Annotated in this window: 91 protein-coding genes, 5 tRNA genes, 1 pseudogene and 1 CRISPR repeat array (1 of these 98 cut by a window edge); of the genes and pseudogenes, 68 read left to right on the top strand and 29 right to left on the bottom strand. The window is 58.5% G+C overall.

The window, feature by feature from the left end:
- Nucleotides 1-288: 288 nt before the first annotated feature.
- Both BQ9843_RS04795 and BQ9843_RS04790 read right to left on the bottom strand, forming a co-directional pair.
- Nucleotides 289-1,107: an Mrp/NBP35 family ATP-binding protein gene (locus tag BQ9843_RS04795; RefSeq protein ID WP_075844076.1), complete on the bottom strand. Its 819-nt coding sequence runs from the start codon at nt 1,105-1,107 to the stop codon at nt 289-291.
- Between the two features lie 109 nt (nt 1,108-1,216).
- Complete coding sequence (locus BQ9843_RS04790) at nt 1,217-3,349, bottom strand: LTA synthase family protein (RefSeq protein WP_075844075.1); 2,133 nt, start codon at nt 3,347-3,349, stop codon at nt 1,217-1,219.
- 205 nt (nt 3,350-3,554) lie between these two features.
- On the opposite strand from BQ9843_RS04790, the gene uvrA reads away from it, so the two are divergent.
- From uvrA to gpmI, 14 genes are all read left to right on the top strand, one after another.
- Nucleotides 3,555-6,431, top strand: coding sequence for an excinuclease ABC subunit UvrA (gene uvrA / locus BQ9843_RS04785; RefSeq protein ID WP_075844074.1), 2,877 nt, complete (start codon nt 3,555-3,557; stop codon nt 6,429-6,431).
- Between the two features lie 244 nt (nt 6,432-6,675).
- Nucleotides 6,676-7,944, top strand: coding sequence for a coiled-coil domain-containing protein (locus tag BQ9843_RS04780; protein ID WP_075844073.1), 1,269 nt, complete (start codon nt 6,676-6,678; stop codon nt 7,942-7,944).
- A 79-nt stretch (nt 7,945-8,023) separates the two neighbouring features.
- Nucleotides 8,024-8,524 carry a Cys-tRNA(Pro) deacylase gene (gene ybaK, locus BQ9843_RS04775; protein ID WP_075844072.1) on the top strand — a complete coding sequence of 167 codons (501 nt, stop codon included), beginning with the start codon at nt 8,024-8,026 and terminating at the stop codon, nt 8,522-8,524.
- A 6-nt stretch (nt 8,525-8,530) separates the two neighbouring features.
- Entirely contained in the window at nt 8,531-10,252 is a 1,722-nt protein-coding gene (gene murJ, locus BQ9843_RS04770; RefSeq protein ID WP_082218691.1) for a murein biosynthesis integral membrane protein MurJ, read from the top strand.
- A gap of 11 nt (nt 10,253-10,263) precedes the next feature.
- Nucleotides 10,264-11,442 carry a DegT/DnrJ/EryC1/StrS family aminotransferase gene (locus BQ9843_RS04765; protein ID WP_075844071.1) on the top strand — a complete coding sequence of 393 codons (1,179 nt, stop codon included), beginning with the start codon at nt 10,264-10,266 and terminating at the stop codon, nt 11,440-11,442.
- An 86-nt stretch (nt 11,443-11,528) separates the two neighbouring features.
- Nucleotides 11,529-12,530: a lipid II:glycine glycyltransferase FemX gene (locus BQ9843_RS04760; RefSeq protein ID WP_022387110.1), complete on the top strand. Its 1,002-nt coding sequence runs from the start codon at nt 11,529-11,531 to the stop codon at nt 12,528-12,530.
- A gap of 40 nt (nt 12,531-12,570) precedes the next feature.
- Nucleotides 12,571-13,833 carry a carboxylate--amine ligase gene (locus tag BQ9843_RS04755; protein WP_075844070.1) on the top strand — a complete coding sequence of 421 codons (1,263 nt, stop codon included), beginning with the start codon at nt 12,571-12,573 and terminating at the stop codon, nt 13,831-13,833.
- A 3-nt stretch (nt 13,834-13,836) separates the two neighbouring features.
- Entirely contained in the window at nt 13,837-15,840 is a 2,004-nt protein-coding gene (gene uvrC, locus BQ9843_RS04750) for an excinuclease ABC subunit UvrC (RefSeq protein ID WP_082218692.1), read from the top strand.
- Nucleotides 15,841-15,921: 81 nt separating this feature from the next.
- Nucleotides 15,922-16,842, top strand: a complete 921-nt coding sequence (gene rapZ / locus BQ9843_RS04745) for an RNase adapter RapZ (protein ID WP_075844069.1) — start codon at nt 15,922-15,924, stop codon at nt 16,840-16,842.
- A gap of 69 nt (nt 16,843-16,911) precedes the next feature.
- On the top strand, nt 16,912-17,850 hold the full coding sequence (gene whiA, locus BQ9843_RS04740; protein ID WP_075844068.1) for a DNA-binding protein WhiA: 939 nt from the start codon (nt 16,912-16,914) through the stop codon (nt 17,848-17,850).
- A gap of 178 nt (nt 17,851-18,028) precedes the next feature.
- The gene (gap, locus tag BQ9843_RS04735; RefSeq protein WP_075844067.1) at nt 18,029-19,054 is read left to right on the top strand and encodes a type I glyceraldehyde-3-phosphate dehydrogenase; all 1,026 of its coding nucleotides are present in this window, start codon (nt 18,029-18,031) and stop codon (nt 19,052-19,054) included.
- Between the two features lie 125 nt (nt 19,055-19,179).
- A complete protein-coding gene (locus tag BQ9843_RS04730; RefSeq protein ID WP_040219393.1) occupies nt 19,180-20,376 on the top strand; it encodes a phosphoglycerate kinase in 1,197 nt (398 codons plus the stop codon).
- The gene (gene tpiA / locus BQ9843_RS04725) at nt 20,366-21,136 is read left to right on the top strand and encodes a triose-phosphate isomerase (RefSeq protein ID WP_022387117.1); all 771 of its coding nucleotides are present in this window, start codon (nt 20,366-20,368) and stop codon (nt 21,134-21,136) included. The genes BQ9843_RS04730 and tpiA overlap by 11 nt, the downstream gene beginning before the upstream one ends.
- Nucleotides 21,137-21,141: 5 nt before the next feature.
- Nucleotides 21,142-22,698: a 2,3-bisphosphoglycerate-independent phosphoglycerate mutase gene (gpmI, locus tag BQ9843_RS04720; protein ID WP_075844135.1), complete on the top strand. Its 1,557-nt coding sequence runs from the start codon at nt 21,142-21,144 to the stop codon at nt 22,696-22,698.
- A 228-nt stretch (nt 22,699-22,926) separates the two neighbouring features.
- Here gpmI and BQ9843_RS04715 read toward each other — a convergent pair whose 3' ends face one another.
- Nucleotides 22,927-24,138 carry a pyridoxal phosphate-dependent aminotransferase gene (locus tag BQ9843_RS04715; protein ID WP_040219394.1) on the bottom strand — a complete coding sequence of 404 codons (1,212 nt, stop codon included), beginning with the start codon at nt 24,136-24,138 and terminating at the stop codon, nt 22,927-22,929.
- Between the two features lie 260 nt (nt 24,139-24,398).
- Between BQ9843_RS04715 and secG the strand changes: the two genes are divergently transcribed.
- The 14 genes from secG (at nt 24,399) to BQ9843_RS04645 (ending at nt 41,555) form a co-directional block, all read left to right on the top strand.
- Nucleotides 24,399-24,653 carry a preprotein translocase subunit SecG gene (gene secG, locus BQ9843_RS04710; RefSeq protein ID WP_022387120.1) on the top strand — a complete coding sequence of 85 codons (255 nt, stop codon included), beginning with the start codon at nt 24,399-24,401 and terminating at the stop codon, nt 24,651-24,653.
- 249 nt (nt 24,654-24,902) lie between these two features.
- Complete coding sequence (locus tag BQ9843_RS04705) at nt 24,903-25,241, top strand: TIGR04076 family protein (RefSeq protein WP_022387121.1); 339 nt, start codon at nt 24,903-24,905, stop codon at nt 25,239-25,241.
- Between the two features lie 13 nt (nt 25,242-25,254).
- Entirely contained in the window at nt 25,255-26,337 is a 1,083-nt protein-coding gene (locus BQ9843_RS04700; protein WP_075844066.1) for an aldo/keto reductase, read from the top strand.
- Nucleotides 26,338-26,514: 177 nt separating this feature from the next.
- Entirely contained in the window at nt 26,515-28,176 is a 1,662-nt protein-coding gene (locus BQ9843_RS04695) for a peptide ABC transporter substrate-binding protein (protein ID WP_075844065.1), read from the top strand.
- Nucleotides 28,177-28,272: 96 nt separating this feature from the next.
- The gene (locus BQ9843_RS04690) at nt 28,273-29,508 is read left to right on the top strand and encodes a M24 family metallopeptidase (RefSeq protein WP_022387124.1); all 1,236 of its coding nucleotides are present in this window, start codon (nt 28,273-28,275) and stop codon (nt 29,506-29,508) included.
- Nucleotides 29,509-29,838: 330 nt separating this feature from the next.
- On the top strand, nt 29,839-31,542 hold the full coding sequence (locus BQ9843_RS04685) for a peptide ABC transporter substrate-binding protein (protein WP_075844064.1): 1,704 nt from the start codon (nt 29,839-29,841) through the stop codon (nt 31,540-31,542).
- 148 nt (nt 31,543-31,690) lie between these two features.
- On the top strand, nt 31,691-32,707 hold the full coding sequence (locus BQ9843_RS04680; RefSeq protein ID WP_040219408.1) for an ABC transporter permease: 1,017 nt from the start codon (nt 31,691-31,693) through the stop codon (nt 32,705-32,707).
- A gap of 13 nt (nt 32,708-32,720) precedes the next feature.
- Nucleotides 32,721-33,683: an ABC transporter permease gene (locus tag BQ9843_RS04675; protein ID WP_052445177.1), complete on the top strand. Its 963-nt coding sequence runs from the start codon at nt 32,721-32,723 to the stop codon at nt 33,681-33,683.
- Nucleotides 33,684-33,687: 4 nt separating this feature from the next.
- Nucleotides 33,688-34,809 carry an ABC transporter ATP-binding protein gene (locus BQ9843_RS04670; RefSeq protein WP_040219411.1) on the top strand — a complete coding sequence of 374 codons (1,122 nt, stop codon included), beginning with the start codon at nt 33,688-33,690 and terminating at the stop codon, nt 34,807-34,809.
- A 3-nt stretch (nt 34,810-34,812) separates the two neighbouring features.
- Nucleotides 34,813-35,832: an ABC transporter ATP-binding protein gene (locus tag BQ9843_RS04665; protein ID WP_075844063.1), complete on the top strand. Its 1,020-nt coding sequence runs from the start codon at nt 34,813-34,815 to the stop codon at nt 35,830-35,832.
- Between the two features lie 359 nt (nt 35,833-36,191).
- The gene (locus tag BQ9843_RS04660; protein ID WP_083647918.1) at nt 36,192-37,793 is read left to right on the top strand and encodes a vWA domain-containing protein; all 1,602 of its coding nucleotides are present in this window, start codon (nt 36,192-36,194) and stop codon (nt 37,791-37,793) included.
- Between the two features lie 380 nt (nt 37,794-38,173).
- Nucleotides 38,174-38,263, top strand: a tRNA-Leu gene (locus tag BQ9843_RS04655).
- A gap of 116 nt (nt 38,264-38,379) precedes the next feature.
- Nucleotides 38,380-40,743 carry a SpoIIE family protein phosphatase gene (locus tag BQ9843_RS04650; protein ID WP_075844061.1) on the top strand — a complete coding sequence of 788 codons (2,364 nt, stop codon included), beginning with the start codon at nt 38,380-38,382 and terminating at the stop codon, nt 40,741-40,743.
- A gap of 71 nt (nt 40,744-40,814) precedes the next feature.
- The gene (locus BQ9843_RS04645; protein WP_075844060.1) at nt 40,815-41,555 is read left to right on the top strand and encodes an anti-sigma factor antagonist; all 741 of its coding nucleotides are present in this window, start codon (nt 40,815-40,817) and stop codon (nt 41,553-41,555) included.
- 95 nt (nt 41,556-41,650) lie between these two features.
- Here BQ9843_RS04645 and BQ9843_RS04640 read toward each other — a convergent pair.
- Together BQ9843_RS04640 and BQ9843_RS04635 are read right to left on the bottom strand one after the other, a co-directional pair.
- Nucleotides 41,651-41,725: transfer RNA gene (locus tag BQ9843_RS04640), tRNA-Val, on the bottom strand.
- A gap of 133 nt (nt 41,726-41,858) precedes the next feature.
- A complete protein-coding gene (locus BQ9843_RS04635) occupies nt 41,859-42,782 on the bottom strand; it encodes a putative ABC transporter permease (protein WP_040219445.1) in 924 nt (307 codons plus the stop codon).
- 130 nt (nt 42,783-42,912) lie between these two features.
- Between BQ9843_RS04635 and BQ9843_RS04630 the strand changes: the two genes are divergently transcribed.
- The 9 genes from BQ9843_RS04630 to BQ9843_RS04590 all read left to right on the top strand — a co-directional run bounded on the left by BQ9843_RS04630 (nt 42,913) and on the right by BQ9843_RS04590 (nt 53,230).
- A tRNA-Gly gene (locus BQ9843_RS04630) sits at nt 42,913-42,988 on the top strand.
- 46 nt (nt 42,989-43,034) lie between these two features.
- A tRNA-Cys gene (locus BQ9843_RS04625) sits at nt 43,035-43,108 on the top strand.
- Nucleotides 43,109-43,604: 496 nt separating this feature from the next.
- Complete coding sequence (locus BQ9843_RS04620) at nt 43,605-46,415, top strand: coiled-coil domain-containing protein (protein ID WP_075844059.1); 2,811 nt, start codon at nt 43,605-43,607, stop codon at nt 46,413-46,415.
- A 546-nt stretch (nt 46,416-46,961) separates the two neighbouring features.
- On the top strand, nt 46,962-49,184 hold the full coding sequence (nrdD, locus tag BQ9843_RS04615; RefSeq protein WP_075844058.1) for an anaerobic ribonucleoside-triphosphate reductase: 2,223 nt from the start codon (nt 46,962-46,964) through the stop codon (nt 49,182-49,184).
- 130 nt (nt 49,185-49,314) lie between these two features.
- Entirely contained in the window at nt 49,315-49,899 is a 585-nt protein-coding gene (gene nrdG / locus BQ9843_RS04610; RefSeq protein ID WP_075844057.1) for an anaerobic ribonucleoside-triphosphate reductase activating protein, read from the top strand.
- A gap of 11 nt (nt 49,900-49,910) precedes the next feature.
- The gene (gene folE, locus BQ9843_RS04605; protein ID WP_075844056.1) at nt 49,911-50,468 is read left to right on the top strand and encodes a GTP cyclohydrolase I FolE; all 558 of its coding nucleotides are present in this window, start codon (nt 49,911-49,913) and stop codon (nt 50,466-50,468) included.
- A 14-nt stretch (nt 50,469-50,482) separates the two neighbouring features.
- On the top strand, nt 50,483-51,001 hold the full coding sequence (locus tag BQ9843_RS04600) for an HD domain-containing protein (RefSeq protein WP_075844134.1): 519 nt from the start codon (nt 50,483-50,485) through the stop codon (nt 50,999-51,001).
- A 32-nt stretch (nt 51,002-51,033) separates the two neighbouring features.
- On the top strand, nt 51,034-51,522 hold the full coding sequence (gene folB / locus BQ9843_RS04595) for a dihydroneopterin aldolase (protein ID WP_075844055.1): 489 nt from the start codon (nt 51,034-51,036) through the stop codon (nt 51,520-51,522).
- Between the two features lie 166 nt (nt 51,523-51,688).
- Nucleotides 51,689-53,230, top strand: a complete 1,542-nt coding sequence (locus BQ9843_RS04590) for a zinc-ribbon domain-containing protein (RefSeq protein ID WP_195906613.1) — start codon at nt 51,689-51,691, stop codon at nt 53,228-53,230.
- Nucleotides 53,231-53,254: 24 nt separating this feature from the next.
- On the opposite strand, the gene BQ9843_RS04585 is transcribed toward BQ9843_RS04590, so the two are convergent.
- A complete protein-coding gene (locus BQ9843_RS04585) occupies nt 53,255-53,947 on the bottom strand; it encodes a M48 family metallopeptidase (protein ID WP_230205585.1) in 693 nt (230 codons plus the stop codon).
- Between the two features lie 141 nt (nt 53,948-54,088).
- On the opposite strand from BQ9843_RS04585, the gene BQ9843_RS04580 reads away from it, so the two are divergent.
- Nucleotides 54,089-55,153, top strand: coding sequence for a D-alanine--D-alanine ligase family protein (locus BQ9843_RS04580; protein ID WP_075844052.1), 1,065 nt, complete (start codon nt 54,089-54,091; stop codon nt 55,151-55,153).
- A gap of 108 nt (nt 55,154-55,261) precedes the next feature.
- On the opposite strand, the gene BQ9843_RS04575 is transcribed toward BQ9843_RS04580, so the two are convergent.
- A complete protein-coding gene (locus BQ9843_RS04575; RefSeq protein ID WP_075844051.1) occupies nt 55,262-56,278 on the bottom strand; it encodes a dipeptidase in 1,017 nt (338 codons plus the stop codon).
- A gap of 163 nt (nt 56,279-56,441) precedes the next feature.
- Between BQ9843_RS04575 and BQ9843_RS04570 the strand changes: the two genes are divergently transcribed.
- Nucleotides 56,442-56,870 (top strand): FKBP-type peptidyl-prolyl cis-trans isomerase, encoded by a 429-nt coding sequence (locus BQ9843_RS04570; RefSeq protein ID WP_040220729.1) that lies wholly within the window; start codon nt 56,442-56,444, stop codon nt 56,868-56,870.
- A 207-nt stretch (nt 56,871-57,077) separates the two neighbouring features.
- Here the strand turns inward: BQ9843_RS04570 and BQ9843_RS04565 are convergent, their stop codons facing one another.
- The 5 genes from BQ9843_RS04565 to BQ9843_RS04545 form a co-directional block, all read right to left on the bottom strand.
- Nucleotides 57,078-59,030 carry a heavy metal translocating P-type ATPase gene (locus tag BQ9843_RS04565; protein ID WP_083647917.1) on the bottom strand — a complete coding sequence of 651 codons (1,953 nt, stop codon included), beginning with the start codon at nt 59,028-59,030 and terminating at the stop codon, nt 57,078-57,080.
- A 93-nt stretch (nt 59,031-59,123) separates the two neighbouring features.
- Nucleotides 59,124-59,342 carry a cation transporter gene (locus BQ9843_RS04560; protein WP_075844050.1) on the bottom strand — a complete coding sequence of 73 codons (219 nt, stop codon included), beginning with the start codon at nt 59,340-59,342 and terminating at the stop codon, nt 59,124-59,126.
- Between the two features lie 62 nt (nt 59,343-59,404).
- The gene (locus tag BQ9843_RS04555) at nt 59,405-59,770 is read right to left on the bottom strand and encodes an ArsR/SmtB family transcription factor (RefSeq protein ID WP_083647916.1); all 366 of its coding nucleotides are present in this window, start codon (nt 59,768-59,770) and stop codon (nt 59,405-59,407) included.
- A 376-nt stretch (nt 59,771-60,146) separates the two neighbouring features.
- Nucleotides 60,147-61,343, bottom strand: coding sequence for a hypothetical protein (locus BQ9843_RS04550; protein WP_075844049.1), 1,197 nt, complete (start codon nt 61,341-61,343; stop codon nt 60,147-60,149).
- A gap of 151 nt (nt 61,344-61,494) precedes the next feature.
- Entirely contained in the window at nt 61,495-62,463 is a 969-nt protein-coding gene (locus tag BQ9843_RS04545; protein ID WP_022386241.1) for a 3'-5' exonuclease, read from the bottom strand.
- 156 nt (nt 62,464-62,619) lie between these two features.
- Between BQ9843_RS04545 and BQ9843_RS04540 the strand changes: the two genes are divergently transcribed.
- Nucleotides 62,620-63,708, top strand: a complete 1,089-nt coding sequence (locus tag BQ9843_RS04540) for a putative manganese transporter (protein WP_075844048.1) — start codon at nt 62,620-62,622, stop codon at nt 63,706-63,708.
- A gap of 54 nt (nt 63,709-63,762) precedes the next feature.
- Here the strand turns inward: BQ9843_RS04540 and BQ9843_RS04535 are convergent, their stop codons facing one another.
- Nucleotides 63,763-64,422 (bottom strand): YaiI/YqxD family protein, encoded by a 660-nt coding sequence (locus BQ9843_RS04535; protein ID WP_230205583.1) that lies wholly within the window; start codon nt 64,420-64,422, stop codon nt 63,763-63,765.
- A 99-nt stretch (nt 64,423-64,521) separates the two neighbouring features.
- On the opposite strand from BQ9843_RS04535, the gene BQ9843_RS04530 reads away from it, so the two are divergent.
- Together BQ9843_RS04530 and BQ9843_RS04525 are read left to right on the top strand one after the other, a co-directional pair.
- A complete protein-coding gene (locus BQ9843_RS04530; RefSeq protein ID WP_230205582.1) occupies nt 64,522-65,178 on the top strand; it encodes a nitroreductase family protein in 657 nt (218 codons plus the stop codon).
- 42 nt (nt 65,179-65,220) lie between these two features.
- Nucleotides 65,221-65,823: a histidine phosphatase family protein gene (locus BQ9843_RS04525; protein ID WP_075844047.1), complete on the top strand. Its 603-nt coding sequence runs from the start codon at nt 65,221-65,223 to the stop codon at nt 65,821-65,823.
- Between the two features lie 478 nt (nt 65,824-66,301).
- Here BQ9843_RS04525 and BQ9843_RS04520 read toward each other — a convergent pair whose 3' ends face one another.
- The 5 genes from BQ9843_RS04520 to BQ9843_RS04500 form a co-directional block, all read right to left on the bottom strand.
- The gene (locus tag BQ9843_RS04520; RefSeq protein ID WP_075844046.1) at nt 66,302-66,973 is read right to left on the bottom strand and encodes a DUF1015 family protein; all 672 of its coding nucleotides are present in this window, start codon (nt 66,971-66,973) and stop codon (nt 66,302-66,304) included.
- 5 nt (nt 66,974-66,978) lie between these two features.
- Nucleotides 66,979-67,440 (bottom strand): hypothetical protein, encoded by a 462-nt coding sequence (locus tag BQ9843_RS04515; protein WP_075844045.1) that lies wholly within the window; start codon nt 67,438-67,440, stop codon nt 66,979-66,981.
- 116 nt (nt 67,441-67,556) lie between these two features.
- Complete coding sequence (locus BQ9843_RS04510) at nt 67,557-67,829, bottom strand: metal-sensing transcriptional repressor (RefSeq protein WP_075844044.1); 273 nt, start codon at nt 67,827-67,829, stop codon at nt 67,557-67,559.
- A gap of 8 nt (nt 67,830-67,837) precedes the next feature.
- Nucleotides 67,838-68,059 (bottom strand): heavy-metal-associated domain-containing protein, encoded by a 222-nt coding sequence (locus BQ9843_RS04505; RefSeq protein ID WP_075844043.1) that lies wholly within the window; start codon nt 68,057-68,059, stop codon nt 67,838-67,840.
- A 33-nt stretch (nt 68,060-68,092) separates the two neighbouring features.
- Nucleotides 68,093-70,420 (bottom strand): heavy metal translocating P-type ATPase, encoded by a 2,328-nt coding sequence (locus BQ9843_RS04500; RefSeq protein WP_075844042.1) that lies wholly within the window; start codon nt 70,418-70,420, stop codon nt 68,093-68,095.
- A gap of 449 nt (nt 70,421-70,869) precedes the next feature.
- Here BQ9843_RS04500 and BQ9843_RS09000 point away from each other — a divergent pair.
- A pseudogene (locus BQ9843_RS09000) lies at nt 70,870-71,925 on the top strand (DEAD/DEAH box helicase); the annotation flags it as partial.
- 753 nt (nt 71,926-72,678) lie between these two features.
- Here the strand turns inward: BQ9843_RS09000 and BQ9843_RS08980 are convergent.
- Together BQ9843_RS08980 and BQ9843_RS04485 are read right to left on the bottom strand one after the other, a co-directional pair.
- Nucleotides 72,679-73,317, bottom strand: coding sequence for a YdcF family protein (locus tag BQ9843_RS08980; protein WP_456318594.1), 639 nt, complete (start codon nt 73,315-73,317; stop codon nt 72,679-72,681).
- Between the two features lie 399 nt (nt 73,318-73,716).
- Nucleotides 73,717-73,789: transfer RNA gene (locus BQ9843_RS04485), tRNA-Ala, on the bottom strand.
- Nucleotides 73,790-74,198: 409 nt separating this feature from the next.
- Here BQ9843_RS04485 and BQ9843_RS04480 point away from each other — a divergent pair.
- The 4 genes from BQ9843_RS04480 (at nt 74,199) to proB (ending at nt 78,341) form a co-directional block, all read left to right on the top strand.
- Nucleotides 74,199-75,119: a radical SAM protein gene (locus BQ9843_RS04480; RefSeq protein WP_075844039.1), complete on the top strand. Its 921-nt coding sequence runs from the start codon at nt 74,199-74,201 to the stop codon at nt 75,117-75,119.
- Between the two features lie 138 nt (nt 75,120-75,257).
- A complete protein-coding gene (locus tag BQ9843_RS04475) occupies nt 75,258-75,656 on the top strand; it encodes a hypothetical protein (protein ID WP_075844038.1) in 399 nt (132 codons plus the stop codon).
- A gap of 39 nt (nt 75,657-75,695) precedes the next feature.
- Nucleotides 75,696-77,210: a nicotinate phosphoribosyltransferase gene (locus tag BQ9843_RS04470; RefSeq protein ID WP_075844037.1), complete on the top strand. Its 1,515-nt coding sequence runs from the start codon at nt 75,696-75,698 to the stop codon at nt 77,208-77,210.
- A gap of 3 nt (nt 77,211-77,213) precedes the next feature.
- Nucleotides 77,214-78,341: a glutamate 5-kinase gene (gene proB / locus BQ9843_RS04465; RefSeq protein ID WP_075844036.1), complete on the top strand. Its 1,128-nt coding sequence runs from the start codon at nt 77,214-77,216 to the stop codon at nt 78,339-78,341.
- Nucleotides 78,342-78,520: 179 nt separating this feature from the next.
- On the opposite strand, the gene BQ9843_RS04460 is transcribed toward proB, so the two are convergent.
- Both BQ9843_RS04460 and BQ9843_RS04455 read right to left on the bottom strand, forming a co-directional pair.
- Nucleotides 78,521-79,660, bottom strand: a complete 1,140-nt coding sequence (locus BQ9843_RS04460) for a DUF389 domain-containing protein (protein ID WP_075844035.1) — start codon at nt 79,658-79,660, stop codon at nt 78,521-78,523.
- A gap of 38 nt (nt 79,661-79,698) precedes the next feature.
- On the bottom strand, nt 79,699-81,120 hold the full coding sequence (locus BQ9843_RS04455; protein WP_075844034.1) for an alpha/beta fold hydrolase: 1,422 nt from the start codon (nt 81,118-81,120) through the stop codon (nt 79,699-79,701).
- Between the two features lie 168 nt (nt 81,121-81,288).
- On the opposite strand from BQ9843_RS04455, the gene BQ9843_RS04450 reads away from it, so the two are divergent.
- From BQ9843_RS04450 to BQ9843_RS04435, 4 genes are all read left to right on the top strand, one after another.
- Nucleotides 81,289-82,572: a glutamate-5-semialdehyde dehydrogenase gene (locus BQ9843_RS04450; protein WP_075844033.1), complete on the top strand. Its 1,284-nt coding sequence runs from the start codon at nt 81,289-81,291 to the stop codon at nt 82,570-82,572.
- Nucleotides 82,573-82,814: 242 nt separating this feature from the next.
- Nucleotides 82,815-83,114, top strand: coding sequence for a YerC/YecD family TrpR-related protein (locus tag BQ9843_RS04445; protein ID WP_022387688.1), 300 nt, complete (start codon nt 82,815-82,817; stop codon nt 83,112-83,114).
- Nucleotides 83,115-83,258: 144 nt separating this feature from the next.
- Entirely contained in the window at nt 83,259-86,291 is a 3,033-nt protein-coding gene (locus BQ9843_RS04440; RefSeq protein ID WP_075844032.1) for a PD-(D/E)XK nuclease family protein, read from the top strand.
- 5 nt (nt 86,292-86,296) lie between these two features.
- Nucleotides 86,297-89,932 carry a UvrD-helicase domain-containing protein gene (locus BQ9843_RS04435; protein ID WP_075844129.1) on the top strand — a complete coding sequence of 1,212 codons (3,636 nt, stop codon included), beginning with the start codon at nt 86,297-86,299 and terminating at the stop codon, nt 89,930-89,932.
- On the opposite strand, the gene BQ9843_RS04430 is transcribed toward BQ9843_RS04435, so the two are convergent.
- Complete coding sequence (locus BQ9843_RS04430; protein WP_075844031.1) at nt 89,929-90,876, bottom strand: LysR family transcriptional regulator; 948 nt, start codon at nt 90,874-90,876, stop codon at nt 89,929-89,931. The two genes, BQ9843_RS04435 and BQ9843_RS04430, sit on opposite strands and share 4 nt — an antisense overlap.
- Nucleotides 90,877-91,187: 311 nt before the next feature.
- Between BQ9843_RS04430 and BQ9843_RS04425 the strand changes: the two genes are divergently transcribed.
- Complete coding sequence (locus tag BQ9843_RS04425; protein WP_075844030.1) at nt 91,188-92,495, top strand: O-acetylhomoserine aminocarboxypropyltransferase/cysteine synthase family protein; 1,308 nt, start codon at nt 91,188-91,190, stop codon at nt 92,493-92,495.
- Between the two features lie 137 nt (nt 92,496-92,632).
- Here the strand turns inward: BQ9843_RS04425 and BQ9843_RS04420 are convergent, their stop codons facing one another.
- Nucleotides 92,633-93,544 carry a ketopantoate reductase family protein gene (locus BQ9843_RS04420; protein ID WP_075844029.1) on the bottom strand — a complete coding sequence of 304 codons (912 nt, stop codon included), beginning with the start codon at nt 93,542-93,544 and terminating at the stop codon, nt 92,633-92,635.
- Between the two features lie 142 nt (nt 93,545-93,686).
- Here BQ9843_RS04420 and BQ9843_RS04415 point away from each other — a divergent pair, with 142 nt between their 5' ends.
- Nucleotides 93,687-94,892 (top strand): aldo/keto reductase, encoded by a 1,206-nt coding sequence (locus tag BQ9843_RS04415; protein ID WP_075844028.1) that lies wholly within the window; start codon nt 93,687-93,689, stop codon nt 94,890-94,892.
- 83 nt (nt 94,893-94,975) lie between these two features.
- Here BQ9843_RS04415 and BQ9843_RS04410 read toward each other — a convergent pair whose 3' ends face one another.
- Nucleotides 94,976-95,848 (bottom strand): LysR family transcriptional regulator, encoded by an 873-nt coding sequence (locus BQ9843_RS04410; RefSeq protein ID WP_075844027.1) that lies wholly within the window; start codon nt 95,846-95,848, stop codon nt 94,976-94,978.
- Between the two features lie 169 nt (nt 95,849-96,017).
- Here BQ9843_RS04410 and BQ9843_RS04405 point away from each other — a divergent pair, with 169 nt between their 5' ends.
- Nucleotides 96,018-96,968 (top strand): DMT family transporter, encoded by a 951-nt coding sequence (locus BQ9843_RS04405; RefSeq protein ID WP_075844026.1) that lies wholly within the window; start codon nt 96,018-96,020, stop codon nt 96,966-96,968.
- Between the two features lie 541 nt (nt 96,969-97,509).
- On the opposite strand, the gene BQ9843_RS04400 is transcribed toward BQ9843_RS04405, so the two are convergent.
- The gene (locus tag BQ9843_RS04400; RefSeq protein ID WP_075844025.1) at nt 97,510-99,231 is read right to left on the bottom strand and encodes a coiled-coil domain-containing protein; all 1,722 of its coding nucleotides are present in this window, start codon (nt 99,229-99,231) and stop codon (nt 97,510-97,512) included.
- Nucleotides 99,232-99,446: 215 nt separating this feature from the next.
- Here BQ9843_RS04400 and BQ9843_RS04395 point away from each other — a divergent pair, with 215 nt between their 5' ends.
- The 10 genes from BQ9843_RS04395 to BQ9843_RS04345 all read left to right on the top strand — a co-directional run bounded on the left by BQ9843_RS04395 (nt 99,447) and on the right by BQ9843_RS04345 (nt 107,694).
- Entirely contained in the window at nt 99,447-100,247 is an 801-nt protein-coding gene (locus BQ9843_RS04395) for an SDR family NAD(P)-dependent oxidoreductase (RefSeq protein ID WP_075844024.1), read from the top strand.
- Between the two features lie 218 nt (nt 100,248-100,465).
- Nucleotides 100,466-101,356, top strand: a complete 891-nt coding sequence (locus BQ9843_RS04390; protein ID WP_195906611.1) for a substrate-binding periplasmic protein — start codon at nt 100,466-100,468, stop codon at nt 101,354-101,356.
- A 39-nt stretch (nt 101,357-101,395) separates the two neighbouring features.
- The gene (locus BQ9843_RS04385; RefSeq protein ID WP_195906610.1) at nt 101,396-102,043 is read left to right on the top strand and encodes an amino acid ABC transporter permease; all 648 of its coding nucleotides are present in this window, start codon (nt 101,396-101,398) and stop codon (nt 102,041-102,043) included.
- Between the two features lie 175 nt (nt 102,044-102,218).
- Complete coding sequence (locus BQ9843_RS04380; RefSeq protein ID WP_075844022.1) at nt 102,219-103,379, top strand: FprA family A-type flavoprotein; 1,161 nt, start codon at nt 102,219-102,221, stop codon at nt 103,377-103,379.
- A gap of 142 nt (nt 103,380-103,521) precedes the next feature.
- Entirely contained in the window at nt 103,522-104,661 is a 1,140-nt protein-coding gene (gene tgt, locus BQ9843_RS04375) for a tRNA guanosine(34) transglycosylase Tgt (protein ID WP_022387674.1), read from the top strand.
- 78 nt (nt 104,662-104,739) lie between these two features.
- Nucleotides 104,740-105,756 carry a sugar-transfer associated ATP-grasp domain-containing protein gene (locus BQ9843_RS04370; protein ID WP_022387673.1) on the top strand — a complete coding sequence of 339 codons (1,017 nt, stop codon included), beginning with the start codon at nt 104,740-104,742 and terminating at the stop codon, nt 105,754-105,756.
- A gap of 182 nt (nt 105,757-105,938) precedes the next feature.
- On the top strand, nt 105,939-106,145 hold the full coding sequence (gene cas2, locus BQ9843_RS04365) for a CRISPR-associated endonuclease Cas2 (RefSeq protein ID WP_075844021.1): 207 nt from the start codon (nt 105,939-105,941) through the stop codon (nt 106,143-106,145).
- A 498-nt stretch (nt 106,146-106,643) separates the two neighbouring features.
- Nucleotides 106,644-106,922, top strand: a complete 279-nt coding sequence (locus tag BQ9843_RS04355) for a hypothetical protein (protein WP_075844019.1) — start codon at nt 106,644-106,646, stop codon at nt 106,920-106,922.
- 2 nt (nt 106,923-106,924) lie between these two features.
- Nucleotides 106,925-107,284 carry a hypothetical protein gene (locus BQ9843_RS04350; RefSeq protein WP_075844018.1) on the top strand — a complete coding sequence of 120 codons (360 nt, stop codon included), beginning with the start codon at nt 106,925-106,927 and terminating at the stop codon, nt 107,282-107,284.
- A 161-nt stretch (nt 107,285-107,445) separates the two neighbouring features.
- Nucleotides 107,446-107,694, top strand: coding sequence for a hypothetical protein (locus tag BQ9843_RS04345; protein WP_075844017.1), 249 nt, complete (start codon nt 107,446-107,448; stop codon nt 107,692-107,694).
- A 72-nt stretch (nt 107,695-107,766) separates the two neighbouring features.
- On the opposite strand, the gene BQ9843_RS08715 is transcribed toward BQ9843_RS04345, so the two are convergent.
- A complete protein-coding gene (locus tag BQ9843_RS08715; RefSeq protein WP_154665539.1) occupies nt 107,767-107,904 on the bottom strand; it encodes a hypothetical protein in 138 nt (45 codons plus the stop codon).
- Nucleotides 107,905-108,194: 290 nt separating this feature from the next.
- Nucleotides 108,195-108,493: direct repeats of the CRISPR family, unit length 36 nt; unit sequence GTTTTGGAGCAGTGCCGATCTAACTGGTAATCAAAC.
- Between the two features lie 83 nt (nt 108,494-108,576).
- Here BQ9843_RS08715 and BQ9843_RS04340 point away from each other — a divergent pair.
- The 3 genes from BQ9843_RS04340 (at nt 108,577) to BQ9843_RS04325 (ending at nt 111,987) form a co-directional block, all read left to right on the top strand.
- Nucleotides 108,577-108,795, top strand: a complete 219-nt coding sequence (locus tag BQ9843_RS04340) for a hypothetical protein (RefSeq protein ID WP_075844016.1) — start codon at nt 108,577-108,579, stop codon at nt 108,793-108,795.
- 1,414 nt (nt 108,796-110,209) lie between these two features.
- Entirely contained in the window at nt 110,210-110,923 is a 714-nt protein-coding gene (locus BQ9843_RS04330; protein WP_075844014.1) for an SDR family oxidoreductase, read from the top strand.
- A gap of 278 nt (nt 110,924-111,201) precedes the next feature.
- Nucleotides 111,202-111,987 (top strand): ADP-ribosylglycohydrolase family protein, encoded by a 786-nt coding sequence (locus tag BQ9843_RS04325; RefSeq protein WP_075844013.1) that lies wholly within the window; start codon nt 111,202-111,204, stop codon nt 111,985-111,987.
- 25 nt (nt 111,988-112,012) lie between these two features.
- On the opposite strand, the gene BQ9843_RS04320 is transcribed toward BQ9843_RS04325, so the two are convergent.
- Nucleotides 112,013-112,576, bottom strand: coding sequence for a GNAT family N-acetyltransferase (locus BQ9843_RS04320; RefSeq protein ID WP_230205580.1), 564 nt, complete (start codon nt 112,574-112,576; stop codon nt 112,013-112,015).
- 209 nt (nt 112,577-112,785) lie between these two features.
- Between BQ9843_RS04320 and BQ9843_RS04315 the strand changes: the two genes are divergently transcribed.
- Nucleotides 112,786-114,588 (top strand): ABC transporter ATP-binding protein, encoded by a 1,803-nt coding sequence (locus tag BQ9843_RS04315; RefSeq protein ID WP_075844011.1) that lies wholly within the window; start codon nt 112,786-112,788, stop codon nt 114,586-114,588.
- 651 nt (nt 114,589-115,239) lie between these two features.
- Here BQ9843_RS04315 and BQ9843_RS04310 read toward each other — a convergent pair.
- On the bottom strand, nt 115,240-115,343 hold the end of the coding sequence (locus BQ9843_RS04310) for a TFIIB-type zinc ribbon-containing protein (protein ID WP_075844010.1). It continues 1,234 nt past the right edge of the window; only the last 104 of its 1,338 coding nucleotides appear in the window; its start codon lies off the right edge, out of view; the stop codon is at nt 115,240-115,242.

Raw genomic sequence — 115,343 nt, 5'->3', positions numbered from 1 at the left:
GAATGTTTTCCAAGCTCGTCGCCGGGAATGAGTGGCGGCTTTTCAATCGTTTGCGAATGACTGGCGGCCCTGCATTCGTTTCTTGGATGGATTCGGCCGCAAAACGTGCGAGATTCCGCCAGTCATTTCGATTCTGTCGGAAAACGCGCGAGTTTCCGCCAATCATTTTGGGAGCGCACGATTACTTGCATTTTAATTGGACGGATATTTGGATGCCCATCTCGGGATGCGCATTGAAAGCCCGACTGAAGGTGCCGCAGGAGACCTCAGCCGGGCTTCGTCTCGGCTCTATGCACGCGCCTCGACTGCCTCGCAGGCGGCTACGGCCTGGGGCAGGAACTCTGCAGGGAGGCTCTCCTCAATCTTGCCGGCATCGCATGCGGCAGCAAGGGCGGGGTCGATGGGAAGACGGCCCAAGATATCGAGGTCGTACTGCGCGGCTACCTCGTCGAGCTTGCTCTTGCCAAAGACCTCGATCTTCTTGCCGCAATCGGGGCACTCGATATAGCTCATGTTCTCGACGACGCCCAGTACGGGCACGTCCATCTTCTGGGCCATGTTGACAGCCTTGGCGACAATCATCGACACCAGGTCCTGTGGGCTTGTGACGATTACGATGCCGTCGACCGGCAGAGACTGGAATACGGTGAGAGCCACATCGCTCGTGCCCGGGGGCATGTCGACCAGCAGGTAATCGAGCGGACCCCAGGAGGTCTCGCTCCAAAACTGACGGATGGCGCCGGCGATAACGGGTCCGCGCCAAAGCACGGGGTCGGTCTCGTTTTGCAGTACGAGATTGGATGACATGACGTGGATGCCGCTTTCGGTGACCTCGGGCAGCAGCAGCTTGCCGAGGGCGTGCGCATGGCGGCCGCTCATGCCGAACATTTTGGGGATGGAGGGGCCGGTGATATCGGCGTCGAGGATGCCTACCTTGTGGCCCGCGCGCTTGAGCTGCGTTGCGATGCCGCCGCAGACGAGCGACTTGCCCACGCCTCCCTTGCCGGACAAAATGGCGATGACGTGCTTGACCTCGGAGAGGGTGTTCTCCTCAAACTCCTGCGGCGCGGTTTTCCCGCCGGCTTCGTTAGCGTGTTTGCAGCCCATGTGCGCATGCTCCTTTCACTGTGTATACCCGCCTTTGGGCGGACGCGTCGTGTCCGATTTAACAAGCTTCATTGTACCCACCCTTTCGAGGGGCGCGCGGCTGTTGTGTCTACAGCTTTCGTGCGAAGTTGAGGTACTGCATACGGCGAATGTGATCGATGACGGCAGCATAGGGAGAGTCGCCGTCGAGAGCGTAAAGCTGGCCGTCGGCACCTACGTAGCAGACGCCGGAGAATGTGGGCACATCTTGGCGCGTGGCGAGCAGTGCCTTTTGATAGTCGGTAAGTGGGGCGCCGATCAGATCGAACACGCGGGCGGAAAGCTCGCTTGCGCCGATGGCCTCTTGCTGGCTGATTTGCTCTGCGCCCGCGACGTCGTAATTGGCCCAGACGAAATAGTTCGAGCTGTAGATGCGCGCAGTGTGCTCCAGACTGTTTTCGCCCGCATAGAGCTCGTCGTTCATCGCTGCCGAGACCGTGGGCTGATGATCGCCAAAGAAGACGAGTACGACGGGCCGGTCGAGTTCACGCAGCTGCTCCATGAACGCGGACAGTTCCTGATCGGATTTTTCGATGCAGGTGAGGTAGACGTTCATCCGTGCGCAGGTGTCATCATCAAGTCCCGCGGGCGCATAGTGCGTCAGGTCCTCGTCCGGTACGGTTCCGGCATCGTAGCCGCCGTGGTTTTGCATGGTGACATCCAGAATGAACTGAGGGCTGTCGCTTTTGTTCAGCTCTTCAAGGATCTTGTCGTAGGTGGCAGCATCGGTAACGCCGGAGTGATAGCTTGGAGCCCCCTGGAAATCATCGATGGAGAGGAACTTCGAGAATCCGAGGCTTTGATAGGCGGTGCGGCGGTTCCAGTTGTCGGGAAGGTTGGGGTGCATGGCGAGCGTGCGATATCCGGCGTCGCCGAGCTGTTTGGCAAGACTGTCGACATGTTTAAGGCTGTAAAGGCTGTAGGGGTATTTGCCTGAACCGATAAAGCCCAAAGAATTATTGGTGAGATATTCGAACTCGGTGTTTGCCGTTCCTCCGCCGGTGATCGAGGTCATGAGCGAGCCGCGAATCAGGGCATCGGGAATCGAGTTGAAGTACTGCGGTCCGGCGTAGCCCGCATCGCGCAGCGCGTCGAAGAAGGACAGATCGCTGAACGTTTCGTTCATGATGGTGATGACGGTGGGCTTGAGCTCGTTGTACTGGGCTACGGCGGCCTGACGTTCGGGGCTCGAACCGCGGCCGGCATCGTACTGGGCGGCAAGCTGCGCCTGGATGTCCTGCGCTTCGATATCGGAGTAATTGTCCGGTTGCTTGATCTCGAGGTTCTGAGCGGTCGCGGTGAAGACGGGGATAAAGCCATATGTCTGATAGCTGCTGATGGGCCACCATCGGTCATAGCTAAACTCAAGCGCATCCTCGAGCTTGACATTGGCAAATGCACTTGAGACGCAGGACCAGGCGATGAGTGCGCACATGATGTTGACGCCCACGTTGGCGATGACGTGCGAACGCTTGCTCAGCCGTGGCGGGCTTATCAGCGAGAGCATCGCGCAGGCGACGGCTGCCCAGGTGAGCGAGGCGACGATGCTGGCGTCGAATGTAAAGTGGTAGCCCTCGCTCACGGCCATGGCGGTTCCCATGGCAAGAAGGTCACTGGGAAGCAGGGCTGCTCCCTTGAACTCGATGACAAAATGCTCCGCGATGCCAAAGCCACAACAGATGACGACTGCGATGCAGCACGCACCTCCGCACCTTTGTCCCGCAAAGTAGAGGATGAGCGTGATGAGGAAGACGATGAGCGCGGAAGCATAGAAAAATGCGCTTGGGATGCTTGCGAGATGCGCGCTGTTGCAGGCGGTCTCAAGCGCGATTACCGATATGACGGATGTTGCCGCCATGAGGAGGGCGTCTCGGCCGATGCAGATGACATACGGCATGACTCCATCTTGCTTGTCGAGCCAATCGAGAAACGGGCGCCGCAGGATGGGTATGACGCCACAGATGAGCGTGGTGACCGCGTGGATGCAGATAGAAGATGCATCCGCCCGGCAGATGCCCATGATGCCCCAAGTGGCAACGAGGACCTCGGAAGCGAGGAGGGGGAGAGGCCAAAGGATGGTCGAAGGATGGATGCGATGTTTCGTTTTCCATTCGTACCAGACGGCTGCTGCTATGGCGGAGACAAGTAGTATGGCGGCAACAATCGGATCGGTTGCGGGATGCTGAGGGGTGTTTTGAATCATGGGTGCGTGGTTTCTTTAAGGGCTTGCAAATCCTGGCTTTATTGGTACCGACTATATCGTAGCTTGACGGCGGATGTACCGGCGGGTGTTGAATCGAGGTGCGAATATCGCATGCAAAACACGAACATTTGTCCGAGTGGTACGCTACACTGAGAAGCCAAAGAGGCGCCGAGCGTCAGTATCTATCGTAAGAGGAGCTCGATACATGTCCGATTCGTCCATCGTTATCCGTGGCGCGCGAGAGCATAATCTCCAAAACGTCGATGTCACCATCCCGCGCGATAAGCTTGTGGTCATCACTGGCCTTTCCGGTTCGGGCAAATCGAGCCTCGCGTTCGATACCATCTATGCCGAGGGGCAGCGCCGTTACGTGGAGAGTCTGTCGAGCTACGCGCGCCAGTTCTTGGGGCAGATGGATAAACCGGATCTTGACTCCATCGACGGCCTATCGCCTGCGGTGTCCATCGATCAGAAAACGACTTCCAAAAACCCGCGTTCAACAGTGGGAACGGTAACGGAGATCTACGACTACCTGCGTTTGCTGTTTGCGCGCATCGGCGTGCCCCACTGCCCCGAGTGCGGGCGCGTGATCGAGCGCCAGACTACCGACCAGGTGGCGGACAAGATTCTGGAGGCGGGGCAAGGGCGCCGCGCCTTTATCATGGCGCCGGTGGTTCGCGGCCGTAAGGGTGAGTTTGCCAAGCTGTTTGAAGACCTGCGCCGCGAGGGTTTCTCGCGCGTGCGCGTGGACGGTGAGGTCCGCTCGCTCGACGATTCGATTGAGCTGGACAAAAAATACAAGCATGATATCCAGGTGGTCGTGGACCGCATCGTGATTCGCGAGAACAGTCTGGGCCGTATTGCCGAGGGCGTAGAGCAGGCGACCAAGCTCGCGCATGATAACGTCGAGGTCTACCTGCTGCCCGATCGCGACGCGCCTGAGGGAACAGAAGGGGACCTGCTTTCCTACTCCCTGGCGCTTGCCTGTCCGGAGCATGGCCATTCCATCGACGACCTGCAGCCGCGCGATTTTTCCTTCAATGCCCCCTACGGCGCGTGTCCCGAGTGTGATGGCCTGGGCTTCAAGAAGGTCGTCGATGCCGAGGCCCTTATCGAGGATCCTTCGCTTTCGGTAGATGAGGGCGTGTTCGGTAGCGTCTTTGGCAACGGCAATTACTATCCGCAGATTCTGCATGCGCTATGCCTGCACCTCAAGGTCGATCCCAAGACGCCTTGGAGGGATTTGCCGCCGCGCGTGAAGAAGGTCTTTTTGGATGGTCTGGGAACCAAAAAGATGCGTGTCGATTACCGCAAACTCAACGGTGACGAGACGCATTGGGATACCACATTCTCGGGCGTGCGCAACATCCTGTACGAACGCTACATCGAGACGACGAACGAGAACACCAAAGCTCGTTTGGAGAAATATATTCGCGAGGAGCCGTGCCTGACCTGTCATGCTGCGCGTCTGCGTCCCGAAATGCTTGCGGTCACGGTGGGGGACAAGTCCATCTATGACGTTTGCTGCCTGTCTTGCAAGGATTCACTCGAGTTCTTTGAGCAGCTGCAGTTAACGGAGCGTCAGCAGTTCATCGGCGGCCGCATCGTGAAAGAAATCATGGAGCGCTTGCGCTTTCTGGTGGACGTGGGTCTCGATTACCTGACGCTCGACCGTGCTTCTGCCACGCTTTCGGGCGGCGAAGCCCAGCGCATCCGTCTGGCGACGCAAATCGGAGCCGGTCTTATGGGCGTGCTCTACATTTTGGACGAGCCTTCGATTGGCCTGCACCAGCGCGATAACGAGCGCTTGATCGCCACGTTGGAGCGCCTGCGCGACATTGGCAACACCGTGATCGTGGTTGAGCATGACGAGGATACGATTCGCGCCGCGGACTACGTGATCGATATGGGCCCTGGTGCTGGCGAGAACGGTGGCAAGGTGGTCTGCGCGGGCACGCCCGAGGAGATCATGGCCTGTCCCGACTCGCTGACCGGCGCTTATCTTACGGGAAGGCGCATGATCTGTCTGCCCCACGAGCGCCGCCATCCCGAACGCGGTGCGCTTCGCATCACGGGGGCATCCGCCAACAATCTTAAAAAGGTGAATGTCGAGGTCGAGTTTGGCACCCTAACTGTGGTGACGGGCGTCTCGGGCTCGGGCAAGAGCTCTTTGGTTACCGATACCATTGCACCCGCCCTCACCAACGCGGTACATCATTCGACTCGCCCCGTTGGCCCCTATAAGAGCATCGAGGGCATCGATCAGATCGACAAGGTGATCGATATCGACCAGTCTCCCATCGGGCGCACGCCGCGTTCGAATCCGGCGACGTATATCGGCCTGTGGGATGATTTGCGTGCCCTCTTTGCTTCCACGCCAGAATCTAAGGCGCGCGGCTATTCGCCCGGGCGCTTCTCGTTCAACGTGAGCGGTGGACGCTGCGAGGCCTGCCGCGGCGACGGGCAGATCAAGATCGAGATGCACTTCCTGCCCGATATCTACGTGCCGTGCGAGGTCTGCGGTGGCAAGCGCTATAACCGCGAGACCCTCGAAGTCACCTATCGCGGCAAGTCCATCTCCGATGTACTCGATATGAGCGTGACGGAGGCGCTGGCGTTCTTTGGGAACATCCCGCAGATCAAGCGCAAGCTTCAGACTCTGTATGACGTGGGCTTAGGATATGTGCGCTTGGGCCAGCCTGCGACGACCCTTTCGGGTGGCGAGGCGCAGCGCGTGAAACTGGCCAAGGAGCTGCATCGTCGTCAGACGGGCAAGACCTTTTATATCTTGGACGAGCCCACGACGGGTCTTCATTTTGAGGATGTGCGCCAGCTGATTGACGTCTTGCAGCGTTTGGTCGACGCAGGCAATACCGTGTTGGTAATCGAGCATAACCTCGACGTGATCAAGGTGGCCGACCGCCTGATCGACCTGGGCCCCGAGGGCGGTTCGGGCGGCGGGCGCATCGTGGCGGCAGGCACGCCCGAGCAAGTTGCTAGCTGCAAGAAGAGCTATACGGGAGCGTTCCTAAAGCCTCTCCTCGAGCGAGACCGTGCGCGGATGGCGCAGCAGAAGGATTAGCAGTTCTTCTTATGCTGCGAGGGGCGAACAATGAGAGACGGACGGGCGCGGAGATGATTATCCCACCGCGCTCGTCTCATTTTTTCCTTACCTATGGAGTACGGGTGGAACCTTTTGCGACGCTATCGTGAGGCTGCTACTATGGTGTCTACACGTTTTGCCAAGCGGGCCTTGTGCCTTCTTGGCATGGTGACCGACACGAGTGGTGGGTATCGCTTGCCACGCCGTTAGGAGATGTTTATACATGGCGCACCTTAAACGTAGCCTTTACGCCATTCCCGCCGTTGGGCTGAGTTTTGTACTCGCCTTAGGGAGTTGTCCCGTTTCTGCCATCGCGGCAACGTCCGCTGAGCTGCAGACGCAGCTCGAAGCCGCAACAAAGCAGCTTAATACGCTTGGCGCTGCAGCCGAGCAGGCCGGTAACGATCTTGCTACCGTTACTTCCGAGCTCGAGGATACCAAGGCTCAGATCGAGCAGACGCAAAGCGATATCGAAGAGGAGCAAAAGCAGCTCGAGGCCAATCAAAGCGAGCTCGGTGTCCTTGTTTCCGATCAGTACAAGACGGGCGGTGCGAGCGTAGTCACACTGCTGTTGAGCTCCGGTAGCTTTAGCAGCTTGATCTCCAATGTGCATTACGCCGACAAGGCTGCAGAGCATCAGCAGAATATGATTACGGAGACCCGTGCACTCAAGGAGTCTCTTGAGCAGAAGAAGACGGACCTCGAGGAGCAGCAGAAAAAGCAGGAGGAGCTCGTTTCCGAGCAGCAGAAGAAGAGCGACGCCGCAAATGCTGCCGTAGCTGAGGCTCAGAGCTATTACGATCAGCTTTCCACCGAGGTCAAACAGAAGATCGCTGAGGAAGAAGAGGCTGCTCGTAAGAAGGCCGAGGAGGAGGCTCGTGCTCAGGCTGCCGCTATCCAACAGCAGGCTCAGCAATCCGGTAATAACGGCGGCTCCTCTGGCGGTAATGGGGGCTCGACCGGAAATGCCGGAAGCTCTTCAGGAAACAGTTCCTCGGGCAACAACGGATCCGGCGGAAGCTCGAGTGGGTCCAGCAGCAGCACGAGTGGCGGCTCTTCAAGTGGCGGCAGCAGCTCCGGCGGCGGCGCGTCTGTTGCTCCAAGCGGGTCTGCGTCCGCGATGGTTCAGCGTGCCTATAGCGTAATCGGTTCCGGCTATTCGTACACCGGTTATAAGTGGACTGGCAGCACGAGCACCTCTTGGTTTACCTGCTCCGGCCTGGTTGACTATGCGATGGGCTATGGTCCCTGGTCTAACAGCCCTGCGACCTTCCGCAGTAAGGTGCGCTACCTTACGTATGATGTGAACAGCCTTTCTTACGGCGACTTGGTATTTTTTAAGTCCGGCAGCCGCATTTCGCACGTTGGCATCTATATTGGGTCGGGTCGGATGATCGATTCCATCCCTGGTGGCGGCGTCGGTATTCGCAGCATTACGTATATCGCCGGTTCCGACTATAGAGATTTTGCGGGCGGCGGCCCCATCTACTAAGCGCGCGCTTACACGATGCAATTGACCCCAAAGCGCCCCGGGTGGTGCTTTGGGGTTGTTTTATGTCAGGAGCTAACACGTGGCGAAGAAAGAAAAGATCCAGAAGACCAACGCGATGCGCGAGCTTGAGCGTGCGGGCGTCGCTTATACCGTTAATACATACGAGGTCGCTGTCGAGGGCGACCATGAGCTGGGCGTGCATATTGCCGAACAGCTTGGAGAAGATCCCGATCAAGGGTTCAAGACGTTGGTGACCACGACGCCGACGGGCGACCATGTGGTCTGCTGCATTCCCGTTGCGGAGGAGCTTGATCTTAAGGCGGCGGCGCTTGCGGCGGGGGAGAAGTCTCTCACTATGATGCACGTTCGCGAGCTCTTGGCCGCTACGGGTTATGTGCGCGGCGGTTGCTCCCCTGTGGGTATGAAGAAGAAGTTCCCAACGCTGATAGACGATTCGTGCCTGCTCTATGATGAGATGTTCATCTCGGGAGGCAAGTGCGGGATTCAGCTCAAGCTTGCGCCCCAAGATCTCATAGCTCATACCGATGCTATCGTGGCTCCTATCTGCAGGAAAGGCTAAGACCATATGACTAACGCTGATACCGAGATTACCGACGATCTTGCTTCGTCCGATTCGGTCGATCTGAATACTCCGTTTGTCGAGCCCGACGTCGTTTCCCCCGCTCTTTCGGAAGAGGGCGCGGCAGCCGATGACGATGAGGCATCTGCCGAGGATGTGGGCAAATCGGCTGCCCTTATGAGCGGCCTTGTGATCGTGAGCCGCATCACCGGCTTCTTCCGCACGTGGGCTCAGGCGTTTGGCATGGGCACCACTATCACTGCGAGTGCGTTCACCATTGCAAATAACCTCCCCAATGCACTTTACGAACTCGTTATGGGCGGCATGCTCGTTACGGCATTTTTGCCTGTCTACGTTTCGACAAAAAAGAAGGCAGGGCGTGAGGGGGCGAGCGCCTATGCGTCCAATCTTCTCTCGCTCGTCACCCTGCTTATGGGCGTCCTGGCACTGCTTTCCTTTATCTTTGCGGGCCAGATTATTTGGACGCAGGCGTTCAATGCATCCTCCGAATTCGATTTTGACCTGGCAACATTCTTCTTCAGGTTCTTTGCAATCGAGATAGTGCTCTATGCGCTCTCATCGGTTATCTCCAGTGTGCTCAACGCCGAGCGCGATTACCTGTGGAGCACCGCGGCACCCATTGCAAACAACATCGTGATCACTGCTGCCTTTTTCATCTATGGCGTGCTCGTCGAGACGCAGCCCTTCGCAGCCATCATGGTCCTTGCCATTTCTAACCCTCTTGGCGTGCTCGTTCAGGTGGTCATGCAGATTCCGGCGCTTAGGCGCCATGGCGTAAAGCTCTCGCCGCGTATCGACATTCATGATCCGCTTATTCGCGAGACGCTCTCTATCGGCATCCCTACGCTCATCGTGACCTTTGTTTCGTTCGCCACTACTTCGGTGCAGAGCTCTTGCTCGCTTTCAGTGAATCCGAACGGCGCCTCCATCACGTATTACGCGCGCATCTGGTACATCCTGCCGTATTCGGTTTTTGCCATTCCCATTACGACTGCTATGTTTACAGAGCTTTCGTCGTTTGTGGCAAGCGGCAAGATCGCCAAATTCATCGATGGCATCGCCAATGGCTGTGGGCAGATTCTTTTCCTGCTCATTCCGTTTGCCATGTACCTCATCGCCTTCTCTCCGTGCTTGTCCAACATGCTCAAGAGCGCGCGCATGTCGAGCGAAGATGTCCAGATGCTTTCGACCTACATCGCCTGGCTCTCGGTTTCGCTGCCGTTTTACGGCGTGTGCACCTATCTGCAGAAGGCGTGCTCTTCGCTTCGCAAGATGTCGCTGTTCGCTATTGCCGAATGCATTGCCGGCGCGATTCAGATCGTTATCTGCCTCGTGTTCACTCCGATCTTTGGCTTCAATATCGTCGGCATCAGCTCAACCTTCTTCTTTGTGGCAATCGATGCCGTGACCTTTGCGATCCTTCGCCACGAGCTTGGCCGCATTGGTTTTAAGTCCATTTTTGCTTCCGGCGTGCGCGCACTGGTGCTGGGCGCTGTCGGCGCGCTTGTGGGTGCCGGCATCCTGATGCTTCTTCAGATGCTGGTTGGTCCCATCGCGGGCGGCGGTATGATGAGGTCGTTGCTGTATTGCATCGTTGGCGGTGTGCCGGCGCTCATCGTGACGTTTGGCTTTGCCATCTCGCGCCAGATGCCCGAGGTCGCTGTTCTTTCCGCTATGGTCAAGCGCTTCATTCCGCGACGCGCGTAAAGGAGGCCCCGATGGCACGCTCTCAACAGGAAGCATCGATCGCTCAAATCATGGCTTCGCGCACCGGCACCGATCCTGCCGACTGGTTCTTGGTGTTCAAGGCCCGCTATGGCATGCAGGTCGCGTTTGAGGAGATTTACGCCGAGATGGGCGCAGGCGAGGTGGCGACTCAGCTGCTCACCTGCTGCACAGCGGTCGATCCCATCCTGGTGGCAGGTCTTGTGCCTCGTTATTGCGAGGTGTCTTTTGACACGGCCATGATCGACTCCGATGCGCTTGATGCTTCGGGCGAGCTGCGCGCCGTGGTGGCCCAGCATACATATGGCATTGTGGACGATACGGAGACTGCTCGGCTGGCGCAACGCGCTCACGATGCCGGCGCTCTCCTTGTCGAAGATTGCGCCCATTGCGTGGGCAGGATGGCAAAGGGCGAATCGGGCGAGCCGCTGGCAGACATCTCGTTTCACTCCTTTGGCATCGAGAAAATGCTCCATACCCTTTTGGGCGGTGCAGTCTGGGTGAATCCCGCGTCCCCCTTCTCGGCTGTTTCGCGCCGCGTGCGCGACCGTTTGTCTGTTCTGCCCGTATCGGGCGCCCGCCTTGATATGCTCGAGCGTCTTTTTGTAAATGAATGCCGTGTATTCAACCATGTGCCGCGTCCCGTGGCGCGCGGTCTGCGTCACGGTCTGGCGGCTCTGGGGCTTTTTGAGCCCGCGGTGAGTACTGCCGAGCAGCGAGGCGAGCTTTCTTACGCGCCCATGCGCCCGAGTGACCATGTTTGTGAACAAGCTCGCGCTGCGTTCGATCGCCTTGATGGCGACGAGCGTCTGCGCGTCGAGGCGACGCGGGCATACTGTCGCCTTTTTGCCGATATGCCCGGCGTGGAGGTTCCCGCGTCGACGCAGCTCGGTCAGCCGCTCCTCAAGTTTCCCATCGTCGTGCGCGATACCGCCACGGCAGACTGGATTATCGAGGAGTGCTGCACGGCAGGGCATTATACCAGCTGCTGGTACCGCCCCGAGCTAGGTCCCGGCGTTTTGGACGAGTCCGCCTACCATGTTCCCAGCGATCGTTCGAACCTTGCCGTGTGCGATCACATGGTGGCCTGTCTGGCGACGCTTCCCACCAATGAGGGCGCGACGCAGGCGACAGAGGTTGCCGAGGTGGTTAGGCGCGTGGTCTCTTCGTAGAAGCTGGCGGGCACCAAGCCGGCGCATGCCGTCAACAGATATACTTAAGCGCTTGAGTATATGAATCCGGATTCAACGGAGCTGTGATGATGCAGGTTAAGAAGCTGTCCCGCGAAGCATATGAAGAGAAACTCGCCGCGCTTGGCGTGGCGATTCCCGTTGAGCAGCTTCCCGTTTGGTTGGAATTCGAGTCGACGATTCCTGGCCGCAGTCCATGGGGTTATGCCGTCATCGAGGACGAAGGCATAACCATTGCTGCAATTTGTTTTGCTCAGTACGAGACCCATGGGTATCGCTACCTGCGTGCGCACCATGGTCCCATTTGGGTCGAGGAGCCCACGGCCGAGACGGAGGCAGCTGCGCTTGAAGCCCTGCGCGCATTTGTTCACGCCGAGGACCGTCGCCAGGTGTTTTGCCGTCTTGCGGTGAAGCACGATCTTCCCGCCACGCGACGCTGCCTTTCCACTCTCCCTTACGACACCACGGTGATCATCGACCTCACGGGAGGCGATGACGAGATTCTTGCGCGCATGAAGCCGCGCGGCCGTCGTGATGTGCGCAAGGCGTTGCGCGAGTGCACGCTTACCTTTAGCGATGAGACCGATCGCGCGCAGAAATCCTTTGATGAGTACTATGAAGTTATGGTCGAGACCGGCAAGCGCGACGGGTTCTCGCCCGCCCCGATCGAGGATTACCGCAGCATGCTGCGCATCTTGGGCCCTGAGCACTGCCGCCTGTTCGCCGGTCGCGACGGAGACCAGGTCATTACCTGGACCATCGCCACTATCTCCGGCACGCGTGCAACGCGCTACTATGGCGCATCGCGCTCGTGCGACGCGCGTTTCCTCGCAACCGATCGCCTTATCTATTTTGAGTGCTGTGAGCTCTCCCGCATGGGGTGCACTGAGTACGATCAGATGGGCATCGGCAGCGAGTTTGCGCCCGAGACCCTCAATCTCAATACGTTCAAGACGAAGTTTGCCAAGGATGGCGTGCGCATGATCGCGCCCGACCGCGATCTTCCCGTGCGCGGCGGCTTCTATGGCACGCTTGTCCGCCTTAAGGCGCTGCGTTCACGCCTTCGCTAATCCTTTCTTGTTCCATCCCGCTCTTTTGATTGGTGCACTCATGATTGATACTTCCCAGCTCACCGAATCCGATCTTTCGGCTCGCCTGGTCCCCGTCGCCCTTGGCGGAGAGATTATGTCCTATGGCTTTGCCCGCTGCTTCCATGAGGCGTATGGCGTGAAGACGATGGTCATCTCGGCTGTTGACGTCAAAGTCACCTCCTCGAGCAACCTGGTTGATTATCGCGTTGTTCCCGCCATGGGACAGGGAGACGATGCGATCATGGATTTCCTGCGCAAGCTCGGTGCCGAACTCGCGGCGGCTGGCAAGGTCGCCATCATCTTTGGCAGCGCCGATTGGCATGCGCGCATTCTCTCCCAAAACAAGGAAGAGCTTTCCCAGTGGTTTGCTGTTCCGTATAACGATTTTGAGTTGCTCGACGACATCACGCAGAAGGAACGCTTCTATGCGATCTGCGAGGAGCTGGGTATCGACTACCCCAAAACCTGGACGTTCGATTGCGCGGACCCGGATGTTGTGATCGATGCCGAGTCCTTCACCTATCCGCTTATCGCGAAGCCTTCCAACTCCGCCCGTTATGACCTGATGGATTTCCCGGGCAAGGAGAAGGTCTATGAGGTCCAGACGCCCGATGACCTGCTGCGCATCTTTGACCTGCTTCGCGAGGCGGGCTACGACCGCGAGCTCGTTGTCCAAGATTTCATCCCCGGCGACGACGACGCCTTGCGCTCCCTTACGACGTTTTCCGATGCCTCGGGCGATGTGCGCGTCGTGTCCGGCGGTCGTGTGGTGCTTCAGGACCACTCCCCGGCGCGCATCGGCAACCCGATGTGCATCTTGCCCGAGCGCGTCGATCGCATCATCGAGGACGCCAAGCGCTTTTGCAAGCACGTTGGCTATCGCGGTTTTGGCAACTTCGATATTAAATACGATGCGCGCGACGGCTCCTACAAGTTCTTCGAAATCAATACGCGTCCCGGTCGCAACACGTACTACGTGGCCCAGGGCGGCGCGAACATCGCCCGTCTGCTTGTAGACGAGTACATTCTGCATCGTGAGATTCCTTATCAGGAAGCCTATGGCGATACCCTGTACACCTGTGTGCCCAAAAAGGTCATCGAGCGTCATGTTTCCAACCCGGAGCTGCGTGACGAGGTCTTGGACATGTATCGCAGCGGCCACACCGGCTATCCGTACGATAATCCCCGCGACACCTTTGCCCATAAGCTCTATGCGCGCGTGACGTTTATGCACCAGGTGCAGAAGTTCGACCGTTTTATGGGCTCCGGCAAGAACGCGTAGCCTATGTCTGAGCCGGATGCCGGCGCGGCGCGTCCGCGCATCTCCTCCTCGCTTGATGTGCGAGCTGCGCACGAGCATGTGAGCGCGTCTGCCAACGGCGCGCCCTCGCTTGCCGAGCAGGTGGCGCATGTCCCGACCGATCCAGGTTGCTATCTATGGAAAGATGCTGCTGGCGAAGTCATCTATGTGGGCAAGGCCAAAAACCTTCGCGCGCGCATGAAGCAGTACGTGACGCTGAGCGATGACCGCCAAAAGATTCCCCTTATGATGCAGCTTGTGGCGTCATTTGATTACGTGGTGGTCCAAAGCGAGCACGAGGCGCTCGTTTTGGAGCGCAATCTTATCGAGCAGTATCACCCGTATTTTAATGTCGACTTCAAGGACGACAAGAGCTACCCCTATATCGCCGTCACGCATGGTGATGCCTTTCCCGCTATCAAGTACACGCGTGAACGCCATCGGGCGGGCACGCGCTACTTTGGCCCCTATACAGATGCGCGTGCCGCACGCGAAATGATCGATACCCTGCGCAAGGTTGTGCCCATCTGCAATGCTTCCTGCGCGGGATGGAAACATGTGCGCCGTCTGCTCGAGAAGCATCCCGCCGACAGCGATGTTATTGAGCTTGTTTGCGCCGAGAAGGGCCGTCCTTGCTTTGATTACCATGTGGGCCGCGGCCCGGGTGTCTGCGCAGGCATGATTGGACGCGAGGAGTATGCCAAGAATGTTCGCCGCGTAGAGCGTTTTCTTTCCGGCAAGCGCCGTGAGCTGATCGATGAGCTCAAAGGCGACATGGCGCAAGCCGCTGCCGAGCTCGACTTCGAGCGCGCTGGGCGTATCAAACGCCGCCTTGAGGTTATCAATGGCCTTGATGATCGTCAGCAGGTGGTGTTCCCCACAAGCGTGGACATCGACCTAATCGGTTTCTACCGTGAAGAGACTATCGCGGGCGCTTGCGTTTTTGTGGTGCGCGAGGGCCGTACGGTTCGTACGTGCGAATTCATTTTGGATAAGGGCCTTGACGTGGACGAGGAGGAGCTCGTCTCGGGATTCGTCAAGCGCTATTACGACGAGACCTCGGATATTCCCGCAGAGGTCGATGTTGCCTGCGATGTGGAAGACGCCCCGGTTATTAGCGAGTGGTTGAGTCAAAAGCGCGGCCGCAAATGCGTCCTCCATCGTCCTCAGCGCGGCGAGAAGCATCGGCTGATGGAGATGTGCGTGCGCAATGCCCGCCATGCCCTCATGCGCTATATGATGCGCACCGGATATTCCGATGACCGCACGAACCAAGCATTGCTGCAACTGGAAAGCGCGCTTGCGCTCGATGCGCCGCCGCTTCGTATCGAATGCTTCGATATCTCGACCATTCATGGCAAGTTTACGGTGGCATCAATGGTGGTGTTCACTAACGGACACGCCGACAAGAGCCAATATCGACGCTTCAAGATCCGGGCGGAGCTTGAAGAGGCAAACGACTTCGTGTCGATGTCCGAGGTACTGGGGCGTCGCTACGCGCCCGAGCGTATGGCGGACGAACGCTTTGGGTCGCGGCCCGACTTGCTTGTGGTCGACGGCGGAAAGCCGCAGCTCACGGCTGCTATGAATCAGCTCGAAGCGCTGGGTCTCGACATTCCCGTTTGCGGCCTTGCTAAGGCCGACGAGGAGGTCTTCGTGCCTTGGGACGATACGCCGGTGGTGCTTCCCACGGGTTCTGCCTCGCTCTATCTCATTAAGCAGGTGCGCGATGAATCCCATCGCTTTGCCATCACCTTCCATCGCGAGCTGCGCGACAAGGCGATGACGGTTTCGATTCTTGACGAGGTGGAAGGCGTGGGACCTACGCGCAAAAAGGCCATCATGCGTCACTTTGGTTCCATGAAGCGGCTGCGTGCCGCGAGCGTCGACGAGATCGCCCAGGTGCGAGGCATTCCCGCTGACGTCGCACAGGCGGTCTATGACACGCTGCGCGCGTGGGGGAGAGACGAGCAAGAGCGAGAGGCATAAGCCCGCCGCACGTAAGCGCCGTTGCTTTTGTGGCACCTTGCTATACTGGTCGATAGTTGGAATCAACAGGGAGGCGCTCTTATGCCCGCGAGAGATGATATTACCGCGCAGGAACTTGCCGATCGCATACCGGACATTGTGATTATCACCGGCATGGCAGGGTCTGGCCGCACGCAGGCGATGCATGTCTTTGAGGATATGGGCTATTTCTGCATCGACAATTTGCCCCCGCGCCTTATCTTGCAATTGGCGGAGCTCGTGGGCATCAACGCGGGCATCGGGCGTCATCTGGCGGTCACCTGCGACCTGCGAAGCCAGGGCTTGTTCGACGAGCTGCTGGATACGATCCGCACGCTCGAGGACCATGAGATGAGCTGCAAGATCGTATTCCTCGACGCTTCTGATGAGGTACTGATTCGTCGTTACAGCGAGAATCGTCGTCGCCATCCTCTCGTCATGCCCGGCGAATCGACCGTCGACGCCATTCAGCGCGAGCGCGTGCAGCTCGAGAGCATCAAAGACCGTGCCAACATGGTGATCGATACAAGCCGCATGCGTACCTCCAGCCTGCGTAACAAGCTGCGCATGGCCTTCTCGGAGATTCCCGACCAGCAGCTTATGGACGTGCATGTCTTTTCTTTTGGGTTCAAGCACGGCCTGCCGGTTGAGGCCGATCTTATGATCGATGTTCGCTTCCTGCCCAACCCCTATTACGATCCCGAGATGCGCACGATGACGGGCTTGGATTCCAAGGTGTCTTCCTTCGTGCTCGAGCATCCTAAGACCAAGGAATTTTTGGATGCATGGTTTCGCCTGCTGGATGCTGTGATGCCGGGCTACGTCGCAGAAGGAAAGCCTCAGCTTTCCATCGCCGTTGGCTGCACGGGCGGGCAGCACCGTTCCGTGGCGATTGCCGAGGCGACGGCGCGCTATCTTGAGCGTCAGCAATATCACGTGAGCATTTCCCACCGCGATCTTCCGCGTGCGAACACAGCAAGTTAGGTGTAAGTATCACGATGCTCTGTCAAATGGATAGCCCTTGTGTCCCCTCTCTTTTCCAGAGGAGGCGCCATGTCGTTTACCGCCGAGGTGAGAGATGAGCTCGCGCGCTGCGAGCCTTCCTGTGAATACTGCGATTTGGCGACGCTTGCCGCGCTCGCGCGCGTTTGTGGAACGCTCGTTGCCGGCTCAGGAGGCTATCGTCTGCAGGTTGCAACCGAAACCGGTGCCGTCGCTCGCACCATGATCGGCCTTACCCATAAGATCTTGAAGCTCAAGACCGAGTTCACGGTGCGCAAATCCGTATTGCATCGTGTGCGCAACTATCTCATCGTTTTGCCCGATCAGCCTGATCTTGAAAAGGCCCTTGTTCTGTTGGGGATTCTCGATCGCCAGGGAAATCTGGTGGCGGGCATTCCGCACCATGCGGTTGCGCGCGATTGTTGCCGCCTCGCTTATATTCGGGGAGCGTTGATTGCGGGCGGTTTCGTAGCCGATCCCCGCGGCGACTTTCATCTTGAGATCGCCGTGACGGGCGAGCAGTTCGCCTATGCCCTGGCCGATTTGATTTGCCAGGTGGGCATCCGTGCGCGCGTGAACCGTCGTCGGTCGAGCTATGCCGTGTACGTTAAGAGCGCCGAGGACGTGCGCAATCTTCTGCATATCGTGGGTGCGCGTCGCTGCGTCGAGGATATCGAGGACGTGCGCGCTATGAAGTCGGTTAAAAACGACGTGAATCGACTGGTAAATGCCGAGCTGGCCAACCAGGGCAGGAGTGCCGGCGCGGCGCAGCGCCAGCTTGAGCTCATCGAACAGTTGAAGCGACTGGGGCTGCGAGACAATTTGCCGCGTGCGCTTGCCGATTTCTGCGACTTGCGCGAGGCTCATCCCGATCTGTCTCTTCGCGACCTCGGACAGGCCGCTCGGCCGCCGCTTTCAAAATCGGCGCTGTATCATCGTGTGCTTCGTTTGGAGAAGCTCGTTGGCGATTCATCAGGCAAAACACAGTAGATTGGCGTGCCCTGTATGGATTTCGCGATGTTGAAACGCTTCAAAGTAATGAAAAAAGCGGAATCTCGCCAATCACGCTACTACCGCGATTGAAAAAAGGTATATTCAGTGAGTGGTTAGTTTGTGGGCCCGAGCGGCAGGCAAAAGAGCCTGCGGGGCCTAACGAAAGGAGACACGCATGGCAGTAAAGGTTGCTATCAACGGCTTCGGTCGCATCGGTCGTCTGGCATTCCGTCAGATGTTCGGTCATGAGGGCTCCGAGATCGTTGCTATCAACGACCTCACCTCTCCCGATATGCTCGCTTACCTGCTGAAGTACGATTCTACGCAGGGCAACTACAGCCGCGATCACGAGGTCGTCGCCGGTGAGGATTCCATCACCGTCGATGGCAAGACCATCAAGATCTACAAGGAGGCCGACGCCAACAACCTTCCTTGGGGCGACCTCGACGTTGACGTCGTGCTCGAGTGCACCGGCTTCTACACCAGCAAGGAGAAGGCTCAGGCCCACATCAACGCTGGCGCCAAGAAGGTCGTCATCTCCGCTCCGGCCGGCAAGGACCTTCCCACCATCGTTTACAACGTCAACCATGAGCAGCTCACCGCTGATGACAACATCATCTCCGCTGCTTCCTGCACCACCAACTGCCTCGCTCCGATGGCTAAGGGTCTGAACGACTTCGCTCCCATCGTCTCCGGCATCATGACCACCATCCACGCCTACACCGGCGACCAGATGCCTCTCGACGGTCCGCAGCGCAAGGGCAACAAGCGTCGTTCCCGCGCCTGCGGCGAGAACATCGTCCCGAACTCCACCGGTGCTGCTAAGGCTATCGGCCTGGTTCTCCCCGAGCTCAACGGCAAGCTGATCGGTGCCGCCCAGCGCGTCCCGACCCCGACGGGCTCCCTCACCAACCTCTACGCTGTCGTCGACAAGACCGTCACCGTCGAGGAGGTCAACGCTGCTATGAAGGCTTACGCTGAGACCATCCCCGAGACCTTCGGCTACAACGAGGACGAGATTGTTTCCCGCGACATCGTCGGCGAGACCCACGGCTCCATCTTCGACGCCACCCAGACCATGGTTCAGGACCTTGGCAACGGCCAGTCCCTCGTCCAGGTCACCTCTTGGTACGACAACGAGAACTCCTACACCTCTCAGATGGTCCGCACCATCAAGTACTTCGAGAAGTTCGTTGCTTAAGTTGAGCTTCGATACTTTGCGTAAGTAGCGTCAGGTGAGGCGCGGCCCTGTGGCGTCATGCCTCGAGGCCGCGCCTTTTTGCATCGTGCCGACCGGCACGCTTTTAAGAGAAAGGTAGAAGGCATATGGCTTTCACCAAGAAGACTGTTCGCGACGTCGAGGTCGACGGCAAGCGCGTTTTGTGCCGCGTTGACTTCAACGTGCCCCTGAAGGACGGCGTTGTTGGCGACACCACTCGTATCGTCGCTGCTCTCCCCACCATTAAATACCTCGTTGAGCACAATGCTCGCGTTATCCTCATGAGCCACCTTGGTCGTCCCAAGGGCGACGGCCCTCAGCCTGAGCTTTCGCTCGCTCCGGTTGCCGCCAAGCTCGCCGAGCTTTCCGGTTTCGATGTCGCTTTTGTCGACGACACCTATGGCCAGAAGGCTGCCGACGCCGTGGCCGCTCTCGAGCCGGGCAAGATCCTCGTGCTCGAGAACGTTCGCTTTGACAAGCGCGAGAAGAAGAACGATCCCGAGATCGCCAAGACTCTCGCTTCTTATGGCGACATCTTTGTTCTTGACGCCTTTGGCACTGCTCACCGCGCCCAGGGTTCCGTCGTGGGCCCGGCTGCCTACATCCCGGCAGTCGCTGGTTTCCTGCTGGAGAAGGAGGTCTCCACGCTTGGTGGCCTGTTCTCCGAGCCCAAGCGCCCCTTCGTCGCCATCCTCGGCGGCTCCAAGGTTTCCGACAAGATCGGCGTGATCGATCGTCTGCTCGACTCCGCTGACACCGTCATCGTCGGCGGCGGCATGGCTTACACCTTCTCCAAGGCTCAGGGTGGCCACATCGGCAACTCCCTGTGCGAGGACGACTGGTGCGACCGCGCTCTCGAGATGCTCGACAAGGCCAAGAAGAACGGCGTCGAGTTCCTGCTTCCCGTTGACAACGTGACCGCTGACGCCTTCTCCGAGGACGCAAACACCCAGGTTGCCAAGACCGGCGAGATTGCTGACGGCTGGGAGGGCCTTGACATCGGCCCCGAGACCGAGAAGCTCTTTGCAGACGCTATCGCTAAGGCCAAGACGGTCTTCTGGAACGGCCCCTGCGGCGTGTTCGAGATGGACAAGTTCGCTCACGGCACCAAGGCTATTGCCGAGGCCATCGCTGCGAACCAGGACTGCGACTCCGTTATCGGTGGCGGCGACTCCGTGGCTGCTGTCAACAAGTTTGGCCTGGCCGACAAGATGACCTTTATTTCCACCGGCGGCGGCGCTTCCATGCAGCTCGTCGAGGGTAAGCCCCTTCCTGGAGTGGAGGCGCTGAACGATGCCGAGTAACCGCACCACCCTTATCGCCGGCAACTGGAAGATGAATAACGACGTTGCCGCTGCCGCCAAGCTCGCTGACGAGCTGGCCCAGGCTCTGCCCGAGGTTCCCGCTGGCGTCGAGGTCCTCGTCTGCCCGCCGACCATCGACATCACCACCGTGCACGACCGTATCCAGGCCGCTCCGATCGCCCTGGGCGCTCAGAACGTGTACTGGGAGGAGAAGGGCGCCTACACCGGCGAGTCCTCCTGTGACATGCTCAAGTCCGCTGGCTGCACCTACTGCATCATCGGTCACTCCGAGCGTCGCGACTATTTCCACGAGACCGACGAGGACGAGAACAAGAAGGCCAAGGCCCTCGTTGCTGCTGGTATCGTTCCTGTCTTCTGCTGCGGCGAGTCCCTTGAGGTTCGCGAGGCCGGCACCTATGTCGAGCACGTTGTGAACCAGGTCAAGGCCGGTCTCGATGGTCTCGATATCACCGACCCTGCTCAGCTCGTCGTCGCTTATGAGCCCATCTGGGCCATCGGTACCGGCAAGACTGCCACCGCTGACGATGCTCAGGAGGTCTGCGGCGCTATCCGTGAGACTCTCGTCGAGATGTTCGGTGCCGAGCTCGCCGATGGCATTCGCGTGCTGTATGGCGGCTCCGCTAAGCCCGGCAACATTGCCGAGCTTGTGGCAAAGCCCGACGTCGACGGTGCCCTCGTGGGCGGCGCTTCGCTTAAGGCCGAGGACTTCTCCCAGATGGTCGTTAAGGCAGGCGAGTAGTGAACATGGCAAATCGTCATCTTCCTGCACTGCTGGTTATCATGGACGGCTGCGGCCTGGCTCCTGCTAACGACGAGAACGCCGTTGCATGCGCCAAGCATCCGTTCATCGATTCCCTGTACGAGAAGTACCCCCACACCACGCTCGGTGCATCCGGTGAGGACGTGGGTCTTCCCGACGGCCAGATGGGTAACTCCGAGGTGGGCCACCTCAACATCGGTGCCGGCCGCATCGTGTTCCAGGAGCTCTCTCGTATCAACAACGCTTGCAAGGATGGCTCGCTCGAGCACAACGAGGTCCTCGTCGCAGCAATGGACGATGTAAAGGCTTCCGGCAAGACCCTGCACCTCATGGGTCTTGTTTCTCCGGGCGGCGTTCACTCCTCTATGGCCCATGCCGAGGCTCTCGTTAAGATGGCCGCCAAGCGCGGTGTCAAGTGCGTTCGCGTTCATGCCTTCATGGACGGTCGCGATGTCGACCCCAAGAGCGGTCTGGGCTACATCGATGAGTTCTCCGCTTTCCTGGCCGACGTCTCCGAGAACAACGGCTGCGATGCCCGCGTCGCCACCGTTTCGGGCCGTTATTACGCCATGGACCGCGATAACCGCTGGGAGCGCATCCAGCTCGCCTACGACGTCATCACCAAGCCGTTCGACGGTGAGGCCAGCGCCCATGCTGGCATCGAGGCCTCTTACGCCGCCGACGACCGCGGTGATGAGTTCGTCAAGCCGTTTGCCTGCAAGAACGAGGGCGTAGCCGATGGCGACGCCGTCATCTTCTTCAACTTCCGTCCCGATCGCGCTCGTCAGATGACCCGCGCGTTCACGGAGGCCGACTTCGACGGCTTCACGCGTGAGGTTGCCCCGAAGCTTTCCCACTTCGTGACCCTCACCGAGTACGACCCCACCTTTAACGTCGAGGTCGCATTCCCCAAGATCTTCCCGCAGGAGGTTTTGGCCGACGTCATCGCCGAGAACGGCCTGAAGCAGCTTCATACCGCCGAGACCGAGAAGTACGCTCACGTGACGTTCTTCTTGAACGGCGGCATCGAGGAGCCCAAGCCCGGCGAGGAGCGTGTGCTCGTGCCGAGCCCCAAGGTCGCTACCTACGACCTCAAGCCTGAGATGAGCGCCCCCGAGGTCACCGAGAAGCTCGTCGCTGCCATTAACGAGGATCGCGCTGATTTCTACATCGTGAACTTCGCCAATTGCGACATGGTGGGCCACACCGGTGTCTTTGAAGCCGCCGTCAAGGCTGTCGAGGCTGTTGACGACGCTCTTTCCAAGGTGATTCCGGCAATTCTCGCCAAGGGCGGTTTTGCTCTGATTACCGCCGACCACGGCAACGCCGACCATATGTTTGACGTCGCTGCCGATGGCACCAAGCATCCCTTCACGGCACACACCACGAATCGCGTGCCGTTTATCATCGTTGATGAGAAGGCTAAGCTTACCGGCATCGAGGATGGCCGTCTTTCCGACATCGCCCCCACGATGCTCACCATGGCCGGTCTTGAGCCCTCCAAGGAGATGACGGGCCGCGTGCTCGCCTGCGAGGAGTAGCTTATAGAACGCGCCTGGTACATGGTGTAACAAGGACCGTCGTTGGATTTCCAGCGGCGGTCCTTTTACGTTGTGAATCGCGAGCACGTGCCTGCGTGCGCATTTCGCAAAAGAGAAAACCCACGCACAAACGTCTTCTTTTCGCTAAAAATAAGAAAAAGTGAACGTTTGCGCGCGGGTTTTCGTCTGGGTGCGTGCAGGCTTTTGGGTACCCGGCGTGCTTGTGGGCTACTTCTTGTAGCGAAGCAGGGCGTCGCGGATGGACTCAAGGGCTGCAAAGACACGCTCGTCGTCGCGGTAGACGCCAAGGACGATGCGCAGGTGACCGGCACCGCCCTGACCGTAGTTCTTGCCGTCATTGACCGACACGCGCGCCTCAGCAGTGAGATAGGCTGCAATCTCAGTCGAATCGCCAAGCTCTGAGACGTCAACCCAGCACAGGAAGCCAGATTCGGGAAGCATGACATGTACGCCGGGCACGCTGTTTAAGATCTCGGCGGCGCGATGGCGGCGCTTGTCGTAGGCGGTTTCGAACTGCTTCATGAAGCTGGGGTTTTGAAGCGCGACCGTCGCTGCCTGCTGGGCCGCAGTGGAGGTTGCTCCCACCACGGCGACAGCGGTGGCGAACAGCGGGTCCATGATGCTGTCGCAGCACACGATATATCCCACGCGCAAACCCGAGAAGCCCATGCCCTTCGAGAAAGAAAAGACCGTTACCGTGCGCTCGAACATACCGGGAAGTGCGGCGGGGGTGATCATCTCGTTTTCGTATGTGAAATCCTCAAACGCCTGGTCGCACACGAGCACGAGGTCGTTGTCGATAATGATTTTGGAGAGAGCCTCGAGCGAGGCGCGGTTGAAGACCGTGGTGGTGGGGTTATTGGGGTGCGTGAGGAGCACCATCTTGGTTTTGGGCGTAATCGCTGCCTGGAGTGCTTCTGGGTCGAGCTGATAGCCGTTTTCGGCCTTGAGCTCGACGGCCACAGGCACGCCGCCGGCAATGCGGACGTCGAGGAAGTTATTGGGGTAGCTAGGGGAGGGGATGATGACCTCGTCTCCTGGCTGGATGAACGGCAGGATGGCAAAGAACAGGCCCGAGTCGGAGCCGGGAGTGATGAGGATGTTGCGCTCGGGATCGACATCGAGCCCGTTTTGACGGCGGAGCTTCTTGGCGATCTCTGCCTTGAGCTCGGGGGAGCCGATGGGGGCGGTGTAGTGCGCGGCAGACTCGCGGCGAGCCGCCTTCGCGTAAGCATCTTCCACAAAATCGGGCATGGAATGGTCGGGCATGAACGGGTCGGCCCAGCCCATGAGAGCGACGCCCTGGCGTTCGAGCTCTTGATAAGAGGCTCCAACGTCGGCTTTTTCGACGCATGAGAACAGGCCTCCCTCGGCGGCGCGGAACACGGGTGCCATCTTTTTCTTTATCGGATGCTGCATGGGAAATCCTTACGTTGCGATGCTTAATCATCAAGCCAATGTTTCATTGTATCTGAGTGTGTGCTGCTTGGCGCAAAGGAGTTCTCAGACGAATCGGTAAGCGTTGGGAAGCCGTTGTCCAAGACAAGACGTTTTCGGGTTGTGCGAAGGCGCGGTGAAAATGTGGCACAGATGAGCCTGTCTCTAATGTTTTGAGGGGAAAAGGATGATTTGTGGTACCATAGCAGACTGTAGTTTTAGCATCTCTAAAGGAGAACCTCGTGGGTCCGTTCCAGATTATCCTCTTCATCGTTTGGGCTATCTCCACTGTTGCCCTTATCGCGCTCGTCCTTATGCATTCCGGCAAGGGCACTGGCGTTTCCGATATGATTGCCAGCTCGCTGTATAATTCCAGCGCTGCAACCGGCGTCATGGAGCAAAACCTTGACAAGCTCACGGTTATCGTCGCTGTGGTCTTTGCAATCTGCGTCGTGCTTGCCATGTTCTTCTTCCCTCAGGGCATCTACGGCATGTAGGCCATCATTTATTACTAGTGCACAAGCGGCCGCTCGGATTTATCCGGGTGGCCGCTTTTTTTATTTCACGGTTCTGCCGGGACCAGGGGCCGCGATGCTAAATGCATGCCCGACCCGGGGTCTGAAGGCAAGTCGAGACTCATTTTGTCTCGCTGCGGGGTCGTGCAGAAGACTGCATCGTGCTAAAGTTGCTGCCATGTAGCGTGCTGCCGCAAAGCAGTGTCAAAGATGCGTCTGATAGGAGTCGACGTGGCCGACGAGTTTGAGCTGTACGACCTTAAGGTTGAGGTCGTGGCCGGTGAAAAACCCTTCGTCTGTTCGCATCATGTGGGCGACAGCTTCTTGGTAGAAGGGGAGAACCTCGTTTTTCCGCAAGGTGCGTCGTTTTCCATGTATGCCCTCGCGGCGCTTTTGCCCCTGCTGCCGGCAAAGCAACGTCCGCTGCAGGAAGCTGATTGGATGGGAACCGACGCCCTGATAGCCTGTCCCGACCCCAATTGCGGCGCGCAGTTCAAGATTTCGCGCGTGGGCAAGCGCACACTTCGCCATGGTGACTGTACCGTGGTACCCCTGGATTCAAAACGTTAGGAGTGGGTGGATTATGGACCTCGTTTCATTTGAAGGACCCGAACGCGTCGAGTTGGCGCCTGGCTATACCGTAAGCCGCGTGATCAACGGTTGCTGGCAGCTCTCGGAGGGCCACTCCCTGACGAGCCCCATCGATTTCGACGATGTGACGCGGGCTTTTTTCGAGCTTACGGAGCGTGGCTTCACCACCTTCGATTGCGGCGATATCTATACCGGTGTAGAGGAGTTTTTGGGCACTTTCGTCGAGAAGCTCAAGGCAGGGCAAGGAGCTGTTTCTGCCGATGAGATCCAGATTCATACCAAGTACGTGCCCGATCTTGATATTCTGGCCGATGTCGACTTTGCGCACACCGAAGCGATCATCGATCGAAGCTTGCGCCGCCTGCATCGTGACACCCTCGACCTTGTGCAGTTCCATTGGTGGGACTATGACGTGCCCGGCTATGTAGAGACCGCGCTTGACCTGGCCGAACTCCAGCGGCGCGGTAAGATTCGCAACATCGGTGTCACCAACTTCGATGCTTCGCACCTCAAAGAGATTGTTGATGCAGGCGTGAATGTCGTTTCGTGCCAAAGCCAGTATTCGATGTTCGACCGTAGGCCCGAAAACGGCTTGTCTGCCTATTGTGAAAGCGCCGGTATTTCGCATGTGTGCTACGGCACGCTTGCAGGTGGCCTTTTGGGATCAAAGTGGCGCGGCATCAAGCGTGCGGTTCCCGAGACGCGTTCGCAGGTTAAATACTTGCAGGTGCTGGAGGATTCCGTGGGTTGGAAGGGGTACCAGAAGCTGCTCGCGCTGCTTGCCGAGATCGCCGGCCACTACGGCGTGCAGCCGAGTCATATCGCCACGAAATATATCCTTGGTCAGCCTTCCGTTGCCTGCGCCATTATCGGCGTGCGCAACAGCCGTCATGTAGACGACAACTGTATGATTTTTGAGTTTGAGCTTACTGCCGAGGACGAGGCCGCTATCACGGCGTTTTTGAATGAATACCCGCGTCTTGAAGGCGATTGCTACACCCTTGAGCGTACGAGCCCGCGCTATCGCGGCATCATTCACATGAATGTGAACGAAGAGGAGCAGGGGGAGAAATAAATCGTTTACAAAAGAGCCTTCTGCCGAATATGAGACGCCGTTTGTTGGGCGGAAGGCATATACTCTGACTCATTGCGAGCACAGGATGGCAAACCGCGCCCGCGATGCGTGTGTGCCCCCTTTGGGGCGATTTGGTTTTCGGCTCTTCGGGGCCTAGTTCGAAAGGATTGCAGTCTTATGACTACCAATCACATGATGATGGGCCGCCGCGCATTTGTCGGCGGTACGCTTGCAACCGGCGCTCTCGCTGCTCTTGCCGCTTGTGGCAAGAAGGGCGGTTCTGATGCCGGTTCCGGTGCTGCTGGTGGCGCCACCATCAATTTCTACATCAACAACCCTGTCTGCATCGACCCCTACAACACGCAGGAGTCCGAGGGCGCGCAGGTCGAGTTCCAGCTGTTCGACTCGCTGACCACCTATGACTTCGAGGCCAAGGAGCTCAAGGGCTTGGTCGCCGATTCCTGGGAGGCTAACGACGACGCCACCCAGTTCACCTTCCACCTCAAGAGCGGCACCAAGTTCCATAACGGCGAGACCGTTACCTCCAAGAGCTTCAAGTACGGCTGGGAGCGCATCTGCAATCCCGAGACCAACCCCGGTTCCCCCTCGGTCATCTCCTACCACCTGTCCTTCGTCAAGGGCTACGATGAGATGCTCGATGGCTCTGCAACCGAGCTCTCCGGCGTGACCTGCCCGGATGATGACACCCTCGTGGTCGAGCTCACCTCTGCTTTTGCAGACTTCCCCTATGTGTGCTCGCATCCCGCGCTGGCTCCTGTTCCCGAGGCCGCCAAGGACGACTTCAAGAGCTTCTTCCTGGCGCCGATCGGTAACGGCCCGTTCAAGATGGATGGCAAGTGGGAGGACGGCCAGGAGATTAACCTCACCCGCTTTGACGACTACTATGGTGAGAAGGCCAAGATCTCCGCTGTCCACTTTGCTATCCAGAAGGATATGGAGACGGCATACAAGGAGTTCCAGGGCGGCAACCTCGACGTCTGCGACGTCCCGGTGGCCCAGGTCGACTCCGCCGTGGCCGATCGCGGCAAGTCCGAGGACGGCTACACCATGTCCGATGGCCAGCACATGCTGCTGGGCGAGGAGCTCTCCACGTACTACCTCATCGTCAACAACACAATCGAGCCGTACAACAACCCCGACTTCCGTCGTGCACTCTCCCTGGCCATCAACCGTGAGGCCATTTGCAAAACCCTCTTCAAGGGTACCCGCACCCCTGCCGACGGCATCGTGCCTCCCGCAATCGCCGGTTACGAGAAGAACGCTTGGGCCGACTGCCGCTACGACAAGGACGCTGCTGTCGAGATTCTCGACAAGCTCTATCCTGCGGGTTCCGACGGCTCGCGCGGTCTGAAGCTCAAGCTTTCCTACAACCAGGACGGCGGCCACAAGGAGATCATGGAGTCCGTGATCGGTGACCTGAACGCCGTTGGCATCGATGTCGAGTCCGACACCCCCGAGTGGGCTGCCTTCATCAGCTCCCTGGATTCCAAGAGCTATGAGTTTGGCCGCATGGGCTGGAGCGCCGACTATCCCATCCTGGATAACTTCCTGTACCCGATGTTCAACTCCAAGAGCGCCGACAACAAGACCGGCTATGCCGATCCCGAGGTCGACGAGGCTCTCGTGGCTGCTCGCGCCACCGTCGATGACGCCGAGCGCATCAAGGCCCTGCAGGCTATCAACCGCAAGGTTGGCGATGCTATGCCCATCATCCCGCTGATGTTCTACACGCACCAGATCGCCGGTTCCGATCGCGTGAAGCACCTGTACATCGATCCGTCCAAGCACGCTGAACTTGGCACCGCTGAGCTCGCTTAATTCCGAGCTTGACGTATCTATATAGCTTGAAGAGGGGATGCGCTGCCGTGTACGCACCGGCGCGCATCCCTTTTTATGACAAGAAGGGACAAGCACATGATCAAGGTCAGAAGCGTGCGCGAGCGCTATGAGATTCAGGAGCGCTGCCTCAAGGAGCGCCTGGAGCGAATCGTTCCGCAGGCTATGGAGCAAAGTGGCGCCGATATCTGGCTTCATGTATCTCGCGAGTACAACGAGGACCCTACGTTCCGCGCGTTGTTTCCGCCCATGTATCCCACGGCGCGCCGCTTGACGATCCTCGCTTTTGTAAAGACGGACGAGGGCGTGCGCCGTTTTCATGTGGCGATGCCCGACGAGGATCTTGAGCGTTTCTATGAGCGCTATTGGATTGATTGGCGTGAAGAACCCCAGATGGCTGCCCTCCAGCGCCTTTTTGAGGAATATCAGCCCCGCACGATCGCCGTCGACCGCTCGAAGAACTTTGCTGTGGCTGACGGCCTTTCTGCCGGCTGCGAAGCGCTGCTGCTCGAGGGCCTCGATGAAACATGGACGAGCCGGATGTATGCCGATGACGTTTTTCCCATTAAGGTGATGGAGCTGCGCACTCCTACCGAGATGGAGCTCATGCCCGAGGTGGCAGACGTCTCGTACTCGATTCTCGAGGAGATGTATACGTCCGAGGTCGTGAAGCCCGGTATCACCACTACGCAGGACCTCGAGTTCTTCATGCGTCAGCGTGCCGTTGACTTGGGCCTGGAGTATTGGTTCGAGCCCACGATGGATATCGAACGCGCGGGCGTTGATGAATCACGCATCACCGGCGTGATCGAGCCGGGAGACCTTCTGCACTGCGATTTTGGCATCCGCTACATGAACATGATGACCGACAGCCAGCGCTTGGCCTATGTGGCGCGCCCCGGCGAGACCGAGATTCCCTCCGAGCTTGTGGATGCGCTTGCCGTGAATAATCGCTTCCAGGATATCGTTTGCGAGAACATGGTGCCCGGCCGTACGGGTAACGAGGTTTTCGAAGCGTCGCTTGCCGCCGCGCGCGAGGAGGGCATCGACGCCATGCTGTACTCGCATCCCTGCAATATGTACGGCCATGGCCCCGGGCCCACTATCGGTCTGTGGTCGAATCAAGGTCCAATTCCCGTGGCGGGAGATGTGCGCGTGGACGAGAACACCTGCTGGGCGCTGGAGCTCAACGTCAAAGCGCCGGCTCAGGGTCGCGACAAGTGCTTTATCTATACCGAGGAGACCATCATGCTCGACAGTGAGGGCGTTCACTATCTGCATGAAGGCCGCGACAAGATTACGTTCATCGGCTAGAACCCGCCATTCAATGTTTCGCTTTCGTTAACGAAAAAATGACTTTCGGAAACGAATGTAAAACGCGGCTGTGCCTGCATGTGTGGCGCGGCCGCGTTTTTTTGCAGCTTTAACCTGCGGTTCTTTTGGCGACAAAGGTGCAATAACTCGTGCTGACTAAAGAAATACCTGCTGTTTTAATCAAAAACTACAAACGGCACTTTTCCAAAATAGAGTAAAGTACATCCAATCGTGTATACGCCCACACAGCCAATGGGCGTGTAGCTCGAATGCGATGTATGCAGCTCTCGCGCAATGCATCGCCCATGTTCTGCATTTAAGGAGGATGGCATGGCTGATTTCAAATTCCATGAGCCCGTTATGGGTCGTCGCGCTTTCGTGGGCGGCTCCCTCGCTGCGAGCTCTCTCGCATTCCTGGCTGCCTGCGGCAAGAAAGGCGGCTCCAGCACCGCTGGCTCCGCTTCCGGCGCAACCTCTGGCGCCATCGTCAACTACTACATCAACAACCCCGTCTGCATCGATCCCTATAACGTCCAGGAGGACCAGGGCACGCAGGTTTCCTTCCAGCTGTTCGATGCGCTGACTAACTTTGACTATGACAAGAACGAGATTGTCGGTCTTGCTGCCGAGTCCTGGGATGCCAGCGATGACGCTACCGAGTTCACCTTCCATCTGCGCAAGGGCGCTAAGTTCCACAACGGTGACGCCGTGGATGCCGAGGCCTTCAAGCGCGCATGGACTCGTGTCGTGTATCCCAAGAGCGCGGTTGCGATGGAGTACGGCCCGTCTGAGGTCTCCTACCACCTGTCGCTCGTCGAGGGCTATGACGAGCTCGCAGCCGGCGATACCGACGAGTTTGCCGGTCTTTCCTGCCCGGACGACCTCACGTTTGTGGTCAAGCTGTCTGCCCCTTATGCCGACTTCCCCTTCGTTGCTTCGCACCCGGCCCTGGCTCCCGTGCCCGCTGCTGCCGAGGATGACGCCAAGAACTTCTACCTGGCTCCCATCGGCAACGGCCCGTTCCAGATGGACGGCAAGTGGGAGGATGGTCAGGAGATCAACCTCAAGAAGTTTGACGACTACTATGGCAAGAACAAGGCCAAGGTAGACGGCGTTCACTTTACCGTTCAGAAGGACGTCGAGACCGCTTGGAAAGAGTTCCAGGCCGGCAACCTCGACATCTGCGACGTGCCCGTGCCGCAGATTGACTCTGCCATCAAGGACCGCGGCGAGTCTAAGGACGGCTATACCATGTCCGACGGCCAGCACACGCTGCTCGGCGGCGAGCCTTCCGTCTACTATCTGGTCGTCAACAATACCGCTGCGCCTTTCGACAACGCTGACGTGCGTCGCGGCGTGTCCATGGCCATTAACCGCGAGGCTATCTGCAAGACTCTCTTCAAGGGTACCCGTACCCCTGCCGACGGCATCATCCCGCCGGGTATCGACGGCTACCAGGAGGGCGCATGGGAGTACTCCAAGTACGACGTTGACGCCGCCAAGGAGTGCCTGGACAAGGCTGGCTATCCCGCAGGCTCCGACGGTTCCCGCGGCCTGAAGCTCACGCTTTCCTACAACCAGGACGGCGGCCACAAGGAGATCATGGAGTCTGTCATCGGCGACCTGGAGAAGGTCGGTCTCGAGGTTGTCTCCGATACCCCCGAGTGGAGTGCTCTGCTTGACCAGTATCAGCAGCTCGACTACCAGTTTGGCCGTCTGGGCTGGATCGCTGACTATCCCATCATGGACAACTTCCTGTATCCACTGTTCCACTCCGATTCTCTCGGTGGCGACAACCGCTCCGGCTACAGCAACGCCGAGGTCGACAAAGGTATCACCGAGGCTCGCGCCACGGTTGACGACCAGGAGCGTCTGGACAAGATGCATGCAGTCGATAAGATCATCGCTGCCGATTGCCCGGTTATCCCGCTGATGTTCTACTCGCACGTGACCGCCGGTTCCGATCGCGTCAAGTCCTTCTATCTGGACCCGCAGAAACATGCGTATCTGAACCGCACGGAGCTCAACGCGTAAAAGAGCACACATAAGCCTCAATCTGCTGCTATTACACCTATGGCGCAGATAGCGGCAAAACGATATACTGAGTGTTTGTTTGACGGGGTGTCAATCTTCATCGGTTGACATCCCGTTTAGGTGTATCCACGGTAGGGGAGTTTTTTGTATGGGAAAGTACATCCTCAAGCGTGTGCTCCAATTCATCCCGGTTTTTCTGGGCGTAACGCTTATTCTGTTTGCGCTTCAGAACATCGTTCCGGGAGACCCGATCAAGCTGATTGGTGGCGAGAAGGCGCTCACCCCCGAGGTTGAGCTGCAGCTTCGCGTCAAGTATCACCTTGTTCAGGTTGACGATGAGGGCAACGCAATTCTGGACGAGAACGGCGACCCCGTTCCCGAGACCTTGTGGAACCGTTACGTGTTCTACATGACCGGCCTGCTTCAGGGCGACCTTGGCAGCTCGTATCAGCGTAAGCTGCCGGTGACGGACATCTTTGCTGCCAAGTATCCGTATACAGCGAAGCTTGCCCTTTGCGCTATCGTCCTCGAGGCGATCATGGGTATTGGTGCCGGCATCATCTCGGCGGTTAAGAGATATTCCTTCTGGGATATCTTGGTCACGTTGGTGACTTCGGTGCTCGTCGCTGTGCCCGCCTTCTGGCTGGGCATGCTGCTCCAGCTGTTCTTTGGCGTGCAGCTGCATGTTCTGCCCATTTCCGGTGCGGGCGGTACGGCATCTCAGTATCAGGATTGGGTGCACTACATCCTTCCTGCGGTGACGCTCGCTTCCGTTTCCACCGCATACTGCGCGCGCATCATGCGTTCGCAGCTCCTGGACGTTATGAACCAGGACTACATCCGCACCGCTAAGGCAAAGGGCCTTTCCAATCGTGCCATCATCTGGAGGCATGCACTCAAAAACGCCCTTATCCCGGTTGTTACATATATTGGTGTCGACTTCGGTGCCATGCTCTCCGGCGCCATCCTCACCGAGACGGTTTTCAACTGGCCCGGTATCGGTTACGAGATGTTCCGTGCCATCAGCAGCCGTGACTGGCCCATCGTTATGGGTGGCGTCACTCTTGTCGTGCTCGTGGTTATGGTCATCAACCTGCTGGTCGACGTAAGCTACGCCTTCCTTGACCCGCGCATTCGCTTCGATTCGTCCAATAAGAACGCCTAAGGGGAGGTACTTCATGAACGATAACAAGACCCCTCAGACGATTGAGGAGGAAAACGAGGCGCTGCTGGAGGAGATTCACCAGAAGTCCGATTCCTCTTCCCCCGCCGCCTCACGCACCCTTTGGGGTGACGCTTTCAAGCGTCTGCGTAAGAACAAGCTCGCCGTTATCTCGGTGATTTGGATTATCTTTGTCATCATCGTGGCTCTTTCGGCCGACCTGTGGGCCAAGCAGTGGCTCGGCTCGCCGACGGCTGCCGACTCCACCACGATGGCGCAGAACTCGACGCTTCCGCCTTCGGGCGAGCATCCCTTCGGCACCGACGCCCTCGGTCGCGACATTCTCGTACGCGTTATCTATGGCGCGCGCATCTCGCTTTCCGTTGGCGTTATGGCAACCGCCATCTCCACGATCCTCGGTTTGATTATGGGCGCTCTGGCCGGCTTCTACGGAGGCATCTGGGATACGATCATCATGCGACTGGCCGATATCTTCTTGGCCTTCCCGTATGTTCTGTTCGTGGTCTCGCTCATCGCCGTTCTCGGCCGTTCGCTGACGAACGTGTTCGTGGCCATCGGCATTTTGGGCTGGCCTTCCATTGCCCGCGTCTTCCGCTCCGCGATTCTTACGGTCAAAGAGAACGACTACGTGGACGCGGCTCGCTCCATGGGCGCATCTGACGTTCGCATCATTGCGCGTCACATCTTCCCGAACTCCGTTGCTTCCATCGTCGTGTACGCCACGATGAACATCGGTGGCGCCATCCTTACCGAGTCTTCGCTGTCCTTCTTGGGTATGGGCGTCGTTCCGCCCACGCCTTCCTGGGGTTCGATGATTCAGGACGGTCAGGCCTACCTGCAGACCGCTCCCTGGATGATGATCATGCCTGGTCTCGCCATTCTTTCGACCGTGCTCGCCTTCACCCTGTTGGGCGACGGTCTGCGCGATGCGCTCGACGTCAAGATGAAGGATGCATAAAGTCATGAAGAAGGATACGAAAAACTACGTCGACCTTAAGACGCAGCCCATTCCTGAGGGGCAGCATCTTCTGGAAGTCGATAACCTTAAGATGTACTTCCATACCGAGGACGGTATCGTCCATGCGGTTGACGGCGTTTCCTATACGCTCGACCGCGGCGAGACCCTCGGCGTGGTAGGCGAGTCCGGTTCGGGTAAGTCCGTGACGGCCATGACCATCATGGGCCTCATCCCGATGCCTCCCGGAAAGATTCACGGCGGCTCCGTGAAGTATCGCGGCAAGTCTCTGCTCGATATGAGTGAAGAGGAAATGCAGCACGTTCGCGGCAACGACATCGCTATGATCTTCCAGGACCCCATGACGTCGCTCAACCCGGTCTACAAGATCGGTAAGCAGGTGGGTGAGGGCCTTCGTCTGCACCGTGGCTACAGCAAGGAACAGGCGCTTAAGCGTGCTACCGAGCTGCTTGACCTGGTGGGCATCCCCGAGCCTGAAAAGCGTGTGAACGAGTATCCGCATCAGTTCTCGGGCGGTATGCGCCAGCGCGTTATGATCGCTATGGCACTTGCCTGCGACCCCGATATCCTGATTGCCGACGAGCCCACCACGGCTCTCGACGTGACCATTCAGGCGCAGATTATCGAGCTCATGCAGGAGATGCAGGAGAAGAACGGCAATGCCATCGTCATGATTACCCATGACCTGGGTGTCGTCGCCGATATCGCCGATAAGATCATGGTTATGTATGCCGGTCGCCCCGTGGAGTTTGGTACTGCCGATCAGATTTTCTATGAGAGCCGCCATCCCTATACCTGGGGTCTTATCCGCTCCATCCCCGAGCAGGTTATCGACGAGAAGAAGCCGCTTACGCCCATTCACGGCAACCCGCCTTCACTCGTCAACCTTCCCACCGGTTGCGCCTTTGCGCCCCGTTGCCCCTATGCTACCGAGCTGTGCCACACCAAGCGCCCTGAGCGCGTGGAGCTCTCCAAGGGCCACTATGCGGCGTGTCATTATGCCTCCGATTCGGAGTTTGCGAAGAAGAATGCTCCTGCCACGTCGCGCACCGGCAATGATGCTATCGCTACGGGCATGGACGATACGATGACGGGAGGCGAGGAGTAGACCATGGCAGATACCACACCCTTGCTCAAGGTCGAGCACCTCTCCAAGGAATTCCCCGCCAATTCCGGCGTGTTTTCCAGCCGCTTTTCCAAGCGCGTTGTTTCGGCTGTCAATGATGTTTCGTTCGAGATCATGCCTGGCGAGACCTTTGGTCTGGTAGGCGAGTCCGGCTGCGGCAAGTCCACGACGGGCCGCACCATCATGCGCCTCAACAAGCCTACGGCTGGCAAGGTGTTCTTCCAGGGTCGCGACATTGCGTCCATGAGCAAAAAAGAGCTCAAGGATATGCGTCGTGATATGCAGTTCATCTTCCAAGATCCGTATGCGAGTTTGAATCCGCGTATGACCATTGGCGAGATTGTCTCCGAGCCCATGACCATCCATGGTATTGGCACCAAGGAAGAGCGTCTTGAGCGCGTTCGCGAGTTGCTTGACGTGGTTGGCCTCAACCCCGAGCATATCAACCGCTATCCGCATGAGTTCTCCGGTGGCCAGCGCCAGCGTGTTGGCATCGCGCGCGCATTCATCCTGCGTCCGAAGCTCATCATCTGCGACGAGCCTGTTTCTGCACTCGATGTCTCCATTCAGGCGCAGGTGCTGAACCTTCTCAAGGACCTGCAGAATAAGTTTGGTACCGCTTACCTGTTCATCGCTCACGACCTTTCCGTTGTGCAGCACATCTCCGATCGCGTGGGCGTTATGTACCTGGGTAAGCTTGTCGAGCTTTCCGACTGGAAGCGCCTCTACGCGCAGCCGTCCCATCCGTACACGCAGTCGCTGCTCTCTGCAGTGCCTGTTCCGGATCCGGATATCCAGAAGACGCGCAAGCGCATCATTCTTGCCGGCGATCCTCCTTCACCGCTGGATCCGCCTTCGGGTTGTCGTTTCCATACGCGCTGCCCGATTGCTCAGGAGATTTGCTCTCGCGAGCAGCCTGAGTTCAAGGAGTTGGAGCCCGGTCATTTCTGCGCTTGCCACTTTGGTCAGCCGTTCCCCATCAAGGAATCGCACATCGACCTGTAAGCGCCCCTTTTGGCCCGCATGGACGTTTCCATGCGGGCCTTTTTATTTGAGCATGCTGAGATTAAAGATTGCCATCTTATGTATAGCCATAGAACAAGAACGCTCGTTTACAGAATTGAGCCAGGGGTTACTTGCTTTGAGCCGTATGCTGTGGGTGTAACAGACCGTGTCGCATATGTGACCGTAGTGTTCCAGAGTCAACGGCCACCGCGCTGTAGGCGCGCAAGCTTGTTTGCCTGGCAGTTGGATCTTGCTGGAATCGTCGTAGGAAGAGGGACATATGAAAACAGTGAATGTGGTAAAGCGATGTTTATCCCGCGCCTTTGTGCTGGGGGGGGGGTGCGCTCCTGGCGATTGCCATGTCTGTGCCGGTAGCACCCGCGTTTGCTACTGATACTGCCGCATCTGGCCAGACAACGGCGCTGGAGCAGAATCAAAAAATGGCTACCGAGCTCGACGAGAATCTGGAGACGAAAGTTACGCTCTCGTTCCCGGGGAAACGCGAAGCCGAGCCTGCGGATGTTGTGTTCGTTCTTGATAAGTCGGGCGCCTCTGCGCAGAAGGACATCTATAACCAGGCCAAGTCCTTCCTCGAAGAGGTTAAGACAAAGGCTCAGACCGACGGCTTGGACATCAAGGTTGGCGTTGTCCTCTTTAACAAGGTGGGCAATATTCAGCAGCCGTTGACTGATGTCGTTACAGGTTACGATAACATTCTGACGGCGATGAATTCGAGCTTGAGCTCGGGCACCAACATGGATGCCGGCCTTCTTGCTGCCAAGAGCATGCTCGATGCTGATGCTGCCGTTAAGGCCGAAAACAAGCACGTGATCCTCATTAGCGACGGTGCCACGTACCTTTACTGCAAGAATGGTGACTATACCAAGCCGTATTCGAGGTCGTTTGGCATCGTCAACGGTGCAGATAAAGAAGGCGGCATCTGGGAGTATCAACTTCGCGAGTATAATACTGATAATGCTTGGAAGAAATTCTCCGATGGATCGAACTTCATCTTCTCGCAGGCCATGACGAGTCCTAAAAAGCTCGGCGAGTATCTTGCGTATTATCGTGCCCAGTACGATAACTCGGATAGAAATTGGGCTCAGTACGATTATGAATACAAGCGCGAGGCTCGAAATCCCATTCCTGTTGATGTGACCGCTCCCTGCAACATCGATGTTGCCTTTTGGAGTACCGATGACACCTTCCAGTCGATGGTCAATGCCGGCTACGACATGAACGTCTATTACAAGAACGCTGCTGACTTCGATGGCCAGGTCTTCCTGCAGTATCTCACCAGGAAATCCAACGAGAGCAAGCTCGATACTGACTTCAATAAGCTCAAGGCCAAGCTCATCGACAAGATCGCCGCCGGCTCGACCGTCGAGGATTTTATTGGCAACAACTTTGACTTTGTGAACGATGCCAGTAAGATCAGCCTGAATGTTGCGGGCGAGGACCTGGCGCCCGAAAAGATTGACGAGACCACGTATGGCTTTGGCAAGCGTGCGGACGGCACCTATCGTTTCACCCTCAAGTACACGGCAGGGGAGAACGAGAAGCTCGTCTTCACACTCAATGAGGCCGCAGTGCCCGCTAAACCGGTTGTCCTTACGTACAGCGAGGTATTGGTGAATAAGCCCACCGAGGCCGGCACCCATAGCCTCAAGGTCAACGAGAGTGCAACCCTGTACCCCGTTGACGGCAACGGTGACAAGGGCACGGCAAGCGATTTCCCGGTTCCGACGGTTACCTACACGGTTGCCGCCCCTGAGCAAAAGCCCGAGCAAAAGCCCGAGGAGCCCACGAAGCCTGCGGATACGAAGAAACCGGTTAAAACGGACAAGAAGGGCAACCTCCCCAAGACAGGCGACAGCGCCCTTGCCGCTACCGTAGCGGCCCTCGCTCTCGGCTCCGCCATCTGCGCCGCCGGAGTACATCTTAATTGCCGCCGCAGCTAAGCTATAGATTCGCACGACTAGAATCCCTGCGTTTTGAGCCTGCCTTCAACCCAAGGGCGGGCTCTTTGTTTTTGCGATCGCTGCAGAGTGAAGCGACTGAAGATTGATGATCGATGCGCACACCACTTCAACGCAGGTCTGGCCCGGGGATTACCCCCTGAGCGATTCCGCAGCCGCGAAGCGGCGAGGACCAGTGAAGGGTGTAATCCCCGGATCAGACCGGACGAGAAGAGACAATTTGCGACGCTTTCAACCTATCATTCATCATTATTCAAACTTAGATAAGCCATCTGACCTGCGTAAATCGACTTAGCAAAAAACTTTTTAAAAAAGTTCTTGCATCGGCTCCCGGGTCTGGGCTATTATTTTCCTTGTCGCAAGTCGGAGTGGCGGAATTGGCAGACGCGCTAGCTTGAGGTGCTAGTGACCACTTTTCGGTCATGCGGGTTCAAGTCCCGCCTCCGACACCATCAAATCTTCTGAGCCTCCTCGTGGGGCTTTTATTTTACCTATTGGGCGTGTTGCCCATCATGCTGCGGTATCGTGTGTGCCAATGTATGGCTGCGAAGGATGCGAGGTGCGTCCGATGGAATCACTGGGAAAAGACGATCTTGCCGAGCTGGCTCGACTGGTCGAGGTGACGAGTGACGCCGTTGCCCTTTGCGCTCAGGATGGCACTATCCTGCATGTCAATCGCCAGATGGCCTCGCTGGCGCTCGACGATCGAGAGCATATTGTGGGGACCGACATCAAAGATCTCCTCTTTAGCAATGCTTTTGAACGTGCGGAGCGACACCAGATGCCGTTTACGCTCGATACGCGCGATTGTAGCCTCATGCTCAAGCTGCCCGATGGCTCCTTTGTTCCCGTGAACGTCCGTGCACTGGAGATTGGACGCGATCTTTTGCCCTTGGGCGCCCATCGCGCCGGTCGCATCCTCGTGGTCATCAAGAGCATGGAGGAGCAGACAGCCCACGATCGCCAGACGCAGCGCCTTCTCTCGGAGCTTCAGGCGGCGAATAAGCGCCTTTCGGGCACGCTTTCGGTCATCTTGTCCGCTATGGGCTCCAAAGACCTTCCAACGCTTCTTGATACCGTGCTCAACAAGCTCTCCGGCGCACTCGATGCGGGCGGTTCCACTATCTACATCGCCGAGAACGGTGGCTTCAAGCTCCGCGGTTTCTCGAAGTCACTCGCAAATTGCTATGTGCCCGATTTTATTCCCTACGGCGCCGGCATCCCCACCTATGTGCTGCGCCAGTCGCGCGCGTGCCGTTTTTACGTTTTGCCTGCTACGAGCGACGATGAGGATCTTGGGCCTGCATCCGGAACCTTTTATGACATGGATGCGCGAACAAATATGCGTCTGAATGTCGAGAACATGCCGGCGTTCAAGACGCTTATCGCCGTGCCGGTCTTTTTTGGTACGCAGGTGCTGGGAGTCATCGAGCTTGGCTGGATGCGCCCGTGCTTCCCGCGCGATTACGACATGCATGTGCTCGAGGTCGTGAGCGATTACCTGTCCATTGAGCTCATGGGGCTGGTGACGAATGCTCGTTCGAAGAGGTCGGATGAGCTGACGCGCTCGCTCAATCGCTTACGCGACATGGTGTATGCGGGGTCGGGAGACCTGCGCGACATGTGGCCTCGTCTGACGTCCGAGATGACGCGCGTGCTCAAGTGCCGCCTCTGCCCGCTGTTCTTCGATCATATGCGCGGCCGCTATGTGCTCGATTTTGATGGCGGGAGCAGAGTGAATCTGCCCGGCGGTATCGATGAGCTCTTTTTCTCGACCGTGGCGCCGGCGGCGTATGTCGATCCGTTGGCCGAGGTTGATGCAAAGATTCACCGAGGCGCCTGGACGTATACGGCAGACGACCTGGTCGATGTCCGCGTAGTCCGTGTGGATGCGAACTCGCGCGCTGGTCGCTGGCTCGCACTTCATGGCCTTCCCAGCCAGGGCGTTTTCTTCGATGCTGGTGCAGATTTTGGCGCCGAGGACGGCACTGCGGCCGATGATGCTGATGGGGCCGAAGGGTTGATGCTTGTTGAAGAGCGCCCTCACCGCATGTTTTTACTCTTACGCAGCGCCTCGCAAGAGCCAATCGACGACCTTGAGTACGATTACCTGGTGCATTTGGCGCATGATTTTGAGATGTACGTTCAGGGCGCGCGCAAGAAGGAATCTGAGCATCGCATCGCACAGACCCTTCAGGCGGGAATGAGGAGCTCTCTTGCTTCCGTACCGGGGATCACCTCGGACTGCCTGTATTCCTCGGCAACCAAGCAGGCGCTGGTGGGCGGAGATTTCTATACGCTTATCCGTCTTCCCGACGATCGCGTGGTCATGATTTTGGGCGATGTATCGGGTAAAGGCGTCGAGGCGGCTTCGATGTCTGCTTTGGCCAAAACAGCGCTTTCCGCCTATGCCTGGGAGGGCATGGGACCGCAGCGCATGGCGCGCTCGCTCAACAGCATGCTTATGGGGTTCTCGCGCCTCGAGACGTTTGCGACGATGTTCATTGCAAAGATCGATTTGCGCCAGGGCTACGCAACCTATTGCTCGGCAGGACATCCGCCCTCAATGCTTGTGCATGCTCCGCGCGATGGTGCCCAAGGGGATATTTCTACCGCCGAGATTGAGCTCATGAGCGTGCAGTCTGGTGTTGTCGGTGCATTTGAGACCATGAGCTATGAGGCCGGCTCGTTCGAATTCTCGCCGGGGGACATCCTGTTTATGTACACCGACGGCGCCATCGAGGCGCGCGATCCCGCAGGCGATTTCTTTGGCGAGCAACGCTTGCGCGATACGCTTTTACGCGAGGCTTCCTCTGGTGTGGATGGGCTGTGCGGGCGCATGCTTTCGGCGCTCGATGCGTTTGCCGCCTCGGCGCTGGAGGATGACGTCGCGATGGTGGCGCTGCGCTTCGATATGGGGCGACCTCGCTAGCTGGCTTCTTTTGGGCGGCTCTCTTTCAGATTGATTGTTTAGGGGGTCGATAACCGGGGAACCATGACCGTATGAATGGTTGGAATGACATAACGGTGTTGGCGCCCGCGGGGGATATCGATATCTCCACCGCGCCGGGGCTGCGCAGCCGCATCGATACGCTCATCGCACTGGGTTCTCCGCGCGTCATCATCAATTGCGAGAATGTCTCGTTTGTCGATTCCACGGGCATCGCCTGTCTGGTTTCGAGCGCGCGGGCGCTTAGCCGTTGCGCAGGCATGCTCTCGATGGTCAACGTATCGTCGAATGTCATGCGCTTCTTGCAGATTGGGCGTCTGACCGAGGCGCTTCACGCTACCCCTTCCGAGCGTCCCGCGGTGCCGGTCCTTGCACCCGATGCGAGTCCTTGGTGGAGTAAGAGCCTGCCCATTGTCGAAGGCATCGAAAACCTGTCTTATTATCGTCACCGAATCGTCGAGATGCTCTCGACGCTTCCCATGTCTGAAGGCGACCGATTTGATTATGCCTTGGCGGTAGGAGAGGCCCTCTCCAATGCATATGATCATGCGGACGGTGCACATGGCTGCACGATGACGGTTGCCGCCTACGATGACCGTGTGGTGACGATTCTGCGCGACTGCGGCTGCGGCTATGAGATTTCCGACGACGATGTCCCGGAGGTTTCCGAGCTGCGCGGACGCGGCATCAGACTCATGCGCTTGCTGGTGGATAACGTCGAGGTAAGTCGTAGGTGCGATTGTCCCGGCACGCAGGTGCGCCTGGTCAAACTGTTCCGCGAGCATGGGCTGTAGAGCTCGAGGGGATAAAGAATGTGGGCGAGTGCTTTATCTCAATGCCGATTCGCAAAGAAAAAGACCGGAGACAATGTCTCCGGTCTTGTCATTCTTGGTGGGCGTTACAAGATTTGAACTTGTGACCTCTTCCGTGTCAGGGAAGCGCTCTCCCCCTGAGCTAAACGCCCGAATTCAGGGTGCGCTGTTCAGCGCGAGGAATAATATACAAAAGGCTTTGGCTTGATGCAAGCGTTATTTTGAAAAAAGTTTTGTAATGTTGGAATAAAGTTCATCTATACCGTATCTACCTGCGCTTTTGATTTATCGGGACGCAGGGGGAAGATCTTGTCCAATGCGCATGTTCTCGAATTTGTCTTTCATGAAGCTGTCGCCATAGCGCGTATCCAGGTAGACATCGATGGGATTTGCGGGCGGAATGCCGTCTGCGCGCGCTCCGGCTCTCAGGAAACACGCGACGGTCATGCCGGCGTCAAGAGCGATAAAGGCAGCGAGGAAAGTGACAACGGCTGCCTGGCGCGCCGTTGTTGGTTCACCGATGCGGTAGAGGAGCTCGGGCAAGATCGCGCGGCACCACACCAGGCCCACAAGGCCCCACATGGCAAGGAAGCGCCAAGCAACCCATTGGGAGATGTGATCGGGGAGCCCCAAGTATGTCCATGACTGCGCATGGGCCAGATGTTCCATGGACCAGCCAGTAAATTGCTCGAGGACGCCGCCGATGGCTGCAGAGATGCAGAAGATCTTCCAAGCGGGCCAATCTCGCGCTTCCCAAAGCAGCGCCGTCAGCAGCACGGCACCGCATCCATAAAGAGGGGAGAACGGGCCCCATATTAGTCCCACGCGGCTTTCGAGCACGCCAAAGACAACGAGGGTATAAACGGTCTCGAGCAGCAGCCCTAAGACGGAGGAGATCAGGAAGATGATGATGTATTGATACAAAGAGGGGGTGCAGGCGCTGAGGTAAGAGGCGCGAAGTTCGTTTTTGACGTTACGAATCAGCTTGCGCTGACGCTTGGCGATCTTTGAACGCAGGCGGCGCTTTCCAAATCGCTCGACTTCCGACCAGACGGCGTCGGCATAGACGCTCGCATCGAGTTTTCCTTCGCGCAGGAGATTTTTGAACGAAGATCCGCATCCGCGTGCGTCGTGGTAGCGTTGCACGAGCCAGATGATGCCACGTGCAATGAGATAGACGGCGAGTATGAGGGTGAAGATTTGAAGCAAAGACGTGTCCTGAGCATCGAGTTTGTTTTCCCGCGGACATTTTACCGCTATCAAATTTCTGCATGCGCAAAACTTTTTTGAAAAACTTCTTGCGCCCGCCCGCGGCATCGCGTATATTAATAACCCGCAAGCGGACATGGCTCAGTTGGTAGAGCACAACCTTGCCAAGGTTGGGGTCGCGGGTTCGAGCCCCGTTGTCCGCTCCATCGCATGCATCGGGCCGGTTTTCGAATCGGCCCTTTTCATATCGACGGCGAAGTGGCCAAGTGGTAAGGCAGAGGCCTGCAAAGCCTTTACCCCCGGTTCGAATCCGGGCTTCGCCTCCAGATCGCCCAAGGGGCCCTCCGAAAGGAGGGCCCCTTTTCGTTCGCGGCACCCAGATTCGGGCGGTGCCGGCGGCGCGGTGCGGGGGCGCGGACCCCGGACGGCGGAGACTCCGTCGGTGTGCCCCTCCGGCCTCTTCGACTGCGGAATCCGCCGGCGCCGGCGGCCGGTGCCCCGCTGCGGCTCCCGGGTCCGGGCGCCTTTCCAAATGAAGCAAGAAATCCCATTTGGCACGGGCCCAAGACGGTCCAAATGGGACTTTCTGCTCCATTTGGGATTCGAACCTTTGCTGAGGGCAGGCATGTTCTCGGAAGATTCCTCGACACTCTGCTTTCGATAAAACATTATTTGTCGATTATGCATCAATTGTACGTTTCTCTACATATGTGGTCTACTTATCCATTGTTGAAGAAAAGCTTGAGAGGTATTCTTTCGCAATGAATTTAATGGACACGTGTCGCTTCAGCGGCGGCAGTGCAGCGGAGAAAAAGGTGCATCATGGCCTCTTCCAAGAAGAATTACTTCAAGCCGACGGTTGCCGCGGTGATAACGGCCGGATTTGCACTTTCCCCCATGCTTTCCACCGCCGCAATGGCGCAGACCAATAACGACTTGGTGCTCGCCGGCTGCTATGAGGAGTGCCAGGGTGGCACCATGTCGCTTTCTGCCTGCAGGAAGAATCTCGATGATGCCAAGGCCAAGCTCGATGAAGCGAAAGCGAATTATCAGGCCAAGCGCGATGCGACCGGCAATGCCGCAACCGATCTTGAGTCCGCCCAGGCGGCAGAGAAGGAGGCTGCAAAGAATCTCGAGGCTGCCCAAGCTGCCTATGACGAGGCTGCGGCTGCCAACGAGGCCGCTCAGCAGCATCTCAAGGATGTCGAGGGGGAGTGGACCGAGAAGAGCGATGAGGTCAAGGAGGCCGACCGCGCGGTCGTGAAGAAGACCGCCGCGCTCGAAGCCGCTAAAGCCGAGCACGCCAAGGCAACGCTTGAGGTGCAGCGCCTTCAGGCCCTCGCCGGCCTTTCAAATGATTCCGTCGACAGCCTTAAAGCGGCGGCCAAGCTGGCTCAGAAGAATTACGATGCAGCCCAGAAACTTTGGGAGACGGCGAACGCTCAGAGCAAAAAGGCGCAGGGCAAGTTTGATGATGCACGCACGAAGCACGATGCCGCGGTAAGTGCGCTCGAGACCGCTAAGAAGAACCTCGAAAACGCCGAGAATTGGTACAACGGCATGGTCGATCGTCAGAAGGACGCACAGGCCAAATACGACAAGGCCAAGAAAGCTTTGGACGACGCCAACGCGCGCCGCGACGAGATTAACCAGGGACACGCCGACCTTGAGAAGAAGGTCGACGAGGCAAATACGGCGCTCGACGCGGCAAAGGCTGATGTTGCCTCGGCGCAGGCCGCGCTCGACGCCGCAACGAGTTCGTATAACGGTGCGGTGGCAAATCAACAGGCAAAACAGCAGACAGCCGATGGTGCCCGTACGCTCTATGAAGAAGCCTCAAAGGCAGAGGGCGATGCATCGCAGGTTCAGGCGCTGCGCACGCGCAAGGCCGAGCTTGAGAGCAAAGTCGCGGACGAAAAGCAACAGGTTGAAAACGATCAAGCTGCGCTCGATAGTGCTGATGCGGCGCTCGATACGGCGCAGACGGCTCAAAAAACCGCTGAGGACAAGCTGGTCGCCCCGACGCAAGCGGTGGAGGATGCCCAGGCTGCTCTTTCCGCTAGGCAGGAGGAGAAGTCGGATATTGACTCCGAGGTGAGCGCTTCTCAGGCTAGATATAACTTCGCGAAGTCCAGCTACGACGCCATCAAGGACAGCAAATGGGTCCTTCCATCGGTGAAAAACGAAGCCAAGAAGGCGCTTGACTCTGCCGAAGCCGACCTGAACAGCTGGAAGGCGAAGCAGGATGCCAAGGCAGAGGAGGTCGCCGCCGCCCAAGCCGCGCTCGACAGCGCGAATGCCGCGAAGGCGCCGCTCGATGAGGCCTTGGCTCAGGCAAAACAGGAAGTGGCCGATGCACAGGCGGCAAAACAGGCTGCAAGCGATAAACTCGATGCGGCGAAGGCGGCGCTCAGTGCCGATCAGACTGAGCTCGATAATGTGAACACTCGGCTGGACGCTATCGACCATTTGGCTGAGTACAAGCGCAAGCTCGACGATGCCGAGGAGGCTCTCGAGCAAGCGAAGCAGCAGACTGGGCAGGCTGAGACGAAAAAGAACGAGGCCCAGCAGGCTCTCGATCAGAAAACGGCTGCCCAACAGAAAGCTCAAACTGCCGTCGATGCTGCAAACTCCGCCGTTTCTTCCTATGACACGCAGCATGCTGCCGAGCTCAAGAAGCTCAATGAGCAAATTGACGGCAAGACCGTGCTTGGCGTGAAGATTCCAGGCGGGCTTACTCGAAAGTACGAAGAGGCGAAGGCAGAGCTCGATATCGTGAATGCCCAGCTTGCGGTGGCTGCCAAGAACCTGGATGCCGCCCGTGTGCTCATGGTGGGTGCTGAGGTTGCCGAGAAGGCAACGAAGCTCGCCATGGACGCAGCGGGTGTCCAGCTGCAGGTTGCAAAGGACGCCGAGGCTGCCGCCTATACCGTTATGGAGGCTGCTCGCAAGGTGGCGGAGTCCGCCTCTAAACTTGCCGAGAACGCCGAGCAGGCGGCCCAGCAGGCAGCGCAAAAGCTCGAGGAGGCTCGTGCGGCGCAGGCGGCTGCAAAGCAGAAGGTCGACCAGTCCCGTACCGACCTGGATGCGGCGAAGCAGCACGCCGAGCGCGCAAACAAGGAGCTGGCCGAACTGAGCGCACAGGTTGCCCAGGCCGAGGTGAACGCCATCAAGGCTAAGATCGGCTTGCAGATGAAGGAGAAACCGCTTGCCTCCGCCAAGGCGGCGTTTGATGCCGCCCATGCGAACACGTTGGCGAAACAGGCTGCATACGACAGCGCTGTGTCCGCGGAACAGCAAGCTAAAGATGAGCTCGATGCTGCGCAGGCAAACTACGACGCTGCACTCGAGTGCTACAACAAGTGTTCGCAGGCTGCGGGTTCTGGTGCCGCCGCGGGCTCGGGCTCTGCATCCGGCACCTCTTCGACGGAGGCTCCGACTGAGGGCAAGGGCGGCGCATCTGCTACGTCCCAGCAGGCTTCGAGCGGCGCTGCTGTCACCTCGCACGCCGCAATCGCTACGCTGCCGCAGACGGGCGATGCGACTCTTGAGGGCATCGTCGTCATTGCCGGCGCCGGCGCTGCTGCCATCGCTGCGGGCGAGGCTGCTCGTCGCCGTCATGCGGTGAAGTAGCCGCGGGTTTTCGCATCCATAACCTTCGTTTTGGAGGGCGCGTCGAATCAATGCGGTTTGACGCGCCCTTTTCTCGCTGAACGCACAACATATAGGTCAAGTGCTTTTTTAACGCCGTTCATCGCGGGACTCGTGAGGTTTTGAAAGATTTCCAAAAGGAATATGTCCAATATGCTTGAGGGCCAAACTGCAGGTCACGTGTTGGCGGAGCGTGAAATAAATCGGCCCGTGGAAGCAATGCAAATGTTTACGGTATCTTTCTTACGCTGTTGACCTGCTAAAACACAATATATAGTGTTGACCATAAATAAGAAAACATTATATAGGGTGAGTAACTTGTCGTATGATAGGTATCGACGCACCGTAAGATATGACTTCGCGCTTGCCAAGCACGCTGCGACACTTCCTTTGCCGCCCTATGGGCAAAGCCGGGATCTGTCCACACGCGAGCGTAAAGTCTTTCAACGAATAGAGAAGACGCAGGAAGGCGGGAGAGGCCCGCGACGTTCGTGCGCCTTGTAGAAGAGGACGAGAGGTACGAGCTTCATGAAGATCATCAAGCGCAGCGGAGTGGAAGTTACGTTTGACATCGAGAAGATCAGCAGCGCGATTCGAGCGGCGAACCGTGAGGTCAAGGAGGCCGATCGCTTGACCGAGCGCCAGGTTGTCTATGCCGCGCAAAACGTTGCCGATGCCTGCGAGAACGCCGGCCACACCGTTTCTGTCGAAGAGATTCAGGATATGGTCGAGGATGAGATTATGCGTCTCGACCGCTACGAGGTGGCTCGCCGCTACATCATCTACCGCTATGTGCAGAGTCTCAAGCGTACCAAGAACACTACCGACGACAAGATTCTCTCGCTCATCGAGTGCAACAACGAAGAGGTCAAGCAGGAGAACTCCAACAAGAACCCCACCGTCAATTCTGTTCAGCGCGACTACATGGCTGGCGAGGTTTCCAAGGATCTGGCCCAGCGCGTCTTGCTGCCTGCCGATGTCGTGGCCGCTCATAACGAGGGCATCATCCACTTCCACGACTCGGATTACTTTGCTCAGCATATGCACAACTGCGACCTGGTGAACCTTGAGGACATGCTGCAGAACGGCACGGTTATCTCGGGTACGCTTATCGAGAAGCCGCATAGTTTCTCGACGGCATGCAACATCGCCACGCAGATCATCGCTCAGGTTGCGTCGTCTCAGTATGGCGGACAGTCCATCTCGCTGACGCATCTGGCGCCTTTCGTCGAGGTGAGCCGCCAAAAGATCCGTCGTGAGGTGGCTCGCGAGCTCGAAGAGCTTGGCGTGAGCGCTCCCGAGGAGAAGGTGCATGAGGTTGTGGAGGAGCGTCTGCGCGACGAGATTCGTCGTGGCGTTCAGACCATCCAGTACCAGGTTGTAACTCTTATGACCACCAACGGTCAGGCCCCGTTTGTCACCGTGTTCATGTATCTCAACGAGGCTCGTTCCGAGTCCGAGAAGCATGACCTCGCCATGATTGTCGAGGAGACCTTGCGCCAACGTTATGAGGGCGTGAAGAACGAGGCGGGCGTATGGATCACCCCGGCGTTCCCCAAGCTCATCTACGTGCTCGAGGACGACAACGTAGCCGAGGATTCTCCGTTCTTCTACCTCACGCAGCTTGCGGCCAAGTGTACCGCCAAGCGTATGGTGCCCGATTACATCTCTGAGAAGAAGATGCGCGAGTACAAGCTATCTTTGGGCGAGGCCGAGGGCAACGGCGACTGCTACACCTGCATGGGCTGCCGCAGCTTCTTGACTCCCGATCGCTCTGGCAACGGCTATGACAACGTGGCGAATGCCGGCAACTGGGAGCCGGGTAAGCCCAAGTACTACGGCCGCTTTAACCAAGGCGTTGTCACCATCAATCTCCCCGACGTGGCGCTCTCGTCGCATCAGGACATGGACAAGTTCTGGGAGATCTTTGACGAGCGCTTGGAGCTGTGCCACAAGGCGCTTATGTGCCGTCACGATCGCCTGAAGGGCACGCTGTCCGACGCCGCTCCGATTTTGTGGCAGTACGGTGCCCTTGCGCGTCTGAAGAAGGGCGAGACCATCGACAAGCTGCTGTATGGCGGGTATTCGACCATCTCGCTTGGCTATGCGGGCCTGTACGAATGCGTCAAGTACATGACCGGCCACAGCCATACAGAGTCGGAGGGTACGCCCTTTGCGATGCAGGTCATGCAGCACATGAACGACAAGTGCAACGAATGGAAGGCCGAGAGCAACATCGACTTTTCGCTTTACGGCACGCCGCTCGAGTCCACGACGTACAAATTTGCCAAGTCGTTGCAGCGCCGCTTTGGCATCGTGCCCGGTGTGACCGACAAGGGCTACATCACCAACAGCTATCACGTGCACGTGTCCGAGCAGATTGACGCTTTTGACAAGCTCAAGTTCGAGAGCCAGTTCCAGCGTCTGAGCCCTGGTGGCGCCATCTCTTACGTCGAGGTTCCCAACATGCAGGATAACCTCAAGGCCGTTATCCGCGTGATGCAGTACATCTACGACAACATCATGTACGCCGAGCTCAACACCAAGAGCGACTATTGCCAGGTATGTGGCTACGACGGCGAGATCAAGATTGTGGAAGACGATGGCAAGCTGGTGTGGGAGTGCCCCCACTGCGGTAATCGCGACCAGGAAAAGATGAACGTGGCGCGTCGTACCTGCGGCTATATCGGTACGCAGTTTTGGAACCAGGGCCGCACCGAGGAGATTCGCGACCGCGTTTTGCACCTATAAAAGATTGCGCTGAGGTGCGGTCTTTCTGCCTGCAAGAATTGATGGGGCTGTTTTTGCGGCCCCATTCTTTCATCTGCAGGATGTTTGGTCGATGAACATAGGGTGGACGCCGTTTTTTAGGGGAGGCAGTGTGAATTACTCGGCTATCAAATACTTTGATATCGCTAATGGCGAGGGGGTCCGTACTACGCTGTTCGTCAGCGGGTGCCGCCGCGGCTGCAAGAATTGCTTTAATGCCGTGGCATGGGATTTTGCTGCCGGTGACCCGTTTACGCCTGGGGTTGCCGATCAGATCATCGCAAGCATCGATCATCCGTTTTGCGACGGCCTTACCCTGCTAGGCGGCGAGCCGATGGAGCCGGAAAACCAAATGGGCCTCGTGGACTTTGTCGAGCGCGTGCGCGCAGCGTACCCTGTAGAATCGGGTAAGACCATCTGGTGCTATACGGGCGACACGCTCGATGCGCTCATGCCGGGCGGGGCGCATCGCACCGACGTTACGGATCGCCTTCTCGCCTGTATCGATATCTTGGTTGACGGTCCTTTCGTGCAGGATTTGCATGACATCTCGCTGCGCTTTCGCGGATCGTCCAATCAACGTATCATCGACATGAACGCGACGCGTGCCCGTGCCGCCTCCGAGGGCGTGAGCCTTGCAGATGCGGTTGAGCTCTGGCATGACGAAGCGGTGTACAGCACCCATACAATGAAGTAGGAAAGGCCCCCATGGTCGATTCGGAAAAGGTAAAAGAAGCGATTCGTTTGCTGCTCGAGGGGATCGGTGAAGATCCAACGCGCGAGGGTCTCGTGGAAACCCCCGATCGCGTGGCGCGCATGTGGGAGAAGCTTGCCGGCGGAATGGAGTCGGACGCCTCCGAGCATTTGAGTCGCACCTTTGCGGTGAATTCGAACGATCTGGTGATCGAGCGCGACATCACGTTTTACTCCATGTGCGAGCATCACATGCTTCCCTTTTATGGTCGTGTGGCCATTGGCTATATACCGCGCGGTCGCGTGGCGGGGCTGTCGAAGCTTGCGCGCACGGTCGAGGTCTATGCGCGTCGTTTACAACTGCAAGAGCAGCTTACCGCGCAGATTGCCGATGCGCTGATGGAGCATTTGGCTCCCGAGGGTGCGATCGTCCTTATCGAAGCGGAGCATATGTGTATGACCATGCGTGGCGTGCAGAAGCCCGGCACTACCACGGTGACGCTTGCGCGACGCGGTTGTTTTGAGAGTAATCCCGCCCTTGAGGAGCGTTTCTTCCGCATGCTGGAGCGCTAACGTTGCTTGCGAGTATGCCGCGTGTCGACGCAATTTGGGCAAACCCCTTATTTCAAGAAAACCTGGCTGCCATCGAAGCGGCGGAGACGCAGCGCGTCTACTGCAGGCACGGTTTGTCCCACCTGTTGGATGTGGCGCGTACGGCGTGGATTATCAACCTCGAAGGCGGCTTTGGCCTCGCGCGGGACGTTGTCTACGCTGCAGCGCTTTTACATGACATCGGTCGCGCGGCTGAATATTCCAAGGGCATTTCCCATGATGTGGCGGGCGTCGAGATAGCGCGCCGGATTTTGGGTACGGTAGTGGCTGAACAGAGATTCTCTTCCGCCGAGGCGGAGGCAATCGTCAAAGCGGCGCGAGGCCACCGTGCCGACGGCGTCGATGCGGTATCGTGCGAGCTTTCCTCTCTGTCAAGTCGTTTGGCCTGCGTGATTGCCGAGGCCGACCATCGGTCACGTCCTTGCTTCGCGTGCTCCGCTTGTGCTACCTGCTATTGGCCGGAAGAGAAGAAAAACATGGCGGTGCGTGTCTAGCCGATGCGAACCGCATTGGAGGAGTGATTCGCATGAGTAGCAAGAAATTGCCCGATAGCACAACGCCGATTGAGGGGGCAAAGCTTGCGCGCCGTGACGGCGCGAATGTCCCGGCGACGCGAACCTCGATCGTTCGCGCGACCTCCGATCAGATTTCTCATGCCGATCGCATTCTGATTGACGGTCTTGAGGTTTTTGCCAATCACGGCGTGTACCCCGAGGAAAATACCCTGGGGCAGAAATTTGTCGTTTCGCTGGTGCTCTACGCCGACCTGCATGCGGCGGGGGAGAGCGACGACCTGAATACGTCAGTCGATTATGGCGCTGTCTGCCACGATGTGGACAGCTATATGCGAGGGCATACGTTCAAGCTTATCGAGGCGGCGGCAGAAGGTGTGGCACAGACCTTGCTCGCACGTTATCCGTTGCTCCTGGGTGTGCGTGTGAAGATCGAAAAGCCCTGGGCGCCCGTAGGCCTGCCGCTTGTCTCTTGCGGCGTGGAAATTGAGCGCTTGCGCTAACGAAGTTGAGGCATGTGTTTGAAACTCCTGTGCATCATTCGGTGTGCAGGGGTTTGCCGTTCGACGCATGCCGATTATACCTTTGCACCTGTAGAGTTGGAGCAGGGCAGCAGCGGCGCGTATGTGATAATCACGGCAAGACCCGATTATGATATGGGGGTATGCCATGTTTTGCACCAACTGCGGGGCGCAGCTGAACGAAGGTACCAAATTCTGCACAAGCTGCGGCGCTCCTGTCGCCGGCCCTGCTCCCGAGCCGGAGGCGCAGTCGTCTGCCGACGTTGCGCCCGAATCCGCGCCGATGCCTGAGTTAGCATCAATTCCCGAACTTGCTTCGGATTCTGCGGCTGCTTTCCAAACGGTGCCGGAGCCGGTGTTAGAGACTGAGCCCATGTCGATCCCGGAGGCCGTATCCGGGTTTGATTCTGAGCCCGAGCCTGTTGCGGCAACAGAACCCATGACGATTCCCGAGCCCGTGTCCGGGCATGACCCCGAGCCCATACCGGAGCCTACGCCGGCCCCCATGCCGGAGCCGTCGTATGATCCTGCCGCCGACTCTCAGCCTGCAGCCGAGACGGTGCCCGATTTCCAACCTGCTCAGGCACCCGACTTCTCGTCTCAGGTCGCGACGCCCTCGCCTAAGAAGAACACAAAGCTACCCATTATCATCGCTGCCGCCGTTGTCGTTATCGCTCTTGTCGTTGGTGGGTTCTTCCTGCTGGGCAATGGCGGCTCTGGCAAGCTGGCTGAAGACGTCACCCCTCAGATTGAGGAGCTGCTGGAAGAGGAGTACGGAGAATCCTTCGAGGGCTTTGCTTCCAACGAGTATGTCGAGGAGGCCAAGTATCGCGTCAAAGACGTCGAGGTGTCGGACATTACGGAAGAAAACGGCCACGTTACCGCGACTGCCGAGGCAACTATTCAGAATCGATTCTTTGTTTCCGAGGCGACGTTTGCGGTCAGCGCTCATATCGATAGCGACAACGACATTTCTTCCGTTCGCTTCGAGCTAGAAGATCAGACCACCACGCCGCGTTGCGGTGTTACGCGCGACGATGACAACGGTGGAGCCGCGCTTGACAGCAAGCTTTCGTCCGATAAGAAGAGCTGCTCTGTTGTGACCACCGGTTGCTGGGTTACCGGCGGTACCGAGGTTGCGAAGAGATATGTCTTTACGGGCAAGAAGTGGGAGCTTGATAGCTCGAACACAACGGGCGAGCAGAACAAGTGGAATATCGCCGGCAAGTACTATAGCGATGACGATTACATCGAGATCTCCAATTGGGACAACAATCGCCATACGGCGACGGTGAAGCTTTACATGGAGTGCAGCCTCAATCTCGATAACGGTTCAGAGGACTGCTCGGTTACCGCTACGCTTGATTCCGTTCAGATCATGGACGCCGGCGACGATTACTATTGGTTCCGATTCGAAGATTATGGTGCCAAGACCAGTACCGGCAGGCCCGTATTAATCCATTTTGACGTCTACTTCAATCCGACCGAAGAGGGGGAGCTTGCGCTCTTTGCAGACGCCGACGCTGTGAACGAGAACGTTTTAAGCGAGGACGGCTATGCGGCCGCTGAAACCGTGATGGAGGTCGAGGTGTCGGAGGAGGGCGCTTACTACGGCGTCTACACCGATCTTTCCGACTTCGAGAAGACTGAGGATGCGTTTGTCTACAACTACTTGAATTTCTATCGATAGGATATACTGAGTAAAACAGGTTACCTACCGCGGGGCGCTGCAGCAATTGAGCTCGGCGCCCCGCGTCATGTTTGCGGCTTCGAGCGGGGATTTCCTGAGGATACGCGAAGCCTCTCGATTGCTGGGGCAATAGGTGTCGAGCAGGGCGTGGAACCGGGCGTTATGGCTGGGCTCCATCAGGTGCACGAGCTCATGGGTGACGACCATCTCCAGGCAGAGGGGCTGGTAGGCGGCGAGCTGCGTATTGATACGGATCGTCTTGCGCGCAGGCGTGCACGAGCCCCAACGCGACTTCATGGTCCGGAGGCTCCATCGCTCGGCGTGTATGCCCATGGTTGCCTCGATACGCCCTACGATACGTGGCAGCGCCTTTTCCAACTCCAAGCGATAGAGCTGTTGGAGCGTAGCTGCGTTGGGAATGGCCTCAGCCGCGTCTATAAGTTCGCCCCAGAGGGGGATGAGACCGTCGCAGGTTGGTTCGTCGTGCCGTGGTTGCGTGTACGCTGCCTGCTCGGCGCGCACGACGTGCTGCACAATCCAGGACGCATGCCGGGTGAGAAAGTCATCGATTTGCTTGCTGTTCGCTGCGTTTGGGACGCTGCAAAAGACGCTTGCGTCGGCACGGACATGCAGGTTGAAGTTCTTGACGCGCTTGCGCTCAACAAGAACGGGCACATCGCGCCCGTCGTGATGAACGCAATGCGAGCTAGGCTTCACGCCCTCTCCTTTCAGCCGGTTCATAAGCGTCTGTCATTCTAGCGTTTATGAGACGATGCGCCATCTTTGGCAACGATGCTTATAATAGGGCCTCGTGAACAAGCACGCCCACGGGCGTCGCTGCGAGAGAGGACAATCCCCATGATCAACGTCGCCATCCTGTTCGGAGGCATCTCCACCGAGCACGATATCTCCCTTAAGTCTGCCGATAACGTTATCGCCGCGCTCGATTCCAAGCGCTTCTGCCCGGTGCTGATCGGCATCGATCGCAACGGTTCCTGGTTCCATTACACGGGCGATCTTGCCGATGTGGTGACAGGTGCCTGGGAGGAGCATGATTGCGCTCCCGTAGTGCTGATCCCTGGCAGCGCACCCGATGCCCGCGGCGGCTTTCTCGAGCTTGTCGACGGCGAGTTTCGCGAGCTCGAGGTCGATGTTGCCCTTCCTGTCTTGCATGGTCAGGGCGGCGAGGACGGCACCGTTCAGGGCGCGCTTGAGGTTTGCGGCGTCCCCTACGTGGGCTGTGGCGTGCTTGCGAGCGCTGTGTGCATGGATAAGGATGCGAGCCATCGCCTTGCTGCGGCGGCCGGCGTGCGCTCGCCGAAGTGCGAAGTGCTCTACCGCGGCGCTACTGCCGAGGACGAGGCTGCCGTAGTGGAGAAGTGCGGCGGATACCCCGTCTTCGTGAAGCCCGCTCGTGGCGGCAGCTCGATCGGCGTCTCCAAGGCGAACGATGCAGATGAGTATCGTGAAGCGCTCGACGCTGCTTTCGCGCTCGATGAGAAGGTTGCCGTTGAGGAGAATATCACCGGTGTCGAGGTCGGTTGTGCTGTCGTAGGTGATGCTGTCCATGGCGTACGCATGGGCGAGGTGGACGAGATTGTCGTTCATGGCGATGGCTTCTTCCGCATCCACCTGGAAAAAGACCCGGGTGCCAATACCGAGCTCCGCTGCCCGTCCGAGCTCCCTGCAGATGTGCTCGAGCGCGTACGTCAGGTGGGGCGTACGGTATATGAGGCTCTCAACTGCTCGGGTTTTGCACGTGTGGACTTGTTTGTCACGCCCGAGGGCGAGGTCGTGTTCAATGAGGTCAACTCTACGCCCGGCATGACGTATTACAGTCGCTTCCCGCAGATGATGCGCGTTGCCGGACATGAGCTGGGCGAAGTGCTGGCAGGTCTTATCGACACGAGGCTTGGGCTGTAGATAAGTTACCTTAGTGCAAGGCAGGCGCTCAATCGCTAAAGAAGTGCGGGCGCGGGATGCAACTCAGTGCATCCCGCGCCCGCTTTGTTATTCGGATGGGGCCGTGACCTAGAAGCGTTCGAAGAAGGACAGCGCGTTCTCAAAGCAAAGCTTGCGCGTGATCGTTTCACCAAAACGTTCGACAAGCATCTGCTGGAATGCGGGGAACTTGGAGGCGTCTGCCACGTACTCGGGCACGTCGGCTCCGTCGAGGTCGCCGCCAAGTGCGATGACATCTTCGCCGCCCAGCTCGAGCCAGTGCTCGATGTGGCGTGCAGTGGCATCAAAGGTGACCAGTTCGGCCGACGTATCTTTATTGGCGCCATCGACCAAGAAACCATTGCAATAGTTGAGGCCTACGACACCGCCAGCGTCGCGGATAACTTGGAACTGCTGGTCGGTGAGGTTGCGCACGTGACCGCAGATGGCGCGCGAATTGGAGTGGCTTGCTACGAAGGGGCGCTTGGCAAGGGCGGCTACCTCGTCAAAACATTCATCGTTGAGATGCGAGACGTCGAGCACCATGCCGCAGCGTTCCATTTCGGCAATGGCCTGGCGACCAAGATCGGTGAGGCCCGCGTGGGTATCGTGTCCGCTGGCAAGCGGGCCCGCGGCGTTCCATGTAAGGGAGGCCATGAGCACGCCGGCACGTTTGAGGGCCTCGATGAGGTTGAGGTCGTGTGCGAACATGCGCGCGTTCTCGATCGTATGGATGCAGGCGAATCGACCCTGATCGAGAGCGGGGCGAATGTCACTTGCGGCATGCACCTCGGTTGCCTGGGCGTGGTTGAGGTTCGTCTGAGCGCTGATGTGCGCCATGATCTGCGCATGGAAACGCAGAGACTGCTCGGGGGAGAAGCAATCGGGGACGAACGTGGCAAAGCACTGCGCCCAGGGAGTGCCCTCGGCCATGTCGATCGAGATGGCGCAGTCGTTGTTCTTGAGGGAGAAGTAGCGCTCGGGGCATTCGGCGTCGTCTGGGGTGAAGAATTCGTCTCCCGAGACGGTCTTGAGTTCGCGATCGATGGTTTGCCAGCCCAAGCGATCGGCGGTATCGCAATGTAGGTCGAGTACGGGAATAGACATGAAGCCTCCTGTTGGTGCGGTTTTAGTCTCGTCCATTCTACACGTCTACGCGTAGGCTGCGCTCGTCCGATAGGTCGGATTGCAGCGTACAGTTTGGGGTATAGTTGACCCTACGTGTCCGCTCCGGCGGGCAAAATCGAGTTTTCACTGAAATGAGGACGATATGTCAAACGAAGGCAAGAAGGTGCGCGCCCACTACCGCGGTACGCTGGATGACGGCACCCAGTTCGATAGCTCCTACGATCGCGGCGAGCCTTTGGAGTTCACCTGCTGCGCCCACCAGATGATTCCCGGCTTTGATGCCGCCGTGAAGGACATGGAGGTGGGCGAGAAGAAGACCGTCCATATTCCGTGTGCCGAGGCCTATGGCGAGCGTCGCGAGGACCTGGTCATGTTCTTCCCCGCCGCGCAGGTGCCCAACATCGACCAGATTCATGTGGGTGATAAGCTCGCGCTTTCCGGTGCCGGCGGTCAGCCTGTTCCCGTTACGGTTGTCGAGGTGACCCCCGAGGGCGTCAAGATCGATGCCAACCACGAGATGGCCGGCAAGGACCTCAACTTTGAGATTGAGCTCGTAGAGGTTCTGGGCTAATTCAACTTAGATAAAACGAGCGGGAGCGGCGACGTTGGTGCAACGTCGCCGCTCCTTTTTTGATTTTTTGCCCTGAATCTCGCAAGGCAAGCCACGAACGCATGGGGCACGTCTCCGCAGCCGAGAGCCGGCACCCCCTCCTGAGCGATTCCACAGCGAAGCGAGGACCAGCGAGGGAAGGAAATGCCGGCTCTCGGCGTTGGGCCTTTAAGCCCCCTTGACGTTCATGGCGCGCATTGCGTTCAGGATCGCTATGATTGCCACTCCCACGTCGCCAAAGACCGCAAGCCACATGTTGGCGATGCCCAGCGCCGCAAGCGCGAGGATCAGCAGCTTCACCGAAAGGGCAAACACGATGTTTTGCCAGACGATACCCATGGTTTTGCGTGCGATGCGCATGGCGCGCGCGATGTTGGAGGGCTTGTCGTCCATCAGCACGATGTCGGCCGCCTCGATGGCCGCGTCGGAACCCATAGCGCCCATGGCGATACCGACGTCAGCGCGTGTGAGGACCGGGGCGTCGTTGATGCCGTCGCCCACAAAGGCAAGCTTGTGTTTGGCACCTTCACTGGCGAGGAGTTTTTCGACGCGTTCCACCTTGTCGCCAGGAAGGAGCTGCGCGTGGTATTCGTCCAGGCAAAGCTCGCGGGATACTGCGGCTGCCACCTCCTCGCGGTCGCCTGTGAGCATCACACAGCGGCGCACTCCCGCGGCGTGAAGATCGCTGATGGTTTGCTTGGCGTCGTCTTTTACGGTGTCGGCGATCACGATATGGCCAGCGTAAGTAGTGTCGACCAGCACGTGGAGAATCGTTCCTGCGATTTCGCAATCGGGCGCTGTGAAGCCTGCTTTTGCAAGCATTTTTGCGTTGCCCACAATAACCTTTTTGCCGTCGATGGTTGCGAAGACGCCATGGCCGGAGTCATTGCCGGAATTCGCGATGCGCTTGGAGTCCAGTTCGCCCGTGTAGGCGGCGCGGACAGACTGCGCGATGGGGTGATCGGAGAAGGATTCTGCAAGGGCCGCCATTTCGAGCAGGGAGGACTCGGTGTAGCCGTTCTCGGGATGAATCTCTGCGACGGAAAACGTGCCGCGCGTAAGCGTACCCGTCTTATCGAACACTACAGTGTCGACTTCGGCGAGGGCCTCCAGGTAGTTTGACCCCTTGACCAGGACGCCGATTTTGGAAGCACCGCCGATGCCGCCAAAAAAGCTCAGGGGCACGCTGATCACGAGCGCGCAAGGGCAGGAGACGACCAAGAATGTGAGGCCGCGCAAAATCCAATCGGGCCACGCCCCCGTGACGATCCCGCCACCCACCGCGAGCAGTGCCGCGGCGCCGGTGACGGCAGGCGTGTAAATGCGGGCAAAACGCGTGATGAAGTTTTCGGTCCGCGCCTTCTTTTCGCTGGCGTTCTCTACAAGCTCAAGGATGCGCGAGACAGTGGACTCGCCAAAGGGCTTGGTAGTCTTGACCTTGATGAGGCCCGTCATGTTGATGCAGCCCGAGACGACCTCGGCGCCCGTTTCCGCATGACGAGGGATGGATTCGCCGGTGAGAGCGGCGGTGTCGAGCTGGGTAGCACCCTCAACGATTGTTCCATCGATGGGCACGCGCTCTCCTGGCTTGATTACGATGATGCTTCCGCACGCCACCTCGTTGGGGTCTACCTGCTTAAGGTTGCCTTCGGCATCTTCGATGTTTGCATAATCGGGCGCGATATCCATCATGGAGCTAATGGACTTGCGGCTCTTTCCTACGGCGTAGGCCTGGAAGAGCTCTCCCACCTGGTAAAAGAGCATAACGGCTGCTCCTTCTGCCATGTGTGGGTCGGTGTCTGGAAAAAACACCATAGCAAAAGCGCCGAGCGTGGCCACGGCCATGAGGAAGCTCTCGTCAAATGCTTTGCCGTGACGAATGTTGTTCCAGGCTTTTTTGAGTACGTCATGGCCGGCGATGACAAATGGCACGAGGAAGAGCATGAAGCTTGCGTAAACGTCCCCGGGGTTTCCAAAGGCGCGCTCAAGGACGCCCAGTTCATCCAGTGCGTATACCGCGACAAAGACTGCAAGCGCTACAAGGATGCGATTGCGTTTGTGCTCGAGCGACTCCTTCTTGCGGCGCTTCTTCTTTTTCTTTTTGGGATCGGCGGTTGCCATGATTCAAATACCTCCCATTTGAATGTATGAACACTCGCTCATATGACTTTGCGAATGAAGGCCGCAGTGACTGCGGCCTTGCTGGTGCGTGGGCTAGAGAATGATTTCGCAGTCAGGTTCTGCTTCGGCGGTGAACTCAACCACGCGGTCGAGCACTTCCTCGAACTCGTTGTCTTCGGCCTCGAGGGTAAGTTTTTGTGTCATAAAGTTCACGGAGACGGACTTGACGCCTTCGAGCTGGGTGAGCTCGTCTTGGAGCTCGCGAGCGCAGTTAGCGCAGTCGATTTCGTCGAGCTTGAAGGACTTTTTCATGATGGGTTCCTTTCCTGTGCTGGCGGCATAGATGCGGGCCGCGTTGTTGCCTTGCCGGATTGTTATTCGCAAATATGGCTCATGCCTTGATTGAGCATGGTGTAGACGTGATCGTCTGCGAGTGAGTAGAGGATGTTTCGGCCGTCGCGACGAAATTTAACCAGGTGGGAGCTCTTAAGCGTGCGCAGCTGATGGGAGACGGCCGATTGGGACGTTTGTGTGGCATCGGCAATATCGGCTACGCACAGCTCGCGGCCCATGAGGGTATAGAGAATCTTGATGCGCGTAGTGTCGCTAAAGACCTTGAAGAGGTCTGCAAGGTCGTAGAGCAACTCCTCGTCGGGAAGGTCTTCGGGAGAGCAAGTTGCTGCAAGGGGAGCGTCATATCCGTTGGGGCCGCTTATGAGCTCCGGGGGTTGTTCGTTCATGGCAACATCCTTTCATATGAACATGCGCTCATATTTTCTAGTAATTATTATATGAATGTATGCTCATATGTCAATGGAATTTCGCTGAGCACTTCTTTGTTTGGTTGAAAGCAATGGCGGACGGGGTGAGATTGCCGCCGTTGAGGTATCGAGACTGTGGTAGGTGGTCGGGAACTGTGCAAAATTTAATGTATTCAGCATAGGGGTTGGGATTTTTGTCATGTCGAAAGGTCTAAATGGGCAAAATGAACGCAATACTCCACAGATGTTGAAATATTATCTGAGCAGAGCGTCCAATAGACCCGCTTGGAACAAGGCAAATAGACCTAACGACTGAATACTTTGATTTTTGCACGGTACCAGAGCGTCTATTCCTTTATTTGAGTTCGATACCGGCTCCAAACACTTTGCCATCGGGCGCGGGGCCACGTGCGTTGTCTGCGCGAGGCGTTTGATGCTCGAATGTCTGCATGTCGTCAATTTCTGGAACGGTATTGATTAACGGATCGTCAAGGACTCCATCAAGCAGGGCTTTTTCGTAGTCAATCCGGTTTCGCTCTTCACGGTCGCGCCGGATTTTCTCCTCGAGCCGTTTCTTTTCCTCGAGATGTCTTCGAAGTACGAACTTTCTCAGCTCCTCCTGTTTAGCTTTAAAGTTCTTTGGGAGGCGCGAGGGACGAATGCCTTCTTTTCGTTGAATTACTTCCATGACCCGGGCAAACGGCTCGGCATGCATAAATGAGTGCCTGCTGATGGTGACAATTCCATAGCCCATCGCTGCAAGTGCGTTTTTGCGCTCTTCATCGATAGCGCGATTTTCTTCCGTATCGTGATGAAAGCCGTTGTATTCGATGTCGACGCGAGAACGTTTGAGGTACGCGTCCATGTAGAACTTCGTTCGTCTTGTGAGGCCTTTCGCGACGTTGGCGACCTTGATCTCGTAGTCGGTTTCGAGGGCCCTTATCCCCAGGCCGCCTTCGTTTTTTGGCATCGTGAGCATCATGACAAAGGCTGTTTCCATGGGCGAACGGCAGCCGTCCCGTATGCACTTGATGGCCTTCCGTGCCGGAATGAGTCCATCGCAAGCAGAAAGCGTATTGAAGAAATGTTTGAGCCGTGCGGTCGTTGTGAGGGCTGGCCTTTCGCTGTACGAGGTTGTTGAGCCCGTCTTCAGGGAATAGGCCCCGCACAATTCAAAGTAGTATTCAACAAGCTTGCGAAAGGGCAGATAGGTTGCGGCTTGAAGGGCACACAGCTCAACTCCGACTATCGAGATGTCGTCGGTGAGCTTGACGAATCGAGAGCTCGAGAATCGTTTTGTCGAGACGTGGGTTCGGCAGCCTGTAAGATTACGCATACCGTTGCGCTCGAAGACCATTGTCTCAATGGGGGCGTTTTCGTCCGCTTCTACATTGTGGATAGCGAGCCATCTTAACGCATCATCAACAAGCTTTCTGCTTGGATGCGACTTGAAGATAGCGGCATCGCTACAGGGCTCGATGCCGCTGCGTGCAATCGAGTGGACGGTTTGATAGACCGCTCTTGCCGTGGTATGTGACAAAACGATTCCCATATATCGATGATGCCATAAGCCAGGACTTCCGCCTGCGAAAATATGACATCCGAGCTTTGTACGTTGCGGGTTACGTGGCGTGTCTGAGCTCTATGGGCAAAGGGCCGGATGCGACACGCTCGCGGCAACTGGTCGCATCCGGCTGATTAAGCTATTTGGCGAAAAGGTTTTTCTCGTTGAACTCCGCTTGCACCGTGCGAAGCATGAGGTCGGTGTCGTCGAGACCCAGATGCTGTTCGACTTCGCCCGTTCCGAGCGTGCCGCGGCGGCGTGCCCAATTCTCAAGCGCGGCAGGGGAGCTCTCGCGCGGGAGGGTCTTTACCTCGCCATCGAGTCTGCGGCAGATTTCGCGCGAGTCGATGATGACGATTTTGCCCTCACGACGCGCCTCGGCATAGCCCTCAAGATGCAGCTTGAACCAGGAGTCCTCGAAGGCGGCGTTGTGCGCCATATAGGGGTACTTTTTCATGAGTTTGAGAATCTGCTTCTGCAGCGCCTTGTTTTCGCGAAAGGGTGTTTTGTTGTCGATATCTTCCCAGGTGATGTGATGAATTTCGGTGAGTGGAACACCGGACTCGCGGTAGATCTCGGGCAGGCCGCAATAGTGGGCCTCGGCATCGTGCGGGGTCGCATCGCTCGTGAGCTCCATGATCTCCCAGCCCACGTTGATGATATAGCCGCGTTCGGGCGCGCGCCCGGTCGTTTCGATATCGATGCCGAGCACCGTGCCCTGGATGGGCTTGCGCGTGAAAGCGACGCCAAGCGCCTCGCGGTCTCCGTGGATCTCGCGCATGACGGCAGAGGCGCTGCGACGCTGCATCTTGCCGATGGCGGCGCAGGTGTCTGCGTCGGACAGGCTGCGAGCAAGCATGGAGGATGGCTTGTTGCGCAGTCGTGTTTCGCCCACGTGATCGCATAGCTCGCGATTGCGATCGGCGAGGTCTACGATCACGTCGTAGCCGAAGGATGGCTCGGGATTTGTGTTCCATTCGTCAACAAGGGCTTTGAGCGCTTCTTCACTGCGCAGACGTTCGGATTCGACCATTTCGTAGCCGCCGCCGAAGATGAACATGGGAATAAACGGTTGCATCGAGTATTCAAGTGCCTGTTGAGTATTCATTGCTACACCTTTCGCTGTGTGGAAATAGAGGTTTGCTGCTTGCCTCAGTTTACCAATGGAAACTTTTATGTTGAACTATCATCTTCAGTACAATAGATTAATTTAAGCCTTGGAACTCAAAATCTTGGTAAAGCCATCGATGGGAGCACGCACTGCATGGATTTGATTGCGGATATCGTATTGGACGCCGGCAAGGATACGCTGGCTTTGGTTCCGTTTTTGTTCGTGACGTATCTGGCGCTCGAATTGTTGGAGCACGTGGCGGGAGAGCGTGTTAACAACACGATTCGTCGCGCGGGAACGGCCGGCCCTGCTGTGGGCGCCTTGCTGGGAATCTTTCCGCAATGCGGCTTTTCCGCCATGGCGGCGACGCTCTACGCTGGGCGCATTGTGACGCTGGGAACGTTGGTGGCGGTGTTTCTTTCTACGTCCGATGAGATGCTACCCATGCTCATGGCCGAGCACATGCCCCTGAAAAGCATGACAACCATTTTGGCTATCAAGATGCTCGTGGCGCTTATTACGGGATTTTTGATTGACACGGCTGTGCGCGCTTTGCGCAAAAATGCACGTGTCCATGCGGCGCTGCGCCAAACCGTGCTTGGGGCAGCCGTGAATCCAAGCCATGTGAACTGCGGTCATGGCGACCATAGCGAAGGCGATATCGTCGATGAGGTTTTCGAGGCGGGCGTGAGCGCCGAGCACATCCACGAGCTGTGCGAACGTGATCACTGCGGCTGCGAGGAGCACGTGGAACACCACCATCGTCGCGATAGCGATTCGATGCGCGAGCATTCTTGCGCCCACGAGCATGGGCACGCTCATGAACATACCCATGACAATGAGCACATGCTGTCTTCGATCGTACGGAGCGCGCTTTCTCATACTGTGCAGGTGAGCATCTTCATTTTCTTGGTGACGCTCGTGCTGGTGGGCATCTTGGATACCGTAGGCGAGCCGGTGCTCGAGCGGGTGCTGCGCGGTAACGAGACACTTGCGGTGTTTGCATCTGCTTTGGTGGGCCTCATTCCCAACTGCTCGGCGAGCGTGGTTATCACGCAGCTCTATCTCGAGGGCGTGCTGACGCTTGCCCCCATGCTTGCAGGCACGCTCATCTCTGCCGGCGTGGGTTACCTGGTGCTGTTCCGCACCAATCGCTCGGTACGCGAAAACATGGTCATCATCGTCATGCTCTATGGCATCGGCGTCGTGTGGGGATTGCTCTTTACGGCGTTGGGGCTCTAGGCGGTATTGAGCTCCGGTCCAGGGTTCACGCCACCTTGCAATCTCGGGTGCCAGCTATTTGCGGAGCAGCTCGATAAGGTTGTGGCGAAAGCGCGTTCGGTCTGAGCCTTTAAATGGCTCTGGCCCGCGCGTGCGTCCTCCGGCGCGACGTACCTTTTTCTCTTCGTGACGAATAAAAAGCTGCATGTCGATGGTCGCTTTGTCATACACGCGGCCTCGCACTCCGATGGCTGCCGCTCCGCGGCCCAGCACCATGCTGGCAAGGCCGATGTCCTGGGTCACCACGATGTCGTTTGGCAAAAGACGCTCTACGATGGCGAAATCTGCGCTGTCCGCTCCGATTGAGACATCGAGCACATCGACCCAAAAGCCATCGTGGCTGGCGTCTCGACCGCGCGCTTTTTCGCGTGAGCGTGGATCGCCATGGCGTATGTGCCGCTCGAGGTTTTGCGTCGTATTGCCTACGATGACGACAGGCGTGCAGGCGTCGCGGGCGCAAGCAAGGGCAACGCTTGTGACGGGGCAGGCGTCGGCGTCGATAAATAGGACTCGACCGCGCGGGGGAGCTGCATCCTCTTCGTCCCGCATGTCATATTTCTCATCTGACTCGGAATCTTCCGGAGTGTTCTTGCTGGGGTTAATTGGCTCCATTTCATCGTTGCGGACAAGGGGGTTATCAAAAGCGGCCATTTGGGACACGTTCTCTTTGTTCATGTTCTCTCCGTTCGTATCGTGCACTCTCATTGTACGCTGTCGTGAAGACGCTTCTGCGGCGGTACAATGGCGCGAAGTCGCTAACGAAAGGAGACTCCTATGGCAGAGAACGAGAACGTTTCCGTGCAGGCAGCGTCCGCGCGAGACGAATATGGTCTTGTCCAGATGGCCAACCTTGTTGCTTCGTGTCGGAGCTTTCGCCGCTTTGATGAGGGTCGGCGTGTGCCGGAGGGGTTCTTGCTCGAGTTGGTTGATATGGCCCGCCTGTGCGCTAACGGCGCAAATCGGCAGCTGCTGCGCTTTCGCGTTGTGAGCGATCCTGCGGCATGCGACGCCGTGTTCGCCGAGCTTGCTTGGGCAGGTTACTTCAAGGATTGGGCTGGTCCTGCAGCAGGAGAGCGTCCCACCGGTTACGTGGTCATTGCTGCCGAGCGCAGCGCTGCGGGGAAGTCTACCGCGCCCATCGTCGAGGTCGATTGCGGTATCGCCGCGCAGACCATGATGCTTGCCGCTCGTTCGGCCGCGCCCTCTTATGCAGGTTGTATGCTTAGAGCGTTTACGCCGCGTCTGATAGATGTGCTGGGCCTCGATGCCAAGCGCTATGAGCTCAAGCTCGTCTGTGCTTTTGGCCTTCCTGCCGAGGAGGTGCGTCTGGAGCCGCTTTCCGCCTCGCCGGATGGCTCCATCAAATACTGGCGCGATGATGCCGGGGTGCACCATGTGCCCAAGCGTTCGCTTGAGGATGTTTTGATCTAGCGCAATTGTCGTCCGCTGCCCCTATTGCCCCTCGGAGGAATTATGACCAACGACCTGTATCTTGTTCGCCATGGCCAGACCCTGTTCAATCGCAAGAAGATGATTTCGGGCTGGACCGATTCTCCGCTCACCGAGCTGGGCCTCGAGCAGGCACGCCGTGCCGGTGCGTTTTTGCGCCATCGGGGCCTCGTGTTCGATCATGCCTACACCTCGACGCTTACGCGCACGCATGTGACTACCCAGGCCGTCATGCCCGGTATCGAGTTTGAGCAGCGAGCCGGTATTCGTGAATGGTTTTTTGGCGAGTACGAAGGCGAGCGTATCTCCTTGATGCCCCAACGTCCCTGGGGTGATTACTTTGCGCACTTCGGTGGCGAATCGCAACAGGAGGTTCGCGATCGCATGATGGCGACGTTGAGCGAGGCCATGGAAGTGCCGGCAAGCAGATGCGTCCTCGCTGTTTCGCATGGATCGGCCATCAAAGAGTTTCACGATGCGGTGCTGGGCGACGCTGCCGACCTGCTCAAGCCGGTACCCGGCAATGCCTCTACCATGCATTTTACCTATAAGGACGGTGTCTTCACACTGCAAGAGATTTTCACGCAGGAAGATTATGCACGCGAGTTGGGTGTCGAGCCACTTTAGGTGCGATTGCGGTGCCCTCTCGGGCAAGAAGTGATGGCGCACACTTCGCTCGGTGTTCGAGGCGACTTTGTGCTGCCGATATAGCGCGTTTGGGTCCGTTATAAAATGCTACTGCAATAAAACAATTCGAAATAGGTACCCTTATTTGCTTTGGCGAAGTAGAAGACGGTTTTGGACAAGAAAACCCCAGGATTCAGAGGTGTTAAAACCGTTGCTACTTGCAAAAATCGAAACAGGGTACCTATTTCGATGAGTTTTGAAAAACAACCCCTCTGTTGCAGCCCGAGCATTCATGTTACGGGCGAGGATAGCGCTTTCAAATACGGGATGTTGTCAGGAGAATTATGGGGGGGGGTTGCGTCGCCCGCGCCTGCGGAGGCCGTGAATGGCTCAAATAAAGATTGAGCCGCAACAGGGGGGCTGGCCCCGGAATTCCTTCGGAGTCAGTCCCCTTGTTGCGGCTCAACGAGGCGAATTGCTACAGTTTGGCGATCTGATGTGCAAGAAATCCGACGGGCATGGCCGGCAGAGCGGTTTTGGCTCCATCGGTGGGATAGAGCGCTAGCAAGACATAGTTAAAGGGCTCGCGTCCGGTGAAATTGCCTGCCGCTTGCGCCTTGGCGCGGGCGGTCTCGGCGTGGTTGACCATCGAAGCGAGGACGCCGGAAGAGACGTCGCTCGCGGAGGGAATCTGCTGCACCATGGTGCGTATCGCCTCGACAGCTTCGGTGCGACCGATATGCCAGATGCGGTGACGCGCTCCCGCAGGATCGTAGAGATCGTACAGGGGCGCGCCCTGTTGTGCGGCAGAAAGAATCACGTCTAATACCGGTTGACGCTTGTAGGTAACCGGTGCAGGCGTGCACTGAAGGGCGGGACATGCACCGGACGGCGCCGCCTCAACGCTCTGCGCGACATCGCATGCGAGCGATTCCAGGGCGCAGATGCCAATGAGCGCCGTTTGGCAGGCGCCGTTCGCTGCCGTGTTTTCGTACAGGTAATACGAGGGGCGCGCGTCCTTAAGCAAAACCCCCGCCTCCTGCGCCTGCAAGATGGAACCGGCTGATGCCAATGTATCGATCGGTTGGGAAAGGACCTCGATAACGTGGCCCTCAGCCGGGCGAAGACAGGGAAATGGCAGGACGTTCATGGTAGTTAGGAACGCTTTTCTGCTTTGCAGCCGCACTTGGGGCAGGTGATGAGAATGCGGCCTTTACCGCGCGGGACAGAGAGAATCTGGCCACAGTTCTTGCAGCGGAAGTACATCGTGGTCTTGCGGTTGACGAGCATCTTCTTGGCGGTGCGGCCGGCGCGCGCCATGCGCTCGGCTCCATGCTTGAACGGCAGCTTGTCAAAGAAGCCGTCGAGGGCGGGCGCCTTGGAGGTGAGCTGGCGGAACTGATCATTCTCGCGCTCGCGGGCGGGGAAATTCTTGGAGATGGCGCGCACGATGGCAAGCACGATAACGATGATGGCAATCCAGGTGAACAGGCCAACCTTTAGGAGCGCACCCAGCAAGGCGATGATTACGCCCAAGGCGCCGAGCGCACAAGAAAGATCGTCAACGCCGTAGCGATCATCCATAAAATGCTTCAGCTTGTTCAAGAAATCCTGCATGAAATACTCCCCGTCGAGATGCTAATCGTTAAAAGAATACTCACAGTTTTACCCACATGCAACGCGAAAAGTGCAGTTTCCCGCACATCCCCGTACCGAGAGAAGCGAGAGGGTCGTTATTTGGTGAGTTTTTCGATAACACGGCCGATCTCGTCGAGCTTTTGAGTCTTTTGCGCCTCGCTGCCATCTTCCAGAGCGCTGCGCACGCAGCCTTCGACATGTGCTTTGAGCACGTCGGCGTTGATGCGTGCGATGAGCGACTGCGTGGCCATGAGCTGAGTGGAGATGTCGATGCAGTAGCGATCTTCATCGACCATCTTCATGATGCCGTCAATCTGGCCGCGGGCGGTCTTGAGCAGGCGCGCTATCTTGTCGTGGTCTGCCACCATAGTTGTGCCTACGCTGTCTCGATGGAGACGACGGCAAAGCTCTCGCTTGCGCCTTCGATGGCGGCAGCGAGGGACTCGGGCGTCGTGTCCTGCGTGCACTCGACCTCGACGGTATTGGTCTCGTGGTCGGCGTCGGCATCGGTTACGCCGGCGACCTTGAGCAGTGCCGCCTCGACGGAGGCGTCGCAATGTCCGCAGTGCAGGCCGCGAGTCTTGATCTGGTACTTCATGGTTGGTCCTTTCTTAGATGTCTAACAGATATATTAGCAACTGCGCGAGCGAAATCGGCGCAGGCGCAGCGCGTTGGTGACCACACAGACGCTCGAGAGGCTCATGGCAGCGGCGCCGAACATGGGAGAGAGCTGCCATCCCAAAAGCGGATAAAGCACGCCTGCCGCCAGGGGAATGCCCAGGGAGTTGTAAAAGAGCGCCCAAAACAGGTCTTGCTTGATATTGCGGATAACCGCGCGCGAAAGCTCGAGGGCACGCGCCACGTCGGCAAGGTCGCTGTGCATGAGGATTACGTCCGCACCCTCTTTGGCAATGTCGGCGCCGGCTCCAATGGCCAGGCCCACATCGGCGCGGGCGAGAGCGGGGGAGTCGTTGATGCCGTCTCCCACCATGGCAACGCGGTGGCCGGCCCGTTGCAGCTCGTGCACATGGCGCTCTTTGTCGGCAGGCATGACGCCTGCAATCACGGCTGCGCTGTCGATTCCCACGCTGCGTGCAATCGCCTGGGCGGTGACGGCATTGTCGCCGGTGAGCATCACGGAGCGGATGCCCAGGTTCGTGAGCGCCCTGATCGCCTCCGGGCTCGTGGGCTTCACTTCGTCGGCGACGGCGATGATGCCCACGAGCTCACCGTTTTTGGCAAAGAGCAGCGGCGTTTTGCCCTGCGCGGAGAGCGTGACGAGGGTCTCGTTGCTGTAGGCGATGCCCAGGCTGTCCATGAGTCGAGCGTTGCCGGCGGCGATGACATTTTGTCCCTCGTGCGCCGTGACGCCTTGTCCGGGGATGGCGCGGAAGTCCTTGACGCTGCGGGCAACGATGCCCATCTCGTCGGCTCGCTCCATGATGGCTTCGGCCAGGGGATGCTCGCTGCCGCGTTCGAGGGCGCAGGCGAGCTTCATCAGCTGCTTTTGGGTCATGGCGCTGCCGTCGCTGCGCACCTGGGGCAGGATGTCGACGACGGCGGGCTTGCCGCGCGTGATCGTGCCGGTTTTGTCGAGCACGACAGTGTCAACCTTTTGGAGCGTCTCGAGCGCTTCGGCATTTTTAAAGAGCACGCCCATTTCGGCGCCGCGGCCGGTGCCCACCATGATGGCCACGGGCGTGGCGAGGCCGAGCGCGCAGGGGCAGCTGATTACCAGGACGGCGACGCTTGCGGTGAGCGCCTGCGTGATGCTGCCGCCCGCGGCGAGCCATACGATAAACGCGACGGCAGCGATACCCAGCACCACGGGCACAAAGACGCCCGCCACTTTGTCGGCCAGGCGCGCAATGGGCGCCTTCGTGGCGTTGGCATCCTCGACCAGCTGAATGATCTTTGACAGATTGGTGTCGGAGCCCACACGTGTGGCGCGCAAATCAAACGAGCCCGTGCGGTTGATGGTGGCGGCATATACGGTGTCGCCCACCGTTTTTTCCTGCGGGATGGACTCTCCGGTGAGGGCGCTTTCATCTACGGCGGTGGATCCTTCGACCACGACGCCGTCGACGGGGATGGATTCACCGGGCTTGACGCGCAAAATCTGGCCCACCTGGATAAGTGCGGCGTCGACGACGCTCTCGCTGCCGTCCGGGCTCACAAGATGAGCCTGTTTGGGGGCGAGGTCGATAAGCCCCTCGATGGCGCTGCCCGTCTTTGACTTGCTGCGGCACTCCAAGTACTTGCCTACGGTGACAAGTGTGAGGATGGTGCCCGCGCTTTCGAAGTACAGGTTGTCCATGGCAGTCATCATGGCCATGTGCACCTGGGCACGGGCGAGTTGGTCGGCCATGACAAAGAGCGCGTAGACCGACCAGGCCACGCTCGCCGTGGCGCCGATGGCGATAAGCGCGTCCATGGTGGGGGCGCGGTGCGCAAGGGATTTGAAGCCGTTGATAAAGTAGGCGCGGTTCATATAGAGGATGGGGAGCAGAAGCATGAGCTCGGTGAGGGCGAGCGTCATGGAGTGCGCGTGGTCGGCAAACACTGCGGGCAGTGGCCAGCCGAGCATGTGGCCCATGCCTAAGTAGAACAGCGGGATGAGAAAGACAATGGAGGCGATCAGGCGCGTCTTCATGGCGCGGGCCGCCGCATCGAACTTTTTGGTAGGGGATTCCATGGGCGTTGCGCCTGTGGGGGCAGAGGTTCCAGCGGCGCCGGTGCCCGCGGCAGTTATCGGCGCCGCGCTGTAGCCGGCGCGATCGACGGCACTGCATATGGCGTCTGCGTCACAGGCGGCGTCGTTGTAATCGACGGCCATCGAGCCCGAGAGCAAATTGACCGAAACGCTCGACACACCGGGAACGTTTTCCACGGTGCGCTCCACGTGCGCCTGGCACGCGGCGCACGTCATGCCTCCTACGTCGAATTTCTGATGAGTCATGGACGACGGCTTCCTTTCTATTGCTGCATGCGTGTGTCTCCAGACGAAGACAGCTGCATTCGAGGTGGCCCCTCTTGATAGATCAACCATACCCCCACCCCCCGGGGGTGTCAACGAGAGAAAGTCAAATTTGCTTGCATGTATTCTCCTCGTTAGCACCGTTTGCAGCCTCGTGCTCATCCGCCTGCCGAAAACATGGGGTTCGGGTGTGGACAAGCGAAAGCCGTGCGGCATGTCGCAGGTGCGACTTATACTTCACTGTTGGCGAAACCTGCTCCATCGTCCATTAGCGCACGCTGTTATTCCACTCGCTTATCGCGCGCGGACGATTCGCCCCATGCGAACCCATCCTTTTCGCATGGTGTCATTGCAATCCATATCAACACTCACGAGCGCGGTCGCGAACCGGCTTATGTTTGCGTGCGCCGCGAGAGAACGGATATATCTTCATGCCTTCTACTATCGTTGAAGAAACGAACGAGAACCTGCCTGCCGAGGAAGAGGCGACGGTCCGCTTTGCCGACTTGGGCCTTTCCGATGCCGTGATGCAAGCCGTCGTCGACATGGGCTACGAGACCCCCACGCCCGTGCAGGCGGCCTCTATCCCTGAGGTTCTTGCTGGTCGCGACATCTTGGCCGCGGCACAGACGGGCACCGGCAAAACGGCGGCCTTCCTGCTCCCCACCATGTCTAAGCTGGGCCATGTGGTGCCTCCCGCAAAGAAGGGCGATCGCGGCCGTCGTCGCCGCAACGCCGCGCGCGGCCGTGGTCCGCTGATGCTCGTCATCACTCCCACGCGCGAGCTTGCCCAGCAGATCGACGAGGTTTGCACCACCGTCGCCAAGCGCACGGGTCATACGGCCGTGACCGTCGTGGGCGGCTTGAGCTACGGTCCGCAAAAGCAAGCCCTTGCTCGCGGTTGCGACATTCTGGTGGCGACGCCGGGGCGCCTGGTGGACCTGATCGAGCAGGGCGCAGCCAACCTCGACGAGGTGGGCGTGCTTGTCCTGGACGAGGCCGATCGCATGCTTGACATGGGCTTTTTGCCTCAGGTACGCACCATCGTGAGCAAGTGCCGCGAGGAGCGTCAGACGCTCCTGTTCTCGGCTACGCTTGACGAGGAGCGCGTGGGCGCCATTACCGACCTGGTCCACGAGCCCGCTCGTGTGGAGATCGCTCCGGTTACTTCCACGGCAGATACCGTCGACCAGTACGTGGTGCCCGTCTCTATGGACGAGAAGAACGCTCTTCTGGCCGAGGTCCTCAAGAAGGAGGGTCCCGAGCGCGTGATCGTCTTCGTGCGCACCAAGCGTCGCGCCGACACCTGCGTGCGCCGTCTTGCGCGCAGCGGCTTTAAGTGCGAGGCCATCCATGGTGACCGCAGCCAGGGCCAGCGCCAGCGCGCCCTCGCCGCATTCCGCGATGGTCGCGTTCAGGTTCTCGTGGCAACGGATGTTCTCGCGCGCGGCATCGATGTCTCTGACGTGCGCTACGTTGTCAACTTCGATGTTCCCGAGGAACCTACCGACTACATCCACCGCATTGGCCGTACGGGCCGTGCCGGTGAGGAAGGCTGGTCGCTCACTTTCGTGACCAAGGCGGACATCGCTGAGTTCTTTGACATTGAGGCTCTGATGGGCAAGACCGCCGACATGTACGATGCAACCGGGCTGACCCTTGGTACCGACCTGCCGCGCATCAACCCCGATCGCGTGCCCGCCGATCATGCTGCGACCAAAAACGAGCGCAAGCGCCGCAAACAAAAGGAAAAGCGTCGCGAGAATGCTGCTAAGCGCGCTGCCGCCAAGCGCGGCGATGGCAATCGCCCCGCTCGTCCTAAGCGCGCCGGCAAAGCGCGCGTACGCGCCGATGAGGCTACGGGGGCTGTGGAGGCTGAGACCGCGCTTAAGGTCGAGACGCCTGGGGTGGGCGGTAACCGCGCCGAGCGTCGCGCTGCGAAGTTCGCCGGCCGCGAGCGCGAGTTCGACCGTCGCGACCGTCGTCGTGAGTCCGACCGTTCTCGCCGTGGGTCTCGCAAATCGGCCTTTGAGCGCGCGGACAAGAGCGAAGGCAAGACTCAACACGGCGAGGAGGCACGCTTTGATCNGTGGCGGCCGCGACAATCGTGGCAGCTACGGCGGCGGCAAGCGCGGCGGACGTCGCGTGGGCGATCGCGGCGGCAAGCGCTCGTAGATAGCTGTTCTGGGCGCGGTGCTCTTGGGCACCGCGCTTTTTATATCTCAATCCGTTGCGGGGCCCTATGGCATGCAGACGAGGGCGATGAGTATCGGGATGCCATACGTGGGGAGAATCGCGCGCGTGAGGGCGGCGGCTTCGCGGATATAGCCGCGCGACCATGCTCGATGCGCGCTCGAGGCACCCACGCTCACAGCATCGAGGACCTCCGATGCGGCAAACATCGCGCAGCGCGGGAGATGGTAGTCGGTTGATACCACGGCAACGCGCATCCCGACGCCCAGGTGTTCCTCGATGAGCTGGCGAGAATAACGCATGTTTTCCCTGGTTGTAGTGGAATGGCTTTCGTCGATGATGAGCCCATCTGGCACGCCTTGCTCTGCGAGATACCGATGCATGGCGCTAGCCTCGCTTACGCATTCGTCGGAGCCCTGCCCGCCCGAAACTACGATATGCGCGCAACACCCCTGTTCGCGCCACAGCTCGAGTGCTCGCTCGAGACGCGAGGCGAGAAACGGGGAGGGGCGACTGCCCCTAAGCGCTGCGCCGGGCACGATGATGGCATCTACGCAATCTTTTGGGTTACATCGATGCGTATGGGCGTACCGATCGAGCGCGGCGATGCTCAGCGAGAACCAAAGGCCGCACGCGTGCAGTGCGTTCGCGCAGAAAAGAGCTGCTCCGTGCCATTTTGCACCCATCGCGACGGGCAAGGCGAGGGAGCAGACAACAATACAAAGCGAGAGGACGCATCCCAGGCAAGCGATTAAAGAGAGGCCGCGGGTGCGCATTGATGTGCAAACGTGGAGGGCAAGCGACCCTGCGCACCACCAGCAAATCGTGATGGCTATGATGGCGGCACCCAGACGGGGAGCCTGCACTGCCTGCGCGCAGGCACGCTCAAGCACCCATGTTGCTGTGGTCATAAGGGGGATCACACAGGTAAAAGAGTCGGGGTGTCGCCTGCGACAAATCGCATAGGCGATAATGCACGCCAGGGGAACAAGCAATTCGAATGCCATGGCTGCCATGATGCTCCGAGCACGATGCCGAGGGCTAATAAAAAAGCTCCAACAAGGTTGGAGCTTGAAACGTCAGGGTGGAGACGAAGGGAGTCGAACCCTCGGCCTCTGCCATGCGACGGCAGCGCTCTCCCAACTGAGCTACGTCCCCAAGACAAGTGTCTATGATAGCAAGACGATGAACGCTGTCAACTAAGACACACAAAAAGGGCCACCCCACGCGTCACGAAAATGAACCCACCTCAACAAGGTGGGTGCCCTCATCGCTCTCTCCAGCGTCCTTAACAACGAAGGATACCTGTACCAGAAACGACTGTGTGGGCTCCCTAAATAAACTCGACGGTTCACCCAGTTGCTTCGCGTGGGGCGGAACACCTTCATCATAGGGCACCACATATCCAATACCAGTCTTGACTTATAACAATCTATGTCACAAGATAAAAAAACAGGTCTCGATGTTGTTTCCGGCATGGAGATTGTTAATAGAATCATGAAGACGCCGCAGGTAAAAGCGGCGTTTTTCATATGGAGGCGTTGTTTTGACTACTCAATCCGCACCGATGGCCCCCGCGTCTTGTGTGCTGTGCCCCAGGCTTTGTCGTGCCGCTCGCGCCGCGGGTGCGACTGGCATTTGCGGCGCCGATGACACCCTGCGTGTGGCTCGCGCCGCTTTGCACATGTGGGAAGAGCCGCCCATTTCCGGCGAGGCAGGATCGGGCACCATTTTCTTTAGCGGTTGCTCCCTCAAATGCGTCTTTTGCCAAAACCATGAGATTTCGACGGGGAACTTCGGCCTCAAGATCGAGCCGGAGCGTTTGGTGCAAATCATGCTGGAGCTCCAGGACCAAGGCGCCCTCAATATCAATCTCGTCACGGCGACGCACTATGCCCATTTGCTCCCTTGGGCTATTGGGCGCGCTCGCGAGGAGGGGCTTTCTATCCCCATCGTCTACAACACGAGTGGCTACGAGCTCGAGCGGGCTGTGCGCGACCTGGGCGATTTGGTTGACGTGTGGCTTACCGACTACAAGTACGCTTCGCCCGATCTTGCCGCCAAGCTGTCAAACGTGCGCGACTACCCGGATGTCGCGCGTCGTGGCTTGGCGCAGATGTGCCGCGAGATTCGTCGCCGCGGCGGCATTGAATACGACGAGCATGGCACGATGCTGCAGGGAATGATCGTGCGCCATCTGGTGCTGCCGGGCCATGCGGACGATTCGTGCCGCGTGCTCGATGCGGTGTGGGACGTTGCGGGAGACGTACCTATTTCGGTGATGAATCAGTACACGCCCAATGAGGGCATGCGCGTCGCGGGCGGTAACCTTGCACGCGCCGTGACCGACGAGGAATATGAGCACGTGCTCGACCATGCTGACGATTTGGGCTTTACCACTCTGTTTTGGCAGGAGGGCGGTACGGTCGACGAGAGCTTTACGCCGGCTTTCGACACCACCGGTGTGCTGCGCGCCGCCGACGCCTAGACATCGTGGATGTTGATGGTGCGCTAAAGCTGCGGTCGCGGGGCCGTCGCGTTAGATAATACGGGTATACTGCAAGCCAATGCGAACCGCTTCGCACGGATTTGTTGCCCTGCGAAACGTTGAAAACGAGGTACTCTCATGACCGATACCGAAGCATCGCCCTTAAACGATGATGAACGCGCCGAGCTTGAGGCCCTGCGTGCCGAGAAGGCCCGCCGCGAGGAGGAAGAACGTGCACGCCAGGAGCGTGCCGAGCTTGAAGCCCTGCGCGCCGAGCAGCAGCGCGCCGAGGCCGCCAAGACCCGGAAGGCCGAGCGCCCCGTGCAGGTAGCGCCCGCAAAGGCGGCGCCTCGCTCCGCATCTACCCAGAAGAAACCTGTTGTTGATCCCGATCACCTCACCTTTGGCCAGAAGATGGTGCTGGGCAACACCAACGATGACGAAGATATTCCCGGTATGCCACCAGCCCAAAAGCTCATTGTCGGCCTGGCCCTGCTCTTTGTCGCGGTTGGCGCCGTCTGGATGTTCCTTCACTAGGAGCAAACTGTTTAATTAACCCCTGTCATTGGAGATGCCATGGCGCTGACAGATGTTTCCCGCCCTACCGATGTGGCGATGCTCACCGACCTTTACGAGCTTACGATGGCTCAGGGTCTGTGGGAAAACGACAAGCTCGAGGAACGCGACTGCTTTACGGCGTTTTATCGCGACAAGCCCTTTGGTAGTGCCTATGCCGTTATGTGCGGCACCTCCGACCTGCCCGATTTGGTAGAGAACCTGCGCTTTACCGATGAGGACATCGATTACCTGGCGTCGCTTTTTGCGCCTGCGGGCGGACGTATGTTCAACCCGGCGTTTCTCGAGTACTTGCGGGGATTTCGCGCTCACGTGGATATCGATGCGGTTGCCGAGGGCGACCTCGTGTTTCCGCGCGAGCCCATGGTGCGTGTGACCGGACCTGCCCTTGAGTGCCAGCTGCTTGAGACGGCGCTGCTCAACACCATCGGCTTTCAGACGCTCGCGGCCACAAAGACCGCTCGTGTGGTCGCCGCTGCAAAGGGTCGCCCCGTGGCCGAGTTTGGCCTGCGCCGTGCCCAGGGTCCCGACGGCGGCATGGCCGTTGCCCGCGCGAGCTACGTGGCGGGTGCCGCAAGCACATCCAACGTGCTTGCGGGTCGTAAATACGGCATCCCTGTTTTTGGCACGCATGCGCACAGCTGGGTGATGAGTTTCGATACCGAGCTCGAGGCATTCCGTGCCTTTGCTAAGTCCATGCCCAACAACTGCACGTTGCTCATCGATACATACGATGTGCGCGAGGGCATTGAGAACGCCATCACGGTGGCAAAGGAAATGGAGGCGCGCGGCGAACGCCTTTCTGCCATCCGTATCGACTCGGGCGATCTGGCAAAGCTCTCTGCCTACGTGCGCGATCGCATGGACGCCGAGGGGCTGGGATATGTAAAGATCTCGGTTTCCAACGACTTGGACGAGTACACCATTCAGTCGCTTTTGTCCCAGGGCGCTCCCATCGATTCGTTTGGCGTGGGCACCAAGCTTGCCACCTGCTACGACCAGCCGGCGCTGGGAGGCGTGTACAAGCTTACGGCGCGCCTAGAGGACGGTTGCGACGAGTGGACCCCGGTGGTCAAGCTTTCCGAGCAGCCATACAAACGCACCATTCCGGGACGTCAGCATATCCGTCGCTTTATGGATGAAGCGGGCAGCCCCGTGTGCGACATGATTTATGACGAGATGTATATGGAGGGGGAGGGCGCCTCGCGCGGCACTTCTGTCGTGAGCGTGGACGACGTCGCCTTGGTTGCCGATGTTTCCGGTCTTTCCAGCCGCGAGGTCATGGTCCCCATTGTGCGCGATGGCCACGCCGTGGCACCGCGCGAATCCATCGAGCTCGCGCGCACGCGTTGCCGCGAGGCGCTTGATTCCCTCGATGGCGTCTATAAGCGTTTCCTGTATCCGCAATCCTACATGGTGGGTATGGAATCTGGCCTTGCGCGACTGCGCGACGAACTCGTGCGCGAGCGCATGGCGGAGACCGCCCCAACGCTTATGTGGAAGAAGCGAGGCTAGAGCATGACAAACGATGTCAAGACGATGGTCGTGAAGATCGGTTCCTCCACGATAGTGGGGGAAGATGGTCGTATCGACCGCGCGTTCATATCCAATCTGGCACGTCAAGCGGCGGAACTGCGCCGCCTGGGATGGAACCTGGTGGTGGTGAGCTCGGGCGCCATGGCATGCGGGTATCCCATTTTGGGGTTTGCTGCCAAGCCCAAGGGCGACCTGCCAAGTTTGCAGGCGTGCGCTTCTGCCGGCCAGTGTATTTTGAGCGCGGCCTACGACGAGGAGTTCCACGCCCATGACATCTTGACCTCGCTCGTGTTGCTCACGCGCCACGATACCGCCCGTCGCTCTTCCTACCTGCATGCGCGCGATGCGCTGCTGCGCCTGGTGGAGCTTGGTGTGGTGCCGGTCGTAAACGAGAACGACACCGTGAGCGTGGCCGAGATTAAGTTTGGTGACAACGATACCCTGGCGGCGCTTGTGAGCTGTCTGGTCTCGGCCGACATGTGCGTCACCCTTTCCGATATCGACGGCCTCTACACGGCCAACCCCGCGCTCGACCCCAATGCGCGCTTTATCCCGCGCGTGGACAAGATCGACGCGTCTATTATCGGCTCCGCGGGCGATTCGTCCACCTCGGTGGGTACGGGCGGCATGATCACGAAGATCCGCGCGAGTCGCATCCTTATGACGGCGGGTATCGAGAGCGTCATCTGCTCTGGCTCCGAGCCGGATGCCCTGGTGCGCATTGCCCGCGGCGAGAGCGTGGGCACTCTGTTTGCGCCGCCGGTCAAGCACCTCGATATCGCGCCGCGCAAACTGTGGATCGCTCTGGGCGACCAAGCTCACGGCTCCGTGACGGTGGACGACGGCGCGGCGCATGCCCTTACCGATAACGGCTCCTCCTTGCTTGCCGTAGGCATCCGCGGGGTCCAGGGGCCATTTGCTGCGGGAGACATTTTGGATGTCAAGGACGCGAGCGGCATGGTCGTAGCGCGCGGCATCGCCGAGGCGGATTCCGATACGCTCGAGCTTGCTGCGGGGCGCCGGGAAGAGGAGATCGAGTCAAACCGTCTTCTGGCGCAGTTGGCGGGAAAGCCCGCCATCCATCGCGATAATTTAATCGTGTTTGCATAAGGGCATACGTCTTTTATCGAGTGGTTTTGAACGGGCCGTGGCCTTAGGTGCGTAGCATCTTGGAGCATGGCCCTTTTTTGTAGAGCACGCACGTGTGGGAAGCGCCGGTGACGCCTTGGTCGCAAACGGGACTTGACCGGACGAGGGCCGGGTCTCCCGGCTTGTCTCGCACGTCAACGTTATTCTGTGGCGAATTCCACACGGTCGAGTTCGGGGACGTTGAGGGAGATGAGCCTCTTTGCCGTCTCGCGGTCGCGACTGTCGAGCTTTGTCTTGGTGGTGACGCGCGCGACGACCTCGCGCTTGGCGCTTTCCTGCGCGGAGCCCTTTGCAAGGGAGGTCTCGACACCCACGGTGTAATCTTCAAATCCCGGCACCACAGCGGCGAGCTCGCGTGTGGTTTCTGCCACACCGTAGGCGTCTGTGATGCCCGATTCGGCCGAGCCGATGGAGCTTGCCGTCAAAACGAGGCAAGGGATGGCAAAGATCGCCGTGCCGATGATGATGCGCCGGCGGACGATGCGCGAGAGCTTGTCTGCAATCGCACTTTCCTCGTCGGTGACGATGCCGTCATCGTTGAGGTCGCGCTTAAGGGGGATGCGCAGCATCAGCAGCACTGCTTCGGTGCCAAGTGCGATGAATACCACGTTGATGCCAAACTCATAAAGCGCAGAGAGAAATAGCGACAGGTCCCAGGCTGCGATGCCGTAGCCCGCGGCGCACAGCGGAGGCATGAGGGCCGTGGCGACGGCTACGCCCGCGATGAGCGTCGAGGGCTCCTGCTCGCGTGAGTTGCCAAGGCCTCCTGCAAAGCCGCCTGCAAGCGCCACAGCGAGGTCCCAGATATTGGGCGATGAGTTGTCTACCAGCGCGGGCGTGACGGTAGAGATGGGCGAGAGCTTGAAGTAGAGCGTCGATGTTGCAAGACAAAATGCCATCTGCAGCAAAAGGCCCGTTAGGGCGTCGCGCGTGACGTTGCGGTCAAGGGTCGCGATGCCGTAAGCGATAGCCAAAACCGAACCCATCAGGGGGCATATGAGCATGGCTCCGATGATGGCGATGTCGGAGTTGATGTCGAGTCCGATGCTCGCGATGAGCATGGCAACGATCAGGATGCACAGGTGCGTCCCGTCAAGGCGAGAGCCGTTAATAAAGCGCTTGCGAATTGCGTTATAGGGCGCCCTGCCTTGGCGGATGTTAAAGGCACGCTTGAGAAAGCGCCTCGTGCGCATGCCGGCCTTGCTGTGCCAAGGGTGAATTCCGTGACGTCGATGGTGCCGCTCGCGCAGGCGCTTGAGCTCTTTGCGATCAAGTTCCATGGTCGTTTTCGCGTCCGTTTCCGTGCGTCTTGGCAAGACTAGAGAATCCCTGCAAGGTCGCCACGCATAAGGGCCTCGTCAAAAAGATGCTTGAACACGGTGTCGCCATGCAGGCCGTCATGCTCAAATTCGTTGGTGACCCAGGCGTGGGTTGCGCCCACATGGCTGAGGGTGTCCAGCTGCAAAGTGGAGTCGACGTACATATCGTCAAAGTAAACAGCTGCCTGCAGCGGCACTTCGTTTGCGGCGAGGCGCCGCGGGTCATAGATATGGTCCCAAGAGGTGTCCTCCATAAGGAGGTCCATAGCCGACGCAAAGGGCTTGAGCTCAGGCATCTCCTCAAACATCCAGGGGAAGGCGGCCTCGCCGGTGAGCATGAGCGGGCGGGCGGCTGGATCGAACTCCGGGCGACCTGCCTTTTCTGCGGCGGCTGCCCAGCCGATGGGCATGGTGTCCCCGTCGGCGTAGATAAATTCCTGTAGCGTCCAATAGAGCGGATTCGTCGCGGTCGTGGTACGCGCGAGGGCGCTCATCAAAAAGCCGTCGGAGATGGTGGGGTCGGCGTTGCCCAGGGTGCCGTCGCCATCTTCAAAGGCATGGTCCATGATCCAGTGCATGCGCTCAAAACTCGGCTTCATGCCAAAATCGCTGCCAAAGAGCTGCAGGCGCTCGACTGTCATGGGGCTCGCATCGGGCAAAGTCACGGGCGTGGCGCTGAGCGCGTCGGCAAGGGCGGCTACGCGCTTGACGTCCTGCGGATAGCGCTTGTAGTACTGTTGGGTCTTCGCCGCCATGCGCGGGAAGGTGTGCGCATAGACCTCGGCGGCGCTGGCCGGAACATGAGGGATGCCGCCGCAGGTAAAGCAGGCGGCGAGGCCTGCGGGGAAGAGCGAAAGGTACGTGAGAGTCAAAAAGCCGCCATAGCTTTGACCGAGCGACACCCAGCGCTTTCCGCCAAATTGCGTGAGACGTAGGTACTCAAAATCGCGGACGATCGAGCTTGCCAGGTAGCGCTTGAGGAAATCCGCCTGCGCGCGGGCGGGGTTGGCACCTGCTGCGGTCGCGCGGGTGCCCAGGGCTTCAATCCCCTTGCCGCTCACGCGACCGCTGCGACCGCATCCGCGCTGGTCGGGCAAAACGATGCGGAAGTGCTTGATGGCCTCGGCGATCCAGCCATCGCTTGTGGGCGAGCAGGGGCGAGGGCATTCGCCGCCAGGACCGCCTTGGAAAAAGACGAGCAAGGGAAGGTCGTCGTTTTCGCGACCCGGCGCGCACAGGACGCGGTAGAACAGCTTGATGCTCTCGGGTGCGCCGGGGATCGGCGCGGGCATGGCGCCGCGGCGCATGGTGGAGCCCACGGCAAGCAGTGCCGGTTCGAGACCGCGCCAGTCGAGGGGGACATCGATGGAATGGTCCTCGACATAGAGGCCGGGGACGTAATAGCTGGCGAGTTTGGTCATGGTTGCTCCTTTGGGGTCATTCGGTATATTCATCATAGCCAAAGCACCGCGGGGCACAGGCCTCGGTGCGCGTCCGTTTCTAATTGGGGTACCCGTCCATCTCGCCATGTCTAGACGAGGCCGTTTCGTTTACCATGGGGTGCAATTAACGGACGGATGGAGGTAACCATGGAAGATATCGCAACGTATGTGGAGGGGCTTGCGGCCGCGGCGAAGGCGGCGTCGAGGCCCCTGGGTTTTGCTTCCAACGAGCAGCGTGTCGCTACCGTGCGCGCGATGGCGACCGCCCTGCGCGATGCCGAGCCGACGATTCTCGAGCAAAACGGACTCGACATGGACGCCGCTGCCAAGGCGGGCACGAGCGCCGGCCTGCTCGATCGCCTCAAGCTTACGCACGAGCGTATCGAGGGGATGGCAGCCGGCCTCGAGAAACTTGCCGAGCTTCCCGATCCGGTGGGGCGCGTGCTTGAGCATCGCACGATCGATTGCGGCCTTGACCTGCAGAAGGTAAGCGTGCCGCTGGGTCTTGTCGCCATGGTCTATGAGGCCCGTCCCAACGTGACGGCCGATGCCGCCGGTATCTGCATCCGCACCGGCAACGCCTGCATCCTGCGCGGCGGCTCCATGGCACGGCGCTCCTGCGTCGCTATCGCGCACGCGCTTGCCGATGCCGTTGAGGCATGCGGCTTTTCGCGTGAGGCCGTGAGTATTATCGAGACCACCGACCGTGCCGCCACGGGGGCCCTCATGGGTCTGCGCGGCATCGTCGATGTGCTCATCCCGCGCGGCGGTGCCGGCCTTATCCAGCGCTGCGTAAGGGAATCGCTTGTTCCCGTCATCGAGACGGGAACGGGAAACTGCCATATCTACCTGCATGAGGGCGTTGATATGCAAAAGGCCCTGCCCATCATCGTCAATGCCAAGACGCAGCGCGTGGGCGTGTGCAATGCTGCCGAGTCCCTGCTGGTGGACGATGCGGTTGCCGATGCGGTGCTGCCTCAGGTGGTGAAGACTTTGCACGAGCACGGCGTCTTTATTCACGGTGACGCGATGACGTGCGCTGCCGCCGCCGCTGCTGGCCTTGCCGAGGGTGCCGATTACGTCCCGGCGACCGAGCAGGACTGGGGACGCGAGTACTTGGCGCTCGAGATGAGCGTCAAGGTGGTGGCAGACGAGGACGAGGCCATTTCGCACATCAACCGCTATGGCACGGGTCATTCCGAGGCTATCGTGACCGAGGATGTTCAGGCGGGCGAGCGTTTCTTGCGTGAGGTCGACGCGAGCTCCGTTTACGTGAATGCAAGCACGCGCTTTACCGACGGTGGCGAGTTTGGGCTTGGCGCAGAGATTGGTATCTCTACCCAGAAACTGCATGCCCGCGGCCCCTTTGCCGCCGAGGCACTCACCACCTACAAATACGAAATCCGCGGCTGCGGCCAAACCCGCCCCTAATGTGACAAAAAGTCGACAGGTTTATTTTGTCACATTTTCACATCTTGTTCATATTCGTATGGGACTCGCGAAGACATGCCGAAATAAACCCGGCGACAACGTGACCTATTTTGAGGAAGAGGGGGACCGTCCGCGGAGTGGGCGGATGCTTTAGCGTGGTGGCGTGTTACACTTGCCGATGGAAAAATAGGCGCGCTGGTTATCGTTATCAGTGCACTCTTCGATATGACGGTGAGGTTCCCATGGATGTTGAAGCTCTATTCGATCGTGAAGACGTCGATCAACTTGTAAAGGCACTGCTTTTGCTCAAGAACGAGGATGATGTCCGAGCATTCCTCAAAGACCTGTGCACGCCACGCGAGATTTGTGATTTTGCTCAGCGTCTGACGGTTGCGCGTTTCCTCGACGCCGGTGAGCCCTATGTCGAGGTCCAGGCTCGTACCGGTGCCTCGTCGACCACGGTGAGCCGCGTCTCAAAGGCCCTGAACGGCGAATCTGGCGGCTATCGTCGCGTGCTTATCGAGCTTGATGACGCGAAATAGGCATTTGATTTAAAGCGATTGCCATCCGGGCTCCGCTCCTATGGGACGGAGCCTGTTTTGTTTGCGCGAGGCACCAGCCGTGATGTTGTCTGTCCGCACGGGCATGTAGCATGGTTGGTAGCAAAAAGAGAACGTGGGAGGACCATGGCAGTTCACATTCGTATTGTCGATTCGGCTGCGGAGCCTGTCGGCGCGGAATTTTTGACCATACGTCGTGCGGTGACCGCGCGCGGCCGCGTTGAACTGCTGACCTCCTCTTTCGAGGAGCGTGAGACGTGCCGTCATGCGTTGGCGCGGGCCGGCTGTGGCCTTGGCGTTGAGGTGACAACGCCTACCGGATGGGTCGCTTCGCTTTGGGAGCTGCTGGGGACGGGCACCCATCTGACGAGCACTCTGCAGCGAAACTTGCTTATCGCCGACATTCTGGCATCCTGGGACCCTTCCGATCTGGAGCCGCTGCGTGACACTCCGGGCACGCGTTTCCTGCTCGCCTCCATGGCACGCGACTTTTTGCCCTATGTACTCGATGGGGCGCGCATGGCTCGTCTGGCACCCGCTTCGCAAGCCGAGGACCTGGTTGTGCGTCTGCTCAGGCGCTACGCGGATCGTCTTACAAAGCTTGGCCTCGAGGAGCCCTCGACGGCGGCGGTCCATTTGGCTCGCTCATTTGCAGACGAGCTTCCCGCCTGCGCCTCCTGCGTAATCGTGCGCGGCATGCAAAAGGTTCCCGCCTACCTTATGGACTTGCTTGCTTCGGTGGGGGCGGCGGGCGAATGCACCGTGTTGCTCGCCCCGCAGCAACGCGATGCCGCCTTGTGTATCGAAGAGGCATTTGGTGTCCGTGGTGTTGAGGCTTCGGTCGAGGAATCTCTTGCGGACGAAGCCGCTGCCTTTCCAGTGCTTCCCGCGTTGTTTTTTGAGGTGGCGGGACCGCATGCGCGCAACCGCGCCTACGCTCAGCTTATTTCCCGCGCCGCCGAGCAGGCGTGCGCGGCCACATCAAGTCCACAGGCTGTTGTCGCGGTCGTGGCGCGCCGTCCGGCGAAGGCGGCCTGCCAGCTTGCCGAGCGTCTTGCCGCCTGTGGCGTGCAGGCGATTGTTCCTGCCGATGCCAGGTTCGATGAGACGCGTACGGGTGCTCAATTCAACGCTTTGGCCAACCTTGTAACGCGCATGAGAGCTGCGGCGGCGGGAGAGATTCCCGATTCCGAGTGGTGGCCTGCCCCCGAGCTCTCCGACTGGCTCGCCTGTCCGCTTTCGGGCTGCGATGCCTGGTCTGCGCGCGTTTTTGATAAGAAGATCCGTGGCAAGCGCGCCATGGGCGTCGATGCCGTGCTGAGTGAACTGCAGAGTATCCAGACGCGCGTGACCGCCCAGCGCAAAAAGCTCGATTCCGGCAATCCCTGGGCGCAGGTTCCCGCGGTGTGTGCCGATGTAGTGCAGTACCTGATGCAGGAGCGCCCCGTCTCGGCATTTAAATCGATGCTTTTGGTTGTGGAGGCGCTGCCCGCGTATGCTTTTGGCAATACGGATGGAGCGGTGGCGCGTGAGCGCGAGGCGTCCATGCTCAAAATGGCGATTGCTATGCTTATGGATGAGACGCGTGCCGTCGACGTCCCTCAAAGTGTGGCTACGGGCGTGCTCTCCGGTCTCAAGGTTGGCATATCTGCAAAGACGGATGAGCTTAGGCCCGACGCCGATGCTTCCGAGCCCGCCGATGCTTTGGGATCGCTTCCTGCAGCGCAGTTCCTGACGCTCGCCGCGGCCGCCGCGGCTCGCCCGGGCGCCTTCGATGCGATGGTCTTTTTGGATGTCGACGCCGAAACCTATTCCCTTGCGGTCAAAGAGGACGCTTCCACCTTGCTGGGCGAGCGCCTGACAGCGGCTCCGGTGACAATCGATCCCGCGTCGTACCAGCGCGTGCTCTTCGACCGTGCCGTTCGCGCTTCAAGCGGCGCGGCGATTCTTGCACGCGTGACGCACGACCGGCAGGCCAAGGATGTCTATCCCGCTGCCATCTGGACCGAACTTCGCACGCGCGCGGGCGCCGCTGCGAATGTGGAACAGACCGACGAGGGCGATATCGTCCTCGATCTTGATCCCTCGGGTGCCGTTGGCCTCGATGCATGCCAGGTCCAGTGCCTTCCCCCTCAGCAGTTGAGCGACGAGGCTACGCCTTATGTGGTCCTTCGCCAACGCAGCGAGAACGGTGAGCTGGTTGCGCGGCAGCTATCCGCTTCGCAGATCGAAAGCTACAGCTCCTGCCCCCTGTGCTGGTTTATTTCCTCGCGTGTACGCCCTTCTTCGATTGACGCCGGCTTTGGCAATATCGAAAAGGGCAACTTCGTCCACGATGTCATGTTCCGCTTCCATAGCGAGCTGCTCGAAGCAGGCGTGGACCGCGTGCGCTCCGAGAACGTGCCGGCGGCTCTTTCTGTCTTGCACGAGGCATTTGACGAGGTTCGCGCGGAGCACGCGCGTGGCAAGACGACAAGCTCCGGCGCGCTTGTGCCCCTCGACGCAGGCGAGCGCGCACAGATTGACGAGATCTTGCCTCAGCTCGAGCGCGTGGTGCGCTATGAGGCAGGCGCCCTCATGCCGTTCAAGCCTGCATATCTTGAGTACTCCTTCAATGGCCTGGGCGTCACCTATGCCGGGTGGCCCCTGGGCGGGCGCATCGACCGTGTGGATGTGGATGCCGAGGGCCGCGCGGCCATTATCGATTACAAGCATCGCGGGGACGTCAATCCCTTCAAGCTCAAAGATCCCACTACGCCGCTCAAGGACGGCACGATCCCGGCCGAGAACGAGCGCTGGCTCCCCGAGCACACGCAATCGCTCATCTATGCTCAGGCGATGCGCCGTGCCCTGGGCCTTGAGCCGGCCGCCGCGCTTTACTTCTCCACGAAGGGGCGCGCACCCGCTATGCGCGGTGCTGCCGCGGCGGCGCTTGTGGGCGACAAGGCCGAGGAGAGCATGATTCCCGGGCTGCGCGATGGTTTCCCTGCGACGGAACATGGCGGAACCATGACGTTTGAGCAGCTGCTTGACCGTGTCGAAGATGCTATCGCACAGCGCCTGGATGAGATGGCCCATGGTGTCGTGTGTGCATCCGAAGATCCCGCCGGCCGTTGTTCGTTTAACCATCCGTCTGGATTTGAGAGGAGGGGAGCGTGAGTACCATGGATCTCTCAACATTGATGCCTCAACAGCGCGAGATCGTGACAACGCTCGATCGTCCTCTGTTTGTGTCGGCGGGCGCCGGCTCGGGCAAGACCTTCACCCTTACGCGCCGTATCCTGTGGGCACTCTCCCCGGAGTCCGGTCCTTTTGCCGAGCATCTGGACCAGGTGCTCGCTATCACATTTACCAAAGACGCCGCGGCGGAGATTCGCGAGCGCGTGCGCGCCGCCCTTATTGAAGCCGGCATGGCAGAAGAGGCCCTGACGGTCGACGATTCTTGGATCTCGACCATTCATGGCATGTGCTCTCGTATCCTTCGCACCCATGCTCTTGAGCTGGGCATCGATCCCGCTTTCCAGGTGCTTGAGGAGGGGTCGGCCGCGGTCCTTATGGACCGTGCGGTGGAGCATGTGCTTTCTGCAGCCCGCGATGAGCGCGGCGATGACGCCGATCCTTTTGCCGAACTCAAAACCTGGTATCCGCTCTACGGAGAGATCGGTCCTTCCGGTAGCGAAATGGGCACTTCGGCGCGCTCCCTGGTGCGTCGTCTGCTTGAGGTGTCCTGTGCGCTTCCGCATGGTATGGATGACATTCACGTTGTGGGGGCGCAGGCAGATTTAAGCAGTCTGGCCGATGCATATCGCCCTTGCTTGGAGGCGAGCCCTGGTGCCGCCGAATGTGCCCGCACGGCGCTTGCCGCTATCGACGCCTTCGAGGCGAGCGAAAAGACCATGGCAGATCTTGGCGCCTGCATGCTGGCCTGCTCTGCTCCGCGCGCGAGCAAGGCGTTTCCCAAAGACCAGGTTTTGCTCCTTAAGGCCGAGGCGGCAGACAGCTTTATCAATGCGATGGTAGCTGTGGGCTCTGCCGCGACAGAGCAGCTCTTTGAGCTTGCTCGCCGCGTCGAGGCCGAGTACCGTGAGCTCAAGCGCGCCGCGGGCGGCTTGGACAACAACGATCTTCTGCGCATGACCCATGAGGCTTTGCGCGATTATCCCTCGGTACGCTCTGCTTATGAGAACCGTTTCAAGCTCGTGATGATCGACGAATTTCAAGATACCGACCAACAACAGGTTGACCTCATCTCGTATCTCACGGGTGAGGACGGTCGTGCGCTATGCACCGTTGGCGATGCCCAGCAGTCGATCTATCGTTTTCGCGGCGCAGATGTCGAAGTGTTTCGTCGTCAGGAGCGCTCGATTGCCCAGGCGGCCAGCAACGAGGATTCGTCCTCTCGGGGGCGCATCGTCAAGCTCGTGCGCAACTTCCGCAGTCACGCTCAGATTTTGGAATATGTGGCGCGTGTCTTTGACGGCGAACAAGGCGGCTTGATGCGCGATTTCCTGGATCTGGAAGCGCACGAGGGCAGACGCGATGCGCTGGTCGCCGCGGACGTCTCACGTCGTCAGGCGATTTTTGTTGCGGGCGGCAGTGCAGAGGAGCGCATTGACGTCAAGGCGGCAACGATTGCAACTCGCTTTAAAGAGCTTGCCGATAAGGGCCAGCCCGTGGGCGGCATGGTATTGCTTTTGGGCGGCATGACCTTTGCCGACCGCTATGCCGCTGCATTTCGCGCGCGGGGACTCGACTGTGTCATCTCCGGTGGCTCGGTGTTCTCAAGCGCGCCCGAGGTGTCCGCCGTGCGCGCTCTCGTCTGTGCGCTTGCGAATCCTGCAGACACTGCCCAAGGACTCATGCCGTTGCTTGCTTCTCCGATGTTCGCGCTCGGCGTCGAGGAGTTCTTGGCTCTCGCTACCACGTACGACCCCGAAACAGGCGAGACGCGGCGCCGTAACCTGGATGCAGGCATTGCTTCGGATGACGATGCACCCGGTTTTGAGAATCTCCGCCTGCTTCATCGCGCGCGACAGGTGCTTCGCTATGCCTTCGCACGTGTGGGTCGCGATTCTTTTGCCCGTATCGCGCGCGATGCGATCAACGCCTCGGGATGGTTTGTCCGCCTGGCGAAGCGCGGCCCTGAAGGGCGTGCCATCGCCGCCAACGTGCTCAAGGCTCTCGACGCCCTGCAGGATGCGGAAGACGCCCTTGGCAATGCGCCGCGACAGATCGCGGGTGCGTTCGATGCATTTTTGGCGGGCAAGGAGGCCCCCGGTGCCCTAAATGAGGGCGACGCCTCGGCAGTTCGCATCATGACGGTACATGCCTCGAAGGGCTTGGAGTTCCCGGTTGTCGCGGTGGCGGATTGCTATAGCATCCACGCTAATTCTTCTCGCATGCAGATGCGCCGCGCCGCAGACCATGCCAACGTTTCGCTGCTGCCCGCCCGTTTTGCGGGGGGTCGCGCTGCGGACGGGACGTTTGTCGCAAGCGCCGATGTGGAGAAGGCCTTCAATAAGTATTTCCGCGGTAGCACGTCTTCGCCTGCATGGCTTGACCCTGAGCTTATGGATGATGTGTGCGCCACGGATTCTGCTGCGGGCGAGTTTGTCGCCATGCGAGAAGAAGACGAGGCGGCATCGCTCGAGGAGCGCGCACGTCTGCTCTACGTTGCCATGACGCGCGCCCGCGAAGTGCTCATCTTGGCGCTCGATGCGGGTACGGGGACAGCACGCAAGGCAGGGAAGGTTGCAGAGCTCAAGTTCAACGAGGATCGCGACCTTACCGCTGCCGTGCTCGATCGCATTTTGCCCAAAGGTATAGCGGACCTTGCTCAGGATCGTCTGGTGTTCGAGGGTTCTGAAAGCGGTGATTACGCCTTCATTCCGTTGGGGGATTTTTCCTATGGTGAATCTCGTTATGTCGATATGACCGATGCGTTTGCTGCCGCGCAGAGCGCGCCTGGCACCGATGCGGACGTTCTTCCCAACGACGGTGGGCCGCTCGATACCTTTACCTTGGCTTACCCGGAGCACCACCGTCTTCGCTCTACGGTCGTTTCACGTGCAGAGCGTGATTCCTATAGCTATTCCTCGATGGCCGCAACGCTTGACGAGGAGGGGGAGGATCGTCTGCCTTCACAGGGGTCGAATCTTGTGTTTATCCCTCGGGCCGATGCGCTTGACAACCTGATGGGCGACGCGCTCGAAGAGACGCTGGCTTCGTCCGATGTGCCCTCATCGCGCACCCTTCTGCATGAGGGCGACCCCTGTGCGCTCGGATCGGCATTTCATGCCGCGGCGCAATGGCTCATCGAGACGGGTTCTGCGTCGCTGCCGCCCGCGCGCGCGAAGGCGTTGTGCTCGTACTGGAAGGTGTCTGCCTCGCAGCGCGCTCGCTTTGATGAGGCGCTGGGACTTTGGTCTGACTCGGATGTGCGCGCAGAGCTTCTTGGCTGGCCACGCGTCTTGGCCGAGGTCCCGTTCTTCTCGTTGGGTCTGGATGACGATGAGATCCGCCAGCGCTTTGGCAGCTTTGCAGAAGGCGCAATCGATGCTTTGGCCTACGACCCCGCCGATCCATCGCGTGCGCTGGTCATCGACTATAAAACGGGCGGCTCTTCCGACGAGACACTCGAGGATCTGCAGGAAAAGCATGCTCTACAAGCGCGCATCTACGCCGATATTTTGCATCGTGCCGGCTTTGCGGAGGTAACCCTTAAGTTCGTGCGCGTTGAGGTCGAAGACCCTCAAAGGCCGGGGCAGCCGCAGGTTATAACCTATCGCTTGCTGGCCTAGACGCTCGTGCCGTCCTCCGCGATCAAGACGGCTCCGTTGCGGTCGGCATCGGCGATGATGCGTCGCAGCTCGAAGAGGTATTGCGTGAGGATCGGTGCGGGCCTTCGCTCGTCGTGCACGATGTAGCCAACAAGCATGTGCGCATCTTCTTTGAGCGGGATGCTCGCCATGCCCGACTGCATTTCACTCGAAAGCACGCCGGTGGACAGTGCGTATCCGTTTGATGTGGTAAGCAGGTTGGTGAGGGTTCCACGGTCCGATACGCGTATATTGCGCGCGCAGGGGATGTGCGAGAAAGGCTCCTCCGAAAAATAGAACGAGTTGGACGTTCCCTGTTCAAAGCTGTAGCGCGTATAGGGCACGAGGTCTTCAAGGCAAATGGAAGGCTTCCTCGCGAGGGGATGACTCTCGCTTACAAACACGTGGACGCGCGCGTTGAAGAGCGGATGAAAGCTCACGCGTGCGTCGGCAAAGGCCTTTTCCAGTACGCGTCGATTGAAATCGTCAAGGTAGAGGATTCCTACTTCGCTGCGAAACGCGCGTACGTCGTCGATGATTTGTGCGGTTGTGGTCTCGCGCATGGTGAACTCGAACTTTTGGGCGTCGCACGCCTCGACCACGTTGATAAACGCCTGCACCGAGAAGGCGTAGTGTTGAGCCGAGACGGCGAGGCGCTCCTGTGGTGCCTCGTTGTGCTCGTAGCGGGCTTCGAGCATGTTTGCTTGCTCGACTACCTGGCGAGCGTAGCCCAGCAGCTCGGTGCCGTCCGAGGTGAGCATGACGCCGCGGCTGCTGCGCGTGAAGATCGATATCCCCAGCTCTCCCTCAAGCGATTTGATGGCGCTCGATATGTTTGATTGGGCGGTATAGAGGTTTTGAGCTGCGGCGTTGATGGAGCCGTTCTCGGCCACCGCAATGAGGAAGCGCAGTTGCTGCAGAGTCATGAATGTCCTTTCGCCTGAGTTGTTATCTATTTTAACGATAGCTAGCTACCATATTTTAATGATTGACGTAGAGTAGCGGCGATTTTACTATGCTAAACATACCAAGCCGATAGGGAATTATCCCTGCGGAGAACGAATCAGAGGGGAGGACCCACGGATGTGTCAGACGGAACGAATGCATAGCTCTCGGTTGCCGCGCATGCTGGGGACAATCCGCGATTCGCGAATGTCCCGATAGCACCGTGCGACCGGGAGCTTTAACGCCTGCTTTTTCCCGCGCTTTTGCGCCTACCTTGTTTAAGGAGAACATCATGTCCCAGTTTGTTAACAACCCCGAGCATACCTTTGGCTTCGATACCCTTCAGCTGCATGTTGGCCAGGAGAGCGCCGATCCCGCATCCGATGCTCGCGCTGTGCCCATTTATCAGACTACGAGCTATGTCTTCCGCAACTCCCAGCATGCTGCCGATCGCTTTGGCCTGGCCGATGCCGGCAACATTTACGGGCGCTTGACCAATTCGACTCAGAGCGTCTTTGAGGATCGTATCGCCGCGCTCGAGGGCGGCGTGGCGGGCCTTGCCGTCGCGTCGGGTGCTGCTGCCATTACCTATGCCATCCAGGCGCTTGCGCAGTCCGGTGACCATGTAGTTGCTCAGAAGACCATCTACGGTGGCTCTTACAATCTGCTTGAGCATACGCTTTCTCAGTTTGGTATCGAGACTACCTTTGTCGATGCTCATAATCTCGAGGAGGTCGAGGGCGCAATTCAGGACAACACCACCGTTGTCTATCTGGAGACCCTGGGCAACCCCAACTCCGATATCCCCAATATCGACGCAATCTCCGAGATTGCCCACAAGCACGGCCTACCGGTCGTCGTGGATAACACCTTTGGTACCCCGTACCTGTTCCGTCCGCTGGAGCACGGTGCAAACGTCGTCGTTCACTCCGCGACAAAGTTCATCGGTGGTCACGGCACTTCGCTCGGTGGCGTGATCGTCGACGGCGGTAACTTTGACTGGAAGGCTTCCGGCAAGTATCCGCAGCTCGCCGATCCCAACCCCTCCTACCATGGCATCTCTTTTGTCGATGCCGTGGGTGCCGCTGCGTTTGTAACCTATATCCGCGCTATTCTTCTGCGCGACGAGGGCGCCTGCATTTCTCCGTTCAACGCATTCCTGCTGCTCCAGGGTACCGAGACGCTTTCTTTGCGCGTCGACCGCCATGTGGAGAACACCAAGAAGGTCGTTGAGTTCCTGAGCCAGGACCCGCATGTTGCCTCCGTCAACCATCCGAGCCTGCCCGATCATCCCGATCACGAGCTTTATCAGCGCTATTTCCCCAACGGCGGCGCCTCGATCTTCACCTTCGAGATCAAGGGCGGCCAGGAGGCGGCTTGGAAGTTCATCGACAACCTGCAGATTTTCTCGCTGCTCGCCAATGTTGCCGACGTGAAGAGCCTGGCGATTCACCCGGCGACCACCACGCACTCCCAGCTCACCGAGGCCGAGCTCGCCGATCAGGGCATCACCCCCTCGACGATTCGCCTCTCCATCGGCACCGAGAACGTCGAGGATATCATCTGGGATCTGAGCCAGGCCTTCGCCAAGCTCGACTAATGTGACAAAAAGTCGACAGGTTTATTTTGTCACATTTTCACATTTCCATCACATTTTATGCGTAAAGCCGGGTGCCCCCGTACGTGCGGGGCACCCGGCTTTTGCGCGGGCGGCAGATTGGCCGTGGGTTTGGCGTGCTACCAGGAGGATTCGATTTCGCGGACGCGCTTGAGCAGCCAGCGGTTTTGAGGCACCAACAACCCGTGATGCTCAGCGCGCTCGATGATGGTGCCGGCAAAAAGCGCCACCTCTGTACGTTTGCGATTGATGCGGTCTTGAGCCATCGAGGGTATGCCGTTGGGGTCGAGGTTGGCGATGATAGAGATCATCTCGTTAAGATCATCTTCTGTAAGGGCGATCCCCTCTGCGTTGGCGACGGCCTTCGCCTCGCGCATGGCGGCGATGAGGCAGCGGTTTTGCTCGCCATCCGAAAGCACGGTTCCGTAGGTACCGCCATATACCATGCACGTTTGGTTGATGCCAACGTTCATCATCAGCTTTGTCCACATACGTCGGCGAATATCCTTCTCAACCACATGTGAGATGCCGGCGCGCTCAAGCAGGCCGGCGATGTCTTCAACAACGCCCGCCTCGGTGTGCGGCGCCGCGCCTAGGCGAATCTCGCCCGGGTGGGTGAACGTGAGAGCATTGTCGATAAAAACGGCGTCCATGCCCTGTGTGATGGCAAGGACCAGATGCTTCCAGCCATAGCGCGCGGCGATCGCCTCCTCGCTTGTCACTCCGTTGAGAAGCGAGATGATGCGTGTTTCGGGTCCCACCAGGCCTTCCATACTATTGATTGCCTGGTCGAGTCCGGTTGCCTTGACGGCAAGGATAACCAGGTCGACGGGTTTTGCTTGGCTGGCGGGGATGGTAGTGAAGGTTTGAATCTCATCGTTGATGACGATTCTATCTGTGCGATGCCGCAGGTAACGCTCGTCGTCCATTACATACTCAAGATGCTTGGACCCAACGGCTTTTGCGATTTTGCTGCCGTGGAGCAAGCCCACGGCTCCCTTTCCGATGATGGCAACGGTCTCGATGGGCATGCGCGTTCCTCTCGGTTGGGGTGTGATACGCGTTTGCTTATGATAGCGCCATTACGACGGGATACTGCGATGTTGCGCGCAGGTTAACAGTTTGCTTGGGCGCGGTATGATGATGCTCGAGTATGCTGAGGAAAGGACGTGCATGCAGTACAGAACGGATCCTGCAAGTGGCAACAGGCTTTCTGCTTTGGGCTTGGGCTGCATGCGCTTCCCGGGTTATCAACTGGGCCGGCCCGACGCAAAGGCGGCGCAAGATATTATCTCCCGTGCCGTTGAGCGGGGCATTAACTACTTGGATACAGCCTATCTCTATCCAGGCAACGAGGCTTGCGTGGGAATGGCGCTCGAAAAGCTTGGCTTGCGCGACAAGGTCTTTATCGCAACCAAGCTTCCCCATGCCTCGTGTAGGCGCACCGAGGATTTTGATCGGTTCTTTAACGAGCAGCTCAAGCGGCTGCGTACCGACCATATCGACTACTATCTCATGCACAACATCACAAGTCCCGCACAATGGGAGCGCGTGGCGGCATTGGGCATCAAGGATTGGATTGCGCGGCAGAAACGCGAGGGGAGTATTCGGCAGATCGGTTTTTCCTATCATGGTTCTGCCGATGATTTTCCGCGCATGCTCGACGCATATGACTGGGATTTTGTTCAGGTGCAATATAACTATGCAAACGAACGCTACCAGGCGGGGACTGCCGGCGTGATGGAGGCCCATGATCGCGGCCTTGCCGTGTTCGTGATGGAACCGCTCCTGGGCGGGCGTTTGGTCGATAAGCTTCCGCATGCAGCTCAGGAAATCTTGAAAAAGGCGCGAGCTGGGCATCTTCAGACTCCTGCGGATTGGGGCTTGAGCTGGGTGTGGAATCATCCGCAGGTCACCATGCTGCTCTCGGGCATGGCTTCGATCGAGCAGGTCGACCAAAACGCCTCAATCGCCGATGCAGCTCTACCCAAAGCCATGACGCCCTCTCAGCTCGAGACCATCGCGCGCGTGGTCGAAGTCTTCGAGCGCTTTAACCGCGTGCCCTGTACGGGTTGCAACTACTGTATGCCCTGCCCGCAGGGGATCAATATCCCCGGATGTTTTGCCGCCTATAATGCCAGTTTTGCTTACGGTCGCTGGACGGGGCTGTCTCAGTATTTCACCGCGAGCGCCGTGCGAACCGCTTCTCCCAAGCTGGTAAGTAATTGCATCCATTGCGGCAAGTGCGCTCGGCATTGCTCGCAGCAGATCGATATTCCCGCGCGCCTGGAGGATGTGCGACATCGCTTGCAACCGGGGCCGGTCGATGCGGCGCTCCGCGTCCTCGCACGGTTTCGGCGCGATGGCGCTGCAGAGTGATTGCAGGGTGCAGCGATACGGATGTTGCACTTAGGGGCTTTGCGTCCAAGCCGCTGTGCTGCCATTGCTTCTTGTCGCGGCGATTAGATGCGATGCATCGGTGCGTCTTCAACAAGGAAATCGATAAAGGTCTGCGCGAGCATCGAGATGCCGCCTTTGGGCAGCGATGCGATGCCGATGGTTCGGTAGCGCTTTGGAGATAGAGGCCTTGCTACGGGATACGACTTGCAGCTCTTGAGGATTAGCTCGGGCATGATTGCCACGCCGAGTCCGCCCTCGACCATAGAAAGCACCGAGAAGTCGTCGTTGAGGACGTAGCGGATGTTCGCGGGCTTCTCGGTCTCCTTGAGAACTGCGTTGATATCGTTGTCCGAGCCTTGTGCGGGAATGATCAGTTCCTCATCCAGCAGATCGTCGAGCGTGAGTGAGCGCTTGCGGGCAAGGGGGTGTCCCTTGGGCAAAAACGCCAGCATGGGGTCGCGGTAGAGCGGGAAGAATTCGAGTCCTTCATGCGCGGGTGCCGCCAAAAAGCCACAGTCGACCTTGCCCGCCACGAGCATTTCGGTGATTTGGTCGTAGTCTCCTGCCTGCAGGTCGAACTCGACGCCGGGATGGCGCGCGGTGAAGTTTTGAATTAGTCGCGGCAGCCACTGCATCGAGACGCTGGTGAAGGTCCCCACGCGCAGTGTTCCCGCTACCACGCCGCCAATTTGATTGATCGCTTGCGTGAGGGCGTGTTGGTCGTTCACGAGCGCTTGAATCGAGGGCAACAGGCGGCGCCCGTTTTCGGTCAGCGTGACGCCGCGCGCCGTACGCGCAAAGAGTGTGAGGCCGGTCTCTTTTTCCAGTGCAGCGATGGCGTGGCTTATACCGGCTTGCGTGTAGTGCACAGACTGCGCGCATTTTGTGATATTGCCGCACTCGGCGACCTTCAAGAAGATTTCATAGCGGTTCACGTGCGGTCCTTACGTTGGCGAGGCGTTGCGGCAGTCTTGTATTCGGCACATTTTTGCCATAACAACTTGTAATGGCTTCAATAATAATCATTCGCTTCTCAAATGAAAATCAGGGGGTTATAACAGTCCCGTCGAATGAAGCGGACGGAGTACGGAAGGGGGCTACTCGATGAACACGAAGACTGCGCATTCATTTGCATGGACTCAAGGTAAGGCTGATATTGCCCTGGGCCTGGTCGCCGTGGCGTGGGGGAGCTCCTACCTCCTTATGAAGATCGGCTTGGGCGGTATGGGTCCGTTCATGGTAATCGCGATGCGTTTTCTTATCGCGTTTGCTGTGGTGGGAGCCGTGTCGTTCCGCAAGATTGCCCATACCAATCGCGTTGTTCTTAAATATGCATCCGTGCTCGGTCTGCTTCTGTTCGGCCTTTTTGCGTTTCTTACCCATGGACTCGAGACGACATCGGCGTCAAACGGCGGCTTTTTGACCGCGATGGCAGTCGTGTTCGTTCCTATTATCAATGCGGCACTTCAACGTCGCATGCCGCCTCGCCCTATCATTGCGGGAACTTTGGTGACGCTTGCGGGCATCGCTTTGCTTTCGCTGCGCGGCGGGCTTGAGTTGCATCCGGGAGACGCTCTTTGTCTGGCGGGCGCCCTTCTTTATGCCGTGTTCATTGTTGCTACCGATAGGCTGGCTCCGGGTATCGACGGCATGCTGCTTGGAACGTGGCAGCTTGGATTTGCCGGCCTATATGGCTTGGTGTTTTCCCTTGTTTGCGAGGTCCCAACGTTGCCGCAGACGCCAGCGCAGTGGGGTGCCATTTTGGGGCTCGCCATTGTGTGCAGCGCATTTGGATTTGTGCTGCAGCCTGTTGCGCAGCCGCATACCACGCCCGAGCACACTGCTTTGCTGTTCTCAATCGAACCGGTCGCTTCTGCCGTGCTGGCCTTTTTCGTGCTGGGCGAGACGCTTCCCGCGCAAGGCTACCTTGGTGCTGTGCTCGTGGTGACGGGCGTTGTGGTGGCGTCGCTGCCTGGCCGTGAAGGCGATCAGGCTGCCCCGGGCTTGGATGAGCCCGTCGAATCGATGCCGGATGGCTCTGTGCCGGTAATGTGATGCATGGCTTAGGACGTTGACCTGACGGTAGTCCGGTGCCGGGCGTGAGCGACGGGCATCTTGCGCCCTGATTCTTCCAGCGAGCAGCGCACTGCGCCTCATGCCCTTCTTTGCTGTGCTCATGCTTGGAGAAGGCGCTGCGCGTCAATGTGCATAAGGGTGCTGATGACGCTTTTCTTTACCCCGTTCGCGTCTTAAGAAATGCTATCTGAACAAAACAATTCGAAATGTGTACCCTAAAATCAAAATGCTGAGTAGAGCGGCTGTTTGAGCTTCGAAATCCTGGGGTTTTGCTGATTCAAACGGCTGTCTACTCGAAGAAATCGATTTAGGGTACACATTTCGAAGAGTTTTGAAAAGCAACCCCCTATCTACCCTCTGTAAGCAGGCGGTGAACGCATGATTGCGGGGCATTCATGGCATGTTGCCATCTTCGAGCGATGCCTTGTGCATCACCTGCGCAAAAAAGGGGGCGCATCAGCCGATGCACCCCCTTCATTACCATGACAGCTTAAATGCCGCGTGAGGTCGAAGCCTTTCGCTACTTCATAAACGTGGTCCAGCAAAAGATGAGAAGCGCGACCGCCACGACGATCGCTGCCACAATGCCCACGAACTTAAGGCGCGACGTGCGCGTTTGCTCGCGAACATTCTTCTCGGTTGCGGCAAGCGATTCGACTTGCTGCATCTGCTGGGCCTGGTACTGCTTATCCGAGTCGATACGGGCGGCGAGCTGCTGAGTGATTTCCGGGTGAGCGTGGATATCGTTTGCGTCGGCGAGGATCTCTGCCGCGTTGTCGGCGTCGTCTTGGGCTTCTTGCTGGGCTTTCTGTTGGTTTTTGAGAGCCTTTTCCTGTTCGTTGATCTGGGAACGAAGTTCCTTTTGACGGGTTTCGGCGTCTTTGCGAGCGGCGTCTAAAGCGTCGCGAGCTTCGGCGGTGGCATTTGAGACATCGCGGAACGAAGAGCGGGCTTCTTCGATAGGTTTGTTGGCTTCGGCCACGACTGCTTCGGCGTCGGCAATGGATTGGTCGAGCTCGGCGGTAAGGCGCGGCAACTGCTCTTGTGCGATGCGGAGCTGCTCGGCGGCGTCGGAGATATCGTTTTCGAGTTCGGTGCCACGTACGCTGTATGCGGCAGAGTTCGCAGACGGATTGCGCTGGATTTCGGCGAATTCCTCGCGTAGGGCGTTGAGGCGTGCCTGTGCACTCTCCACGGCCTTCCGTGCGGCGGCAAGGTTGGTTTCGCGATCGGCTTTTGCCGATTCAAGTCCGCGCTGGGCGTCGGTTACACGTCTTACCAGGCGATTTGCCCCTTCTCGTGCGGATGCTTCCTGGGACTCGGCGGCGTCAAGCGCCGACTTAAGGCGCTTTTCGGTTGCCTTGTCTGCGTCCTTCATGGCTGAGAGACTCTGTTTGAGGTCGTCGATTGTCTTGGCGATCGCTTGCTGGGCGACGACGGCGGCGCGTACGGACTCCAGGCAGCTAGTTTGGCGAGCGGTCTGTTCGGCAACGATTTGAGCGTAGTTCGCCTCCACATCGCGGCGATGCGTAAGCTCGTCCTCGTTTTCCTCGATGACTTGCGAGAGCTCGTCCAGGTGACCGCGCGCCTCGCTGGGCGCGCGTCGGGCAGCACTCACCTCGCGTACGGCGTCCATGCCCTGGGAGAGCATGGAGCCCACGCTTGCGGCGGCGTCGGCGATTGCGGCTCCGGCCTTGGCGACGGCTTGTGCGGCGCCATCCTCTGGTTTTGCTGGCAGCGCTTCCTTAGGGGCACTTTCCTCGTCGGGGGCAGTGGGAGTTTGAGCCCCGCCTGTCGCCGAGATTCCTCCGTCGATGACTTCAAAGCCCGAGGGCAAAGGATCGGGATCGTCTCCCACTTGCTCATACTGGTCGCGCGTGAGGAAGCGTGGGATGTTTTCGGTGTCGGAAGCGGTGGTCGAGACATCATCGAGTACAGGCACTCCGTCGAGGGCGAGGGGAGTGCTGTCTTGCTGGCCGTCTTCTTTGCCGGGCGCAATCTGCTCGTCGGTGTCGGCCTCTTCGCCCGCCGGCTCGCTTGCATCGTCGGTGCGCTCATCGTCGTCGTGGTTGTCGTTGGCCTCCGCGAGGTCGTCCTCGAGTACGGTACCCTCCGGGCGCGCTGCATCGCCTGCCGTGACCTCGATGACCTCGACCTGGTCCAGGTTGTCCTGCTCGGCATCCGCCTTTTTCATTTCGTCTACATCTACCTGGGAATCTGGCGTCTTGATGTCTTCGCTCATGGCGCTCCTATCTGTGTGCGCCCGATGCGCACCTTACAATCGTTTTGTTCAATCTTATACCCGCGTGAGAACACCGGATGTCGGAGACGTGTCGCCTTTCACCCCATTTGGCTCCATTCTTGGCGTCGAGGGCGCAAACGCTCAGCTACATTAGTGGTTTGAGCCGCGGGCCTCACCCGTGGAGATTTGAAGCCTCGATGCGATAGGAGTATCACATGGGACTGTTTGACGGAAAGACCGTGATCGTGACCGGCGGCGGCAAGGCGACGCTCAAGGACGGCAGCGCTGGATCCATCGGCTATGGCATCGATATCGCGTTTGCCAAAGAGGGCGCGAACCTCGTTATCACCGGCCGCAACGTGGCCAAGCTCGAGGATGCCAAGGAGAGCCTCGAGGCTGAATACGGCATCAAGGTGCTGCCCGTGCAAGCAGACGTTTCTGCTGGTCAGGACAACGAGGCCGTGGTTCAAAACGTTATCGATAAGGCCATCGAAGAGTTTGGCCGCATCGACGCCGTGGTCAACAACGCACAGGCTTCCGCCTCGGGCGTGACCATTGCCGACCACACGATGGACCAGTTCAACCTTGCTATCTACTCGGGTCTCTACGCAACCTACCTGTACATGCAGAAGGCCTACCCGCATCTCAAGGAGACCAAAGGCTCTGTGGTGAACTTCGCTTCGGGCGCCGGCCTCTTTGGCAACTTTGGCCAGTGCAGCTATGCGGCTGCAAAGGAGGGCATCCGTGGCCTTTCGCGCGTGGCTGCGAACGAGTGGGGTCCCGACGGCGTCAACGTGAACGTTGTATGCCCGCTTGCCTGGACGGCTCAGCTCGAGAACTTCGAGGCTGCCTACCCCGAGGCGTTCAAGGCCAACGTCCACATGCCGCCGGCCGGCCATTACGGCGACGTCGAGAAGGAGATCGGCCGCGTGGTCGTGCAGCTGTGCGGTCCCGACTTCAAGTACATGAACGGTGAGACCATCACCCTCGGGGGCGGCATGGGCCAGCGTCCGTAGGCTGACATCTGCTCACGTTGTTTGAGTACCGGTGGGTTCCGCGTTTGCGCGGGGCCCATTTTTGATGTGCGGCTATCGTTTTGTGTGCCCTTTGTTTGGGTTTGGCATACAGGACATGTTTCGCCCTGGTTAGTTTTCATCGTCGTGCGAGCTGCGATGGGTTACGCCGTAGAATGGAGCGTGCTGATCAGTGCCACATCTTGTCGAAAGGCTTTAATATGACCTGTTCTATCTCTCGTCGCGGTTTTGTTGGGCTTCTCGCTGGGGGTGCCGTCGCCGCGCTTGCCGGCTGTTCTGCTCAAAACGCCGCCCAGGGGTCTGCCGCATCTGGCTCTGCCGCGGCGACTGCCGATGGCATCAAGGACGCCAAGCTCACTTTTGTGGGCGACGACGCCTTTGCCCCGTATCGCTATATCGATACCGATGCAGACGGCAAGCACAAAGTCGTGGGTCTCGACATCGCCATTGCCGACGAGATGGCTTCGCGCTTGGGATTCACCTATACCTTCGAGCCGCAGGACTTCGCCGCCACGCTCGCGTCCATTCAGGGCAATGACACCGCCTTCACCATGGCGATGAGCGCCAACGAGGAGCGCGAGGAGACCTACGACTTCACGCGTGGCTATTATCAGCCGCTTGTGGGCGTGCTCACCATGGGCGGGGACCCCATCAAGAGCGTCCAGGACCTTGCGGGCAAGTCCATCGCTTGCACTACCGGTACCGTGCAGAACAAGTTCATCACCAAGGTGATGCCGGATGCCGACGTGCACACGTACGACGGCGGCGACCAGTGCCTGCAGGAGGTGCTTGCCGGACGTATCGACGCTTACCTGTGCGATGGCGCCGAGGGCCAGTCCATGCGCGATGCTAACGAGGGCCTGGTGCTCGGCCTGCTCGACCGCGCCGAGACCGCCGACCACGTAGGCGTCTATCGCCTGATGGCTAACAAGGGTGCGAATTTTGTGACCGAGCTCGACCTTTGCATCGGGGAGATGCTCGAGGACGGCACAATCGACACGTACATCAAAAAGTACGTGGGCGCCGACTTCATGTGGAACGGCGACTTCTCTGCTTCGGGCACCTCGACCGTCGAGTCCCAGGGCAAATAGTCGCCCGCCCCACCTCTGATCAAACTTGCGTGCATGACGATGAAGTTCCACCTTTTGCAGCCGTACATATCGATGTTTGTCGAGGGCCTGGCCGTGACCTGCGAGGTTACGGCGGCCGCCCTCGCAATCGCTCTTGTGCTGGGCTTCATTATCGCCGTGCTCAAAGTGGTGCCCTGCCGTCCGCTGCGGGCGCTGCTCGATTTCTATACGTCAATCTTTCGCGGTGTGCCCCTCATTGTGCTGCTCTTTATGGCGTACTTTGCAACGCCGCAGCTCACGGGCTATAAGATCTCGATGTTTGCCGCCGGCGTCATCACGCTGGGGCTCAATGGTTCGGCGACGGTTTCGGAGACCGTGCGCGGCGGTATCGAGGGAGTTGACCGTGGGCAGTACGACGCTGCTCGCGCCATTGGGCTGCCATATGGCACCATGATGCGCCTGATTGTCATCCCGCAGGCGCTGCGCTCGGTGATTCCCGCTCTTGTGAACGAGGTCATTACCGTGCTCAAAAGTTCCTCGCTTGTCGCCACCATTGGCCTTATGGACATGATGCGCGCGGCACAAAGCGTGCAGGCGTTGACCTATCGTGCGTTTGAGCCGTTCCTGGCGGTGGCCGTTGTGTACTACCTTATCGTTATGGCGCTCACCGCTGCGGGGCATGCCGTCGAGCGCAAGTTTTGCCTCTAGGGGCGTGCGGGCGTGCCGCGCGTGGCGGCCGTGGGCGTGCTTGACCTTGCGGCGCTGCTTCTTGTTTCGCTGAAGCTTGGGGCGCATGCGCATACCATGTGACTGCTGCTGCAACATGCTGCGCGCGTGGTAGAATGCATGACGAATTCAGGGCTCAGCTCGAGATGGGAGCATCATGGAGATTACCGAGGATATCCGCTACATTGGCGTCAACGATCACGACATCGATTTGTTTGAGGGCCAGTATGACGTGAGTGAAAACGGCATGTCGTACAACAGCTATGTGATTCTTTCCGATAAAGTGGCTGTTGCAGATACTGTCGACGCTCATTTTGTTGACGAGTGGCTGGGTAACCTCGAGGCCGTGCTCGACGGTCGCACGCCCAACTACCTGATCGTTCACCATATGGAGCCCGATCACTCCGCGGGCATCGCCGCCTTCATGGAGCGCTATCCCGAGGCTCAGGTTGTTTCCTCGGCAATGGCTTTCAAGATGATGAAGAACTACTTTGGTACCGATTTTGCGGGCCGCAGCGTAGTTGTCAAGGAGGGCAGCGAGCTTGACCTTGGTGCTCATAAGCTTGCCTTTGTGGCAGCGCCCAACGTGCACTGGCCGGAGGTCATGTTTTCCTACGACGCGCACGACAAGGTTTTGTTCTCGGCCGACGGTTTTGGCAAGTTTGGCGCCAACGACATCGAGGATCCCGAGGGCTGGGCGTGCGAGGCGCGCCGCTACTACTTTGGTATCGTGGGCAAGTTTGGCAAGAACGTGCAAGCAGTGCTCAAGAAGGCAGCTGGCCTCGACATCCAGGTTATCTGCCCGCTCCACGGCCCTGTGCTCAAGGAGAACCTGGGTTACTACCTGGAGACCTACAACACCTGGTCTTCTTATCAGCCCGAAGATCATGGCGTGACTATCGCCTACGCGAGTGTTTACGGTCACATGAAGCAGGCCGCCGAGGAGCTTGCCGCGGCGCTTGAGGAGCGCGGCCAGAAGGTTTCGCTGTTCGACCTTGCCCGCGACGACATGGCCGAGGCCGTGGAAGACGCCTTCCGCTACGATCGCCTGGTCCTGTGCTCCATCACCTATGCAACGGGCATCTTCCCGTTCATGAGCACGTTTATCCACACGCTGGCCGAGCATAACTACCAGAACCGCACGATTGCGCTGGTCGAGGGCGGCTCTTGGATGCCCATGGCGGCCAAGGTTATGAAGAAGCAGCTTGCCGAGCTCTCTGACATCACCTTTACCCAGGCGGGCGTTACCGTCCTGGGTGCGCTCGATGACGATTCGCGCGCGCAGATCGCGACGCTTGCCGACGAGCTTTCGGCGTAGGGGAGTACGGAGGACCCGGCGTCTCGCCGCCGGCTGCCTTGCAACCAGAAACGCTATGTAAACGGCGCGGGTTTTGCTCCCGCGCCGTTTTTGTGTGCGAAACTACTGCACGTACATGCATATCAACAAGGAGCTCCAATACATGGATCAATCCCTCTTCAAATACGACATCGTCGCCGAGGATCCCAAGACGCATGCGCGTGCGGGCGTTTTGCACACGCCGCACGGCGATGTCGAGACGCCCATCTTTATGCCCGTGGGAACCAAGGCCAACGTCAAGGGCATTCCCACCGAGACGGTTAAGGCACTGGGCGCGCAGATCGTGCTTGCCAACACCTATCACCTGAGCATGCGCCCGGGCGAGGACCTGATTGATGAGCTGGGCGGGCTCCATAACTTCATGAACTGGCACGGTCCCATCCTTACCGATTCGGGCGGCTTTCAGGTCTTTAGCCATAACGATGCGGTCAAGCTCTCCGACGATGGCGTGCGCTTTATCGTGACCGACTACGATGGCCGCCACGTGTTCTGGACGCCCGAGGACAACATGCAGATTGCCATGAAGCTGGGAAGCGACATCTGCATGCAGCTGGACCAGTGCCCGGGCTACCCGGCAACGCGCGCCTATGTGGAGCGTGCCGTTGAGCTTTCGAGCAAGTGGGCCGAGCGCTGCTATGCTGCGCATACGCGCCCCGACCAGGCTCTTTTTGGCATCGTGCAGGGCGGCATGCATCTGGACCTGCGCGTGCGCTCGCTCAGGCATCTGGAAGAGTGCGGCGATTTTCCCGGTTACGGCATCGGTGGCTATTCTGTGGGCGAAGACCACGAGACGATGTTCGAGACGCTTGCGCCGCTTGCTTCTGAATACATGCCGCGCAACAAGCCTCGCTACCTCATGGGTGTGGGAAACCCCACCACGCTCGTGCGCGGTGTGGGCGTGGGCATCGATATGTTCGACTGCGTGCTGCCTACGCGCACGGGCCGCATGGGCACGGCGTTTTCCAGCCAGGGCCGTCTGAACTTCCGTAACGCCAAGTTTGCGCATGATGACGGCCCCATCGATCCCAAGTGTACCTGCCCGGTGTGCACGGGCGGCTACAGCCGTGCGCTTATTCGTCATATGGTCACGCAAAAGGAGATGCTCGGCGGCATCTTGCTTTCCGAGCACAACATCTACTTCCTGTTGGACCTGATGCGCCGTGCTCGCCAAGCGATTATCGAGGGACGCTATGCCGAGTTCCAAAGCGAGTGGATGGCAAGCGAAGGCGCCGTGGACTATTAAGGGTGCGCGCTGTCGCATTGCGCTGACGTACGGCGGCCTATACTCACGTTGGGTTATCTGAGCATTCGAGGAGCCATTATGGGCAAGTTGGGTTATATCTTTCGTTGCATCGCGCACATGGATTACGGTGCGCTGTTTCAAACGGTGGGGGACTGCCATGACAAGAGCGGAAAGAACCGCGTGTGGCTGTTTGCCGACGTGGTGAAGTGCGGCTTTAAGTTTGGTGCCGGCTACAAGGATTACTCGCTGCTGGAGTTCTACAACATGAACGATGCGCAGCGCGCCACCTTTGTGACCCGAGGGGTTAATAACACCATTGTGCGCCGTCTGAATAATCCGGAGTATTACCACCTGGTGGATAACAAGAACGAGTTCTATGAGTTCTTTAATGAGTATCTGCATCGCGGATGGCTGCATTTCTCTACTTGCTCCAAGGAGGAGTTCCTTGCCTTTATGGAGGGACGCGAGCAGATTATCGCCAAGCCGAGCGATCTGTGCTGCGGTCAGGGCGTGGAAAAGCTCAAGGTGGCGGATTTCGATTCGCTGGATGCTCTGTATGACTATCTAAAGGGCTCGGGTGCCGACCTGATTGAGGACGTGGTGGTGCAGCACCCTGCCATGGCCAAGATTTATCCGGGTTCGGTGAACACCATCCGCGTGTACACGGTGCGCCCCGAGGACGGAGAGCCGCATGTGATCTATGCGTGCATCCGCATGGGCAACAGCGATCGCCCTGTAGATAATATCAACGCTGGTGGCATGTACGCCGTGGTGGACCTGGAGACGGGAAAGATTGCGGGCCCTGCCTGCGACAAGGAGTTCCATGTGTACGAGCGTCACCCGCGCTCCGGCACCGAGCTGCCTGGCTATCAGATTCCCATGTGGGACAAGGTTATGGATCTGTGCCATGCGGCTGCAGCAAAGATCCCGGGCATGGGCTATGTGGGCTGGGACGTTGCTATCACCGAGGACGGCCCGCTGTTCATCGAGGCAAACAACCTGCCTGGTCACGATGCCTTTCCGCAAATGCCGAGTCAGGCGCCCGACCATATTGGCTTCAAGCCGCAGTTTGAGAAGTACCTTGGCAAGCTGTAGGTGCTGATGGGTTTGAGGTGCGTTGCCCGGCCCTGATGAGTTGGTTTTAGCCGGCCTTTTTGTTCATGTGCCGCTCTTTGCGGCGGACGCGTGGACAAAGGGGCCGGCTTTTTTGCGTTTTGGTTGGGGTTGCCGTGCGTGCTGGGTGGGCGACTGGGCGATAAAACCGCTTATAGGTAGGGTTGCAGGAATCAGTTTACGCAAAACTCGTTGTAAACGATGGTGCGGCGGGAAATGCTGTTCGACGTCTGAGGAAGCACCGTCCGCCTTCTGGCTTAGTTCAGGTTTTGCGCGTCATGGAGTCGCAGTTTGCGACAATGGAATATATAACGGGCAATCGCGAAGCTTACGATGAGGTTGATACGATGGAAGAGCTTCTTATTCTATGAGATTGGTATTTTCTGGTTTCGAGTATCCGTTGGAGGTAGAGGCGGGGGAGACGTCGGTCTTCGAGATTGAAAATGGCGCTTTGTTTGCGCGTGTGGCTGCTTCGTTGAAGTCAGGGTGTGGGCGCTACTTCGTAAATTCGAAATCTTTTTGACGAAAAATGAGCTTGAACAGCTCTATGAGCATATATTTTTCTTGAAATTAAAAGTGCTTTTATTGGAAAATAAGCATGATAACAGCTCGTATGAACATGAGCAAAAAATGGCTATTGACCTGCGGTTTTTGGAGCATAAATAGCTAATTCGGTTGGATCGGCCGTCCCTCTCGCAGTGGGGAATTTGTTCCAATGGTTTTGAAGCAGTGCCGATCTAACTGGTAATCAAACAGATTCAGAAAAGAGCGAAGCCGGGAAGCGTGAACATCGTAAGGACGGATAACCTGCGGATATCTGATAGAGCGAAAGATTCCGTTACTTCACGCAAATACTAAAGGAGTGCTCCATGATTGATATCAACGCTGCAAGAGATATAGCGCTTAGCAAGATGAGCGATAAATCTTTTTTCGACTTTTGCACTGAGTATGAGAATGCATTTGTTTTCAGTAAATATGATGACATGAGCATTGGTGGGAATGGGCCGTGTGCTGTCATGAAGAGCGATGGCAGCGCATTGAATTTCGCTGCCGTTCTTGATGAAATCGGTGATGAGCTTCACGATTACAAAATGAGCCTAGATGGCAAATTTACAGAAATCCCTATTGAGCAATTTGACGGTGATTAGCCATGCGTGATTACGAAACAATGCGCTCATTGCTCACATTCATCTCCAAAAGCAATGAGCTGCCGTTCGATGAGTTCTCTGGTTTCATTGATCGCTCCACCGTGGTTGATGAACTTAAACGCATGAAGCGCGAGGGGCTTATTTCCAGTTCGCTAGAGTTCAACGGCGATATATGCCTAGGCGGTTCGGTTCACGGGCTTACGGATGGCGGCGCCGATTTCCTGCGGATGATTGAGCAGCCCGATGTTTGGCGTATATGCATTCACACCCTCAAGGCTGCTGGCGTTGACATGCCTTATCCGCTTCTAAAAGACATCTGCGAGACGATCGTTCGCCGCTATGTCGAGAAGTTCATCGAGTAGCGAAATCGCCAAAAAGCAATTCCGGGCAAGCTCAAGCCAACCGCCATGGTGGGATTTTTGAAATGACCAGTGAATGCGCGATTTCTGACTCTGCAAAAACGTAAGAAATTTCTAGCCGTCCTTCGGGTCAGCTTTTTTTATTACCGATTGGATGTGATCGCATGCCCATCACAAAGCCCCCTGGCATCGAATCGGATGCGTTCAAATCCGCTAAATGGGACGAGCTGACGCAAGGACGCGCGTTTTCGCAGTCTGATGTGCCCGCGCTCTCGCTGCTCTGCCAATGGTACAAAATCGCGGAGACAGCTCAAGAAGAGCTAGACAATTTCGGCGGACAGACGGCCTATTCGAATGATATGGGCGATTTGAAGGCCTTCCCGCAAATCAGTTTTGGAGCAGTGCCGATCTAACTGGTAATCAAACTGGAGGGGCAGGCGGTATGAGTAGGCAACGTTTTGGAGCAGTGCCGATCTAACTGGTAATCAAACATCGTCGCCGTCAAGGATAACGACGTCTCCGTTATCGTCGGTGTATGCCCTGCCGTTTGCGTGGGCTTCAATCTCCTCGGCGATGCGGATGCAGTTTGCGTTGAGATGGCTGTCGGTGGTATACTCGGTCATGGTCTTTCCTTTCTGTTAGACCGTTGTTCTAGCTGGTAGCAATCGTGTTTGGTTGAGTGCTACCATCGAGACAAGGGCGGTTACCCGTTGCCGCGGGTGGCCGACTCGTTTACAACTTTTCAGGTTGGGGAGTGGCCGTTTCCGTTTCTCGGGGGCGGCTATTTCTTTCGGCGTCCGATATCCTTACCGATTCGGTAGCCGAGTTCGATAGCTGCGATTATGAGCGCCAACAGTGCGATTGTTTCCGTAACGTCCATGTTCTGGACCTCCGTTCATGTCGTCGAGTCGGCTGTTTTGGAGCAGTGCCGATCTAACTGGTAATCAAACTGGCCTCCGTCATCGCGCGCCTCCCCCGATGTTTTGGAGCAGTGCCGATCTAACTGGTAATCAAACCCGTTCGCGATAGCCATTCTCTACCTCCCGTTTTGGAGCAGTGCCGATCTAACTGGTAATCAAACGACGGTAGTCGTGGTCGAGCAGCGGAAGCGGTTTTGGAGCAGTGCCGATCTAACTGGTAATCAAACGATTGCTCTCTGGCACGCCCTCACGCCCTGTTTTGGAGCAGTGCCGATCTAGCTGGTAATCAAACTCCCGAGGCTGGCTATGACCTGTTCCAGCAGGACCCTGACGAATGGACCGGACCGAAGAAGCGAATGGCCTAAGGAGGCTGACATGATTCATCCGGGGGAACAGATGGGCGGTAGGCCTGCCGACTGCAAGGCGTGCCAAGGGTGCCTGTTCGCGCACGGGCCGGCACCGTTCGAGAACGCCCCGGATAAGGCGTACTGCCTCATCTACCGACGCGGGGAGAGCACGGGGAAGCCGCGCGCCATCCTTTTCGACGGCGCGTCGTGCGACCACTTCAGGCCCGATACCGAGCCGCAGCCCTAGAGACGACAGAACGAGAGCGTAAAAGGCCGCGCGGGGGTGTGGCCTTTCTCATGCAGCGTGCCGCCGCCGCAGAGCGTGCCGCCGCAGAGCGCTGGCACCTGAGCGACCGCGAGCGCGCCGTACATGCCGCGCTCGGCTAGCGCGTGACCGGTGCGCGACCATGCGTCTATGTTTTGGAGCAGTGCCGATCTAGCCGGTAAGCAAACCAGAAACGCCCAATTCCGCAGTTGCGACCTGAAGTCGTGAGCTGCACGTCGTAAGTCATGCCAAAGAGCGTTCTCGCCGGCTCGTCTGGTCCTAGCTCTCTGATACTGATCGTGTTGATGCAGCTCGTTGTGCTATACTCGATTATGGTCTTTTCCTTTCTGTTTAGGCCGTTGTTCTAGCTGGTAGTCTTCGTGCTGAGTGCTACCATCGAGACAAGGGCGGTTACCCGGTGCTAGCGGGTGGCCGGCTCGTTTTCAGCTTTCGAGGTTGGAGGGTGGCCGTTTTCCGCGTCGTGCGGGGAGCGGCTATTTCTTTCGGTGCCCGATATCCTTACCGATTCAGTGGCCGAGTTCGATAGCCGCGATTATGAGCACCAACAGTTCGATGATTTGCGTAACGTCCATGTCTGGACCTCCGTTCATATCGTTGAGTCATCGCTGCCCTTGTCTCGATGGGAGCACTTTGCGTGCCGCTTTTCTCTGCGCTATCCGGTTATCGAGGTTCCCGCCGTCCGGTTGACCCGGTTGGCAGCTGCATCATGCGGCTGCGGCATTCGCTCCGTCAAGCGACGAGAAGAGCGGCGAGGTATTGCGAGGTTCCTATATGCGCGAGATGCCGCAAACAGCAAAATAGCAGGTCAAAAGGCAAAACGTTTTGGAGTATTGCCGATTTAGCCGGTAATCAAACTGGCGGAAGACATGGCAGCCGTAAACCTCGATAGAGCATACGCGTCACGCTGTTCAGATATAAGAAGGAGAGGAGCAGCCGCTACGACGCACTTTGGGATAAGGTACGCGAACGACCCGACCGATGAGTTCAGCGAGTACATCGTCGATTCCGTCGACCTCCTCAACCTGCAGCTCGCTCCCCACGGCGTGGGTTTCTTCTTCGACGCGGTCGACGTCGGGCTCCCCGAGGGGCCTTTGTCAAGGGGCGCGCGACAAAGGCGGGACAGGGCAATTCGCGGAGGGCCGGGCAATAATTCTGGCGTCCAGCGTGGTTGCTTGAGCTGTGGGAGCGGGGAGCCGTCCAGGTGATGCTGCTGCCATACAACTGCCAGCGGTTTAATCGGGCGACGTTTCAAACCCATCTTGGCCGCTTCCACAGCGTTTCTTGCAATTTTGACGTTGGAAATAAAAAGAAAGGTTGCCGGCCCTATGATGCATTCAGCAGAATTATCAAAAAGCCTCAAGCGGGAGGAGTCCAAATGAAAACGAGCATCGAGGGACGTCGAGCTTTGATCACCGGCGCGGGCTCGGGCATCGGCAGGGCTGTTGCCCAGCGGTTGAGTGAGCTTGGCTGCGACGTTGTCCTGGTGGGCAGGACCGGTGCCACGCTCAATGAGACCGCTGCCCTTTGTCCGGGTGCCACCAAGACCGTCACCTGTGACCTTACGGACGAGAGCAGCATCCTTGCGCTTGTGGGGTACATCCGCGCAACTGGCGGGCTCGATATCTTGGTGAACAATGCGGGCATCGTGCAATCGGGGCCGCTGGAGAGCATATCGACCAAAAAGTTCGACGCCGTGATGGCAACAAACGTGCGCGCGCCGTTCATCCTCATGCGCGAGACGTTGCCGCTCCTTAAGGCATCGCCATCGCCTGAGATTATCAACGTTTGCTCCGTTGTTGCCCATGAGGGTTATCCCAATCAGAGTGCCTATGTTGCGAGCAAGCATGCCCTGTGCGGTCTTTCCAAGTCGTTTGCCAACGAGGTCTTTGAAGACGGCGTTCGCGTCCACCTCATCTCCCCGGGAGGCGTTCTGACCGACATGGTTGCCAAGGTGCGTCCCGAGATTGTGGGGACGCCCATGATTTTGCCAGAGGACGTTGCAGATGCGGCGGAGTACCTGCTCACGCATCGCAGCGATGCCGTTTGCGACGAGATCCGTCTCCATCGTGTGACAAAGGCACCGTTTTAAGGGGCTTTGGGTCGCTGCGGGGCGGTGGCCTGGCGGCGCGTGGGCGCACGACCGCTGTGCGCTCATTGCATTTCTTGTCCGCGCGAGGGCTTACGATTTGCCTACGAGGAGTCGCAAGCATGTCCATGTTTATCCCAGGTGACACCCATTCTTATGGTGACAGGCGGCGCGACGGTTGGCACTGTCTCACTTACACGGACATTGTTGCTTTGGGGTGGTGCTTGTCTGATTGCCGATGAGAGACCGGAAAGAAACTGTCGAGGGCAAGGAGAATCGTCATGGCAAATGTTCGAGACTGTATATACGGCCAGGCCGTTGGCGATGCGCTGGGGGTTCCGTTTGAGTTTCGTGGGCGGGATACGTTCGAGTGCACCGGGATGGTCGGCTTCGGTACCCATGGACAGCCGGTGGGCACCTGGAGCGACGACACATCCATGACGCTCGCGATATGCGACAGCTATCGTGATTTGGGCGGCATCGATACCGATGGCATCCGTGCGCGGTTTCTGGCGTGGTATCGCGACGGCGCCTATACGTGCGACGGTCTTTTCGATATCGGCAACGCGACGGCGCGTGCGCTTATAGCAGGCCATGGTCTGTCTGGCGAGCGCGATAACGGCAATGGCTCGCTTATGCGCACGGTTCCTTTGGCGTTTTTTGATGTGACGGACGATGAGGTTCGCGCGGTTTCTGCCATCACCCATGCGCACCCGACTTCAACCGAGGCATGCGTGCAAATGGTGCACGTTGCCAAGGCGCTTGTCGACGGCATGTCGGTTAGCGATGCCGTGGCCATGGGCGGGGTTGACGCAGGAAAACCGCGTGGCTCGATCAGTTCTGGCGGGTATGTCCTCCATACGTACGAAGCGGCGCTTTGGTGCCTTGCCAACACGTCGAGCTACGCGGAGTGCGTGCTGACGGCTGTCAACCTTGGCGACGATACCGATACGACCGCCGCCGTTGCCGGTGCCCTTGCTGGCATTGTCTATAGCTTTGATGGCATCCCTAGCTGCTGGATTGATGCGCTCAAGGGCAAGGATGTTATCGAGGCATGTCTGCCGTAGATGGGTGGCTTGGGGCGCCGTTCGTCTAGCGCATCAGCTCGAAAGTCAATCCATCGTAGATGTCTCCACGCACCTGGCGGATTCCGTCTTTTCGCCTGTACTCTGTGAAGCCGAGCTTTTGCGCCAATGCGATCATGCGCTCGTTGCCCGACCAGGTTTGGGTGAAGATGCGCTGGCTTCCATGGGCTTTTAGGTAATCGATAAGACCCGTGAGCGCTGCGGTGGCAATGCCGTGCCGGCGGTACTGGGGATCAAACACGCAGATGCCAATCGCCCTGCCGAGGGACGTTGTATCGCACCCGTCCAAGATATTGCAGTTGCCGTCAATCAGATAGCTCGCGCAGGAGCCCACGTGTTCGCCCTGATAGTCGATCTCAAAACGGCTGCGAATGCTCGAATCGGAATACTCGGATGCTTCGGAAACCCAGCGCCCGAGTTTCTCGATATATTCCTTGAGTTCGCGCTCGCATTGCTTAGGAGTACGTCCTTCGTAAAGCCAGGGGGCATCCCAAAGCTGCCATTCGGTCTCGATGGTTTCCCATCGGATGTAATCGGCGATGTCTTCTTGACGAATATCGCGCAGCGTCACATCGTCATTCGTTTGTATTTCCAAGGCGATTCGCCCCCATATCTGGATTGTGCTGCTTTGGATTGTGACACAAAGTTGTTTCTGGAGAATAACGGCGGAACTTGCTGGAGGCGGGTGGATGCCGGCGGGCCGTCGATGCTGTGCCGGCATCCGCGCTCCCCTCCAATGTGCAACAATAACAACTGCCTATCATCAGCGAAAGGAAGCCCATGTCTCAGCGAAGCACCAGCCCGCTCAAGCGATCGACCGTGCGCCGAACGCTGCGGCGATTTTGGGACGTCACGCGCACGCAGCCGCTGATCGTCTTCCTTTCGGTGTTTTCGTCTGCGGGCTACATCTTCTTGCTTACGTTTGCCAACACCTATGTCATGGCGCTTATCGTCGACCGTGTTCAAGCTGGCCCTGTGGTGGGCGATCAGGTATTCGAGGTCTTTGGACCGTATATTCTCGCGCTTGTGCTCGTTAACCTGGTGGGCCAAATTCTTTCCAAGCTGCAGGACTATACCGTCTACAAGCTCGAGATTGCCGGCAATTATCATCTGGCGCGCCTGTGCTTTGACACGCTTTCCAACCAGTCCATGACGTTTCACACCAGCCGTTTTGGCGGATCGCTCGTGAGTCAGACGAGTCGCTTCATGAGTGGCTACACCGGCCTGGTGGATGTGACCGTGTACTCGCTCATTCCCACAATCACTTCGGTTGTCTGCACGGTTGTAGCCCTGGCGCCGGTGGTGCCGCTGTTCACGGCGATTCTGGTCCTCATTATGATTGTCTACATCGCTTTTGTATGGGTGATGTACAAGCGCATCATGCCGCTTTCGGCCGCTACGTCCGCCGCGCAAAACAAGCTCTCGGGCGTGCTTTCCGACGCTGTGACCAATATCTTGGCTGTTAAGACCTGCGGCCGAGAGGACTTTGAACGCGATCTGTTCGACACCGCCGACCGTGCCGCACGCGATGCCGAGACGGTTTCGATGCATGCCATGATGCAGCGCAACTTCACGACCTCCGGCCTTATCGTTATCACCATGGCCGTGGTGAGCGTTTTCGTGGCGGGCGGCAACGCGTGGTTTGGCATCTCGGCCGGTGCGCTCGTTATGATCTTTACCTACACGTACAACCTCACCATGCGGCTCAATTACGTGAGCTCCATGATGCAGCGCATCAACCGTGCGCTGGGCGACGCCGCCGAGATGACGCGCGTGCTGGACGAGCCGCGCTTGGTGGCAGATGACGAGGACGCTCCCGGGCTTAAGGTACGCGAGGGCGCGATTGATTTCGAGCACCTGAACTTTGCCTATCGCGATGCAGCATCGGGCGAGAGCGTGTTTGACGATCTTACGCTGCACGTGCCGGCGGGCCAGCGCGTGGGCCTGGTGGGCAAATCGGGCTCGGGCAAGACGACGCTCACCAAGCTGCTGCTTCGCCTGGACGACGTTCAGGGCGGCCGCGTGCTTGTTGATGGGCAGGACGTCTCGCGTTGCACGCAGCAAAGCCTGCGCCGCCAGGTTGCCTATGTGCCGCAGGAGGCGCTGCTGTTCCATCGTTCTATTCGCGAGAACATCGCCTACGGGCGCCCCGACGTTACCGACGAGCAGATTCGCGAGGCGGCTCGCTTGGCTAACGCGACCGAGTTTATCGACCGTCTGCCGCAGGGCTTTGACACCATGGTGGGCGAGCGTGGCGTTAAGCTTTCGGGCGGGCAGCGCCAGCGCGTGGCTATCGCACGTGCCATTTTGACCGACGCCCCGATCTTGGTGCTTGACGAGGCGACATCTGCTCTCGACAGCGAGTCCGAGGCGCTGGTGCAGGAGGCGCTCGAGAACCTCATGCGCGGGCGCACCTCGATTGTTGTGGCGCATCGCCTTTCCACGGTGGCGGCGCTTGATCGCATTGTGGTGCTTGCCGACGGCAAGATCGTGGAGGACGGCACGCACGCGCAGCTTGTGGATGCGGGCGGCGAGTATGCGAGCCTGTGGGGTCGTCAGACGGGTGCCTTCTTGGAGGCGTAACGCTGGAGGCGTAGCGCGGCGGTGCCGATGGGGTGCTTGCGGATGGCGTTCCGGGCTGCTTTTCTCGCTAACGTGTGGCGGTAAAACGTGCATTTCAAAACGAGTGGCGGTGAATCGTGCGGAATCGGGCCGTATCTAGCCCGGAGGCGTTTCAAAAACCGCCACTCGTCGGGAGATGTTGGGAAAACCGCCACTCATTTCCGGGCGACGCCGCCATGGTGGGCAACATGTTCGTGAGCGCACCAAGGCGGCACCGAGACGCTGCTCGGCCCCGTATTCGTCGATTGATGAGTGGCGGTAAAACGTTCATTTAATATGAGTGGCGGATAATCGTGCAGAATCAGAACCTATCTGGCGCTATGCCGTTTCAAAAACCGCCACTCGTTCAAAAATGTTCGAAAACCGCTACTCATTTGAAACGATGCAATGGCCCAAACGGGTGCCGTGCTCGCAAGTGCATTAAAAGCCGCCACTCGCCCAGGAACAGCATCGTTCTCGATGGTCGGTCTGTCCGCGGGCGCGGCAAACCTGCCGCTCGTTCAGGGCCAGCACCGCTCCAAGCCGCTGCAACCGCTGCCGTCAACAAAAGGGGCACCGCCGGAAGATACACTTCGGCGGCGCCCTGGTCCCATTTTCTGCCGGGTCACTCGGCTACTTTCCAAAAATTGCGCCGAAGAGCCCCCTGCGCTTGGTCTTTTCCTCTCGATACGCACCCTGGCTTGCCGCAGCGGTTTGCTGCCCGGTGCCCTCGCCAC

This window comes from Collinsella bouchesdurhonensis, from assembly GCF_900155365.1.
GTDB classification, from domain to species: Bacteria; Actinomycetota; Coriobacteriia; order Coriobacteriales; family Coriobacteriaceae; genus Collinsella; species Collinsella bouchesdurhonensis.
Note: the sequence above shows the minus strand (reverse complement) of the source record. Positions and strands in the feature narration are given on the sequence as shown.

What these genes read in the sequence shown, in the direction of transcription:
- BQ9843_RS04795 (WP_075844076.1), bottom strand. Translation starts at nt 1,107, where the DNA reads ATGGGCTGCAAACACGCTAACGAAGCCGGCGGGAAAACCGCGCCGCAG.
- BQ9843_RS04790 (WP_075844075.1), bottom strand. Translation starts at nt 3,349, where the DNA reads ATGATTCAAAACACCCCTCAGCATCCCGCAACCGATCCGATTGTTGCC.
- uvrA (WP_075844074.1), top strand. Translation starts at nt 3,555, where the DNA reads ATGTCCGATTCGTCCATCGTTATCCGTGGCGCGCGAGAGCATAATCTC.
- BQ9843_RS04780 (WP_075844073.1), top strand. Translation starts at nt 6,676, where the DNA reads ATGGCGCACCTTAAACGTAGCCTTTACGCCATTCCCGCCGTTGGGCTG.
- murJ (WP_082218691.1), top strand. Translation starts at nt 8,531, where the DNA reads ATGACTAACGCTGATACCGAGATTACCGACGATCTTGCTTCGTCCGAT.
- BQ9843_RS04765 (WP_075844071.1), top strand. Translation starts at nt 10,264, where the DNA reads ATGGCACGCTCTCAACAGGAAGCATCGATCGCTCAAATCATGGCTTCG.
- BQ9843_RS04760 (WP_022387110.1), top strand. Translation starts at nt 11,529, where the DNA reads ATGATGCAGGTTAAGAAGCTGTCCCGCGAAGCATATGAAGAGAAACTC.
- BQ9843_RS04755 (WP_075844070.1), top strand. Translation starts at nt 12,571, where the DNA reads ATGATTGATACTTCCCAGCTCACCGAATCCGATCTTTCGGCTCGCCTG.
- uvrC (WP_082218692.1), top strand. Translation starts at nt 13,837, where the DNA reads ATGTCTGAGCCGGATGCCGGCGCGGCGCGTCCGCGCATCTCCTCCTCG.
- rapZ (WP_075844069.1), top strand. Translation starts at nt 15,922, where the DNA reads ATGCCCGCGAGAGATGATATTACCGCGCAGGAACTTGCCGATCGCATA.
- whiA (WP_075844068.1), top strand. Translation starts at nt 16,912, where the DNA reads ATGTCGTTTACCGCCGAGGTGAGAGATGAGCTCGCGCGCTGCGAGCCT.
- gap (WP_075844067.1), top strand. Translation starts at nt 18,029, where the DNA reads ATGGCAGTAAAGGTTGCTATCAACGGCTTCGGTCGCATCGGTCGTCTG.
- BQ9843_RS04730 (WP_040219393.1), top strand. Translation starts at nt 19,180, where the DNA reads ATGGCTTTCACCAAGAAGACTGTTCGCGACGTCGAGGTCGACGGCAAG.
- tpiA (WP_022387117.1), top strand. Translation starts at nt 20,366, where the DNA reads ATGCCGAGTAACCGCACCACCCTTATCGCCGGCAACTGGAAGATGAAT.
- gpmI (WP_075844135.1), top strand. Translation starts at nt 21,142, where the DNA reads ATGGCAAATCGTCATCTTCCTGCACTGCTGGTTATCATGGACGGCTGC.
- BQ9843_RS04715 (WP_040219394.1), bottom strand. Translation starts at nt 24,138, where the DNA reads ATGCAGCATCCGATAAAGAAAAAGATGGCACCCGTGTTCCGCGCCGCC.
- BQ9843_RS04700 (WP_075844066.1), top strand. Translation starts at nt 25,255, where the DNA reads ATGGACCTCGTTTCATTTGAAGGACCCGAACGCGTCGAGTTGGCGCCT.
- BQ9843_RS04695 (WP_075844065.1), top strand. Translation starts at nt 26,515, where the DNA reads ATGACTACCAATCACATGATGATGGGCCGCCGCGCATTTGTCGGCGGT.
- BQ9843_RS04690 (WP_022387124.1), top strand. Translation starts at nt 28,273, where the DNA reads ATGATCAAGGTCAGAAGCGTGCGCGAGCGCTATGAGATTCAGGAGCGC.
- BQ9843_RS04685 (WP_075844064.1), top strand. Translation starts at nt 29,839, where the DNA reads ATGGCTGATTTCAAATTCCATGAGCCCGTTATGGGTCGTCGCGCTTTC.
- BQ9843_RS04680 (WP_040219408.1), top strand. Translation starts at nt 31,691, where the DNA reads ATGGGAAAGTACATCCTCAAGCGTGTGCTCCAATTCATCCCGGTTTTT.
- BQ9843_RS04675 (WP_052445177.1), top strand. Translation starts at nt 32,721, where the DNA reads ATGAACGATAACAAGACCCCTCAGACGATTGAGGAGGAAAACGAGGCG.
- BQ9843_RS04670 (WP_040219411.1), top strand. Translation starts at nt 33,688, where the DNA reads ATGAAGAAGGATACGAAAAACTACGTCGACCTTAAGACGCAGCCCATT.
- BQ9843_RS04665 (WP_075844063.1), top strand. Translation starts at nt 34,813, where the DNA reads ATGGCAGATACCACACCCTTGCTCAAGGTCGAGCACCTCTCCAAGGAA.
- BQ9843_RS04660 (WP_083647918.1), top strand. Translation starts at nt 36,192, where the DNA reads ATGTCTGTGCCGGTAGCACCCGCGTTTGCTACTGATACTGCCGCATCT.
- BQ9843_RS04650 (WP_075844061.1), top strand. Translation starts at nt 38,380, where the DNA reads ATGGAATCACTGGGAAAAGACGATCTTGCCGAGCTGGCTCGACTGGTC.
- BQ9843_RS04645 (WP_075844060.1), top strand. Translation starts at nt 40,815, where the DNA reads ATGAATGGTTGGAATGACATAACGGTGTTGGCGCCCGCGGGGGATATC.
- BQ9843_RS04620 (WP_075844059.1), top strand. Translation starts at nt 43,605, where the DNA reads ATGGCCTCTTCCAAGAAGAATTACTTCAAGCCGACGGTTGCCGCGGTG.
- nrdD (WP_075844058.1), top strand. Translation starts at nt 46,962, where the DNA reads ATGAAGATCATCAAGCGCAGCGGAGTGGAAGTTACGTTTGACATCGAG.
- folE (WP_075844056.1), top strand. Translation starts at nt 49,911, where the DNA reads ATGGTCGATTCGGAAAAGGTAAAAGAAGCGATTCGTTTGCTGCTCGAG.
- BQ9843_RS04600 (WP_075844134.1), top strand. Translation starts at nt 50,483, where the DNA reads ATGCCGCGTGTCGACGCAATTTGGGCAAACCCCTTATTTCAAGAAAAC.
- folB (WP_075844055.1), top strand. Translation starts at nt 51,034, where the DNA reads ATGAGTAGCAAGAAATTGCCCGATAGCACAACGCCGATTGAGGGGGCA.
- BQ9843_RS04590 (WP_195906613.1), top strand. Translation starts at nt 51,689, where the DNA reads ATGTTTTGCACCAACTGCGGGGCGCAGCTGAACGAAGGTACCAAATTC.
- BQ9843_RS04580 (WP_075844052.1), top strand. Translation starts at nt 54,089, where the DNA reads ATGATCAACGTCGCCATCCTGTTCGGAGGCATCTCCACCGAGCACGAT.
- BQ9843_RS04575 (WP_075844051.1), bottom strand. Translation starts at nt 56,278, where the DNA reads ATGTCTATTCCCGTACTCGACCTACATTGCGATACCGCCGATCGCTTG.
- BQ9843_RS04570 (WP_040220729.1), top strand. Translation starts at nt 56,442, where the DNA reads ATGTCAAACGAAGGCAAGAAGGTGCGCGCCCACTACCGCGGTACGCTG.
- BQ9843_RS04565 (WP_083647917.1), bottom strand. Translation starts at nt 59,030, where the DNA reads ATGGCAACCGCCGATCCCAAAAAGAAAAAGAAGAAGCGCCGCAAGAAG.
- BQ9843_RS04560 (WP_075844050.1), bottom strand. Translation starts at nt 59,342, where the DNA reads ATGAAAAAGTCCTTCAAGCTCGACGAAATCGACTGCGCTAACTGCGCT.
- BQ9843_RS04555 (WP_083647916.1), bottom strand. Translation starts at nt 59,770, where the DNA reads ATGAACGAACAACCCCCGGAGCTCATAAGCGGCCCCAACGGATATGAC.
- BQ9843_RS04550 (WP_075844049.1), bottom strand. Translation starts at nt 61,343, where the DNA reads ATGGGAATCGTTTTGTCACATACCACGGCAAGAGCGGTCTATCAAACC.
- BQ9843_RS04545 (WP_022386241.1), bottom strand. Translation starts at nt 62,463, where the DNA reads ATGAATACTCAACAGGCACTTGAATACTCGATGCAACCGTTTATTCCC.
- BQ9843_RS04540 (WP_075844048.1), top strand. Translation starts at nt 62,620, where the DNA reads ATGGATTTGATTGCGGATATCGTATTGGACGCCGGCAAGGATACGCTG.
- BQ9843_RS04535 (WP_230205583.1), bottom strand. Translation starts at nt 64,422, where the DNA reads ATGAACAAAGAGAACGTGTCCCAAATGGCCGCTTTTGATAACCCCCTT.
- BQ9843_RS04530 (WP_230205582.1), top strand. Translation starts at nt 64,522, where the DNA reads ATGGCAGAGAACGAGAACGTTTCCGTGCAGGCAGCGTCCGCGCGAGAC.
- BQ9843_RS04525 (WP_075844047.1), top strand. Translation starts at nt 65,221, where the DNA reads ATGACCAACGACCTGTATCTTGTTCGCCATGGCCAGACCCTGTTCAAT.
- BQ9843_RS04520 (WP_075844046.1), bottom strand. Translation starts at nt 66,973, where the DNA reads ATGAACGTCCTGCCATTTCCCTGTCTTCGCCCGGCTGAGGGCCACGTT.
- BQ9843_RS04515 (WP_075844045.1), bottom strand. Translation starts at nt 67,440, where the DNA reads ATGCAGGATTTCTTGAACAAGCTGAAGCATTTTATGGATGATCGCTAC.
- BQ9843_RS04510 (WP_075844044.1), bottom strand. Translation starts at nt 67,829, where the DNA reads ATGGTGGCAGACCACGACAAGATAGCGCGCCTGCTCAAGACCGCCCGC.
- BQ9843_RS04505 (WP_075844043.1), bottom strand. Translation starts at nt 68,059, where the DNA reads ATGAAGTACCAGATCAAGACTCGCGGCCTGCACTGCGGACATTGCGAC.
- BQ9843_RS04500 (WP_075844042.1), bottom strand. Translation starts at nt 70,420, where the DNA reads ATGACTCATCAGAAATTCGACGTAGGAGGCATGACGTGCGCCGCGTGC.
- BQ9843_RS08980 (WP_456318594.1), bottom strand. Translation starts at nt 73,317, where the DNA reads ATGGGTGCAAAATGGCACGGAGCAGCTCTTTTCTGCGCGAACGCACTG.
- BQ9843_RS04480 (WP_075844039.1), top strand. Translation starts at nt 74,199, where the DNA reads ATGGCCCCCGCGTCTTGTGTGCTGTGCCCCAGGCTTTGTCGTGCCGCT.
- BQ9843_RS04475 (WP_075844038.1), top strand. Translation starts at nt 75,258, where the DNA reads ATGACCGATACCGAAGCATCGCCCTTAAACGATGATGAACGCGCCGAG.
- BQ9843_RS04470 (WP_075844037.1), top strand. Translation starts at nt 75,696, where the DNA reads ATGGCGCTGACAGATGTTTCCCGCCCTACCGATGTGGCGATGCTCACC.
- proB (WP_075844036.1), top strand. Translation starts at nt 77,214, where the DNA reads ATGACAAACGATGTCAAGACGATGGTCGTGAAGATCGGTTCCTCCACG.
- BQ9843_RS04460 (WP_075844035.1), bottom strand. Translation starts at nt 79,660, where the DNA reads ATGGAACTTGATCGCAAAGAGCTCAAGCGCCTGCGCGAGCGGCACCAT.
- BQ9843_RS04455 (WP_075844034.1), bottom strand. Translation starts at nt 81,120, where the DNA reads ATGACCAAACTCGCCAGCTATTACGTCCCCGGCCTCTATGTCGAGGAC.
- BQ9843_RS04450 (WP_075844033.1), top strand. Translation starts at nt 81,289, where the DNA reads ATGGAAGATATCGCAACGTATGTGGAGGGGCTTGCGGCCGCGGCGAAG.
- BQ9843_RS04445 (WP_022387688.1), top strand. Translation starts at nt 82,815, where the DNA reads ATGGATGTTGAAGCTCTATTCGATCGTGAAGACGTCGATCAACTTGTA.
- BQ9843_RS04440 (WP_075844032.1), top strand. Translation starts at nt 83,259, where the DNA reads ATGGCAGTTCACATTCGTATTGTCGATTCGGCTGCGGAGCCTGTCGGC.
- BQ9843_RS04435 (WP_075844129.1), top strand. Translation starts at nt 86,297, where the DNA reads ATGGATCTCTCAACATTGATGCCTCAACAGCGCGAGATCGTGACAACG.
- BQ9843_RS04430 (WP_075844031.1), bottom strand. Translation starts at nt 90,876, where the DNA reads ATGACTCTGCAGCAACTGCGCTTCCTCATTGCGGTGGCCGAGAACGGC.
- BQ9843_RS04425 (WP_075844030.1), top strand. Translation starts at nt 91,188, where the DNA reads ATGTCCCAGTTTGTTAACAACCCCGAGCATACCTTTGGCTTCGATACC.
- BQ9843_RS04420 (WP_075844029.1), bottom strand. Translation starts at nt 93,544, where the DNA reads ATGCCCATCGAGACCGTTGCCATCATCGGAAAGGGAGCCGTGGGCTTG.
- BQ9843_RS04415 (WP_075844028.1), top strand. Translation starts at nt 93,687, where the DNA reads ATGCAGTACAGAACGGATCCTGCAAGTGGCAACAGGCTTTCTGCTTTG.
- BQ9843_RS04405 (WP_075844026.1), top strand. Translation starts at nt 96,018, where the DNA reads ATGAACACGAAGACTGCGCATTCATTTGCATGGACTCAAGGTAAGGCT.
- BQ9843_RS04400 (WP_075844025.1), bottom strand. Translation starts at nt 99,231, where the DNA reads ATGAGCGAAGACATCAAGACGCCAGATTCCCAGGTAGATGTAGACGAA.
- BQ9843_RS04395 (WP_075844024.1), top strand. Translation starts at nt 99,447, where the DNA reads ATGGGACTGTTTGACGGAAAGACCGTGATCGTGACCGGCGGCGGCAAG.
- BQ9843_RS04390 (WP_195906611.1), top strand. Translation starts at nt 100,466, where the DNA reads ATGACCTGTTCTATCTCTCGTCGCGGTTTTGTTGGGCTTCTCGCTGGG.
- BQ9843_RS04385 (WP_195906610.1), top strand. Translation starts at nt 101,396, where the DNA reads ATGAAGTTCCACCTTTTGCAGCCGTACATATCGATGTTTGTCGAGGGC.
- BQ9843_RS04380 (WP_075844022.1), top strand. Translation starts at nt 102,219, where the DNA reads ATGGAGATTACCGAGGATATCCGCTACATTGGCGTCAACGATCACGAC.
- tgt (WP_022387674.1), top strand. Translation starts at nt 103,522, where the DNA reads ATGGATCAATCCCTCTTCAAATACGACATCGTCGCCGAGGATCCCAAG.
- BQ9843_RS04370 (WP_022387673.1), top strand. Translation starts at nt 104,740, where the DNA reads ATGGGCAAGTTGGGTTATATCTTTCGTTGCATCGCGCACATGGATTAC.
- BQ9843_RS04355 (WP_075844019.1), top strand. Translation starts at nt 106,644, where the DNA reads ATGATTGATATCAACGCTGCAAGAGATATAGCGCTTAGCAAGATGAGC.
- BQ9843_RS04350 (WP_075844018.1), top strand. Translation starts at nt 106,925, where the DNA reads ATGCGTGATTACGAAACAATGCGCTCATTGCTCACATTCATCTCCAAA.
- BQ9843_RS04345 (WP_075844017.1), top strand. Translation starts at nt 107,446, where the DNA reads ATGCCCATCACAAAGCCCCCTGGCATCGAATCGGATGCGTTCAAATCC.
- BQ9843_RS08715 (WP_154665539.1), bottom strand. Translation starts at nt 107,904, where the DNA reads ATGACCGAGTATACCACCGACAGCCATCTCAACGCAAACTGCATCCGC.
- BQ9843_RS04340 (WP_075844016.1), top strand. Translation starts at nt 108,577, where the DNA reads ATGATTCATCCGGGGGAACAGATGGGCGGTAGGCCTGCCGACTGCAAG.
- BQ9843_RS04330 (WP_075844014.1), top strand. Translation starts at nt 110,210, where the DNA reads ATGAAAACGAGCATCGAGGGACGTCGAGCTTTGATCACCGGCGCGGGC.
- BQ9843_RS04325 (WP_075844013.1), top strand. Translation starts at nt 111,202, where the DNA reads ATGGCAAATGTTCGAGACTGTATATACGGCCAGGCCGTTGGCGATGCG.
- BQ9843_RS04315 (WP_075844011.1), top strand. Translation starts at nt 112,786, where the DNA reads ATGTCTCAGCGAAGCACCAGCCCGCTCAAGCGATCGACCGTGCGCCGA.